102 protein-coding genes and 1 tRNA gene (2 of these 103 only partly in view) are annotated in these 115,343 nt (G+C 72.6%); 45 read left to right on the top strand and 58 right to left on the bottom strand.

Going from position 1 to position 115,343, the window contains the following annotated elements; genetic code table 11:
* The 3 genes in view from otsB to G514_RS0101850 are tightly spaced (at most 56 nt apart) and all read right to left on the bottom strand, a layout consistent with a single transcriptional unit that may run on beyond the window.
* Positions 1-230, bottom strand: the 5' portion of a protein-coding gene (gene otsB, locus G514_RS0101860; protein WP_028650378.1) for a trehalose-phosphatase. 616 nt of this gene lie to the left of the window's left edge; only the first 230 of its 846 coding nucleotides appear in the window; the start codon lies at positions 228-230; its stop codon lies beyond the left edge, outside the window.
* A gap of 56 nt (positions 231-286) precedes the next feature.
* Positions 287-772, bottom strand: coding sequence for a LytR C-terminal domain-containing protein (locus G514_RS0101855; protein WP_245582066.1), 486 nt, complete (start codon positions 770-772; stop codon positions 287-289).
* Between the two features lie 2 nt (positions 773-774).
* Positions 775-1,074, bottom strand: a complete 300-nt coding sequence (locus tag G514_RS0101850; RefSeq protein ID WP_028650376.1) for a DUF3263 domain-containing protein — start codon at positions 1,072-1,074, stop codon at positions 775-777.
* Positions 1,075-1,170: 96 nt separating this feature from the next.
* Here G514_RS0101850 and G514_RS0101845 point away from each other — a divergent pair, with 96 nt between their 5' ends.
* Positions 1,171-2,160 carry a Gfo/Idh/MocA family protein gene (locus tag G514_RS0101845; protein ID WP_028650375.1) on the top strand — a complete coding sequence of 330 codons (990 nt, stop codon included), beginning with the start codon at positions 1,171-1,173 and terminating at the stop codon, positions 2,158-2,160.
* Between the two features lie 3 nt (positions 2,161-2,163).
* Here the strand turns inward: G514_RS0101845 and G514_RS0101840 are convergent, their stop codons facing one another.
* Together G514_RS0101840 and G514_RS0101835 are read right to left on the bottom strand one after the other, a co-directional pair.
* On the bottom strand, positions 2,164-2,805 hold the full coding sequence (locus G514_RS0101840; protein WP_028650374.1) for a response regulator: 642 nt from the start codon (positions 2,803-2,805) through the stop codon (positions 2,164-2,166).
* A complete protein-coding gene (locus G514_RS0101835) occupies positions 2,802-4,118 on the bottom strand; it encodes a sensor histidine kinase (RefSeq protein ID WP_051246469.1) in 1,317 nt (438 codons plus the stop codon). The genes G514_RS0101840 and G514_RS0101835 overlap by 4 nt, the downstream gene beginning before the upstream one ends.
* Positions 4,119-4,270: 152 nt before the next feature.
* On the opposite strand from G514_RS0101835, the gene G514_RS0101830 reads away from it, so the two are divergent.
* Both G514_RS0101830 and G514_RS0101825 read left to right on the top strand, forming a co-directional pair.
* Positions 4,271-4,924 (top strand): hypothetical protein, encoded by a 654-nt coding sequence (locus G514_RS0101830; protein ID WP_028650372.1) that lies wholly within the window; start codon positions 4,271-4,273, stop codon positions 4,922-4,924.
* Positions 4,925-5,002: 78 nt separating this feature from the next.
* Positions 5,003-6,436, top strand: coding sequence for an alpha,alpha-trehalose-phosphate synthase (UDP-forming) (locus G514_RS0101825; RefSeq protein WP_028650371.1), 1,434 nt, complete (start codon positions 5,003-5,005; stop codon positions 6,434-6,436).
* Positions 6,437-6,488: 52 nt separating this feature from the next.
* Here G514_RS0101825 and G514_RS0101820 read toward each other — a convergent pair whose 3' ends face one another.
* A complete protein-coding gene (locus G514_RS0101820; protein ID WP_028650370.1) occupies positions 6,489-8,057 on the bottom strand; it encodes an FMN-binding glutamate synthase family protein in 1,569 nt (522 codons plus the stop codon).
* Positions 8,058-8,131: 74 nt separating this feature from the next.
* Here G514_RS0101820 and G514_RS0101815 point away from each other — a divergent pair, with 74 nt between their 5' ends.
* The 3 genes from G514_RS0101815 to G514_RS0101805 all read left to right on the top strand — a co-directional run bounded on the left by G514_RS0101815 (position 8,132) and on the right by G514_RS0101805 (position 12,523).
* Positions 8,132-9,550, top strand: coding sequence for an alpha/beta fold hydrolase (locus tag G514_RS0101815; RefSeq protein ID WP_028650369.1), 1,419 nt, complete (start codon positions 8,132-8,134; stop codon positions 9,548-9,550).
* A 181-nt stretch (positions 9,551-9,731) separates the two neighbouring features.
* Positions 9,732-11,075, top strand: coding sequence for an MFS transporter (locus G514_RS0101810; protein WP_028650368.1), 1,344 nt, complete (start codon positions 9,732-9,734; stop codon positions 11,073-11,075).
* Positions 11,072-12,523 carry a pyridoxal phosphate-dependent decarboxylase family protein gene (locus G514_RS0101805; RefSeq protein WP_036563192.1) on the top strand — a complete coding sequence of 484 codons (1,452 nt, stop codon included), beginning with the start codon at positions 11,072-11,074 and terminating at the stop codon, positions 12,521-12,523. The genes G514_RS0101810 and G514_RS0101805 overlap by 4 nt, the downstream gene beginning before the upstream one ends.
* Before the next feature lie 27 nt (positions 12,524-12,550).
* Here G514_RS0101805 and G514_RS0101800 read toward each other — a convergent pair whose 3' ends face one another.
* The 3 genes from G514_RS0101800 to G514_RS0101790 are packed head-to-tail and all read right to left on the bottom strand — an operon-like array spanning position 12,551 to position 14,672.
* Positions 12,551-12,964 (bottom strand): MmcQ/YjbR family DNA-binding protein, encoded by a 414-nt coding sequence (locus G514_RS0101800; RefSeq protein WP_028650366.1) that lies wholly within the window; start codon positions 12,962-12,964, stop codon positions 12,551-12,553.
* Positions 12,964-14,112 carry a zinc-binding dehydrogenase gene (locus G514_RS0101795; protein WP_028650365.1) on the bottom strand — a complete coding sequence of 383 codons (1,149 nt, stop codon included), beginning with the start codon at positions 14,110-14,112 and terminating at the stop codon, positions 12,964-12,966. The genes G514_RS0101800 and G514_RS0101795 overlap by 1 nt, the downstream gene beginning before the upstream one ends.
* Positions 14,109-14,672: a CGNR zinc finger domain-containing protein gene (locus G514_RS0101790; protein WP_028650364.1), complete on the bottom strand. Its 564-nt coding sequence runs from the start codon at positions 14,670-14,672 to the stop codon at positions 14,109-14,111. Before G514_RS0101790 ends, G514_RS0101795 begins: the two co-directional genes overlap by 4 nt.
* Positions 14,673-14,975: 303 nt before the next feature.
* On the opposite strand from G514_RS0101790, the gene G514_RS0101780 reads away from it, so the two are divergent.
* The 3 genes from G514_RS0101780 to G514_RS0101770 all read left to right on the top strand — a co-directional run bounded on the left by G514_RS0101780 (position 14,976) and on the right by G514_RS0101770 (position 18,112).
* Positions 14,976-16,505: a flavin monoamine oxidase family protein gene (locus G514_RS0101780; RefSeq protein ID WP_051246463.1), complete on the top strand. Its 1,530-nt coding sequence runs from the start codon at positions 14,976-14,978 to the stop codon at positions 16,503-16,505.
* 65 nt (positions 16,506-16,570) lie between these two features.
* Entirely contained in the window at positions 16,571-17,224 is a 654-nt protein-coding gene (locus G514_RS0101775) for a uracil-DNA glycosylase (protein WP_084151729.1), read from the top strand.
* 126 nt (positions 17,225-17,350) lie between these two features.
* Positions 17,351-18,112 carry a dioxygenase family protein gene (locus G514_RS0101770; RefSeq protein WP_245582065.1) on the top strand — a complete coding sequence of 254 codons (762 nt, stop codon included), beginning with the start codon at positions 17,351-17,353 and terminating at the stop codon, positions 18,110-18,112.
* 31 nt (positions 18,113-18,143) lie between these two features.
* On the opposite strand, the gene G514_RS0101765 is transcribed toward G514_RS0101770, so the two are convergent.
* Both G514_RS0101765 and G514_RS0101760 read right to left on the bottom strand, forming a co-directional pair.
* On the bottom strand, positions 18,144-19,703 hold the full coding sequence (locus G514_RS0101765; protein ID WP_028650359.1) for a succinic semialdehyde dehydrogenase: 1,560 nt from the start codon (positions 19,701-19,703) through the stop codon (positions 18,144-18,146).
* A 4-nt stretch (positions 19,704-19,707) separates the two neighbouring features.
* Positions 19,708-21,348: a GMC family oxidoreductase gene (locus G514_RS0101760; RefSeq protein ID WP_028650358.1), complete on the bottom strand. Its 1,641-nt coding sequence runs from the start codon at positions 21,346-21,348 to the stop codon at positions 19,708-19,710.
* Between the two features lie 137 nt (positions 21,349-21,485).
* Here G514_RS0101760 and pdxY point away from each other — a divergent pair, with 137 nt between their 5' ends.
* Both pdxY and G514_RS0101750 read left to right on the top strand, forming a co-directional pair.
* Positions 21,486-22,352, top strand: a complete 867-nt coding sequence (gene pdxY / locus G514_RS0101755; protein WP_028650357.1) for a pyridoxal kinase PdxY — start codon at positions 21,486-21,488, stop codon at positions 22,350-22,352.
* Between the two features lie 5 nt (positions 22,353-22,357).
* Positions 22,358-22,987, top strand: a complete 630-nt coding sequence (locus tag G514_RS0101750; RefSeq protein WP_036563191.1) for a trimeric intracellular cation channel family protein — start codon at positions 22,358-22,360, stop codon at positions 22,985-22,987.
* A 12-nt stretch (positions 22,988-22,999) separates the two neighbouring features.
* Here G514_RS0101750 and G514_RS30075 read toward each other — a convergent pair whose 3' ends face one another.
* Positions 23,000-23,698, bottom strand: a complete 699-nt coding sequence (locus tag G514_RS30075) for a DUF2510 domain-containing protein (RefSeq protein WP_028650355.1) — start codon at positions 23,696-23,698, stop codon at positions 23,000-23,002.
* A gap of 189 nt (positions 23,699-23,887) precedes the next feature.
* Between G514_RS30075 and G514_RS0101740 the strand changes: the two genes are divergently transcribed.
* A complete protein-coding gene (locus tag G514_RS0101740) occupies positions 23,888-24,547 on the top strand; it encodes a hypothetical protein (protein ID WP_028650354.1) in 660 nt (219 codons plus the stop codon).
* A gap of 276 nt (positions 24,548-24,823) precedes the next feature.
* Here the strand turns inward: G514_RS0101740 and malQ are convergent, their stop codons facing one another.
* Positions 24,824-26,902, bottom strand: coding sequence for a 4-alpha-glucanotransferase (malQ, locus tag G514_RS0101735; protein WP_051246583.1), 2,079 nt, complete (start codon positions 26,900-26,902; stop codon positions 24,824-24,826).
* 88 nt (positions 26,903-26,990) lie between these two features.
* Positions 26,991-27,063 (bottom strand) — tRNA-Thr (locus tag G514_RS0101730).
* A 117-nt stretch (positions 27,064-27,180) separates the two neighbouring features.
* Here G514_RS0101730 and G514_RS0101725 point away from each other — a divergent pair.
* Complete coding sequence (locus G514_RS0101725) at positions 27,181-28,596, top strand: hypothetical protein (protein ID WP_028650352.1); 1,416 nt, start codon at positions 27,181-27,183, stop codon at positions 28,594-28,596.
* A 15-nt stretch (positions 28,597-28,611) separates the two neighbouring features.
* Here the strand turns inward: G514_RS0101725 and G514_RS0101720 are convergent, their stop codons facing one another.
* Positions 28,612-29,340 (bottom strand): SDR family NAD(P)-dependent oxidoreductase, encoded by a 729-nt coding sequence (locus G514_RS0101720; protein WP_028650351.1) that lies wholly within the window; start codon positions 29,338-29,340, stop codon positions 28,612-28,614.
* 54 nt (positions 29,341-29,394) lie between these two features.
* On the opposite strand from G514_RS0101720, the gene soxR reads away from it, so the two are divergent.
* On the top strand, positions 29,395-29,841 hold the full coding sequence (gene soxR, locus G514_RS0101715) for a redox-sensitive transcriptional activator SoxR (RefSeq protein ID WP_028650350.1): 447 nt from the start codon (positions 29,395-29,397) through the stop codon (positions 29,839-29,841).
* A gap of 100 nt (positions 29,842-29,941) precedes the next feature.
* Positions 29,942-31,144: a DUF4032 domain-containing protein gene (locus G514_RS0101710; protein ID WP_028650349.1), complete on the top strand. Its 1,203-nt coding sequence runs from the start codon at positions 29,942-29,944 to the stop codon at positions 31,142-31,144.
* Here the strand turns inward: G514_RS0101710 and G514_RS0101705 are convergent.
* The 12 genes from G514_RS0101705 to G514_RS24305 form a co-directional block, all read right to left on the bottom strand.
* A complete protein-coding gene (locus G514_RS0101705; RefSeq protein WP_028650348.1) occupies positions 31,141-31,704 on the bottom strand; it encodes a hypothetical protein in 564 nt (187 codons plus the stop codon). The two genes, G514_RS0101710 and G514_RS0101705, sit on opposite strands and share 4 nt — an antisense overlap.
* Positions 31,704-33,455, bottom strand: coding sequence for a choice-of-anchor P family protein (locus G514_RS0101700; RefSeq protein ID WP_157544548.1), 1,752 nt, complete (start codon positions 33,453-33,455; stop codon positions 31,704-31,706). Before G514_RS0101700 ends, G514_RS0101705 begins: the two co-directional genes overlap by 1 nt.
* On the bottom strand, positions 33,452-34,159 hold the full coding sequence (locus tag G514_RS0101695) for an ABC transporter ATP-binding protein (RefSeq protein WP_028650346.1): 708 nt from the start codon (positions 34,157-34,159) through the stop codon (positions 33,452-33,454). Before G514_RS0101695 ends, G514_RS0101700 begins: the two co-directional genes overlap by 4 nt.
* Positions 34,156-34,980: an ABC transporter ATP-binding protein gene (locus tag G514_RS24320; RefSeq protein ID WP_051246460.1), complete on the bottom strand. Its 825-nt coding sequence runs from the start codon at positions 34,978-34,980 to the stop codon at positions 34,156-34,158. Before G514_RS24320 ends, G514_RS0101695 begins: the two co-directional genes overlap by 4 nt.
* Positions 34,970-36,952, bottom strand: a complete 1,983-nt coding sequence (locus G514_RS24315) for an ABC transporter permease (protein WP_051246457.1) — start codon at positions 36,950-36,952, stop codon at positions 34,970-34,972. Before G514_RS24315 ends, G514_RS24320 begins: the two co-directional genes overlap by 11 nt.
* 10 nt (positions 36,953-36,962) lie before the next feature.
* Positions 36,963-38,501 (bottom strand): ABC transporter substrate-binding protein, encoded by a 1,539-nt coding sequence (locus G514_RS0101680; RefSeq protein WP_157544547.1) that lies wholly within the window; start codon positions 38,499-38,501, stop codon positions 36,963-36,965.
* Positions 38,502-38,637: 136 nt separating this feature from the next.
* Positions 38,638-40,173, bottom strand: coding sequence for a metallophosphoesterase (locus tag G514_RS0101675; RefSeq protein ID WP_245582064.1), 1,536 nt, complete (start codon positions 40,171-40,173; stop codon positions 38,638-38,640).
* 8 nt (positions 40,174-40,181) lie between these two features.
* On the bottom strand, positions 40,182-41,123 hold the full coding sequence (rlmB, locus tag G514_RS0101670; protein WP_028650343.1) for a 23S rRNA (guanosine(2251)-2'-O)-methyltransferase RlmB: 942 nt from the start codon (positions 41,121-41,123) through the stop codon (positions 40,182-40,184).
* A 35-nt stretch (positions 41,124-41,158) separates the two neighbouring features.
* Complete coding sequence (gene cysS / locus G514_RS0101665) at positions 41,159-42,547, bottom strand: cysteine--tRNA ligase (protein WP_028650342.1); 1,389 nt, start codon at positions 42,545-42,547, stop codon at positions 41,159-41,161.
* Between the two features lie 277 nt (positions 42,548-42,824).
* A complete protein-coding gene (locus G514_RS0101660; RefSeq protein ID WP_051246453.1) occupies positions 42,825-43,277 on the bottom strand; it encodes a response regulator in 453 nt (150 codons plus the stop codon).
* Positions 43,249-44,817 carry a sensor histidine kinase gene (locus G514_RS24310; RefSeq protein WP_036563189.1) on the bottom strand — a complete coding sequence of 523 codons (1,569 nt, stop codon included), beginning with the start codon at positions 44,815-44,817 and terminating at the stop codon, positions 43,249-43,251. The genes G514_RS0101660 and G514_RS24310 overlap by 29 nt, the downstream gene beginning before the upstream one ends.
* Positions 44,814-45,983 carry a PP2C family protein-serine/threonine phosphatase gene (locus G514_RS24305; RefSeq protein ID WP_036563188.1) on the bottom strand — a complete coding sequence of 390 codons (1,170 nt, stop codon included), beginning with the start codon at positions 45,981-45,983 and terminating at the stop codon, positions 44,814-44,816. Before G514_RS24305 ends, G514_RS24310 begins: the two co-directional genes overlap by 4 nt.
* 132 nt (positions 45,984-46,115) lie before the next feature.
* Here G514_RS24305 and G514_RS24300 point away from each other — a divergent pair, with 132 nt between their 5' ends.
* From G514_RS24300 to G514_RS0101635, 3 genes are all read left to right on the top strand, one after another.
* Complete coding sequence (locus G514_RS24300) at positions 46,116-47,336, top strand: C39 family peptidase (RefSeq protein ID WP_051246450.1); 1,221 nt, start codon at positions 46,116-46,118, stop codon at positions 47,334-47,336.
* A gap of 574 nt (positions 47,337-47,910) precedes the next feature.
* A complete protein-coding gene (locus G514_RS0101640; protein ID WP_084151700.1) occupies positions 47,911-49,152 on the top strand; it encodes an HNH endonuclease signature motif containing protein in 1,242 nt (413 codons plus the stop codon).
* Positions 49,153-49,215: 63 nt separating this feature from the next.
* Entirely contained in the window at positions 49,216-49,953 is a 738-nt protein-coding gene (locus G514_RS0101635; protein WP_028650339.1) for a phosphotransferase family protein, read from the top strand.
* A gap of 2 nt (positions 49,954-49,955) precedes the next feature.
* On the opposite strand, the gene G514_RS0101630 is transcribed toward G514_RS0101635, so the two are convergent.
* Genes G514_RS0101630 through G514_RS0101620 form a run of 3 tightly spaced genes read right to left on the bottom strand, consistent with a single transcriptional unit; the run spans position 49,956 to position 53,417 of the window.
* Positions 49,956-51,011: a class I SAM-dependent methyltransferase gene (locus G514_RS0101630; RefSeq protein WP_028650338.1), complete on the bottom strand. Its 1,056-nt coding sequence runs from the start codon at positions 51,009-51,011 to the stop codon at positions 49,956-49,958.
* A 23-nt stretch (positions 51,012-51,034) separates the two neighbouring features.
* Positions 51,035-51,805 (bottom strand): SDR family NAD(P)-dependent oxidoreductase, encoded by a 771-nt coding sequence (locus G514_RS0101625; protein WP_028650337.1) that lies wholly within the window; start codon positions 51,803-51,805, stop codon positions 51,035-51,037.
* Positions 51,806-51,824: 19 nt separating this feature from the next.
* Positions 51,825-53,417, bottom strand: coding sequence for a molybdopterin-dependent oxidoreductase (locus G514_RS0101620; protein ID WP_028650336.1), 1,593 nt, complete (start codon positions 53,415-53,417; stop codon positions 51,825-51,827).
* Positions 53,418-53,485: 68 nt separating this feature from the next.
* Here G514_RS0101620 and ispF point away from each other — a divergent pair, with 68 nt between their 5' ends.
* The gene (gene ispF / locus G514_RS0101615; protein WP_281167592.1) at positions 53,486-53,992 is read left to right on the top strand and encodes a 2-C-methyl-D-erythritol 2,4-cyclodiphosphate synthase; all 507 of its coding nucleotides are present in this window, start codon (positions 53,486-53,488) and stop codon (positions 53,990-53,992) included.
* Here the strand turns inward: ispF and G514_RS0101610 are convergent.
* From G514_RS0101610 to G514_RS30070, 4 genes are all read right to left on the bottom strand, one after another.
* Complete coding sequence (locus tag G514_RS0101610; protein WP_028650334.1) at positions 53,989-54,747, bottom strand: hypothetical protein; 759 nt, start codon at positions 54,745-54,747, stop codon at positions 53,989-53,991. The two genes, ispF and G514_RS0101610, sit on opposite strands and share 4 nt — an antisense overlap.
* Positions 54,747-55,430: a hypothetical protein gene (locus G514_RS0101605; protein ID WP_028650333.1), complete on the bottom strand. Its 684-nt coding sequence runs from the start codon at positions 55,428-55,430 to the stop codon at positions 54,747-54,749. The genes G514_RS0101610 and G514_RS0101605 overlap by 1 nt, the downstream gene beginning before the upstream one ends.
* A 74-nt stretch (positions 55,431-55,504) precedes the next feature.
* Entirely contained in the window at positions 55,505-56,401 is an 897-nt protein-coding gene (locus tag G514_RS0101600) for a hypothetical protein (RefSeq protein WP_028650332.1), read from the bottom strand.
* Positions 56,398-57,648, bottom strand: coding sequence for a PrsW family glutamic-type intramembrane protease (locus G514_RS30070; protein ID WP_036563187.1), 1,251 nt, complete (start codon positions 57,646-57,648; stop codon positions 56,398-56,400). Before G514_RS30070 ends, G514_RS0101600 begins: the two co-directional genes overlap by 4 nt.
* Before the next feature lie 300 nt (positions 57,649-57,948).
* Here G514_RS30070 and G514_RS30065 point away from each other — a divergent pair, with 300 nt between their 5' ends.
* Genes G514_RS30065 through G514_RS0101575 form a run of 4 tightly spaced genes read left to right on the top strand, consistent with a single transcriptional unit; the run spans position 57,949 to position 68,269 of the window.
* A complete protein-coding gene (locus G514_RS30065) occupies positions 57,949-60,708 on the top strand; it encodes a M4 family metallopeptidase (RefSeq protein WP_028650330.1) in 2,760 nt (919 codons plus the stop codon).
* Between the two features lie 2 nt (positions 60,709-60,710).
* Positions 60,711-63,569, top strand: coding sequence for a M4 family metallopeptidase (locus G514_RS0101585; RefSeq protein WP_157544546.1), 2,859 nt, complete (start codon positions 60,711-60,713; stop codon positions 63,567-63,569).
* Between the two features lie 15 nt (positions 63,570-63,584).
* Positions 63,585-66,422 carry an outer membrane protein assembly factor BamB family protein gene (locus G514_RS28865; protein WP_028650328.1) on the top strand — a complete coding sequence of 946 codons (2,838 nt, stop codon included), beginning with the start codon at positions 63,585-63,587 and terminating at the stop codon, positions 66,420-66,422.
* Positions 66,419-68,269 (top strand): hypothetical protein, encoded by a 1,851-nt coding sequence (locus G514_RS0101575; RefSeq protein ID WP_028650327.1) that lies wholly within the window; start codon positions 66,419-66,421, stop codon positions 68,267-68,269. Before G514_RS28865 ends, G514_RS0101575 begins: the two co-directional genes overlap by 4 nt.
* Here the strand turns inward: G514_RS0101575 and G514_RS0101570 are convergent.
* The gene (locus tag G514_RS0101570) at positions 68,198-68,812 is read right to left on the bottom strand and encodes a hypothetical protein (protein WP_028650326.1); all 615 of its coding nucleotides are present in this window, start codon (positions 68,810-68,812) and stop codon (positions 68,198-68,200) included. The two genes, G514_RS0101575 and G514_RS0101570, sit on opposite strands and share 72 nt — an antisense overlap.
* 181 nt (positions 68,813-68,993) lie before the next feature.
* On the opposite strand from G514_RS0101570, the gene G514_RS0101565 reads away from it, so the two are divergent.
* Both G514_RS0101565 and G514_RS0101560 read left to right on the top strand, forming a co-directional pair.
* A complete protein-coding gene (locus G514_RS0101565; RefSeq protein ID WP_028650325.1) occupies positions 68,994-69,623 on the top strand; it encodes an RNA polymerase sigma factor in 630 nt (209 codons plus the stop codon).
* 1 nt (position 69,624) lies between these two features.
* Positions 69,625-69,861: a zf-HC2 domain-containing protein gene (locus tag G514_RS0101560; RefSeq protein WP_036563186.1), complete on the top strand. Its 237-nt coding sequence runs from the start codon at positions 69,625-69,627 to the stop codon at positions 69,859-69,861.
* Between the two features lie 21 nt (positions 69,862-69,882).
* On the opposite strand, the gene nirD is transcribed toward G514_RS0101560, so the two are convergent.
* Positions 69,883-70,233: a nitrite reductase small subunit NirD gene (gene nirD, locus G514_RS0101555; RefSeq protein WP_028650323.1), complete on the bottom strand. Its 351-nt coding sequence runs from the start codon at positions 70,231-70,233 to the stop codon at positions 69,883-69,885.
* A 68-nt stretch (positions 70,234-70,301) separates the two neighbouring features.
* Here nirD and G514_RS0101550 point away from each other — a divergent pair, with 68 nt between their 5' ends.
* Complete coding sequence (locus G514_RS0101550) at positions 70,302-70,985, top strand: IspD/TarI family cytidylyltransferase (RefSeq protein ID WP_028650322.1); 684 nt, start codon at positions 70,302-70,304, stop codon at positions 70,983-70,985.
* On the opposite strand, the gene G514_RS0101545 is transcribed toward G514_RS0101550, so the two are convergent.
* Together G514_RS0101545 and G514_RS0101540 are read right to left on the bottom strand one after the other, a co-directional pair.
* Positions 70,969-71,490: a glycosyltransferase family protein gene (locus tag G514_RS0101545; protein WP_028650321.1), complete on the bottom strand. Its 522-nt coding sequence runs from the start codon at positions 71,488-71,490 to the stop codon at positions 70,969-70,971. The genes G514_RS0101550 and G514_RS0101545 overlap by 17 nt on opposite strands.
* 71 nt (positions 71,491-71,561) lie before the next feature.
* The gene (locus tag G514_RS0101540) at positions 71,562-72,047 is read right to left on the bottom strand and encodes a CarD family transcriptional regulator (protein ID WP_028650320.1); all 486 of its coding nucleotides are present in this window, start codon (positions 72,045-72,047) and stop codon (positions 71,562-71,564) included.
* A gap of 235 nt (positions 72,048-72,282) precedes the next feature.
* Between G514_RS0101540 and G514_RS24290 the strand changes: the two genes are divergently transcribed.
* From G514_RS24290 to G514_RS0101525, 3 genes are read left to right on the top strand one after another with little or no spacing between them, the layout of a single operon-like run.
* A complete protein-coding gene (locus tag G514_RS24290) occupies positions 72,283-73,338 on the top strand; it encodes a UbiA family prenyltransferase (RefSeq protein WP_084151697.1) in 1,056 nt (351 codons plus the stop codon).
* Between the two features lie 37 nt (positions 73,339-73,375).
* The gene (locus tag G514_RS0101530) at positions 73,376-74,011 is read left to right on the top strand and encodes a copper chaperone PCu(A)C (RefSeq protein ID WP_028650319.1); all 636 of its coding nucleotides are present in this window, start codon (positions 73,376-73,378) and stop codon (positions 74,009-74,011) included.
* Positions 74,012-74,015: 4 nt separating this feature from the next.
* Positions 74,016-74,759, top strand: coding sequence for a phosphoglyceromutase (locus G514_RS0101525; protein ID WP_028650318.1), 744 nt, complete (start codon positions 74,016-74,018; stop codon positions 74,757-74,759).
* A 336-nt stretch (positions 74,760-75,095) separates the two neighbouring features.
* On the opposite strand, the gene phoU is transcribed toward G514_RS0101525, so the two are convergent.
* On the bottom strand, positions 75,096-75,752 hold the full coding sequence (gene phoU, locus G514_RS0101520) for a phosphate signaling complex protein PhoU (protein ID WP_028650317.1): 657 nt from the start codon (positions 75,750-75,752) through the stop codon (positions 75,096-75,098).
* A 120-nt stretch (positions 75,753-75,872) separates the two neighbouring features.
* On the opposite strand from phoU, the gene G514_RS0101515 reads away from it, so the two are divergent.
* Positions 75,873-77,045, top strand: a complete 1,173-nt coding sequence (locus G514_RS0101515; RefSeq protein ID WP_028650316.1) for a sensor histidine kinase — start codon at positions 75,873-75,875, stop codon at positions 77,043-77,045.
* On the top strand, positions 77,042-77,719 hold the full coding sequence (locus G514_RS0101510; protein WP_028650315.1) for a response regulator transcription factor: 678 nt from the start codon (positions 77,042-77,044) through the stop codon (positions 77,717-77,719). The genes G514_RS0101515 and G514_RS0101510 overlap by 4 nt, the downstream gene beginning before the upstream one ends.
* A gap of 4 nt (positions 77,720-77,723) precedes the next feature.
* On the opposite strand, the gene G514_RS24285 is transcribed toward G514_RS0101510, so the two are convergent.
* Positions 77,724-78,326: a TetR family transcriptional regulator gene (locus G514_RS24285; protein ID WP_036563185.1), complete on the bottom strand. Its 603-nt coding sequence runs from the start codon at positions 78,324-78,326 to the stop codon at positions 77,724-77,726.
* Entirely contained in the window at positions 78,301-79,728 is a 1,428-nt protein-coding gene (locus tag G514_RS24280; protein ID WP_036563184.1) for an MFS transporter, read from the bottom strand. The genes G514_RS24285 and G514_RS24280 overlap by 26 nt, the downstream gene beginning before the upstream one ends.
* 153 nt (positions 79,729-79,881) lie before the next feature.
* On the opposite strand from G514_RS24280, the gene G514_RS0101495 reads away from it, so the two are divergent.
* From G514_RS0101495 to G514_RS0101485, 3 genes are all read left to right on the top strand, one after another.
* Entirely contained in the window at positions 79,882-80,838 is a 957-nt protein-coding gene (locus G514_RS0101495; RefSeq protein ID WP_245582063.1) for a DMT family transporter, read from the top strand.
* A gap of 125 nt (positions 80,839-80,963) precedes the next feature.
* Positions 80,964-82,298 carry a proprotein convertase P-domain-containing protein gene (locus G514_RS0101490; protein WP_028650313.1) on the top strand — a complete coding sequence of 445 codons (1,335 nt, stop codon included), beginning with the start codon at positions 80,964-80,966 and terminating at the stop codon, positions 82,296-82,298.
* 82 nt (positions 82,299-82,380) lie between these two features.
* On the top strand, positions 82,381-82,734 hold the full coding sequence (locus tag G514_RS0101485; RefSeq protein WP_028650312.1) for a DUF1304 domain-containing protein: 354 nt from the start codon (positions 82,381-82,383) through the stop codon (positions 82,732-82,734).
* Here G514_RS0101485 and G514_RS24275 read toward each other — a convergent pair.
* The 3 genes from G514_RS24275 to G514_RS28860 form a co-directional block, all read right to left on the bottom strand.
* Positions 82,690-83,244 carry a type III secretion system chaperone family protein gene (locus G514_RS24275; RefSeq protein ID WP_036563182.1) on the bottom strand — a complete coding sequence of 185 codons (555 nt, stop codon included), beginning with the start codon at positions 83,242-83,244 and terminating at the stop codon, positions 82,690-82,692. The two genes, G514_RS0101485 and G514_RS24275, sit on opposite strands and share 45 nt — an antisense overlap.
* Positions 83,241-84,497 (bottom strand): D-inositol-3-phosphate glycosyltransferase, encoded by a 1,257-nt coding sequence (gene mshA, locus G514_RS0101475; RefSeq protein ID WP_425411423.1) that lies wholly within the window; start codon positions 84,495-84,497, stop codon positions 83,241-83,243. The genes G514_RS24275 and mshA overlap by 4 nt, the downstream gene beginning before the upstream one ends.
* Before the next feature lie 138 nt (positions 84,498-84,635).
* The gene (locus G514_RS28860; protein ID WP_028650310.1) at positions 84,636-85,031 is read right to left on the bottom strand and encodes a hypothetical protein; all 396 of its coding nucleotides are present in this window, start codon (positions 85,029-85,031) and stop codon (positions 84,636-84,638) included.
* Positions 85,032-85,062: 31 nt separating this feature from the next.
* Between G514_RS28860 and G514_RS24260 the strand changes: the two genes are divergently transcribed.
* Positions 85,063-85,857 carry an SDR family oxidoreductase gene (locus G514_RS24260; RefSeq protein ID WP_051246578.1) on the top strand — a complete coding sequence of 265 codons (795 nt, stop codon included), beginning with the start codon at positions 85,063-85,065 and terminating at the stop codon, positions 85,855-85,857.
* A 50-nt stretch (positions 85,858-85,907) separates the two neighbouring features.
* Positions 85,908-86,621, top strand: a complete 714-nt coding sequence (locus tag G514_RS0101460; protein WP_245582062.1) for an aspartate/glutamate racemase family protein — start codon at positions 85,908-85,910, stop codon at positions 86,619-86,621.
* A gap of 70 nt (positions 86,622-86,691) precedes the next feature.
* Here the strand turns inward: G514_RS0101460 and G514_RS24255 are convergent, their stop codons facing one another.
* Together G514_RS24255 and G514_RS0101450 are read right to left on the bottom strand one after the other, a co-directional pair.
* On the bottom strand, positions 86,692-87,996 hold the full coding sequence (locus G514_RS24255; RefSeq protein ID WP_036563177.1) for a protealysin inhibitor emfourin: 1,305 nt from the start codon (positions 87,994-87,996) through the stop codon (positions 86,692-86,694).
* Positions 87,997-88,006: 10 nt separating this feature from the next.
* Complete coding sequence (locus G514_RS0101450; protein ID WP_028650308.1) at positions 88,007-90,097, bottom strand: hypothetical protein; 2,091 nt, start codon at positions 90,095-90,097, stop codon at positions 88,007-88,009.
* A 113-nt stretch (positions 90,098-90,210) separates the two neighbouring features.
* Between G514_RS0101450 and G514_RS0101445 the strand changes: the two genes are divergently transcribed.
* The 3 genes from G514_RS0101445 to G514_RS0101435 are packed head-to-tail and all read left to right on the top strand — an operon-like array spanning position 90,211 to position 92,670.
* A complete protein-coding gene (locus G514_RS0101445; protein ID WP_157544545.1) occupies positions 90,211-90,702 on the top strand; it encodes a hypothetical protein in 492 nt (163 codons plus the stop codon).
* Positions 90,692-91,729 carry a GTP pyrophosphokinase gene (locus G514_RS28855; RefSeq protein ID WP_051246444.1) on the top strand — a complete coding sequence of 346 codons (1,038 nt, stop codon included), beginning with the start codon at positions 90,692-90,694 and terminating at the stop codon, positions 91,727-91,729. The genes G514_RS0101445 and G514_RS28855 overlap by 11 nt, the downstream gene beginning before the upstream one ends.
* On the top strand, positions 91,729-92,670 hold the full coding sequence (locus G514_RS0101435) for a hypothetical protein (RefSeq protein WP_028650306.1): 942 nt from the start codon (positions 91,729-91,731) through the stop codon (positions 92,668-92,670). Before G514_RS28855 ends, G514_RS0101435 begins: the two co-directional genes overlap by 1 nt.
* Here G514_RS0101435 and G514_RS0101430 read toward each other — a convergent pair.
* Together G514_RS0101430 and G514_RS0101425 are read right to left on the bottom strand one after the other, a co-directional pair.
* Positions 92,660-95,554 carry an AfsR/SARP family transcriptional regulator gene (locus G514_RS0101430; protein ID WP_028650305.1) on the bottom strand — a complete coding sequence of 965 codons (2,895 nt, stop codon included), beginning with the start codon at positions 95,552-95,554 and terminating at the stop codon, positions 92,660-92,662. The two genes, G514_RS0101435 and G514_RS0101430, sit on opposite strands and share 11 nt — an antisense overlap.
* A 51-nt stretch (positions 95,555-95,605) precedes the next feature.
* Positions 95,606-96,076, bottom strand: a complete 471-nt coding sequence (locus G514_RS0101425) for a PPOX class F420-dependent oxidoreductase (RefSeq protein ID WP_036563176.1) — start codon at positions 96,074-96,076, stop codon at positions 95,606-95,608.
* A 115-nt stretch (positions 96,077-96,191) separates the two neighbouring features.
* Here G514_RS0101425 and typA point away from each other — a divergent pair, with 115 nt between their 5' ends.
* Genes typA through G514_RS0101410 form a run of 3 tightly spaced genes read left to right on the top strand, consistent with a single transcriptional unit; the run spans position 96,192 to position 99,552 of the window.
* Positions 96,192-98,081 (top strand): translational GTPase TypA, encoded by a 1,890-nt coding sequence (typA, locus tag G514_RS0101420; RefSeq protein ID WP_028650303.1) that lies wholly within the window; start codon positions 96,192-96,194, stop codon positions 98,079-98,081.
* A gap of 27 nt (positions 98,082-98,108) precedes the next feature.
* Positions 98,109-98,468 (top strand): hypothetical protein, encoded by a 360-nt coding sequence (locus G514_RS0101415; RefSeq protein WP_028650302.1) that lies wholly within the window; start codon positions 98,109-98,111, stop codon positions 98,466-98,468.
* 43 nt (positions 98,469-98,511) lie between these two features.
* A complete protein-coding gene (locus G514_RS0101410; RefSeq protein ID WP_028650301.1) occupies positions 98,512-99,552 on the top strand; it encodes a TIGR03617 family F420-dependent LLM class oxidoreductase in 1,041 nt (346 codons plus the stop codon).
* A gap of 70 nt (positions 99,553-99,622) precedes the next feature.
* Here the strand turns inward: G514_RS0101410 and G514_RS0101405 are convergent, their stop codons facing one another.
* Together G514_RS0101405 and G514_RS24245 are read right to left on the bottom strand one after the other, a co-directional pair.
* Positions 99,623-100,519, bottom strand: coding sequence for an LLM class flavin-dependent oxidoreductase (locus tag G514_RS0101405; protein WP_211222008.1), 897 nt, complete (start codon positions 100,517-100,519; stop codon positions 99,623-99,625).
* A 78-nt stretch (positions 100,520-100,597) separates the two neighbouring features.
* The gene (locus G514_RS24245; protein WP_157544544.1) at positions 100,598-104,560 is read right to left on the bottom strand and encodes a reprolysin-like metallopeptidase; all 3,963 of its coding nucleotides are present in this window, start codon (positions 104,558-104,560) and stop codon (positions 100,598-100,600) included.
* A gap of 272 nt (positions 104,561-104,832) precedes the next feature.
* Here G514_RS24245 and G514_RS0101395 point away from each other — a divergent pair, with 272 nt between their 5' ends.
* The gene (locus tag G514_RS0101395; protein ID WP_028650299.1) at positions 104,833-105,348 is read left to right on the top strand and encodes a MarR family winged helix-turn-helix transcriptional regulator; all 516 of its coding nucleotides are present in this window, start codon (positions 104,833-104,835) and stop codon (positions 105,346-105,348) included.
* A gap of 136 nt (positions 105,349-105,484) precedes the next feature.
* Positions 105,485-108,658 (top strand): fused isobutyryl-CoA mutase/GTPase IcmF, encoded by a 3,174-nt coding sequence (gene icmF / locus G514_RS0101390; RefSeq protein WP_028650298.1) that lies wholly within the window; start codon positions 105,485-105,487, stop codon positions 108,656-108,658.
* A 9-nt stretch (positions 108,659-108,667) separates the two neighbouring features.
* On the opposite strand, the gene G514_RS30565 is transcribed toward icmF, so the two are convergent.
* Entirely contained in the window at positions 108,668-108,814 is a 147-nt protein-coding gene (locus G514_RS30565; protein ID WP_169576241.1) for a hypothetical protein, read from the bottom strand.
* Between the two features lie 18 nt (positions 108,815-108,832).
* On the opposite strand from G514_RS30565, the gene G514_RS0101385 reads away from it, so the two are divergent.
* Positions 108,833-109,546, top strand: coding sequence for a helical backbone metal receptor (locus G514_RS0101385; protein ID WP_245582061.1), 714 nt, complete (start codon positions 108,833-108,835; stop codon positions 109,544-109,546).
* A gap of 10 nt (positions 109,547-109,556) precedes the next feature.
* On the opposite strand, the gene G514_RS0101380 is transcribed toward G514_RS0101385, so the two are convergent.
* The 7 genes from G514_RS0101380 to galE all read right to left on the bottom strand — a co-directional run.
* The gene (locus G514_RS0101380) at positions 109,557-110,219 is read right to left on the bottom strand and encodes a dihydrofolate reductase family protein (RefSeq protein WP_245582060.1); all 663 of its coding nucleotides are present in this window, start codon (positions 110,217-110,219) and stop codon (positions 109,557-109,559) included.
* 4 nt (positions 110,220-110,223) lie between these two features.
* Positions 110,224-110,709: a class III extradiol ring-cleavage dioxygenase family protein gene (locus G514_RS0101375; RefSeq protein WP_028650295.1), complete on the bottom strand. Its 486-nt coding sequence runs from the start codon at positions 110,707-110,709 to the stop codon at positions 110,224-110,226.
* 61 nt (positions 110,710-110,770) lie between these two features.
* Positions 110,771-111,643, bottom strand: coding sequence for a dihydropteroate synthase (gene folP, locus G514_RS0101370; protein ID WP_036563175.1), 873 nt, complete (start codon positions 111,641-111,643; stop codon positions 110,771-110,773).
* A complete protein-coding gene (locus tag G514_RS0101365) occupies positions 111,640-112,509 on the bottom strand; it encodes a glucosyl-3-phosphoglycerate synthase (protein ID WP_036563336.1) in 870 nt (289 codons plus the stop codon). Before G514_RS0101365 ends, folP begins: the two co-directional genes overlap by 4 nt.
* A 33-nt stretch (positions 112,510-112,542) precedes the next feature.
* On the bottom strand, positions 112,543-113,463 hold the full coding sequence (locus tag G514_RS0101360) for a hypothetical protein (protein WP_157544543.1): 921 nt from the start codon (positions 113,461-113,463) through the stop codon (positions 112,543-112,545).
* A gap of 143 nt (positions 113,464-113,606) precedes the next feature.
* The gene (locus G514_RS0101355; RefSeq protein ID WP_028650291.1) at positions 113,607-114,281 is read right to left on the bottom strand and encodes an N-acetylmuramoyl-L-alanine amidase family protein; all 675 of its coding nucleotides are present in this window, start codon (positions 114,279-114,281) and stop codon (positions 113,607-113,609) included.
* A gap of 110 nt (positions 114,282-114,391) precedes the next feature.
* Positions 114,392-115,343, bottom strand: the 3' portion of a protein-coding gene (galE, locus tag G514_RS0101350) for a UDP-glucose 4-epimerase GalE (protein ID WP_028650290.1). Its footprint extends 62 nt past the window's final position; 952 of the gene's 1,014 nt are visible here — the last part of the coding sequence; its start codon lies off the right edge, out of view; it ends in the stop codon at positions 114,392-114,394.

Here is a 115,343-nt window from a genome sequence, read left to right as displayed (position 1 = left end):
CCGAGGTCGAGCGCCTGCCGCGCCGGCCGGCCGGTGACGACGGCGACCGCGCGGACCTGGCCGGCGAGGTCGACGAGGACCTGCGCGGCGTCGGGGTGGATCGTGGCCTGCGAGGGGTCCGCGACGATCGGCGCGAGCGTTCCGTCGAAGTCGAGGCCGACGACGGTCTCGGCGGCGGCCCGGACCACCGCGGCGTACCGCTGCTCACCTACCTCCGCGGTGAACTCCATGCACCCACCCCACCACACGACGCGCGTGCGCGAGGAGATGCCCGCGAGGGGGAGCCTTAGTCGAGAGGTCCGGTGAGGATGACCGTGAGCCGGTCGAGGCGCATCGGGTCGACGGCCGGGGCGGTGCGCTGGATGCCGAGGTCGAGGGCGAGCAGCTCGCCGGCGCGCTGCAGTCGCTTCGGGTAGTAGACCGTGGACGTCGGGATGGTGCCGTACCAGTTGTCGGAGCCGACGACCTGCCACCCGATCTGCGTGGCCCTCGCGGCGACCCGGCCGGCCAGGCCCTGGACGTTGGAGTTGTTGAAGACCACCACGTAGACCTTCGAGCGGTCGACCTGCGGCTTCGGTGGCTTCGGCGGCTTGCTGGGCGTCGGGTCCGGAGTCGGCGTCGGCGTGGTCTCGGACTGGGAGATCGTGCTGATCTGCTTCTCCTCGGGCGCGCTGTCGCGGGTGGCCACGAAGGCGATGCCCGCCATCGCGACCGCGACCACGCTGAGGATCACGACCGGCGAGGGGAAGACCACGCCGCGCTCGTCGCGCACGTTCAGACCTCGAAGCCGAGCCGCCGGGCCGAGCGCTGCCGCTGGCGGGCGGCGCGCAGCCGGCGCAGCCGGCGCACCAGGAGAGGGTCCGCCTCGAGGGCCTCGGGCCGGTCGATCAGGGCGTTGAGGACCTGGTAGTAGCGGGTGGAGGACATGTCGAACTTCTCGCGGACCGCGGTCTCCTTGGCGCCGGCGTACTTCCACCAGTGCCGCTCGAACTCGAGGATCTCGCGGTCGCGGTCGCTCAGGGCGGACTGCCCCACCTGCTCCGCGTCGGGGCGTCCGACGTTCGCCGCGTCCATGCGGTCATGGTAGGCGACGAATCACACCGATGTCATTCAGTGCCTCGGCGTGCCGGACGGGCGTCCGGAACGCTCCGGGCGCCCTAGGGTCCATCCATGACGCTCCGCTGGGGGGTCCTCGGGCCCGGACGCATCGCCCGCACCTTCGCCCGCGACCTGGCGCTGGTGCCCGGCGCGGAGCTCACGGCCGTCGGCTCGCGCTCGCTGGAGCGGGCCTCGGCGTTCGCCCGCGAGCTCGGCTTCGCCTCAGCGTACGGCTCCTACGCCGAGCTGCTCGCCGACGACGCGGTCGACGCGGTGTACGTCGCGTCGCCGCACGCCCTCCACGTCGAGCACGTCACCGCCGCGCTGGAGGCCGGCAAGCACGTGCTCTGCGAGAAACCGCTCACCCTGCGGGCCGCGGACGCCGAGCAGCTGTTCGCGCTGGCCCAGCGCCACGACCGCCTGCTGATGGAGGCGATGTGGACGGCGTGCCACCCGGTGGTGCTGGCCGTGCAGCAGGGGCTGCGGGAGGGCGCCTTCGGTGCGCCGCGGCAGCTGCACGCGGAGATGGGGTTCGTGGTCGACCTCCCGCCCGAGGACCGCCTCCTCGACCCCGAGCTGGGGGCGGGAGCGCTGCTCGACATGGGCATCTACCCGCTGACGGTCGCGCACCTCTTCCTCGGCGAGGCGGAGGAGCTCACGGCGACGGCGTCGCTGTCCCCGACCGGGATCGACCTCGACATCGCCGTCGCGGGCCGCTACCCGGGCGGCGCGCTCGCCACGATGACCGCCTCCCTGACCTCGTGCTCCGCCCACCGCGCCGAGCTCGCCACCGACCGCGGCCGTCTCGTCATGGAGGACTTCTTCCACCCCCGGGTGGCGACGTACACCCCCGCCACCGGCGACGGCGGAGCGACCGTCGTCGAGGGCCGCGAGCCGGTGATCGGCGGCGGCATGGCGCACGAGGCGATCGAGTTCGCCCGCTGCGTGGACGCGGGCCTGCTCGAGAGCCCGCTGGTCCCGCACGCGCAGACCCTCACGATCATGCGGCAGATGGACGCGCTGAGGGCGATGGTGGGCGTGCGGTACGCCGGGGACCGCTGACGCTCACCCGGCCCGCAGGAACCGCACCACAGCCAGCACCCTGCGGTGCTGGCCGTCGTCGGGCAGCAGGCCGAGCTTGGCGAAGATCCGCTGGGTGTGCTTCTCGATCGCGCCCTCGGTGACGACCAGGGCCTCGGAGATCGCCGCGTTGGACCTGCCCTCGGCCATCAGCGCGAGCACCTCCCGCTCGCGCGGGGTGAGTCCGCCGAGCGGGTCGCGGCGGCGGCTCATCAGCTGGGCGACGACCTGCGGGTCGAGCACCGTGCCCCCGGCCGCCACCGTGGCCAGCGCCTCGAGGAAGTCGTCGAGGTCGCTCACCCTGTCCTTGAGCAGGTAGCCCACACCTCCGTCGCCCGCGGCCAGCAGGTCGTCGGCGTACGAGACCTCGACGTACTGCGACAGCACCATGATCCGCGCGGCCGGCCACGCCCGGCGCACCTCGACCGCGGCGCGCAGGCCCTCGTCGGTGTGGCTGGGCGGCATGCGCACGTCGACGACCCCGACGTCGGGGCGGTGGTCGAGGGTCGCCGCGACGTACGACGGGCCGTCGCCGACGGCGGCCACGACCTCGTGCCCGGCCTCGACGAGCAGCAGCTGCAGCCCCTCGCGCAGCAGCAGGGAGTCGTCCGCGACGACGATCTTCATGACCCTCCGAACTGCAGCCAGGCGGCGACCACGGTCGGGCCGCCCTCGGGCGAGGTCACCTCGAGACGTCCGTCGGCGGCCAGCACCCGCTGCTGGAGACCTGCCAGGCCGCTGCCCTTCGCGAGGTGCGCACCACCGGTGCCGTCGTCCTCGACGCGGACCTCGACGCCGCCGTACTCGATCCAGACGCCGACCGACGCGCGGGAGGCGCCGCTGTGCTTGGCGATGTTGGTGAGCGCCTCGGCGACCACGAAGTAGATCGCCGTCTCGACGTGCGGCGGCAGCGTGTCGGGGACGTCGACGGTCGCCTCGACCGGCACCTCGCTGCGCACGGTCAGCTCGCGGAGGGCGGCGGCCAGACCGCGGTCGACCAGCAGCGGCGGGGCGATGCCGCGCGAGAGCGAGCGCAGCTCGTCGACCGTCTCGCGCGCCTGGAGCAGCGCCGCGTCGATGGTCTCGCCGGCGCGCTCGGGGTCCTCACCGAGCTGCTTGCGCGCGCGCCCGAGGTCCATGCTCAGCCGGACCAGGCGCTGCTGCGGCCCGTCGTGGATGTCGCGCTCCAACCGACGCAGCGAGGCGGCCTCCGCCTGTCGGGCGGCGTCGCGGCCGCCCTCGACGCGGTGCACGTGCTCCTGCAGCTCGGCCCGGCTGCACAGGAGCACCGACGCCAGGCTGCCGTGCACCGTGGCGGCGAAGCGGACGACCACCGGCAGCGTGACGAGCGCGAAGACCCCGATCCCGAGGTTGAGCCAGATCTCGGGGGTGCGGCCGTCGCCGAGCCCGATGAGCGAGGCCAGCGTGGTGGCGTCGTCGCGGTCGATCGGCAGCCACCGCTGCCAGAACCAGTAGGTGAGCCCACCGGCGGCCCCGGCCCACCAGGCGAGGGCGAGCCCGAACGCGAGCGAGCCGGTCACGATCCCGATCAGGCTCCACACGATGTCGAGCCACGACTGGGGGTCGCGCAGCGGCGTGAGCGTCCGACGCCAGTAGGAGTCGGTCGGCGCCGGGGTGAGGTAGGCGGGCGAGGCCGCCGGCCGGCCCAGCATCGAGCGCAGCCTCGTCCGCTCCACGCGGGCGAAGCCGCGGGCGACCAGCACGGACATCGACACCAGCACCAGCCCGAAGATCAGGGCGGCGAGGCCGAGGCCGACCGAGAGCAGGACGGCGACGACGACGCAGGCCGACAGCGACACGAAGAACGCCGAGAGGGCGTAGCCCGAGTCCAGCAGCACCCGGCGTACGCCGCGCGGGCGCGCCAGCGCCTCGTCGGGCCGGCTCGGCTGGCTCAGGGGAACGGTCATGGTCTGCGTCATGGCTCCAGCCTCGTCGTGACCGGTCGCCGGCACGATCCTGCCAGCACCACGCGTGGGGGTGGGGCCAGCCCGACATCGCCGTAGGGAGGACCGCGCGGAAACCTCCTGCCAGCCACCTGTCACCGGCCCGTCGCGCCGGACAGACTGACCGCATGAGAACACGCGTATCGCTCCCTCTCTCCGTCCTCGTCCTCTCCCTCGTCGCGGCACTCGCGCTCGGCACGGCCGGGTCAGCGACCGCCTCGGGCATCACGAGGTCGACCGTCAAGAAGCTGGCCGCCAAGGTCGTCGACAAGAAGGCCGCGAGCCTCTCCGTCGCCCACGCGGCCACCGCCGACAGTGCGACCTCCGCGACCACGGCGACCACGGCCACGTCCGCGGGCAACAGCGCGCAGCTGGACGGCAAGGCGCCGGCCACGTTCCTGGACCGGAGCGCGCACGCGTTCCTCACCGGCACGAGCCCCGTCGCCGGCGGCAGCCCCGTGCAGGTCATGAACCCGCTGGGCATCACGGTTCCTGCGGGCGTCGGCTACCTCCACGTGACCGCGACCGCCACCTTCGCCGGCGGGGCGGCCAACGTCCGCGTGTGGCCCTCGCTCGACGGCGCCTGCGCCGAGAGCGGAGGTGGCTACAGCCACAGCAGCGTCGGCAACACCACGGTGCAGGTGACGGTCCCGATCGACTACCTGGCCCAGGTCGCCCCCGGCAACCACTCCGTGCGGCTGTGCGTCACCGCCGGGTCGGACACCTTCGTCGCCCTGCGCTCGATGACGATCACCACCGTCGCCAGCGACTCCAACGGCTAGGCCATGGCCTACGCCCGGCGGCGTACCTCACTCCCCAGGGGTGGAGTACGCCGCCCGGCGCATGCCTAGGCTGGAGTCGTGGGCCATGACTTGGTGATCGTCGCGAACCGGCTGCCGGTCGACCGGGCCGAGCGCCCTGACGGAACCTCGGAGTGGCGCCCCTCCCCGGGCGGGCTGGTCACGGCGATCGAGCCCGTCATGCGTGCGGAGAACGGCGTGTGGCTGGGCTGGCCGGGCGGCACCGAGCAGGACCTCGAGCCGTTCGAGGTCGACGGCCTCGACCTGCACCCGATGTCCATGACCGCCGAGGAGATCGAGGGCCACTACGAGGGCTTCTCCAACGGGACGCTCTGGCCGCTCTACCACGACCTCGTGGCCAAGCCGGAGTTCCACCGCGAGTGGTGGGACTCCTACGTCGCGGTCAACCGGCGGTTCGCCGACCAGGCCGCCGAGCTGGCCAATGAGGGCGCGCTGGTGTGGGTGCAGGACTACCAGATGCAGCTGGTCCCCCAGATGCTGCGCGAGCTCCGGCCGGACCTCCGCATCGGCTTCTACCTGCACATCCCGTTCCCCCCGGCCGAGCTGTTCCAGCAGCTGCCGTGGCGCCGCCAGCTGCTCGAGGGCCTGCTCGGAGCCGACCTGGTCGGCTTCCAGCTGCCCGGCGGGGCGGCCAACTTCGTCCGGCTGGTCCGCCAGCGCGTGGGCCACAAGACGCACCGCGACCTGGTCTACCTGCCCGACGGGCGGACGGTCCGCGCGGCGGCGTTCCCGATCTCGATCGACACCCAGGGCTTCGAGGAGCTCGCGCAGACGCCCGAGGTGACCGCCCGGACCAAGGAGATCCGCAGCGCGCTCGGCGACCCCCGCAAGATCTTCCTCGGCATCGACCGGCTCGATTACACCAAGGGCATCTACGCCCGGCTGCGCGCCTACGCCGAGCTCCTCGCCGACGACCACTTCGACGTCGAGGACGCCGTGTTCGTCCAGGTGGCCGTCCCCTCGCGGGAGCAGGTGGAGGAGTACCAGCGGCTGCGCGACGAGACCGACCGGCTGGTCGGCCGGATCAACGGCGACCACGGCAAGATCGGCCGCCCGGCGATCAGCTACCTGCACTCGTCGTACCCGCGCGAGGAGATGGCCGCGCTCTACCGCGCCGCCGACATCATGGTCGTGACGCCCTACCGCGACGGCATGAACCTCGTCGCCAAGGAGTACGTCGCCTCGCAGTACGACGACGCGGGGGCGCTGGTGCTCTCGGAGTTCGCCGGGGCCGCCGACGAGCTGCGCCAGGCATGGCTGGTCAACCCCTACGACATCAACGGCATGAAGTCCGCGCTGCTCGAGGCCTACCAGGCCGACGAGAAGGACCTCGTCAAGCGCATGAAGGCGATGCGCAAGACCGTGAAGAAGCACGACGTCGCCGCCTGGGCCGACAGCTTCATGACCGCGCTGGCCGACGTCCGCGACCACCGCAAGACCGTCCGGCCGTCCAGGTCGCGCTCCGACGGCTGACGCGTCGCGCCCCGACCTCGAGCCACACCGACCCGCCCCGTGACCGGCCCGGTCAGGGTCTGGCCGGGTGCTGCCGCGCCGGGAGCAGCCCGGCCATGATCGAGACGAGCTCCTCGCGGAGCGCCGGGCCGAGCTCGCCCCAGCCCGGCTCGTAGCCGTAGGCCTCCCGCAGGCCCGCGACGCTGCGCAGCCCGTCGGCGAGGTCCACGTCGTCGGGGCCGACGAGACCCGGGTGGCACACGCCCACCGCCTCCGAGACCTTGAGGAGGTCTCGGCGCAGGGCGATCACGTAGCGGTGCACGCGCTCGGCCTTCGAGTCCGGGTCGAGACCGCGGACCAGCCGCGGCTTCTGCGTCGCGACGCCGGTGGGACACCGGTCGGTGTGGCACTTCTGCGCCTGGATGCAGCCCAGCGCGAACATCGCCTCGCGCGCCACCTGCACGCCGTCCACCCCGAGGGCGAACGCGACGACCGCGCTCTCCGGAAGCCCCAGCTTGCCGCCGCCGAGGAAGACGACGTCGTCGGTGAGCCCGGCCCGGGCGAACCGGCTGTAGACCTGCGAGAACCCGAGCCGGAACGGCAGCGCGACGGAGTCGGAGAACACCAGTGGCGAGGCGCCGGTGCCGCCCTCGCCGCCGTCGACGTTCACGAAGTCGACGCCGCGTCCGTCCTGCGACCGCAGCCCGGCCATGTGCGCGACGAGGCTGTCCCAGAAGTCGAGGTTGCCGACGGCGGCCTTGATCCCGACTGGCAACCCCGTCTCGGTCGCGAGCAGCTCGACGAAGTCGAGCATCGAGTCGACGTCGGTGAACTCGGTGTGCCGGCTCGGCGAGGCGCAGTCCTCACCGAGCGCGATGCCGCGGATCTCGGCGATCTCGGGACTGACCTTGGCGGCCGGGAGCATCCCGCCGAGGCCGGGCTTGGCGCCTTGGGAGAGCTTGACCTCGAGGGCGCGCACCGGTGCCGAGGCCACGAGGTCCTTGAGCCGCGCGAGGTCGAACCGGCCGCGCTCGTCGCGGCAGCCGAAGTACGACGTGCCGATCTGGAAGACGAGGTCGCCGCCGTGGCGGTGGTACGGCGCGAGCCCGCCCTCGCCCGTGTTCTGCAGGCAGCCGGCCGCGAGGGCGCCGCGGTTGAGCGCCTCGACGGCGTTGCTCGAGAGCGCGCCGAAGCTCATCCCCGAGATGTTGACCACCGAGGCCGGGCGGAACGCCCCGGCCCGCCCGCGAGCCGCGCCGAGCACCTTCGCCATCGGCAGCGGGACGCTCTCCTCGGCGTGCCGCCCCGTCATCGCGCCGGGACCGGCGAAGGTGCGGTGCTTGATGACCGGGTAGCCGCTGGTGTGCTCGACGTTGTTGTCGGTGCCGAAACCGAAGTAGCTGTTCTCGCCCTTGGCCGAGGCGTAGACCCACGTGCGCTGGTCGCGGCTGAAGGGCCGCTCCTCGTCGTTCGAGGTGACGATGTACTGGCGCAGCTCCGGGCCGAACCTCTCGAGGGTGAACCGCAGGTGCCCGATGACGGGGAAGTTGCGGAGGATCGCGTGCTTCTTCTGCGTCAGGTCGCGGGCGGCGACGGCGCCGGCGACCGCCGCGGCGCCGGCCGCGACCCTGGTCCACCTCATGGTCCGAGTGTCCCCTGTCCCGGGCCTTCGACGTCGGTCCCCCGTCGGCGCACCGGCCGGTTACCGTTCCTCGTATGGATCTGGTGCCGAAGCCCGACCAGGTCGTCGCGGCGGCCGGCAACGTGGCGCACAAGGTCCTCTACGGGGGACTCGCCGACCTGCGACCGATGCCGCGCACCCTGATCGACGAGGGCGAGCTGCGCGAGGTCTACCACTACCGGCCCGCCGCGACGGCGCGCGAGCAGGGCGACCCGGTGCTGCTGGTGACGCCGCTCGCGGCACCGGCCCTGTGCTTCGACCTCCGCCGGGGCTGCTCGCTGGTCGAGCACTTCGTCGAGGCGGGGCGACCCACCTACCTCGTGGAGTACGGCGAGGTGTCGTTCAAGAACCGGTCGCTCGGCATCGAGCACTGGGTCGAGGAGGTCGTGCCGACGGCCATCGAGGAGGTCTCCCGGCACGCCGGCGGCCGGCCCGTGCACCTGGTCGGCTGGAGCCTGGGCGGGATCTTCGCCCTGCTGGCGGCCGCCGACCGCACCGACCTGCCGATCGCCTCGGTCTCGGTCGTGGGCTCGCCGGTCGACGTCAGCCAGGTGCCGCTGGTCGCGCCGCTGCGCCCGCTGCTGAACCTCACCGACGGCCGCCTGCTGACGCCCGTCTACCAGCTCATGGGCGGGGCGCCGAAGCCGCTGGTGAAGTGGGCCTTCCAGCTCTCGTCGTTCCAGAAGCTGGTCACCAAGCCCCTGGCCGTCGCGACCCGGCTCGACGATGCCGACTTCCTCGCGCAGATGGAGGCGGTCGACCGGTTCACCGCCAACATGATCGCCTACCCCGGCCGCAGCTTCGGGCAGCTCTACCACCGCTTCGTGCGCAGCAACGTGATGAGCACCGGCCGGTTCGAGCTCGCGGACCGGACGATCGACCTCGCCGCGATCACCGCGCCGGTGCTGGTCTTCGCCGGCGCCACCGACGGGATCGCGCCGGTCAACGCCGTGAAGGCGGTAATCCCCCTCCTGAGCGGCGCTCGCGACGTGCGCTTCGAGATCGTGCCCGGCGGCCACCTCGGCATGCTCACCGGCCGGGCCGCGCGCGGCTCGACCTGGCGGGTCCTCGACGAGTGGGTCGGCCAGTGGTCGACCACCGACGAGCCGACCCCCGTGGCGAAGAAGGCCGCCACGATCGCGAGCAGGAAGGCGGCGGCCAGCAGGAAGGCGGCCACCAAGAAGGCCGCCACCAAGAAGGGGGCCACCAGGAAGGCCCCCACCAAGCGGGTCGCCACCAAGCGGGTCGCCACCGGGAAAGCCGCCACCAAGAGGGCAGCCACCGGGAGCGCTCCGGCGAAGGTCGCCGCGAAGAAGGCAGCGACGAAGAAGGCAACGACGAAGAAGGCAACCGCCACGGCGGCGACCAGGAACACGGACGCCGACCCCACGGCGATCGGCGCCAACCCGACTCGCCGTTACGGCTCCGCGAGCTCGCGCGGGCTCGCCCGCTGACCGCCCCGGCGCGGGACTGCACCGCATCCGAGCCGCGGGGACGCCCATTTGTGGTGCAGTCCCGCGCCACAGGGGCGGCTGCGGCATGTGCACCGCTTCCGGGCCTCCAGCGGACTCGGATGTGGTGCAGATCGTCGGCGGCGCGGCCGGCCGGCCGGAGGGCGTGTCCTAGTCTGCGACCGTGGACGCCGCCTCGAGCCTGCCGCGGTCGGTGCGGGTCGGCTACGGATCCGGGTCGGTCGCGACCGGTGCGTTCGGCACCGTGCCGGGGCTGATGCTGCTGCCCTACCTCACCGACAGCCTCGGCATCGCGGCGCTGGCCGCCGGGTTCATCGTGTTCCTGCCCAAGGCCTGGGACGTGGTGCTGAACCCGATCGCGGGCCGGATCAGCGACCGCACCGACGATCCCCGTGGCCCGCGACGCCCGTGGCTGCTGCGCGCCGGGCTCACGCTCGCCGTCGCGTTCGCGCTGCTGTTCGCCGCGCCCTCGATGGGCTCGAGGGAGGCGGAGGCCGCCTGGGTGCTCGTGTGCTTCCTGGGCTGCGCCACGGCGTACGCGTTCTTCCAGGTGCCCTACGTCTCGATGCCCGCGGAGATGACGGCGTCGTACGACGAGCGCACCCGGCTGATGACCTGGCGGGTGGCGATCCTGGCGTTCACGATCATGCTCGCGGGCGCGACGGCGCCGGTGATCCGGGACGCCGTCGGTGGTCGCGCGGGCTATCGCGTGATGGGCGTCGCCATGGCGCTGGTGATCGTGGTCGGCGTGGTGAGCACCTACCGAGGCACCCGCCACGCGCCGGTCGGCGCGGTCGAGGCCGGGCCGGGCACGCTGCGCGACCAGCTCAGGATCGTCGCCGGCGCGCGCGACTTCCGCCTCCTGCTCGTCACCTTCGTCGTCCAGGCGCTCGCCACCGGCTGCATGCTGGCCGGCGTCGACTACCTGGCCGGCGACGTGCTCGACCGCACGGGCGCGACGACGGTGCTCTTCGTCTGCTTCGTCGGACCGGCCCTGCTGCTGACGCCCGCGTGGTCGGCGATCGGGGCGCGGATCGGCAAGAAGCAGGGCTACCTCCTCGCCTCGGCCGTGCTCGCGGCCGGGGCGCTGCTCGCGGTGGTCGCCCGCACCGCGCCGTTCGGGGTGGTCGTCGCCGCGGTCGCGCTGGTCGGCGTGGGGTACGCCGGCTGCCAGGTCTTCCCGCTCGCCATGCTGCCCGACGCGGCGGCCGTCGACGCGCGCCGCACGGGCAGCTCGCGGGTCGGCGTCTACACCGGCGTGTGGACCGCCGGCGAGACCCTGGGCCTTGCGCTCGGCCCCGGTCTCTTCGCGCTGGTGCTGGCCGTGGGCGGCTACCGGTCGAGCACCGACGGCGACGTCGCGCAACCGGACTCCGCGCTCACCGCGATCACGCTCGGGTTCTCGCTGCTGCCCGCCGCGCTGGTCGTCCTCAGCCTGGTCTGGCTGGTGCGCTACACGCTCGGCTCCGACCAGGTCGACGAGGCCCCGACGGGGGTCGCGGCATGAACGCCCCCCAGGACGTGAGCGACGCGCTCGCCCGCCTCCGGGCGCTGCAGGCCGCCGACCTGCCGGTGCACGGCGGCCGGACCCTGGCCTACGTCTACGACTCCGGGCTGCCCGACGTGGACCGCATCGGCCGCGAGGCGGTCGCGGCGTACGCCGGCTCCAACGGGCTCGACCCCACGGCGTTCCCCAGCCTGCTCCGGATGGAGAACGACCTCGTCGGCTTCGCCCTCGGCCTGCTCGACGGACCCGAGTCGGCGGTCGGCACCGTCACCTCGGGCGGCACCGAGTCGGTGCTGCTCGCGGTGCAGGCGGCGCGCGACGCGCACCCCGAGGTGACCGAGCCGCGTATGGTGCTGCCCGCCACCGCGCACGCGGCGTTCCACAAGGCCGCGCACTACTTCGGCGTCGAGCCGGTGCTGGTGCCTGTCGGTGCCGGCTTCGCCGCCGACGTCGCGGCGACCGAGGCGGCCGTCGACGAGGCCCGCCACCGCACCGTCCTCGTGGTCGGGAGCGCGCCGTCGTACGCGCACGGCGTCGTCGACCCGGTGACGGAGCTCGCGGCCATCGCCGCGGCGCGCGGCATCCGCTGCCACGTCGACGCCTGCATCGGCGGCTGGGTGCTGCCGTACGCCGCGCGGCTGGGTCGCGACGTGCCGCCGTGGACGTTCGCCGTCGACGGGGTCACCTCGATCTCGGTCGACCTCCACAAGTACGGCTACGCGCCCAAGGGCACCTCGCTGCTCCTGCACCGCACACCGGAGCTGCGCCGGCCGCAGTTCTTCGCCTCGGCGGCGTGGCCGGGCTACACGATGCTGAACTCGACCATGCAGTCGACCAAGTCGGGCGGCCCCCTGGCCGGCGCCTGGGCCGTGGTCGAGTCGCTGGGCGACACGGGCTACGAGCTCCTCTCCCGACAGGTGTTCGAAGCCGTCGACGCGATCGTCGCCGGGGCCGCCGACATCGCGGGTGTCTCCGTGCTCGTCCCTCCACAGTCGACGCTGGTCGCGCTGGTCACCGACGACAGCTGTGACGCGTTCACGGTGTGCGACGAGATGGCGGCCCGCGGCTGGTACGTCCAGCCCCAGATGTCCTACGCCGGCACGCCCCCGACGGTCCACCTCTCCGTGAGCGCCGCGACCGGAGCGCACGTGGCGGAGCTCCTCGCCGCGCTGCGCGACTCGGTGGCCGCCGCGCAGGGGTCGGGACCCGTCTCGGTCGACCCCGACGTCGTCGCCTTCATCGAGGCGCTCGACCCGCACGCGCTCACCGACGACGACTTCGACGGCCTGCTCACCGCCTCCGGGCTGGTCGCCGACGGTGCCGACGGCCTCGCCCTGCCCGACCGCATGGCCGGGGTCAACGCCCTCCTCGACGTCGCCTCGCCGTCGATGCGCGAGGCCCTGCTGGTCGCCTTCCTCGACCGGCTCTCGCGGCCGCACCGGCGCTGACCGGCCCCGGGGTCGCGCCGGGCGGGGTCAGCCGGGCTGGTGCTCGGCCAGCCACGTCTCCCGCGCCCGCTTGCCGGCCCTGGCCAGCCAGGCGTCCTGCACGACCTCGGCGAGCTCGTCGCGGGTCAGCTCGCCGACCCGCGAGCCGCGGAGCAGCACCGACGGGTGGCCGTCGAAGTGCGGCGTGGTGAAGAACGGCGTCGACTCGTCGAGGACCAGCGCCTGCTTGTCCTCCTCCGACTCGACCCAGAACACGATCACGTCGTCGTAGCGCTCGCCCGTCTCGGGGTCGACCGCGTCGGGTCGCGGGGTCCGGAAGAAGACGAAGCTGCGGCCGCCCACCTGATAGACCGCACGGTCGCGGTCGGGGTAGCGCTTCACGCCGGGCATCGCCGCGGCGAACTCGTGCACGTCGTCGACGCTCGCCCGTCGGGCTGCCACTACGGCGCCGTCGCGGAGGACGCCGGGTCGATGAGGATCTTCGCGTGCCGCTCGGGGTCGCCGAGCGCGTCGAACGCGTTCGCGACGCCGTCCAGCCCGACGGTGCCGGTGACCAGCGCGGACGCGTCGACCTTGCCGTCGGCCAGCGCGTGCAGCGTGTCGCGGAACTCCAGCGGGGTGTAGCAGAGCACGAAGCGGAGGTCGAGCTCCTTGTTGATCGCCATCGACGGCCGGAAGCTGTCGCCGCCCATGCACACGCCGACGACCACGACGCGCGACGCCATCGGCGCGGCGGACACGACCGACTCGATCATCCCCGGCACCCCGACGCACTCGAAGACCACCGGACCCGACGGGGTGGCGACCCCGGCCGCGTCGGCCGCGCGGAAGACGTGCCGCCAGCCGGGCACGCGGCGGAGCCGGTCCATGGAGCCGACCGCGAGGCGGAAGAGGTCGGGCGCGGAGGTGACGTGCTTCAAGCCGGCGTACGGCGAGTCCTCGGCCGGGTCGACGACGACGTGCGCCCCGCAGCGCTCGGCGAGCGCGCGCCGGCCCGGCGAGAGGTCGGAGGCGACGACGGTCCGGACACCTCGTGCGCGCAGCCAGCAGATCACCGCGAGGCCGACCGGCCCGCAGCCGAGCACGATCGCGACGTCGCGCCTCGACACCTCGGACGCGTTGACCGCGTGGAGCGCCACGGCCATCGGCTCGGTGAGCACGGCGACGTCGGGCGCCAGGCCGTTGGGGACCACGAACGACATCGACTGCTCGACCAGCACCTGCTCGGCGTACGCCCCCGGAGCCAGCGGCGAGAGCCCGATCGGATGCGCGTCGCGGCCGTGCCGCACGAGCGGGAACGACACGACGTGCGCGCCCTCGCGGAACTCCCGCCGGGCGCCTCGACCGCGCTCGCGCACCTCGCCGACCAGCTCGTGCCCGAGCACCGTGGGCGACGACGTCCGCATGAACGCGTCGTAGTCGAGCTCCTCCATCACCTCGGCGAGGTCGTCGCAGTGCCGGCGGGCGTGCAGGTCGGAGCCGCAGATCCCGCAGCGCAGCACGTCGAGGACGAGCTGTCCCCTGGCGGGCGTCGGGTCGGGCAGCTCGACCACCGACAGCTCGGTGCCCGCGCACGACACCGCCCTCACCGGACGCCCCTCAGCGCCGGCGCCCGGTCCGCGCGCTGCCGGGCCCGGTAGGCCCTGGTCTTCACCTTGTTGCCGCAGCCGTACTCGCAGTAGCTGCGCGAGCGGTTCTTCGACTGGTCGTAGAAGGCCCACTCACACTCGTCGAAGGCGCACACCTTCAGCCGCCACCAGTCCTCGGCGGCCCTGGCCTCGAGCGCTGCGAGCGCGACCTGCGCCAGCGCCCCCTCGACACCGCCGTCGGTCGGCGCCACGACGACGCCGTCGCCGGCCCACCGCAGGCGGACGGGCAGCTGCCGCAGCACCTCGTCGAGCGCCGTCAAGGGTGCGTCCTGCCCGACGTGGTTGAGCTCGAGGGCCTCGTGCAGCCCCTCGCGCAGGCGGAGCGCCGCAGCCCGGTGCCGCTCGGTCGTGCGGTGGGCGCCCGGCAGCAGCGCGTGCGAGCGCAGGAAGTCGGCGAGGCCGGCAGCGGTCGCCAGCGCGTCGGTCCCGAGGTCCCGGTCGACCGTGTTGACGAAGTCGCGCACGAGCGCCGCGGACCTGGGCGTCGGGTCAGGAGGCACGACACCACTGTAGAGCGAATACCGGTTGCCAATCCGAAGACACCACCATAGTTTGATCACTGGTGTCGTCAGGACTCGGAGAGGACGCGGTGTGAGCCACTACGGATACGTGATCGAGAAGCTGGTCAGCGAGCCGCTCGTGGCCGAGCGGCCCCGCGGGGCGACCCGGCGGCGCCGGCGGCGCCGGCGGCGCCGTCACCGCACGGCGACTGGCTCGTTGCTCAACCGGCCGTCCCCCGCACGCCGACGGGCAGGTCTGCTCGTCGTCCTGGGGGTCCGCGGCCGGACCTGACAGGAGCCCCCGTGAGCCGACCGCCGACCCACCCCCTCTCCCGGCGATCGGTCGTGGCCGGTGCCTCCGCCGCGCTGGTCGGCACCGGAGGCCTGGTCGGCGCGCTGACCGGCGAGTCGGAGGCCGCGGTCGTGGCCGGCACTCGTCAGGGCGCGCTCCCGAGGGCCGTCGACGTGGTCGTGGTGGGCGCCGGGATCTCCGGCCTGGTCGCGGCCCGTGAGGTGGCGCGCAAGGGCCGCTCGGTGCTCGTCGTCGAGGCGCGCAAGCGGGTCGGCGGCCGGGTGCTGAACCACCGGCTGACCACGAGCCACGGCTCGGGGGTCATCGAGTCCGGCGGCGCGTTCATCGGCCCGACCCAGAACCACATCGCGGCGCTCGCCGACGAGCTCGGCGTACCGACGTTCCCCGAGTACAACACCGGCAGCAGCGTCTACCTGTCGTCGCTGATCGGCCGGCTGGAGTACCCCGGCACCGTCCCGCCCGACCCGACGATCCTCGCGGACGCCGCGCTGCTGCTGCAGCAGATCGACGGCTTCGCCGCCGAGATCGACGTGGCCGCGCCCTGGGCGCACCCGCGGGCCCGGGAGTGGGACTCGATGACGCTGAGCCAGTGGATCCACGCCAACGCGCTCAACCCGGCCGGCATCGAGAACGTCATCACGTGCTGGACCCAGCCCGGCTTCGGCGCCGACCCGAGCGAGCTGTCGTTCCTCTTCACGCTCTGGTACGTCGCGTGCTCGGGCGACGAGGCCCACAAGGGCACCTTCTCCCGCAACTCCGACACGGCCAGCGGCGCCCAGGAACGGCGCTTCGTCGGCGGGTCCCAGCGGGTGCCGCTCAAGCTGGCCCGCTCGCTCGGTGACGCGGTCGCGCTGCACGCGCCCGTGCGCCGCATCGTGCAGAAGCACCACCGGGTGCACGTGCGCACCGGGCGCGGCACCGTCGTCGCCAGGCGGGTGATCGTCGCCGCCCCGCCGCCGACCGTCCTCGACGTGGGCTTCCACCCCGGCCTGCCTGCGGACCGCCGCGCGCTGCTGTCGTCGCTGCGGATGGGCCAGCTGATGAAGTGCGACGCGGTCTACGAGACGCCGTTCTGGCGGGCCGCGGGGCTCAACGGCTTCGGCATCTCCGACCACGGCGCCGCCCGCGCGGTCTTCGACAACACGCCGCCGTCCGGAGGCCCCGGCGTGCTGCTCGCCTTCGTCGGCGGCTCGACGTGGCGGTCGTACGGCGCGCTGCCCGCCGACCAGCGGCGGTCCGCGGTGCTCCAGGGCTTCGCCGAGATGTTCGGCCCGCAGGCGCTGCACCCGATCGACTTCGTGGAGCACGACTGGACGCGCGAGCGCTGGTCGCGCGGCGGGCCGACGGCGATCCACGCGCCGGGGGCGCTGGCGACGTACGGCCCGTCCGTGCGCCGCCCCCTCGGTCGCGTGCACTGGGCCGGCACCGAGACGGCGACGTACTGGTCGGGCTACATGGACGGCGCGGTGAGCTCCGGCAAGCGGGCCGCCGCGGAGGTGCTGGCGAAGCTGCGTCGCTGAGCGCGTCCGCCCTCGGTAGGTTGGCCCGCGTGTCAGCGCTGGCCGGGCTCGTCGACAAGGGGCTGATGGCGCCGGACTGGGGCGAGGCGCTCGCGCCGGTGGACGACCGGATCGCGCGGATGGGGGAGTTCCTGCGCGCCGAGGTCGCGGCCGGACGCCGCTACCTCCCGGCCGGCGACCACGTGTTCCACGCGTTCCGGCGTCCGCTGGCCGACGTACGCGTGCTCGTGGTCGGGCAGGACCCGTACCCGACGCCGGGGCACCCGATCGGGCTGAGCTTCGCGGTCGAGCGGCACGTCTGGCCGCTGCCGCGGAGCCTGGTCAACATCTACGTCGAGCTGCGCGACGACCTCGGCATCGTGCCGCCGCGGCACGGCGACCTCAGCGGCTGGGCCGACCAGGGCGTGATGCTGCTCAACCGGGTGCTGACCGTGCGGCCCGGCGAGTCCGCGTCGCACCGCGGCCGCGGCTGGGAGGAGGTCACCGAGCGGGCGATCAGCGCGCTGGTCGACCGCGGCGGCCCGTGCGTCGCGATCCTCTGGGGCCGCGACGCCCAGTCGCTGAAGCCGATGCTCGGCTCGGTGCCGTGGGTCGAGTCGGTGCACCCCTCACCGCTCTCGGCGAGCCGCGGCTTCTTCGGCTCCCGGCCGTTCTCCCGGGTCAACCGGCTGCTCGAGGAGCAGGGCGCCGAGCCGGTGGACTGGACGCTGCCGGCGTAGGGGGATAGTCCCTGACGAACGGGCCCCGTTCTCGCCGGTCCAGGGGCCTGTTCGTCACGGACTACCCCGACCCCATGGCGGAATAAAGTTGAATGTGAAACCATTGGTGTCGTCATGGACTCCCGGATGCCCGCCCTCTACATCGGTCACGGCGCCCCGCCGCTGCTCGACGACCCCGTGTGGTCGGGCCAGCTCGCCGCGTGGGCGCGGGACCTGCCGCGACCCCGGGCGATCCTGATCGTGAGCGCGCACTGGGAGTCCGCGCCGGTGATGCTCAGCGCCGACCGGGCGCCGCTGGTCTACGACTTCGGCGGCTTCGACGCGAAGTACTACCGGATGACCTACGAGACCCCGTCGGCCACCGACCTCGCGCAGCGGGTCGCGGCGATGATGCCGAGCACCGAGCCGGTGCACCAGCACGCCAGCCGCGGCCTGGACCACGGCGCGTGGGTGCCGCTGCGGATCATGTACCCCGAGGCCGACATCCCGGTCCTGCAGCTCTCGCTGCCGACCCACGACCCGGTGCGCCTCCTCGCCCTCGGCGAGCGGCTCCGTCCTCTGCGCGACGAGGGCGTGCTGATCATGGGCTCCGGCTTCCTCACGCACGGCCTGCCGTTCCTCAAGGAGTTCCGTATCGAGGCCGAGGCCCCCGGCTGGTCGACCGACTTCGACGCCTGGGCCGGCGAGGCCCTGGCCCGCGGTGACGTGGACGCGCTCGCGGCGTACCAGTCCCAGGCGCCCGGCATGCCCTACGCCCACCCGACCGTCGAGCACTACACGCCGCTCTTCGTCACCCTCGGCGCGGCCACCGACCCGGAGGCTCCCGGCGAGCAGGTCATCGACGGCTTCTGGATGGGGTTGTCGAAGCGGAGCCTGCAGGTCGCCTGACGTCTGGAGGGGCTGCCCGAGAGGTGGCCGCTCAGCGCAGGCGCGTCTTCCGCATCAGCTTGAGGCCGGAGAGCATGCCCTTGACGTACTTGTCGTAGTCCTGGCCCGGCCTGGCACCCATCACCTGCTTCTTGAGCACGGCGAGGTTCTGGACGTCGGTGTACTTCAGCAGCCCCTGGTCGCCGTGGCGCGCACCGACGCCCGACTGCTTCACGCCACCGGACGGCGTCCCCTTGGAGGCGAACGCCGTCGCGAGGATGTCGTTGACGTTGACGTTGCCCGACTCGATGCGGCGGCCGACCGCGCAGGCGGCGTCGACGTCGCCGCCCCACACCGAGGCGTTGAGCCCGTAGTCGGTGTCGTTGGCGAGCGCGACCGCCTCGTCGACGGTGGAGTACTTGTGCAGCGCGACGACTGGGCCGAAGGTCTCGGTCACCCCGGCGACCATGTCCTTGGTGACGCCCTCGAGGATCGTCGGCTCGAAGAACGCCGGCCCGAGGTCGGGACGTGCGCGGCCGCCGGTCAGCACGGTGGCGCCCTTGGCGACGGCGTCCTCGACGTGCGACTTCACCCGCTCCATGTGGTCGGGCGAGACGAGCGAACCGACGTCGGGCCCGAAGTCGTACGACGCGCCGAGGGTCAGTGCCTCGGTCGCGGCGACGAGGCGCGAGCGGATCTCGTCGTACCTCGACGCGGGGAGGTACATCCGCTCGATGTGCATGCAGATCTGGCCGGTGTTGCCGAACGCCCCGAACATCGCACCCTGGACGACCTCGTCGAGGTTCGCGTCCTCGAGCACGATCATGGGGTTCTTGCCGCCGAGCTCGAGGCAGCAGCCGATCAGGTTGCGGCCCGCGCGCTCGCCGATCACGCGGCCGGTCGCGGTCGACCCGGTGAACATCACGTAGTTGGCGTGGTCGATGAGCGCGGGGCCGACGTCCGGGCCCTCACCGCACACGACCTGGAACAGCCCGCGCGGCAACCCGGCCTCCTCGAGCAGCTGCACGCCGTAGAGCGGCGACAGCGCGGTCTTGTTGTCCGGCTTGAGCACGATGCCGTTGCCGGCCATCAGCGCCGAGATCGAGTCGGAGATGCCGGTCGCGAACGGGAAGTTCCACGGCGCGATGATCCCGATGATCCCCTTGGGCAGCCGGATCTCCGTGGACGTCGACAGCAGCGGCACCGGGCCGCCGCGCTTGACCGGCTTGAGCAGCTTGGGCGCCCGCTTGAGGTAGTGGCTCATCACCATCACCGGGTCGCAGGTCTCCTCGATCGCCATCCGGCGGTTCTTGCCCGACTCGGCCTGGATCAGGTCGGTCGTCGTCTGCGCCTTGTCGATGAAGAGCGCGTGGGCGCGCTCGAAGACCGCCAGCCGCTCGCGCAGCGGCCGGGCCGCCCACTCCTTCTGGACCTCGCGGGCCGTGGCGTACGCCGCCGCGACGTCCTCCGGCGTCGACTGCGGCAGCTCGACGAGGAGGTCGCCGGTGTAGACCTCGGTGAGCTTCCAGCTGCCGCCGCTGGTCGACGGCACGCGCGAGACGAGCTTGTCGAGGAACGCGTCGGTGAGCGACGCGGGTCGCTGAAGAGCCATCGGGTCATCCCCTTCCGAGCACGAGGTCCGCGCCCCGCTCGCCGATCATGATCGCCGGCGCGTTGGTGTTGCCGCCGGTGATCGACGGCATGATCGAGGCGTCGCAGACGCGCAGCCCCTCGACGCCGCGCACGCGCAGGTCGGGGCCGACGACCGCGAGCTCGTCGACGCCCATCCGGCAGGTGCCGACGCCGTGGTAGACCGACGTGGCGCGGTTGAGGATCGCGTCGCGCAGCGCCTGTCCCCGGAGCTCCGCGCCCGGGTGCAGCTCGTCGACGATCGAGCCCGCGATCGCGGAGCCGGCGAAGATCTCGCGCACCATCTCCGAGCCCTCGGCGAGCACCTCGAGGTCGCTGGGGTCGGCGAGGTACTGGAAGTCGATCAGGGGGGCCGCGGTCGGATCGCTGGATGCCAGCCGCAGCGTGCCGCGGCTCTTGGGATAGATCAGGGTGCTGAGGACGGTGAGTGCCGGGTGCTTGTCCACGTCGTGGCGGATGGGCTCGTCCTGGTTGGGCGAGACGTAGGACCACGGCAGCAGGTGCAGCTGGAGGTCCGGGATCGAGCCGGCCTGCGAGGTCTTGAGGAAGGCGAGCACCTCGAAGACCGAGTTGGCCATGAACGTCGAGCCGGGCCGGACGATCTCCGTCGCGGTGCCGCGCATGAAGTAGGGGGCGGTCCCCTTGTTCTTGCTGGCGGTCGAGCGGAAGGTCAGCGCGTGGAACATGTGGTCGTGCAGATTGTCGCCGACCGGCAGGTCCGCGACGACGTCGATGCCGTGGTCCTTGAGGTGCTGCGCGTGGCCCACCCCGGAGAGCATCAGGATCTGTGCCGACCCGACGAAGCCCGCGGAGAGGACGACCTCCTTGCCGGCCCGGATCGTGCGCCTGGCGCCGCGCCCCTTCTTGGACACGTCCTGGACCTCGATGCCGACCGCGCGACCGCGCTCGATGATCACCTTGCGCGTCAGCGTCTCGGTCTGGAGCTGGAGGGTCTTCGGCGCCAGGTGGTGGATGTAGCCGCGTGAGGCGCTGTAGCGCAGCCCGTGGTCGGCGTTCTGCTGCATCCGGCCGACGCCCTCCTGCGAGGCGCCGTTGTAGTCGTCGAGGATCTCGCAGCCGGTCACGTCGGCGGTCGCCTGGAGGAACTCCAGCGAGCCCTGCTGGGGCCTGCTGTTGATGGTGACGTGGATCGGCCCGCCCTTGCCGCGGAACTGGTCCTCTCCGCCCTCGAAGTCCTCCATCCGCTTGTACGCCGCGTTGACGCTGTCGGCGTCCCAGCCGGTGTTGCCCTCGGCGGCCCAGGAGTCGTAGTTGGCGCGGTTGCCTCGCACGTAGACCATGCCGTTGATCGAGCTCGACCCGCCGACCACCTTGCCGCGCGGCACCGGCATCTTGCGATCGAGCAGGTGCTTCTGCGGCACGGAGTAGAAGCCCCAGTCGACGCGCTTCTTGATCTCGGGGACCGAGTGCATCGGGCCGATCATCCCCGGCTTCTTCACCAGGAACTGCTCGTCGCTCTTGCCCGCCTCGACCACGATCACGCTGGCCCCGGACTCCGCCAGCCGCCCCGCGATCGCCGCCCCCGAGCTGCCGGAGCCCACCACGACGTAGTCCGCCTCGTCGGCGTACGGCGCCTTCTTCACCATGGGCGGAACTGTAACCTGTTCTAGTTTCTGGTGGTAGGGCCGCCGAGATGAGGCAACGGGCTGTGGCCGGGCCGGAAGTCAGCCACTTTCCGCATCTCGACGAGCGACGCCGGCCCCGCCACTGACACCATGGCCAGGTGCAGATCCTCTCGATCCAGTCGTCCGTGGCCTACGGACACGTGGGCAACTCGGCGGCGGTCTTCCCGCTGCAGCGGCTCGGGCACGAGGTCTGGCCGGTGCTCACCGTGCACTTCTCCAACCACACCGGGTACGGCGCGTGGCGCGGCCCGCTGCTCGACCCGGCCGACGTGCGCGAGGTCATCGCCGGCATCGGCGACCGCGCCGTGATCGGCCAGGACCTGTGGGCAGAGTGCGACGCGGTGCTGTCCGGCTACCAGGGCGACCCGGCGGTCGGTGCGGTGATCCTCGACGCCGTGGCGTCGGTGAAAGCCGCCAACCCTGACGCCGTCTACTGCTGCGACCCGGTGATGGGCGACGTCGGGCGCGGCATGTTCGTGCGGCCCGGCATCCCGGAGTACCTCCGTGACACGGTCGTGCCGCAGGCCGACATCCTCACACCCAACCACTTCGAGCTCGACTTCCTCGCCGGGACGACGACCTCCACCCTCGACGAGGTGCTCGCGGCGGTCGACACCGTGCGCGACCGCGGACCGCGCGACGTGCTCGTGACGTCGGTGCTGCACCAGGACGTCGCGGACGGCTCCCTCGACGTGGTCGCGGTCTCCGACGCCGGGGCCTGGGCGGTCACGACTCCCCTGCTGCCGATCGCGCCCAACGGGTGCGGCGACGTCACGGCCGCCCTCTACCTCGCCCACCTGACCACGACCGGCTCCCCCGCGCAGGCGCTCGAGCGGACCACGGCGTCGGTCTTCGCGGTGCTCGAGGCGACGCTCGCGGCCGGCACCCGCGAGATCCGGCTCGTGGCCGCCCAGGACGCCATCGCCTCGCCGCCGGCGACGTTCACCGCGCGCCGGCTGCGCTGACCCCGATGAGCACCTTCGACCTGGGCACGGTGCCCGCGGCGTTCGACCTCGCCGGGGTCTTCGTGTTCGCGGTCTCCGGCGCGCTCGTCGCCGTGCGGGCGCGGCTCGACCTGTTCGGCACGCTGGTGCTCGCCGGGGCGACCGGCCTGGGCGGCGGGCTGCTGCGCGACGTCCTGCTCGGCGACGTCCCTCCGCCGGGGCTGGTCGAGTGGCGCTACCTCGTGGCGGCGGCGCTCGGTGGCGTAGCGACGTTCTTCTTCCACCCGGCGGTGGCGCGGTGGGAGCAGCTCGTGCTGACGCTCGACGCCGCGGGGCTCGCGCTGTTCTGCGTGATCGGCGCGCTCAAGGCCGCGAACGCCGGCCTCGACCTCGTCCCCGCCGCGCTCCTCGGCATGATCACCGGCATCGGCGGCGGCATCGCGCGCGACGTCCTCGCCAACCGGGTGCCGGTGGTGCTCGAGGGCGGCTGGTACGCCACGCCCGCGCTCCTCGGCGCGACCTGGGCGGCGTTCGCCCAGGGCGAGGAGTGGTCGACCGCGGCCGTGCTGCTGCCCGGGATCGCCGTCTGCTTCACCTGGCGGGCGCTGGCCCTGCACCGCGACTGGTCACCGCGACCGGCGCGCGGACTCCGCTGAGTCGCGACGACGCTAGAAGGCGTCGTTGATCGTGATCTTGTCGTAGGCGTCGGGCAGCGGCTCCGCCGAGGTGCACTGGACGGTCACCGTGGTGTCCTCGGGGATCTTGTCGATCCCGTTGCCGGTGTAGCACTCGGCGGTCGCGACGATCTCGGTGCCCTGGTAGAGCTTCATCTCGGCCAGCAGGCGGTCCGCCTTGCCGCGGTGGTTGGTGACCTTGAGCTCGTCGACGTGCCAGGTCTGGCTGACCGGCTCGCCCACGATCGACCACCCGTCGGCGTACTCGAACCCGTCGACCTCGAACGCCTGGCCCTCGGTGATCTTCAGCGGGTTGTTGGGCCCGCCGATGGAGTCGTCGTTGAGCGCGTCGTTGGCCTTCTTGCCGACGACGGCGACGACCGCGATGCAGCCGCCCACGAAGACCAGGAACAGCACCGCGAAGACGATCAGGATGTTGCGGGCCGTGTGGCTCTGCTTGACCGGCTGGGTCAGGTACGGCTGCGGGTACGCCGGCTGGCCGTAGGCGGGCTGGCCGTACGCGGGCTGCTGGAGGGTGTGGGCGTAGCCCGCGGTCATCACCGGCTGGCCGGGCTGCGGCGTCTGCTCCGAGCCGAGCGGGCGGAAGTTGTCGCTCCACGCGGTGCCGTCCCACCAGCGCTCCTGGTCGCCCTGCGGGTACCAGCCGGCGGGCGGGTTGGGCGTCTGCGTCATCGGCGTGCCTTTCGAGCAGGTTGCTGGGCGAGGTCCCCGGTTCGACGCGCAGCGTGGCACAGAGGCTGCACCGGAGTCAGCAGCCGTCTGGCAGAACCCCTGCGGACATTTGACCCCTCCGGTGATCCGACGGAGCATGGCTGGGCCTGGCGCCCCCGCGCCGGAGCTTCGTCTACATGGGGACACCACATGAAGAAGATCGCCATCGCAGGACTCGTCACCGGCGCGCTGCTGCTCAGCGGAGCCGGCCTGGCCGGCACGACCGCCGTCGCGGCAGAGGTCGGGCAGCGGATCGCCAAGGGGGAGGTCCGCTCCAAGCACATCCAGGACGGGACCATCAAGATCAAGGACATCAAGCCGAGCGCCGTGCAGCGGCTCAAGGGCGAGCCCGGTCCGGCCGGCACCCCCGGTCAGGCCATCGTCGCCAACGTCACCACGAGCGCAAGCACCCCTGGCGCCGACCCGACGACCGGGCTCGTCCCGGTGCCCGTCGAGCTCTCCAGCGTCTTCACCGCCGACAAGGGCGTCGGGCTCATCAGCGCCGATCTCCCCGCTGGCCGCTACATCGTCGCCGGCACTGCGGTCTTCTACGCCGTCGGTGCGAGCACCGGTCAGTACGGCGAGGTCCGCGTGTTCAGCGCTGCCGGCACGCCGCAGGGCTCCTCGATCTTCTCCGGTGAGGTCCCGCCCGCCGCGCTCGGCGGAGTCGCGGCCCAGACGGGTGCGAGCGTGGAGATCAACCTGGCCACCGCGACCACCGTCACCCTCCGCGCCCGGCTGCGCGGCGGGGCTGCCGGTCCCAGCGCGGTGCTGGCCGGTGCCAACATGCTCATCACCAAGGTCGGCTAGTCGCTCCACTGGATCGTGCCCCCGGACCTCTGTGGTCCGGGGGCACGTTCGCGTCCGGGGCGTGGGCGACCGCCGAGCGGTAGCCCCTGAGGCGTCTGGGCGGATGGGCCGGCGACCTCGAAACGGTGGGCTGGCCTCGTGGACAGTGCCGGGTTCCGCCTTGTCGTCAACGTCGTCCTCTCGCCTCGCCCTGCGACGGGGACTGCGACCTCGGTGGCCTCGTCGGCCTCGGGTACGCCTTCGTCGCCCTGGTCGTCCACCCCGTCCCCGTGGTCCTCAACGAGCTCCGGCTCCCGACGCGACGGCGGCGGCGAGCGCGCGAGCACGGGCCGAGGTGAAGACCTGCTCGAGGGGCAGCGGTACGCCGTCCGGCCCGGCCAGGGGGACCCGCCAGTTGGGGTACTCGTCGGTGGTGCCCGGCTGGTTCTGGGTGCGGCGGTCGCCCACCGCGTCGGCGAGCGAGACGCACAGCAGCCGCGCCGGGGTGAGCGCGAGGTAGCGGTGCAGCGCCTGGGTCACCTCCTCGGCGTCCTCCGTCTCGTCGCCGCCGTCGAGCACGCCGCGCCGCCGCAGCTCGGCCAGCCAGGCGTCGACCTGCTCGCGCGCCGTGGCGAGCTCCTCGTCGAGGTCGCCCTCGAGGATGCCGAGCTGGTGCTGGAGCCGGACCTGGTCGCCCGCGAGGTAGCCGGCCGTCGGCGGGAAGTCGTGGGTGGTGACCGAGGCCAGGCTCCACTCGCGCCAGTGCTCGGCGGGCAGCGGGCCCCCCTGGTCGTCGTACTCGAACCACAGCACCGACGTGCCGAGCACCCCGCGCGAGGACAGGTAGTCGCGGGTCTCGGGCGGGACGACGCCGAGGTCCTCGCCGACGACGACCGCGCCGGCGCGGTGCGCCTCGAGCGCGAGGACACCGATCAGGGCCTCGTGGTCGTAGCGGACGTAGGTGCCCTGGTCGGGCGGGCCGCCGACGGGGATCCACCAGAGCCGGAACAGCCCGAGGATGTGGTCGACCCGCACACCGCCCGCGTGCCGCAGCACTGCGCGGATGAGGTCGCGGAAGGGCTGGTAGCCGAGCTCGGCGAGCCGGTCGGGCCGCCACGGCGGCTGGCTCCAGTCCTGGCCGAGCTGGTTGTAGGGGTCGGGCGGGGCGCCGACCTGCACCCCCTGCGCGTAGACGTCCTGGAGCCGCCACGCGTCGGCGCCGCCCGGGTGCACGCCGACGGCGAGGTCGTGCATGATCCCGAGGCCCATGCCGGCGTCCTGCGCCTTGGCCTGCGCCAGCAGCAGCTGCTCGTCCATCACCCACTGCAGCCAGCACTCGAAGTCGACCCGGTCGGCGTGGGCGCGCGCGACGTCGCGCACCGCCGCGCTGTCGTGGCGGCGCAGCTCGTCGGGCCACTCCCGCATGTCGTTGCCGTGGTCCTCGGCGAGCACGTTCCACGTCGCGAAGTCGGTGAGCGCGTCGCCCTCGCGGGCGCGGTACGCCGCGTAGTCGAGCTCGCGCCCGGCGGTGCGGGGCGCGGCGTGGACGATCCGCAGCGCGGCCCGCTTCGCCGTCCAGCTCGCGTCGCGGTCGACGGGGTCCTGGGGCGTGAGCCACGGCGGCAGCTGGCCGACGAGCTGGTCGACCGCGTCGCGCTCGGCCTGCGGCAGGGCGGCGTACTCCGGGATGCGCTCGACGCGCAGGTAGATCGGGTTGAAGAACCGCCGCGAGCTGGGCAGGTAGGGGGACGGCTCGAGCGGCGCCAGCGGCTCGGCGGCGTGGAGGGGGTTGATCAGGACGTAGTCGGCCCCCAGCTCGCTGGCCGACCAGACGGCGAGGTCGGTCAGGTCGGTCAGGTCGCCGAGGCCCCAGCTGCCGCCCGAGCGCAGGCTGTAGAGCTGGGTCGCGAACCCCCACTGGCGCCGGCGGTCGGCGTGCTCGGGGAGGCCGAGCCAGGCGGGCGTCACGACCAGGTGGCCCTCGGCGTCGGTGTCGCCGCTCCGGGCCCGGAGCCGGTGGTAGCCCAGCGGCAGGTCAGCGGGCACCGCGAACGTCGCCTCGCCGATCCGGCTCCCGTCGATCTCGCGGGGCTCCACCCAGTGGTCGACCTGCTCGGCCCGGCGGGCGCTGCCGTCCTCGAGCTCGACCCAGACCTCGACCGGGTCGCCGTCGATCACGTGCACGGGCACCTGCGTCAGCCGGCCCGCGACAGTCACCACGGCCGGCGGCAGCATGCGCAGCCACGGGGCGTGCTCCCGCTGCTGCCGAGCCCGCTCGGGGTCGGTGGTGTCGACACCCAGTGCGGCCAGGACCGCCTCGATCGTCTCCGCGCCGACCTGCACCTGCCGGCCGCGCCAGTCGGCGTACTCCGTCATCACGCCGCAGGCCCGGGCGAGGTCGACGAGCGACGCGGTCGGGGAGGTCACGCCCGCCAGTGTCCCAGCAGGCGCTCACCCATTCGCGAGCCGGTGACAGGAGTCGAACCCGCGACATCCTCTTTACAAGAGAGGCGCTCTACCAACTGAGCTACACCGGCATGGTGCGCCGGACATCGTAGTTGCGGCGCCGCGGGTTTCCCGCCTCCTCGCCCGGGGAAGGACTTCCGCGCCGGAGTCGTCCGACTGCTCCCGGCCGCGAGCCTCTCGGAGGGAACATGGGCTACTCCTACGACCAGCTGTCGACGTACATCAACGAGATGCGCGACGCCGCGATCGACTCGACGATGCACCTGCTCGGCTACGGCGGGTCGACCTCCTCCGGGTTCGACGGCGGCAACCCGCCGGTGCGCGTCACCCCGCTGGGCGGCCACTACGAGGGCAGCACGATGGTGCAGGGCGGCCAGGTCACCGACCCGACCGGTCAGTACGCCGGCACGATCGTCATCCCGCCGGGCTGGCCCTTCCACGACCTGCCGTCGATGGTCGACTACTACAACAACGCGATCAACGAGCTGTTCGACGACTGGTGGCAGATGCCGCGGCCCGACGAGTTCGACGGGCTGGTCAGCAGCGCACAGACGGCCGCGCACACGCTGGCGTTCCAGGCGCAGCTCAACGCCGGGCCCGGTTGCGCGGAGTTCGGCGCCAACGGGTCGCTGGCCGCGATCGACACGATGAACCAGTACCTCTCCAACTTCAACGGCGCGGCCATCCGCACGTTCGTGGCCAACTACGGCAACCGGCTCCCGCTGGTCACCCACAGCCAGGACGCCGTGGCGTGCATGGTGTGGTCGACCGTGGCGGGCGAGCGCGAGATCTGGAAGCGGACCCGCGAGAGCATCGCGGACATCGCGGGGCAGGGGCTGGCGGCCATGAAGGCGGCCGACGGCGGCGGTGGCTCCGGCGTCAAGGCCGTGCTCAACGTCGTCGGCGCCGTGGCCGTGATCGCGGCGCCGTTCACCGCCGGGACCAGCGAGGTCGCCGCCGCGGGGATCGCGGCGGTCGGCACCGTGCTGCAGACCTCGTCGGACTTCGTCGACGACTCCGCGCCCAAGCCCGTCGGGCTCGGCGGCGGCACCCCGATCGAGGTGCTGGCCAACATCCGCACGGCCCTCGACGAGCTCAGCGACCAGATCACCCAGGAGGAGCTCGGCATCTCCCGGTCGATGCAGAAGATCGACGGCCTCCTCGACGGCGGCAGCGCCGGCGACTTCACGATGGCCAACCCCGGCATCCTGGTCGACGACAACGCCGGCGACTTCCGGGCCGGCGGCGAGCTCAAGGCCGACTGGGACACGCTGCGCTGGATCGCCGACGAGGTGATGCCGCAGGTCACCCACCAGTACAAGACCGCGATCGCCGCGCTCGAAGACTGCCAGAGCAGCGACCCGTTCGCCCGGCCGAGCGGCATCGGGCTCTCGTCCGTCGGGCCCTACCTCGACTGGAACAGCGTGGTCGCCTCGCTGCGACTGGCGGTCGTGCAGAGCAAGAACCAGCTCGACCTGGTCGCCGAGCACCTCCACCTCGTCGCCGACGACTTCCAGCAGACCGACGCGGAGATCAGCGCCGAGCTCGAGGAGCACACCAGGGAGGTCAAGGACACCGTCTACGGCACCCCCGGGCTGCCCTGACGTCGACTCTCCGGCTCAGCTCATCCCGCCGTCGAAGGCCAGGATCGCGCCGGTGATCATCCGCGCCGCCGGCGACGCGAGGTAGACGATCGACTGGCCGATCTCGGCAGGGCTGATCGCCTTGCCCGGCAGCATCATCATCAGCCGGTCCATCACGCGCGGGTCCAGGTCGGGCGGGAAGATCTCCGCCACGTGCTGCACCAGTGGGGTGTCGACCGTGCCGGGGCACACGGCGTTGACCCTGATCCCCTCCGGCGCGAGCTCGAGGGCGAGGGCCCTGGTCAGCTGGGTCAGCCCGCCCTTGGCCGCGGAGTACGCGGCGGAATAGCCCTGCGGCTTGTTGCCCGCCACCGAGGAGACGTTGACGATGTTGCCCCCGGCAGCGCGGATGCGCGGCAGCGCGGCCTGGATCAGGAAGAACGGTCCCTTGAGGTCGACGTCCTGCACGCGGTCGTACTCCGCCTCGGTGATCTGCTCGAAGCGGCCGAACTGCACGATGCCGGCGACGTTCGCCAGGACGTCGATGCGTCCGCTCTCCGCACACCGCGCGACCGCCGCGTCGACGGCCGCCTTGTCGCCGACGTTGCACTCGACGTAGGTGACTGCGTCGGGGACGCTCGGCGAGATGTCGAGGCCGAAGACGGTGTCGCCCTGGTCGCGGAACAGCTCCGCTGTGGCGTAGCCGATGCCCGACGCCGCTCCGGTGACGACGACGGTGCGGGGCGGGTCGGTGGGCTCGGTCACCGGCGCAGACTAGAACGTGTTCTAGTTGGTGGCAAGTTCGAGTAAGGTCGAGGTATGACGGCCTTGACCATCGGCCAGCTCGCCGAGCGCTCGGGGGTCGCCACGTCGGCGATCCGCTTCTACGAGAGCCGGGGGCTGATCTCCTCCGAGCGCACGACCGGCAACCAGCGCCGCTACGCCCAGTCGACGCTGCGGAGGGTGGCGTTCGTTCGGACCGCGCAGCGGATCGGGCTGAGCCTGGAGGAGATCGGCGCCGCGCTCGCGACGCTGCCCGACGGGCGGACGCCGACCAAGGCCGACTGGCACCGCCTCAGCAGGGACTGGCGGCCGCGGCTCGACGACCAGATCCGCCGCATCGAGCTGCTCCGCGACCGCCTCGACAGCTGCATCGGCTGCGGCTGCCTCTCGCTGAAGTCGTGCGCGCTCACCAACCCCGGCGACGACCTCGCCGACCGAGGCCCCGGCGCCGTGTTGCTCGACCCGGACCGTCGACCGTGGTGACCCCTCGCCGGGATAGTCCCTGACGTTGGTGTTCCGGAAACGCCGGTTCACCGACACGAACGTCAGGGACTATCCCGCCGACGGCACTAGCGTGGCCGCCATGGCACTGCGGATCGTCGCGAGCCGACCGGACCCGGCGCTCATCTCGCTGCCCTGGTCGGTGCCGCTCGAGGAGTGGGGCGAGCCGTACGTCGTGCCGCTGCCGCGGGGGCTGTCGCGGCACGTGGTGCGCATCGTGCGGCTCGGCGACCGGATCTACGCCGTCAAGGAGACCGTCGAGGACATCGCGTTCCGGGAGTACCGCCTGCTCCGCGACCTCCAGCGCCTCAACCTGCCCGCGGTGGTGCCCCAAGGGGTCGTGACCGGCCGGGTCGACGCCGACGGCCGGCCGCTGCCGAGCGCGCTGCTGACCGAGCACCTGCGCTTCTCGCTCCCCTACCGCAGCCTGTTCAGCCACGGGCTCTCCCACGACAGCCTGCCGTCGCTGGTCGACGCCTTGGTGGTGCTGCTGGTCCGGCTCCACCTCGCCGAGTTCTTCTGGGGTGACGTGTCGCTGTCCAACGTGCTGTTCCGCCGCAGCGCGGGTGGCTTCGCGGCGTACCTCGTCGACGCGGAGACCGGCGAGCTGCGGCCGAGCATGGCCGCGTCGATGCGGGACTACGACCTCACGATCGCCACCGAGAACGTCTTCGCCGAGCTGCTCGACCTGCAGGCGAGCGAGTCGTTGGGCCAGGAGATCGAGGCGCACGAGATCGTCGAGCTGCTGGAGTCGCGCTACCGGGTGCTGTGGCAGGAGCTGACCGAGGAGGAGGAGTTCTCGGCCTCGGAGATGTGGCGGATGGAGCAGCGCGTCGAGCGGCTCAACGACCTCGGCTTCGACGTCGACGAGCTCGACATCGTCACCGACTTCGACGGCGACCGGGTGCGGATCCAGCCCAAGGTCGTGGAGGCGGGCCACCACCAGCGCGAGCTGCAGGGGCTCACCGGGCTGCACGTCGAGGACGCGCAGGCCCGCCGTCTGCTCAACGACCTCGCGTCGTACACGGCGGCGCTCGGCCTCGGCCGCGAGGACCGGCACCTGGTGGCGAGCCGCTGGCTCGAGGAGATCTACGAGCCGATCGCCGCGATGATCCCGGCCGACGCCACGGGCAAGCTCGAGCCGGCCGAGATCTTCCACGAGGTGCTGGCGCACCGGTGGTACCTCGCCGAGCGCGCGGGCCACGACGTCGACATCTTCGAGGCCGCCGCCGACTACATCGCGACCGTGCTCAAGGACAAGCCGGACGAGGCGATCAGTCGCTAGGGCTTGCAGACCCGGCAGGCGACCAGGTCCTGCTGGTGCTCGCCGACGGGGCGCAGGTCCTCGCGGTGGGCGATGAGGGCGCAGTCGCGGCGGTGCATGGTGGTGCCGTCGCCGGCGGTCACGGGGAGGGCGGCGACGTCGACGCCCAGGTCGTTGAGGGACGCCGAGCGCGACGTGACGTCGGCCAGGACCAGCAGCGTGTCGGCGAGCCGGCGCGAGGCCTCGCGGTTGTCCTCGGCGATGCGCGCGAGCCACGACCCGAAGTAGAGGAAGCCACCGACGAAGGTCAGTGCGAGCCCGCCGAAGCCGCCGGAGATCATGTACGACTGCTGGTCGTAGCCGAACGGCGTGTTCGCGACGCCGTACCACCCCAGGATGATCACCACGATCCCGAGCGGGAGCAGCGAGGCGCCCACCCAGAACAGCACCGTCTGGAACAGCCGCGAGTTGTCGTTCTTCAGCGGCGCGGCGCCGCTGCCGGAGCGACCGGCCTTCGGGAGGGCGGTGCCGGCGCCGAGTCGCGACCCGGTCGCGGGGGTCGGGGTGGACATCGTGGTCATCACTGAACCTTTCGCAGGTCGGGGAGGCCGGACTCGAGGCCGTGGGTGCAGGCGCCGCCGGCGCCGAGCACCATGGCGCCGAGCCGCCGGAAGTAGCTGCCCGCGAGCAGCGCCCCGCCGAGGCCGGCGAAGAGCAGCAGTCCGGGGATGGAGAACAGCGGCGGGAGGCCGGACGTCGCGGCGACCTCGGTGAGCTGGTCGGGCGCGGCGTCGGCGACCGGCGCGGCGGGCTCGGCGGGCGGTACGGCGCCGCCACCCGCGGGGGCCGCGCCGCCCCCGGTCGCGCCACCACCCGTGCCGCTGTCGCCCGACTCGGTCGGCTCGCTGGTCGGGTCGTTGTCGGGCACGTTGTCGGGGACCGTGAGCGCCTGGACCGTGTCGACGGCCGAGGTCGTGTAGCCGAGGTGGATCACGACCTTCGGCGAGAGGTTGCCCAGCGAGCCGAGCAGGCTCTTCAGGATCGCCGCCTCGGGCGGGAAGGGGATCTGCGCCAGGATCGTGCTGAGCGGCAGCTGGGAGAGGACCGGCTTCAGCGTCTTGAGGTCGATCGTCACGATCAGGCCCTCGATCGTGCCGGAGGCCTTGTCGCCCTCGGCCTTGTAGACGGGCTTGGGCAGCTGGACGGTGATGCCGAGCGCCGCGAGCGCCTCCGCCGGGTTGTCCGGCAGGCCGGGGATGGCCCCGGCGGTGCCGGCGGCGACGTAGCCCTCGGGGCCGAAGCCGAAGCTCTGCCCCGCGATGGTGAGCGTGCCGTAGTCGGCGCGCCCGTTCGCCTTGCCGGTCGCGCCGTCGCTGGTCGCGACCATGGTCGAGGTGATGCCCGACATCGTGACGAGGCCGCCGAGCAGGCGCACGTCGCCGAGGGAGGCCCGCGAGGTCGAGGTGACCAGCGTCCCGTCGGAGGTCGACTGGCTGTCGGCGACGTACCCGTTGACGTCGATCAGCGCCGACAGCGCCGCGGGCAGCTGGCACACGTCGGTGTCGGCGGGCTCGACGGGCGCGTCCGGCGCGTCGCCGTCGACCCGCGAGAAGGTGCGGGAGGCGGGTGCCGCGCCCCGGCCGAGCCCGAGCACGCCGAGGATGTCGTTGAGGTTGTCGATGAGCGGCACGCCGGGGAGACCCGGGAGCAGCGCGCCGCCGCCGGCGGGGTCACCGGAGTCGTCACCGGCGCCGTCACCGGCGTTGCAGTCGTTGGAGAAGCCCACCGTGGCCCGGGCCTTGCCCTTGCCGGAGGTCGTCGTCATCGAGGTGCCGGGGAACGGCGCGTTGTGCTGCTTGGTGGTGTCGGAGGGGTACTGGGAGTTGACCTGCACCGGGTAGCCGTTCTCGACGAGCGAGGTGGGCAGGCCGAGCTGGGAGAAGAAGGTCTTGAGCCCCTCGCCGACGCCGTCGCCGGGCCACATGAAGCTGGCCCGGCCCTTGGTGGTCGAGGAGTCCGCCTTGACCTTCGCGTAGCCGAGGTCGAACTCGGCCTGCGGCACCGTCGGGATCGGGATCGTCGGCTCGAAGATCTCGATCTTGATCGGGGTCGCGATGCCGCTGCTGCTGTAGCCGCTGAACGCGCCCGAGGTGGTGCCGGGATCGGTCGGCGTGGACGAAGGGTCGGCCGTCGGGTCCTCGGTGGGTGAGGCGCTCGGGGACGACGTGGGCGACGGCGAGGACGTCTCGTCGGCCAGCGCCGGACCGGCGGTGAACGACAGCGACGTGGCCGCGAGGCCAGCCGCCACGATCGGGATGATCCTTCTTTTCATGCCGCCCCTCCCAGGATGACGTCGGACATGGTCTCGAGGATCTCGGCGGGCTCGCCGGTGGCGACCACCCGTCCGCCGCTCATCACCGCGGCGTAGTCGGCCACCCGCAGCGCGGTGCGGGCGAACTGCTCGATGCACAGGATGGAGACGCCGCTGGCCGCGATCTGTGACACGGTTTCGTAGAGCTCGTCGACGATCAGCGGCGCGAGGCCCATCGAGAGCTCGTCGAGGATCAGCAACGCGGGGTCGCTCGCGAGCGCCCGCGACATCGCCAGCATCTGCTGCTCGCCGCCCGACATGGTGCCGGCGAGCTGGTGGCGGCGCTCGTGCAGCCGAGGGAAGTAGGAGAACGCCGTGTCGAGGACGGCGGGGGCCGCGACGCCGGCGTACGACATCAGCAGGAGGTTCTCCTGGACGGTGAGGTTGGGGAACACCGACCGGCCCTCGGGCACCGTGCACAGGCCGACCCGGGCGAGGTCCTCGGGGCGGGCGTCGCGCACGTTGACGCCGCCGAGGTGGATGTCGCCGGACGTCGGCTTCTTCTGGCCGCTGACGATCCGGGTGAGCGTGGACTTGCCGGCGCCGTTGGGGCCGAGCAGCGCCAGCACGGCGCCCTTGGGCACCGACAGGTCGACCCCGCGCAGCACCTCGATGCGGCCGTAGGCGGCGTGCACGTCGCACACCTCGAGGATCGGGACGCTCATCGGCCGACCGCCGGGATGGTGGCGGTCGCCTCGACCGGCTGGAGGTCGGTGCGCGTGTCGTCGGGCTCGGCGGCATGCGCGCCACCGTCGTCGGCGTAGCCGAGGTAGGCCTGCTGCACGCGCGGATCGGTGCGGACCTCGTCGGGCGCGCCGGTCGCGATCACCTCGCCGAAGTCGAGGACGTGGATCTCGTCGCAGACCGACATCACCAGCGCCATGTCGTGCTCCACCATGAGGATGCCGCGCCCCTCGGACGCCAGGTCGCGCAGCAGCTCGCCGAACGCCTCGGTCTCGGTCTCGTCCTGGCCCGACGACGGCTCGTCGAGGAGCAGCAGCTGGGGGTCGCCCGCGAGGCAGCGGGCCAGCTCGAGCAGCCGCGCGACGCCGGTCGGGATGGAGTCGGCGCGCTCGTCGGCGTACGCCGTGATGCCGACGCGCTCGAGCAGCCCGTCGACGTCGCCGCGGGCCGGCCGGGCCAGGCCGAGCAGCCCGGCCTGGATGTCGTGCGCGACGCGCACGTTGTCGCGGACCGTCAGCGAGCCGAACGCCTCCAGCCGCTGGAAGGTGCGACCCATGCCCCGCTTGGCCCGGCGGTGCACCGGCGTGTGCGAGACGTTGCGGCCGTTGAACCGGACCTTGCCGCGGGTGGGCTTCTGCAGCCCGCTGATCACGTTGAAGCAGGTCGTCTTGCCCGCGCCGTTCGGCCCGATGAGGCCGGTGACCCGGCCCGACTCGGCGACGAACGACGCGTGGTTGACCGCGGTCACGCCGCCGAACTGCACGACGACGTCGTCGACCACGAGGAGCGGCTCAGTGCGCATGCGCGGGCACCCCCTCCGGCTGGTCGACCTCGGGCTCGTCGACGGGATCGGCCGCTTCGCCGGTGTCGGGGAACAGGTCGTCGGGGTCCGAGCCGCCGGGGAGGGTCGGCAGGTTGGCCCGGATCGTGGGCGCGATGCGGCGCTCGGCCCACCGGCCGGCCCGGAACATGAACACCGCGAGGCCGTTGGGCTCTCGGGCGAGCAGGATCGCCCCGACGGCGACGACGACGAACAGCAGGCCGCCGACCGACGGATAGCTCGACTGGAGCTGGGGCAGCGCCATCATCGCCACACCGCCGAGGACCGCGCCGGTGACCGAGGTGACCCCGAAGACGGCGGCGAAGAGGAGCAGCAGCAGGCTCTGGAAGTAGATGAAGTCGCCGGCGCCGATGTTCTGGCGCAGCCCGGCGAACAGCGCGCCCGCCATGCCCGCGATCGCGGCGGAGAGCGCGAACAGCACCACCCGGAACCACCGGACGTCCAGGCCGAGGGTGCCGCAGGCGGCCGTGCTGTCGCGGGTCGCGATGAGGAGCCGGCCGACGACGCCGCGGCGCAGCAGCAGCACCGCCCAGGCCGTCAGCACGAGGAAGACGGCCATCAGGAACACGTAGCCGCCGGTCGAGTCGACCGTGTGGCCGAGCAGCGAGAGGCGGCTGGCGGGCAGCAGGCCGTTGAAGCCGAAGGCGAAGTCGGCCTGGAAGACCATCTTGTCCATGATCGACGCGAAGGCGAGCGTGGCCAGCGCGAGGTACAGCCCGGTCAGCCGGAGCACCGGCAGCGCGACCAGCGCACCGACGCCGGCGGCGACCAGGGCCGAGAGCAGGAGGCCGCCGAGGTTCGGCTGGTCGAGCTTGGCGTAGGTGAGCGCGCCGACCCCGGCGAACGTGAGCTGGGCCAGCGACACGTGGCCGCCGTACCCGGTGAGGAGCACCAGCGACAGCATCACGATCGCGAACGTCGCGGCGGTGCCGACGAGCAGCAGGTTCGCCTCGGAGAGCGCGCCCGCGAGAAGGGCGACGAACAGCAGCAGCCCGGCGCTCCAGCCCATCGTGCGGGGCAGCGAGGGCAACGGCGCCGACACGATGCCCTTGACCTGGCCGATGCGGAGCTGCGCCTGCGGAAGCGCGACCACGACGACGAACAGGAACAGCGCGGGCACGACGTTCTTGACCTGCGAGAGGAAGCCGTCGACCTGGACGTAGCCCGCGACGTACGACGACAGCAGGCCCAGCCCCATCGCGCCGACGAAGGTCCACGGCAGGCTCTTGAGCCGGCCCAGCATCGCGGCGGCGTAGGCGTTGATGACCAGCAGGGTGAGGGCGTAGTAGTCGAGGCCGACCGTCGAGACCAGCAGGATGCCGCCGAGGCCGGCCAGGGAGACACCGACCATCCAGGCGAGCGCGGCGACCTGGTCGGGCTTGCCACCGAAGAGCCGGAGCAGCTCGGGGTTGTCGACCGAGGCCCGCATGGCCGTGCCGACCCGGGTCCGGGTGAGCAGCACGAAGAGGCCCACCGCCACCAGCACCGACGCCAGGATCGTGATGACCTGGTGGGCGGTGATCGTGGCCTCGCCGAGGCTGAACGTCGTGCCGGCGAAGAACGGAAGGATCGTGCGCGCCTCGGCCGGGTAGATCTGCTGGGCCGCGCCGATGCAGAGCACCAGCAGCGCGACGGTGACGACGAGCGAGACGCTCGCCTGCGCGTCACCGAGCCCGCGGGCGATGAACCGCGCGATGAACCACCCGATCGCCGGTGCGACGACGAGGAGGACCAGCGCCAGCGCCAGCGGCGTCGGCATCCCCTGCTTGACGCTGAAGTCCCAGAACACGAACGACAGCAGCATGCCGAGCGCGCCGTGCGCGATGTTGAAGACGCGGGTCGTGCTGTAGGTCAGCACCAGCCCGCTGGCGGCGATGGCGTACGCCGCCCCCGAGAACAGCCCGAACAGGGTGTAGGCGATGAACGAGCTCATGTCCGCCGCCTCAGCCCGTGGTGGTTCCGGCGCAGGTGTACTTGCTGCCGCCCACCGGCTTCCAGGTGCCGCCGCTGAGCTGGAGGAACCGCCAGCAGTCGCCGGTGCGCCGGCTCGCCACGTGCTGCGGGGCGGTCAGCCCGTTGGCCGTCCAGTTGTCGGTCTTGCGGAGGGCGTCGACGAGCGTCGCCCGGCTCAGCTTGCCGCCGAGGGCCGCGGCCTTCTCGACGAAGAGCCGCGCCGCCGACCAGGAGAACACGCCGAAGAACGTCGGCGCCGCGCCCGGGCTGACCTGCTGGAGCCAGCTGAGGTAGAGCTGCATCTCCTTGTTGGTGTTGGCCTCCTCGAACGGCACGAAGTTCATGAAGATCACGGTGCCGTCGACGGCGTCGCCGCCGGAGCTCACGAACTCCGGGATGTAGTCGGTGGGGTCGCGGAGGTAGACGTCCGGCTTGTAGCCGACCTGCTGGAAGGCCTGCGCGAGCCGTACGGACTGCTGGTAGGCGCCGGTCCAGAAGACCACCTTGACGCCCTTGTCCTTGAGCTGCTGGGCGTACGGCGCGTAGTTGAACTCGGCGACGTCGATGCCCTGCACGACGTCGAAGTGCAGCCCCTGCTTGGTCATCGCGCGGGCCGAGGCCGGACCGTTCTCGGCCGCGGCGCCGGCGTTGATGTAGAGCGCGGCCGCGTGTGCCGCGGCGTCGGGGTAGTTCTTCTTGATGAACACCCCGGGCGCGTTCTCCCACTCGCCGGTGTTGTTCGACTGCGCCGGGAAGCACGTCGTGCAGGAGTTGCGGTCGCGGGTGACGGCCGCGGAGCGGATGTCGGGCAGCCCGCACGACTGGGTCGTCGCGGCGCCGCCGGAGTCGAACGCCGACATCGAGCCGACCATCGCGAAGGTCTCGGCGCAGCCCTTGGCGTAGTTGGCCTGGTCGGCGCCGGCGTCGGTGCGGCTGTCGTAGGTGACGAGCTTCAGCTTGCGCCCGCAGATGTCGCTGGTGGAGTTGAAGTAGGCGACGTAGGCCTTGACGGCGTCCTGGGCGGACTCGAAGAGGCCAGGCACCGGCCCAGAGATGTCCGAGGCGTTGCCGATCGTGATCTCGGAGTCGGTGATGCCAGGGCCGTTCTTGAAGCCGTCGCAGCTCGCGGCGCCGCCGCCGCCGGTGGGCGCGTTGTCGCCGCCGCCGGCGTCACCGCCGCCGCCGCTGTCACCTCCCGCGCCGCTGCCGGACCCGCTGCCGCTGCCGGTCCCGCTGCCCGTGCCGGTGCCGGTGCCGGTGCCGGTGCCCGTCCCGGCGCCGGTGGACGTGTCGCCACCCGTCGTCGTGTCGCCGCCCGTCGTCGTGTCGCCGCCGGTGGTCGTGTCGCCCGTGCCCGCGCCGGGGACCACCCCGCCGCCCTGGGCGTCGACGTTCGTGCCGCTGCCGGCGGTCGCGACCTCGTCGGGGTCGAGCTGCGACCCGCAGGCCGCCAGGCTCAGGGCCAGCACCAGGGCGCCCCCCGCACCCAGGGTCCGAACCGTGCCGAGGCGCGCAGCAAGACGTGTCACGGGGCCCTCCCAGGCGCAAAACTAGAACGTGTATCAGTCCGTAAACGAGCGCACGGGGCAAAGGTGACGGTGGTCACCGAGGTGGACGTCGGCGGGTGGGTACCGCCTCGGCCGCCCTACGAGCGGCCGGAGCGCGTCACTCCTCCTCGGGGACGCTGGGCTCGAGCTCCACGTAGTCGCCGACGCTGAAGGTGCCGTTGGTGTCGAGGGTGACCGGCTGGACGCCGACCGGGTGCCCGTCGCGGTAGGTCAGGAGCGAGATGCCGGCCGGGCGGCGGATGGCGGCACCCACCGCGACGGCGTACGCCGCCCCGCCGGTCGTGCCGGTGGTGTAGCTGTAGCCGACCGCGCCGTTCTCGCCGGTCATCTCGGTGGGGCCGCTCTGGACGTGGAGGTGGCCGCCGACGACCAGGTCGGTGCAGCCGCGCTCGAGCGCGGGGTCGCCCATGTTGGCGTCGTGCACGAGGATCGTGGTGATCCGGTCGCCGTTCTCGTCGGCCTCGCAGGCGGCGTCGGCCAGCCGGTCCGCGACCTCGCCGAAGCTCAGGCCGCTCTCGTCGCGCCAGCTCCCGAGCCCGCTCGAGCGGGGGTCGGCGACGCCGAGGAGCCGCACGCCTGCCGGCCCGTCGACCGCCTCGCCGTCGAGCATCGTCCAGCCGTGGTCCGCGAGGTAGCGGCCGACGAAGGTGCCGTGGTCGTGGTTGCCGGTCACCGCCCACTTGGCGTCGGCGTAGGGGCCGTCGTCGAACGCCGCGTCGAGCGAGTCGAGCGAGAAGGCCTCCCAGGTGCTGCCGGTCGAGGTGTCGTCGCCGGCGTCGAAGACCGCCTCGGCCGCGGCCGCGTCGCCGACCGCGCGGGCGACGCGGTCCATGCCGATGTTGTCGTGCCGGTCCGAGACGAGGAGCACGACGGTCTCGTCCTCCTCCGGCTCGCGCAGCTCGAGGTCGGCGGCCGCCTCGGCGGCGTCGCGGTAGAAGGTCTTGCCCTCGTCGTAGGTGCCGACCGCACTCTCGATGAGCCGCCGGGTCTGGTTGGTGGTCACGTCGCCGCGGACCTCGACCCGGTCGAGGCCGGCGGGGAGGCGTACGTCGGGGCCGAGGAACGTCGCGAGGGGTTGCCAGTCCTCCTCGGTGTCGAGCCTGGTCTCGTCCTGCCCCCAGGGTTGGGCCACCACCACGCCGATGACCACCAGCGACAGCACGAGGGCCATCGAGCGGCGCCGCTTGCGCGGGCGCGCGAAGAGCGCGCGGCGCCGGTGCGGTCCGACCAGTGCCCAGAGCACGATCGGCACCAGCGCGAGCGCGCCCCCGCGCACGAGCGAGTCGACGACGAGGTCGGCGACGACCTCCTGGACGCGGGCCTCGGGTCCTTCGGGCTGGCCCGCGATGAGTGCGTAGCGGTCGATCAGCGCGGCGGTGCTCGGCGCGTTGGTCTTGCCGAGGGTCACCGAGACGCCGATCCGCTGATCGGTCGGCACGCGCACGTCGGGCAGCACCGGCCCGGTCAGGAGCACCACGTGGCCCGACAGGTCGGGACGGATGATCGCGTCGTGACTGGCCAGCGTGGTCGCGCGGCTGCTGTTGAGGAAGATCCCGCTCGCGCACACCAGGGTGAGCAGGATCCAGGTCAGCGCGTAGCCCACGCTGACGAGGACCCGCCTGCCCGGCGACATCCCCATCGTCAGGCGCGCGCCTGCGCCACGGCGTAGAGGGCGACCGAGGCGGCGACGCCGGCGTTGAGCGACTCGACCTGGTTGACCATCGGGATCGAGACCAGCTGGTCGCAGGTCTCGGCCACAAGGCGCGAGAGGCCGTCGCCCTCGGAGCCGACGACCACGACCAGCGGCCCGTCGCCTAGCTCGAGGTCGGGCAGCGACACATCGCCGTCCGCGGCCAGCCCGACCACCATGCACCCGGCGTCCTGGTAGCTCTTGAGCTGGCGCACGAGGTTGACCGTCTGGGCGACCGGGATGCGCGCCGCGGCACCGGCGCTGGTCTTCCAGGCGGACGCCGTCATGCCGGCCGCGCGGCGCTCGGGGACGAGCACGCCGTGCGCGCCGAACGCCGCGGCGCTGCGGACCGCCGCGCCGAGGTTGCGCGGGTCGGTGACCTGGTCGAGGGCGAGCAGGAGCGGCGGCTCGCCCTGCTCCTTCGCGCGGTCGAGCAGGTCGTCGGGGTGGGCGTACTCGTAGGCCGGGATGCGGGCGGCCAGGCCCTGGTGCACCGCGCCGCTGGTCAGCCGGTCGAGCTCCGCCTTGGTCACCTCGAGGAGGCTGACTCCGCCCTCGCTCGCCAGCCGGAACGCCTCGCGGAGCCGGCCGTCGCGCTCGGCGCCCTCGGCGACGTACACGCCGTTGACGGGCACGCCCTCGCGCAGCGCCTCGACCACGGAGTTGCGGCCCGCGATCCACTCGGCGTCGCCGGTGGTGCGCCGCTTCGGGCGGGTGCCCTGGGACTTGGCCGCCTTCTTCGCCGCCTTGTGCGCCTTGTGGTAGGGCCGGTCCTTCGCCTTGGGCGTCGGCCCCTTGCCCTCGAGGCCGCGCCTGACCCGCCCGCCCGAGCCCGCCGTCGGCTTCTTGGCGGTCTTGCGGACCGACCCCTTGCGCTGGCTGTTGCCTGGCACCTAGATCGCCTCCGTGGGGGTAGTCCGACAGCGGCTCACGCCAGGCTCCACTTCGGGCCGGCCGGGGTGTCCTCGACCTCGATGCCGGCGGCCTTGATCTGGTCGCGGATGGCGTCGGCGGTGGCGAAGTCCTTGGCCTCGCGGGCCGCCTGGCGCTGCCCGAGCAGGCCGGCGACCAGGGCGTCGACGGCGCCGGTCAGCTGGGCGTCGGCGCCACCGCTGCTGGGCCACGCGGGATCCTCCGGGTCGAGGCCGAGCACGTCGAGCATCGCTCGCACCTGGCCCGCAGTCGCGCCGGCGTCCTCGCCGGCGGCGAGCTGGCGGTTGCCCTCGCGGACGGCGTCGTGGAGGACGGCCACCGCGGCCGGGGTGCCGAGGTCGTCGTCCATCGCGGCGACGAACGCCTCGGGCAGCTCGCCCGCCGCGCCGGAGCCGGCCCGGTCGAGGAAGTTCTCGATCCGCTGGAACGCGGCCGCCGCCTCGTCGAGCGCCTCGAAGCTGAACTCGACGTGGCTGCGGTAGTGCGCCGCGACGAGGTAGTAGCGCAGCTCGATGCCGCGCACCCGCTCGAGCACCGCCGGGATCAGCAGGCTGTTGCCGAGCGACTTGCTCATCTTCTCGCCGGAGGTGGTGATCCAGGCGTTGTGCATCCAGTACGACGCGAACTGGTGCCCGGCCGCGCGCGACTGGGCCTGCTCGTTCTCGTGGTGGGGGAAGCGCAGGTCGACACCACCGCCGTGGATGTCGAAGGCGGTGCCGAGGTACTTCCCGGCCATCGCGGAGCACTCGATGTGCCAGCCCGGGCGTCCAGGACCCCAGGGGCTCGGCCACGCCGCGGTCTCGGGCTCGGACGCCTTCTTCCAGCCCTTCCAGAGCGCGAAGTCGCGCGGGTCGCGCTTGCCGCGCGGGTCGGCGTCCTCCGCGGCCTCCATGTCGTCGATCTTCTGGTGGGTCAGCTCGCCGTACGACGGCCAGGACCGGACGTCGAAGTAGACGTCACCGCTGCCGTCGTCGGCGGGGTACGCGTGACCCTTGCCGATCAGCTGACCGATCAGCTCGACCATCTCGGGGATGTGGCCGGTGGCGGCCGGCTCGTAGGTCGGCGGCGCGACGTTGAGCGCCTCGTAGGCGCGGTCGAGCTCGCGCTTCATCGCGTAGGCGAGGTTGTACCAGGGCCGGCCCTGCTCGGCCGCCTTCACCAGGATCTTGTCGTCGATGTCGGTGGTGTTGCGGATGAACGTCACCTCGTAGCCCTCGTGGCGCAGCCAGCGCTGGAGCACGTCGAAGTTCACCGCGCTGCGCACGTGACCCACGTGCGGCTCCGACTGCACCGTCAGCCCGCAGACGTAGAGACCCGCCTTCCCCTCCTCGAGGGGCGCGAAGTCACGGACCTCGCGGGTCTGGGTGTCGTAGAGCCTGAGCACCGTCTAAGTCTAGGGAGAGGTTGGGGCTGGGCCTGCTTTCGTGGCTCCCGGGTCCGGTCCGTCGGGCCGGCCTCCCGCGGCGCTGTGCCGCCGCGCGCCCCGTGGTGGGGTGCCATGGCTTGGTCGCGCTTGGCGCGCGCCGGCCCTTGACGCTGCCGCGGGAGCCCGGCCCAACAGACCGGGCAGGACGGCCCTCACTGCGTCAACACGGGTGGGATGGGCGGGCTCGTGAGCCGCTGCGCGCCTCACTCGCCCGCGTCGTCGCTGGGCGCTCGACCTAGTCCGAGAGTTCCGCGACGTTGCCGAAGAAGTCGTCGATCTGGCGCACGACCTCGGTGAACTGGTCGAAGTCGGCCGGCTTGGAGACGTGCACCGAGGCGTGGAGGTCGTAGCTCTTGGCGACGTCCTCCTGGGCCTGGGAGGTGGTGAGCACGACGACCGGGATGCGGCGCAGCGCGGGGTCCTGCTTGACCTCGGCGAGGACCTCGTGACCCGACTTCCGGGGCAGGTTGAGGTCGAGCAGGATCAGGTCGGGGCGCGTCGCCTCGGCGTACGGCTCGGCCCGCCGCAGGTAAGACATGGCGTCGACGCCGTCGTTGACGACGTGGAGGTCGGTCGAGAGGCGACCGGCAGCCAGCGCCTCGCGGGCGATCAGCACGTCGCCGGGGTCGTCCTCGACGAGCAGCACCGAGAGCGCCTGGTCAGGGTGCTGCGCGTAGCGCGGGTTCATCGTCGTCCACCGTCTCGCCGGGTGCCTCGGTCTGGGGCAAGGTGAGTTGGAACCTAGCACCCGGTTCGTGCTTCTCCGCCAACCAGATCCGGCCCCGGTGGAAGTCGACGATCTTGCGGCACAGCGCGAGCCCGATGCCGGTCCCGCCGTACTCGTCGCGCAGGTGCAGCCGCTGGAAGATGGTGAAGATCCGGTCGGCGTACTGCGGGTCGATGCCGATGCCGTTGTCGTCGACCGTCAGCAGCCACTGGTCGCCCTGCTGCTCGGCGCTGACCGAGATCCGCGCGGGCTCGTCGGGTCGCCGGTACTTCACCGCGTTGCCGACCAGGTTCTGCAGGAGGGCGGTGAGCAGCGTCGGGTCGCCCGGGACGGTCGGGAGCGGGCCGTGCTCCACCGTGGCGCTCGCCTCCGCGATCGGCTCCTCGAGGTTGGTCAGGGCGCGGGCGAGCGCGCTCTCGAGGTCGACCTGCACGAAGTGCTCGTGCGACCGGCCGACCCGCGAGAAGTCGAGCAGGTCGTTGATGAGCACCTGCATCCGCTTGGCGCCGTCGACCATGAAGGCGATGTACTGGCGCGCCTTGTCGTCGAGCTGGTCGGAGTACTGGCGCTCGAGGAGCTGGCAGAAGTTGGTGACCTTGCGCAGCGGCTCGGACAGGTCGTGCGAGGCGACGTACGCGAACTGCTCGAGGTCGGTGTTGGACCGCGCCAGCTCGGCGCTGCGCTGCTGGATGCGGCTCCGGGCCCGCTCGATCCGCTCGATCTGCGAGGCGAGCGTCCCGCGCATCAGGTCCACGTCGGACGCGAGCGCCTGGATCTCGAGCGGCCCGCTCTGCGCGATCTCGAGGTCGAGGTTGCCGGCGGCGACCTCCCGGGTCTGGCGCATGAGCCCTGTCATCGGCGCGAGCACCTGCTGGCGCAGGCCGCGGCCCAGCCCCAGGCCCGTGACGAGCAGCACGGTCGCGCCGAGGGCGATGACCGACCACACCCAGACGAACGCGCGCTCGCGCTCCTCGGTGACGTCGGCGCGCTTCGCGTCGATGCTGTTGGTGAGGTCGTTGGAGGCCTCGCGGACGCGGTCGAACGCCGCGCGCGCCTCGGGCGTCGCGACGGCCGCCGCCGCTCCCGGGTCGCCCTCCCGCACCCGGGCGATGATCGGCTCCGCGATCGTCGTGCGCCACTCGTCGATGGCCGTGTTGAGCACCTTCAGCTTGGCGAGCAGCTCGGGGTAGTCGAGGAGGTACTTGCGCAGGGTCCCCTGCGCCGAGCCGCCGAGCAGGTTGGCGATGTTGTAGGGCTCGAGGAAAGCCTCGTCCCGGCCGAGCGCGAAGCCGCGGACGCCGCTCTCCTGGTTGACCATCGCCGTGAGCGTGTTCTGGCTGATGGTGTAGGCGGGGTCCCACTGCTCGACGAGCTCGTCGCCGGTGCTCTTGGCCTCGGCGATGTAGTAGACGACGGTCGCGACCAGCACCATCAGGAGGATCAGCACGCCGACGATCGCGCGGGTGACGCGTCGTCGGAGGCTCCAGCCCTGCACGGTCACGCGGTCCGCCCCGCGCCGGGGTCGTCGACCCTGAGCACCACCAGGGCGGTGTCGTCGACCGCGCGGATGGGCGCCTGCGCCACGATCGAGGCCAGCAGGTCGTCGAGCGACCCGTCCTCGCCCAGCGCGCCGCAGGCGATCTCGAGCAGCTCGTCGAGCCCGACGCTGGTGAGGCTGTCGACCTGGCGGAAGGCGTCGAGCAGCCCGTCGGTGTAGAGGAGGAGCGCCGAGCCGGTCTGGAGCGTGGTGCGGGTGACCGGCCAGCCGGCCGGGGGCACCTCGTCACGGATGCCGATCGGCGGGCCGAACGCCACCTCGAGGTAGGCCGCCGCACCGTCGGCGCACAGCATCGGCGGCGGGTGCCCCGCCACCTGGATCGTCGCGCCGAGGTCGCGGTCGATCGCCACGTCGCAGACCGTGACGAAGATGCCGCCGGGGCTCTCGGCCTCGAGCAGCCGGGAGAGGGCGACGAGGATCTCGTCGTCCGGCACGCCGGCCAGCACCAGCGACCGCCACGCCACGCGCAGGTGGACGCCGAGCGCGGCCTCGTCGGGTCCGTGGCCCATCACGTCGCCGATCACGGCGCGGACCCGGCCGTCGGGCAGCTCGACGACGTCGTAGAAGTCCCCGCCGAGCACGGCGCGCGCCCGGCCCGGCCGGTAGTGGCTCGCGCAGCTGACGAACCCGGTGCGGAGCAGCGGCTTGGGCAGCAGGCCGCGCTCGAGCCGCGAGTTCTCGGCGGCGAGCAGCCTCTCTTCGCGCAGCTGCACCTCGGTCAGCTGCGTCTGGCGTCGCTGGACGGCGTACCGGATCGTGCGGTCGAGCAGCTCGGGCGTGAGGTCGTCCTTGATGAGGTAGTCCTGGGCGCCCGCCGCGACCGCCTCGACGCCGGTCCGGTCGTGGCGCCCGGTCAGGACGATCACCGGGGTGGTCGTGACCTCGGCGACGACGGTGTGCAGCGCCGAGAGACCCTCGGCGTCAGGCAGGCCGAGGTCGAGCAGCACGCACGAGGGCTTCTCGACGAGCGCGTCGACGCCGTCGGCGACCGTGCGGCACCAGATCAGGTCGTCGTCGGCGAGCCCGGCGTCGCGCAGGCACTCCCGCACGAGGAGTGCGTCCCCCTCGTCGTCCTCGACGAGCAGGACGCCCGACAGACGCTGGGTCATGTGGCTCCCTCTGGCGGCGCCTCCCTGTGGCACCGGCCAGACGCAGACTAACGGGGTGCAGGGCCGAACCGAGGTGATTGCGGAAGAACGGAAGCTGTGACGTGAGTGACGGGAGTGACTTAGAGTCGGACCGTGCTCCGTGTGCTGCTGGTCTGTCTGCTCCCGGCCGGGATGCTGGTGGGCGTGGCCACGCCCTCCGCCGGTGACCCGGCGCCGCGCCAGGTGGCGTTCTCCCGCTGGGAGGGCGGCCCCGCGCTGCGGACCGGGGCGGTGAAGGGGCTGCGGGTCAAGCACGGCGCGCTCGTGCTCAAGAAGCCCTCCAAGCGCCGGGCCTACCGCGGCACGACGTACGACGTCGGCACGTGGACCTCCTCGCCGGTCTCGACCGGCTTCGGCTTCACCCAGCTGGTGGCGTCGTGGTCGGCCGCGACACCCAAGAACAGCTGGGTCGAGGTCCGCGCCCGGCTCACCTCCGGATCGACCCGGTCCCACTGGATGGTGCTCGGGCGCTGGGCGTCCTCCGACAAGCACGTGCGGCGGACCTCCGTGCCCGGCCAGTCCGACGCGCTGGGCCGCGTCGACGTCGACACCTGGAAGGCCGCCGGCTCGGCCGACACCTACCAGCTGCAGGTGCGGCTGATGCGACGGGCGGGCGCTTCCTCGGCGTCGCCGTCGGTCTCGTTCGTCGGCGCCGTCGCGTCGCGGCTGCCGTCGTCGGCCCCCGCCGTGTCGCCGCCCGGAGTCGCGTCCGGTGTCGTGCTCGACGTCCCTCGCTACTCGCAGATGGTGCACCGCGGCGAGTTCGGCCAGTACGGCGGCGGCGGCGAGGCCTGGTGCTCGCCGACCTCGACCGCGATGGTGCTCGGCTACTACGGCCGGCTGCCCTCCCCCAAGTCCTACGCCTGGGTCGGCCCGCGGGTCGACCCCTGGGTCGACGAGGTCGCCCGCCGCACCTACGACGTCTCCTACGAGGGCACCGGCAACTGGCCGTTCAACACCGCCTACGCCGCCTCCCGCGGCCTCTCCGCCTTCGTCACCCGCCTCCGCTCCCTCTCCGAGGCCGAGTCGTTCATCGCGGCCGGCATCCCGGTCATCGCCTCCGTGTCCTTCTCCAACGGCGCGCTCTACGGCGCACCGATCTCCTCCACCGCCGGCCACCTCCTCGTGATCGTGGGCTTCACCGCGACGGGCGACGTCGTCGTCAACGACCCCGCAGCCCCCTCGTCCTCGACCGTCCGCCGCACCTACGACCGCCGGCAGTTCGAGTCGGTCTGGCTGACCGGCTCCGGCGGCACGGCGTACGTCATCCACGACGCCGCCCATCCGCTGCCTGCGTCGCCTGGGAACTGGTAAGGCGCGCGGTCGCACCAGCAGCGAAGGCACCTGCTGCGGCCAATCGCTGGTTGAGGAGGTCGCGCTAGCGACCGTCTCGAAACCTCTGAAGCGAAGGCACCTGCTTGCGTCGCTCGGTTTGGATGCGGCAACCCGAGAGCCGAGTGTCTGCGCTGGCTATCGGGTCGCCGCCGGAGGCATGGCTGCGGTCCGGCGGTGGTGCGGTACGGCGCGCGCCCCACGGTGGCTGAGGTGCGAGGAGCGCTAGCGACGAGCCTCGAAGCCACCGCAGCGAAGGCACCCGCCGGACCACCGCTGATCGAGCTCGTCGAGATCACCGCAACGAAGGCACCCGCTTCCCCACCGCTGGTTGAGGAGGTCGCGCTAGCGACCGTCTCGAAACCCCTGAAGCCAAGGCACCCGCTGGACCACCGCTGATCGAGCTTGTCGAGATCACCGCAGCGTGCGCTCCCCGCCGCCCCCGCACGCCGGCGAACGTCCACTTCACGTCCACAACCACAGCGCCGAAACCCCTTGTCCACAACGGGATCCGAGCCCCCAGCGACCGTCGGCGGTCAGTGCTGGAATAGGTGCCATGACAGCGCTCGCCCACCACCCCCACCCGGTCACCCGGGCCGTGGCTGGCGTGCGTGAAGAACTCTCCGCTGTCGCGGACACTCCGGTGTGGTCGATGAACGCCGACGACACCGTCGCCACCATCGCCGAGGTCCAGTCCGCCAAAGCACAGCTCGCCGAGCTCGAAGCACGACTCCTCACCCACGCCGGCCGCGTCGACCTCCCCGCCCAGACCGGCGCGACCTCGACCGCCACCTGGCACGCCGCCACCACCCGCACCACGAAGACCCACGCCCACCGCACCATGCGACTCGCTGACGGCCTCGAACACCACCAGGCGACCCGGACCGCGCTCGCCGAGGGTCGCCTCCACCTCGAGCAGGCCGAGGCCATCCTCCGCGCCCTCGCCGACCTCCCCGACGACCTCGACTCCGCCATCACAGCCGGGGCAGAGCAGCGACTGCTGGAGTACGCACGCGAGTTCGACGCCAAGCACCTCAAGGTCCTCGGCCGCCGGATCCTCGAAGTCACCTCCCCCGAGACCGCCGACGCCCACGAAGCCACACTCCTCGAACGAGAAGAACGAGCCGCGGAAGCGGCGGTCCGGCTCACGATCTGGGACGACGGGCACGGCAAGACCCACGGCCGCTTCACCCTCGACACCCTCACCGGCGCCATGCTCAAGAAGCACCTGTTCGCCCTCGCCGCCCCCAGGCACCAGGCCAGCAAGGGACCACTCGGGGAGCGCAAGCCCACCCCGCAACGCCTCGGACAAGCCCTCGTCGAGCTCATCCAGCGCTACCCCCACAAGCGCCTGCCCAAGGCCGGCGGACTCAACGCCACCGTCGTCGTCACGATGACCCTCGACGCGCTGGAGGGCCGGCTGAAGGCCGCGCGGCTCGACACCGGCGAACGACTCTCCCCCGGCGCCGCACGGAGGCTCGCCTGCGAAGCCGGAGTCCTCCCCGCAGTCCTCGACGGCAACTCCCACGTCCTCGACCTCGGCCGCAAGCAGCGCTTCGCCTCCGAGGCCCAGCGCATCGCGAAGACCATCGAAGCCCGCGGCTGCGAGATCGACGGCTGCGACTGGCCACCCGGCATGACCCACACCCACCACCGCACCCGCTGGGCCGACGGCGGCAAGACCAACCTCCGCGACCTCATCTCCCTCTGCCCCCACCACCACGCACGAGCCCACGACCCCCGCTACCACCTCGACCAACTCCCCACCGGCAAGTACACCTTCCACCGACGCACGTGAGCCGATCAGGAGCGCCGAGCAAACACGTGGAGGCCAGACCCTCACGACGCGACAATCACTGACGTGGAGCAGGTCGAGGTCGTCGTCGCGCACGACGAGCGTGCGACCCTCCGGGTCGGCGACGTCTTCCTCAAGGTCGACGGCGATCCGGCGCGCGTCGAGGTCGAGGTCGCGGCGATGGAGCTGGCGCCGATCCCGACTCCCGAGGTCCTCTGGCACACGCCGCCCGTCCTCGCCCTCGCGGCGCTGCCCGGGCAGGCGCTCGCCCAGCTCGGCGAGCCGTCGACCGCCTCGCCGGCGGCGTGGCGCGCGGCCGGCGCGATGCTGCGGCGGTTGCACGAGGCACCGCTCCCTTCGTGGCGCAGTCGCGACCTCGACGAGACGGCCGAGCTGCTCGATCGGGAGTGCGCCTGGCTCCTCGCGAACGACGTCCTGCCGGCCGACCTGGTGACGCACAACCATCGGCTGGCCGAGACGGCGCTGCGGCCGTGGACACCGGTGTTCGTGCACGGCGACCTGCAGGTCGCCCACGTGTTCGTCGACGGCGACATGGTGACGGGGGTGCTCGACTGGTCCGAGGGCGGTCAGGGCGATCCGCTGCACGACCTCGCGATCCTGACGCTCGGCCACCGCGAGCACCTCGGCGACGTGCTTGCCGGCTACGGCCGCGACGTCGACCGCGAGGTGATCCGCGGGTGGTGGTCGCTGCGCAGCCTCACCGCGATCCGCTGGCTGGTCGACCACGGCTTCGACCCGACCGCGCCCGGGTGCGAGGTCGACGTGCTGCGGTCACAGGTCTGAGGTCAGGGCCTGAGCAGGTAGAGCCGGAAGGCCGCGCTCTCGACCGGCAGCACGTCGACGGACGCGAAGCCCGCGTCGAGCGCGTAGCGCCGCACGACGTCCGGGCGGATCACGGTGCCGGTGGCGGCCGAGCCCGGCTCGGTCATGCTCGCCGGGAGGCAGTGCAGCACGCTGTAGCCGTAGTGGCGGCGATCGTCCTCGCTGGACGCCGCGCCGGCGTAGGCCTCGGCGGACGGCTCGTCGGCGACCAGGACGACGCCCTCGGGGCCGAGCGCCTCGCGCGCGGCCCGCAGCACGTCGACCGGGCGCGCGAGGTCGTGGAGCATCTCGAACATCGTCGCGAGGTCGTAGCCCGCGCCGGCCAGGGTGGCGGCGTCGCGGACCTCGAAGCGCACCCGGTCGCTCACGCCCTGCGACTCGGCGACCGCGCGGGCCGCCTCGATCGAGCGCCGGTCGAGGTCGATGCCGTCGACGACGACGTCGGGGTGCGACTGCGCGATGCAGACGCTCGACCAGCCGACACCGCAGCCGATGTCGAGCACGCGGGCGCCGCCGGCGTCGAGCCGCTCCCGCAGGCCCGGTACGCCGCCGAGCCAGCGCGGCATCTCGGAGCGGTAGACCGGCCGGGTGCCGCGCGCCTGCCCCTCGGCCTCGTCGGGGCCGTAGTCGGCGTAGGGGATTCCGACGCCCGTGCGGAAGGACTCCACCAGCCGCGGCACCTGCGCGAGGTCGGCGACCAGCGACAGCGCGGTGCCGGCGATGCCGTCCACGGCGTCGGGGTCGAGCAGCACGTCGACGTGCTCGGCAGGCAGGGCGAACCGCCACTTCCCGTCGGCGTACGACGCCTCGAGCAGCTCGGTGGCGCCCTGCTGCTCCAGCCACTCGCGGACCAGGCGCTCGTCGGTGCCCGTCCGCTCCGCGAGCTCGGCCGGACTCACCGGCGCGCCGTCTGCGAGCGCGGCGTAGAGACCGAGCTTCACGCCGAGGTAGATCGTGGCCACGTCGAAGGTGCCGAGGGTCGCCGCCCTCATCCGCTCGACCAGGTCCTGGCGTTTCATCGGAGCCTCCTCATGCCGTGGGCCTAGACCGAGTAGCCGCCGTCGACGTCCAGCTTCTGCCCGGAGACGAAGCCGGCGCGGTCGGAGGCGAGGAAGCACACCGCCTCCGCGACGTCGGTCGCGTTGCCGAAGCGACGCAGCGGGATGTTGCGGCGCGCGACGGCGAGGGCGTCCTCGGAGAGGTCGCCGGACGCGATGAGGCGGGCCGCCATGCCGTCGGTCAGCATGCCGGGGCCTACGGCGTTGACCCGGACGCCGTACCGCCCCTCCTCGGCCGCGAGCCCGCGCACCAGTGCCTCCACCGCGCCCTTCGGCGCCGACGACAGCCCGTCGCGGACGGGGTAGCGCGCGGTGGCGGCGGTCGTCACCGCGACGATCGAGCCCTCGGCGGCGCGGAGGTGGGGCAGCGCCGGGTGGACCACGTTGAAGAACCCTGCGGCGTCCTCGGCCAGCTGGGTCGAGAGCTCGACCGGGTCCACCGAGGACAGGTGCTTCATCGGCACGTGCGGCCCGGCGGCGTGGACCAGCGTGTGCAGGCCGCCGTACGCCGAGACGACGTCCGCCACGACGCTCGCGCACGCCCCGGCGTCGGTGACGTCGAGTCGGTGCGCGGACGCGTGGGCGCCCCACGAGCGCGCGGTGTCGACGGCCGAGGTGGCGGCCTCGGCGCGCGAGCGGTAGGTGAGCGCGACCGAGGAGCCGCGGGACGCGAGCAGCCGGACCACGGCCAGGCCGAGGCCGCCGCTGCCACCGACGACCAGCGCGCAGCCGGTGCGTCCGGCGAAGTCCGTCACGCGCCAGAGCCTAGAGCGGCTAGGTGCAGGTGAAGTCCAGCGTGTGCCAGCCGGTGGCGCCGTCGGGCAGCACGTCCTGCTCGACGCCGGTCTGCACCTGCCCGTCCTTGTCGATCGCGCGCACCCGCACGGTGTGGTCGCCCTCCGCCAGCTCGGCGACGCCCTTCCACTGCACCCACGTGTCGTCGGTGCTCGTGACCGCGGCGATCTCGGCGTCCGTCCAGTCCTCGCCGTCGACGGAGAACTCCACGCCCTCGATGCCGGTGTGCTGGGCCCACGCCACGCCACCGAAGGTGACGGCCCCGGACGGGACCTCGGCGCCCGACCGCGGCACGTCGATGCGCGAGGCGAGCTTGATCGGGCCCTTCTCGCCCCAGCCCCGGTCGGTCCAGTACGCCGAGATGTCGGCGAAGTTCGTGACCTCGTAGTCCACGACCCACTTGCACGCGGACACGTAGCCGTAGAGGCCGGGCACGACCGTGCGCGCCGGGAAGCCGTGCTCGAGGGGTAGCGGCGTGCCGTTCATCGCGACGGCCAGCATCGCGTTGCGGTCGTCGGTCAGCGCGGTCAGCGGCGTGCCGCACGTCCACCCGTCGTCGGACGTCTGGAGCACCGCGTCGGCGTCGTCGTGGACCCCGGCCTCCCTGAGGAGGTCGGCGACCCGGACGCCGCTGAACCACGCGTTGCCGATGAGGTCACCACCGACCTCGTTGGACACGCAGCACAGCGTCACCCACGCCTCGGTGAACCGGCGGTCCACGAGGTCGGCGTAGGTCAGCGTGATCTCGCGGTCGACATTGCCGTGGATGCGCAGTGACCAGTTCTTCGGCTCGATCGCCGGGACGACGATCGCGGTGTCGATGCGGTAGAACCGCGAGTTCGGCGTCTGCCAGGGCGTCACGCCCTCGAGGCCGATCCGGGCACCCTTGGGCACCGCCGGCTCGGTGACCTGGGTCAGCCGCAGCAGCCGCCGCGACTCCTCCACGTGCCGGCGGCCCCGGCCGACCACGCGCCCGGCCGCACCGAGCACCACCGCGCCGACGGCGAGGATCCCGGCGCGGATCACGAACGTCCGCCTGGTGTGGTCGGCGCGCACGGAGGCGGGCTCGAGCCGGTCCACCGCGGTGACGTCCGGCACGGCCGGAGCCGGCGCCGGCGCCGGCGCCGGCGCGGCGAGCTCGGCCCGGCGCAGCGGCTCGGTCAGCAGCGAGAGCGCCACCAGCCAGGTCACGAAGCCGACCGCCACCGGCACGACGTCGACGGCGCTCGAGCCCCGCTCCTCGCGCGCGGCGATCGCACCGATCATGGTGAGCACCCCGTAGACCAGCGCGGGAGCCCACCAGATCCGCCGCGCGAGCCGCCCCGCCCACGCGAAGACGAGGGCGAGCACCACGAAGATCCCGAGGAGCAGCAGCGGCTTGTCGAGCTTGCCGACCTGCTCGATGAGGTAGTGCGCCAGCCAGCCCGGGGTGAGCTTCACGACGAGGTTCGCGACGGCGACGACCGGCGAGTCCCGCAGCGTCATCGCCATCGCCACGAAGTAGCTGGTCGCGAGCCCCGCGACACCGGCCGCGAGCCCGGCGACCGACCACGCCCCGCGGAAGGTCCTCACGACGCGATTGTCCCTCACGGGGAGTCATCCGTTACGCAGCGGCCGGGCGACGGGGCATGATGCACCCCGTGAGCGAGCCGGGCAGCGAGCCCACCGAGCGGCTGCCCCGGGTCGGGCTGGGCGTGGACGTGCACCGGTTCGCCGATGGCGTGCCGATGCACCTCGCGGGTCTCGCCTGGCCGGACGAGCCGCAAGGGCTCGAGGGCCACTCCGACGCCGACGTCGCCGCGCACGCGCTCTGCGACGCGCTGCTCTCCGCGGCCGGGCTCGGCGACCTCGGCTCCCACTTCGGTACGTCGGACCCGCGGTGGGCCGGCGCCTCCGGCACCGCGATGCTCGAGGAGACCGCCGCGAGGGTGCGCGCCGCCGGCTTCCGGATCGGCAACGCCGCCGTCCAGGTCGTCGGCAACCGGCCCCGGCTCGGCACGCGGCGGCAGGAGGCGGAGACGGTGCTGGGCGACGCGGTCGGCGCACCGGTCTCGGTCTCGGCGACGACCACCGACGGGCTCGGCCTCACCGGCCGCGGGGAGGGCGTCGCGGCCCTGGCCACCGCCCTCGTCGTGCAGACGGCCTAGAACAGCCGGGCGAACCGCAGGAACGACTGCTCGACGATCGCCGCCCGCGGGTAGAGCGTTTCGGCCCACTCCGAGGGCGGCACGTGCTCGATGAGCACGACGAGCACCGCGCCGTCCTTGCGCACGCCGGCGTAGATCTGCCCGTGGATCGGCGCGGAGCCCTGCGGGTCGGTCCACAGTGCCTCGTAGCTCAGCTCCGACCAGCTGGTCAGCTCGCCGTAGGGCATGGTCCCGAAGTCCTCGGGTCCGCTCGTGACCAGCTGGGTGTAGGTGTCGGGCGGGAGCAGCCCCTCGAGGTTCTGCTGGATCACGTCGCCGGCCCGCACCGAGGCGTCGTTGTAGGCGCCGGCCGCGGCGAAGGCGAAGCTGCCCTTGCCGTTCATCGCCCACAGCCGGGTGTCTGCGGTCTGGTAGACCTCCCAGTCGCTCGGGATGAAGATCGGGGCGTCGTGGCCGATGTCGTAGAGGGTGCCGGTGAGGTTGGGGTCCTGCGTGGTCCCGTCCAGCCGGAAGGTGCCTCCCCCGACACGCGACGCAGGCCGCGCCTTGGCGACCGTGTTGCCCTGGGTCACGACGACCCCGAGTCCAGGGGCACCCGGCCGCACCTTCCGGTCGGTGGTCGGCGGCGGGTCGAAGATTTCTCCCGCGACCGCGCCGAGCCCGCCGACGAGCACGCAGCCCGCCAGCACCAGGCCGATCACCCGGCGCCGGTCGTGGCGGCGGTAGGTCGCAGCGGCGTCGGTCGGCCCGGTCATCAGCCCAGTCCCGCGAACAGCGAGAAGCTGCCGTTGACGAGGTCGGCGGTGGCCGGGACCCCCTCCTCGTTCCACTCCTCGGCCGGGGTGTGCTCGACCAGGAGCAGGAGGACGAGGTTGTCCTGTCGCACCCCGACGTAGATCTGCCCGTGCAGCGACAGCGACCCCTGGTTGTCGGCGACCAGCGCTTCGTACTCCGTGTACGCCGCCGAGACGACGCTGCCGAAGGGCTGCAGCTCGCCGTAGTCGACGAGGAGCTGCTGGGTGTAGGTCTCGGGCGGGAGCAGCACCGGGATGTTGGCGGCGAGGAGACCCGTTGCGCTGGAGCCGGGGTTGGCCCGGCCCGTCAGCGCGTAGGCGAAGCTGCCCTTGCCGTCGGCAAGGCTCACGTTGTTGGTGCGCTGGCCGGTCACCTCCCACCCGGCCGGTACGACGACCGGGACGCCGCCCTCGAGCGTGACGACCGAGCCACCGGTGAGGTCGTCGGCCGCCGGCCCGACCGCGGCGTGCATGCCGTGGCCCGAGGGCATCGCGACCGCTCCGGGCTGGACGACCTCGGAGCCGGACGCGGGCGCGGGGTCGAACACCACCCCGCCGGCGGCACCCGCGCCACCGACGAGCACGCAGGCGCCGAGCAGGAGGCCGATGACCCGGCCCCGGTCGTGGCGGTGGTGGTCAGTCACGGTTCCCCCGTCCGCGGTCCCGGGGTGCCACGACGGGCACCCCGGGTCCGCTGTTCAGACAGCTCTGGCGGTCCTCAGCTGACCCCGCCGAAGCGGTTGAACGAGTTGTCCAGGATCGGCGACATGTCCTCGAAGGCGGACTCGAAGTCCTCCGCCGGGATGTGCTCGATCAGGATCCCGAGCACGGTGCCGTCCTGGCGCACACCCACGTAGATCTGCCCGTGGATGCTGACCGATCCCTGATTGTCGACCCAGAGGGCTTCGTACTCGATGCCCGACAGCGACACCACGGAGCCGAACGGCGACAGCGGCACGACGTCCGACGTCTGCAGCTGCGTGTAGTTCTCCGGCGGCAGCAGGTTCTCCAGGTTCTGCGAGATGATGTCGCCCGAGGCCGCGGCCGGGTCGTCGACGAAGCTGAACGCGAACGAGAAGCTCCCGTTGCCGTCGCTCTGGAAGACGCGGTTCTCGTCGGAGAAGTCCACGGCCCAGCCCGGGGGCACGTAGATGTCCACGCCCGTCGCCTCGATCGTCTGCCCGCAGCCGCCCTCGCACGGGGTGCCGCCGCCGTTGTCCGGCGTCGGCTCCTCGGTCGGGTCGACCGACGGCCCGCCCGTGAGCCCGCCCGTGCCCGGCGAGACGCTGCCGACCGAGCTCGGCGAGGCCGTCGAGTCGGCGCTCGGCACCCGCGAGGTGAACGGCGAGCGCGCGGCGTGACCCCGCGGCGAGGCGTTGCCCGGGCCGCCCAGGGACTGCGGGGCGAGGCGCGCGTTCTCGTCGCCGCCCGGCTGCACCACGTTGTCCTTGGTGATCGGGTCGGGGTCGAAGACCACGCCCGCGATGCCGCCGAGGGCACCGACCGCGACCGTCGCCGCGGTGATCATCCCGATGATCCTGAGCCTGGTGCTGTTGAAGTACTCCTCCGACGACTTCACCGGAGGCGGGGTCGGCGCGCTCGGCGGCGTGCTCACTTGTCACCTCCGTCGGTGCTCGGAGCGGCCGGGTCGGCGGGCGCGTCGGGATGGACCGGGTCGACGGGGTCGGCGAAGTCGACCGCCGGGGCACCGGCCGGGACCGCGCGCATGCCCATCGCCGACCTCGCCTGGCGCGAGCTCGAGCGGACCGACGTCCCGCAGACGATGCAGAAGGACGCGTTGGCGAGCATGAGGTTCTCGCACTCGGGGCAGTACGCCTCGACGTACGTCGAGCGCTTGTTGTCGTAGTCGTCGCCCTTGGCGGCGGCCTCGACCGCGGCCTCGAGCAGCGCCGTCTGCAGCATCATCCGGATCTTGACGACCAGCGCCGCCAGGATCACGAAGCCCCAGATCAGGCCGAGCGCGTTGCCGAACGGCAGGTAGGCCATCAGCCGGACACCGAGCCAGTAGGCGATGTTCGCGCCGACCGCGAGGCCGAAGCTCGCGAAGTACGCCGGGGTGAAGCCGTCGTAGGCCTCGCCCTTGCCGGAGTACGCCGCGACCGCGATGCCGGTCGCCGTTCCGTAGATCAGCGACTTGATCACCATCACGTTGACCACCACGACCAGCCAGGACGCGATGCCCGAGGTGGTCCGGAAGTCCTGGGCGGTGAAGACCGAGGAGTAGACGACGACCGTCTCGAAGGCGGCGTAGGCCGTGCCGGCCGCGACGCCGAAGGTGAGCCCGTCGATCATGTCGTCGAACTGCGGCCGCGAGGCGAGCAGCACGGCGAACAGGTTCTTGGCGACCTCCGCGACCACCGGAAGCAGCACCGCGAAGATGAGCAGCGCCGGGAACGACATCGACCCGATACCGCCGCGGGCGCGGCCGCCGCCGGCGAAGCTCGCCCACTGGGCGTCGAAGACCCAGTCGAAGAAGAACAGCGACACCAGCACCGACAGCGCACCGGTGGCGAGGAACAGCCCGACCACGACCGCGGCCGGCGCCTCCTCCCAGAGGTTCACGTCGTCGATGTAGACCAGGTAGGCCAGCGGCACCAGGAAGGCGGCCGCGGCGATCGCGATGGGCAGCAGCCCGAGAGCAGTCGCGCCGAGGATCAGCACGCCCGAGAGGATCATCGCCCACCGGTAGTTGTCGGCCGAGCGCCGCGAGGTGTGCGGCATCACCGTCGAGATGAGCGCGAACTGCGTCACCCCTTCGGCGGACTGGACGGCGTAGGACGCCGTGCGGCTCGCATCGCCGGCTCGCAACGACGTCCCGCAGCGGTGGCAGTACGACGCCACCTCCGGGTTGTCGGACGAACACGTAGGACACGCCACGTGAATCACTCCTCAGGATCAGTACCGGATCGGTACAGGTCGGTCCAGGGCAGGGGAGCACGCCACCCCGGCGTGCTGCTGCGGGCATGGTGTCAGGTCCGAGGCAGGTTTCAGAGACCTGGAGAGGACTATCTTTCAACGTGCCCAGACGGGTCATTGACTTCTGGACGACCTGACCCTGACCATCGCGGGGCCATGATCAGAACCCGTCCTCGCCGCGCGCCCGGACGCAGGCGGATCAGGCGTGGTTGGACCCTCCCCGCGGTGGCGGTGGTAGGCCTGTTCGCGACCGGCTGCCAGACGCCGATCGAGGGCAGCGAGGACCAGCGACGCCCCACCGTCCTCGTCGTCTCCGACACCTGGATCCGTGCCCACCAGGCCGACGGCGAGGCCGCGGCCCGCATCGGCGCGCTCCGCGACGCCATCGAGGAGCTGCGCTCCGACACGCACACCGGCTGGACGGGCCGGCAGGACGACGTCACCGGGTTCCTCGCCGAGCTGACCGGCGGGTCGTGGCCCGGCAGCCCCGCCGAGTTCGTCGACCAGCACGGCCCGGCCCTCCTCGGGGTGGACTCGACCACCCTGCGGCTCGGGGATCGCGACAGCGAGTCGGTCCCCCACGTGACGACCACCCGCGCGACCCAGGCGGTCGGCGAGGTGCCCGTCCTCGACGCGGCGCTGGTCTTCACCGGCCGCGGCAGCCCGGCCAGCAGCGACGACGAGCGCGTCACCGGCGTGCGCGGCCGGGTGTTCCCGGGCCTGAGCGTCGGCACCACGCCGACGATCAGCGCGGAGCAGGCCTCGACCACGGCCGCCGAGGCCGCGGGCGGCACTGCCGACGGCGCCCCTCGCCTCGTGGTGCTGCCCACCGGCACCGGCGTGCTGGCGTGGGAGGTCGTGGTGCTCGGCGCCTCGCCCGAGGACCTGCAGGCCGGCCGCTACTACATCGACGCGCACACCGCGGACCTGCTCGACGTCCGGCCGGTCTCGACGGAGGTCCTGCCGCCCACCCCGCAGCTGGGTGCGGGATCCGCACCCGCCGCGGCACCCGACCCCAACAGCGTCGAGCTCAGCGGCCGCGACCCGCTCGGCCGCGACCTCACGGCGTACGGCCTGCAGAACGGCGACCGCGTCGAGCTCACCGACACCACCACCGAGGCGTGGGACGCCGAGCAGCGCACCGGCGCCGTGCAGACCTACGACGCGTCGACGCTGAAGAACGAGTCCGGGCTGCCCGGTCGGCTCATGACCAGCCCGAGCACGACGATCACCGACACCGAGGCGATCGCCGCCCAGGCCTACAGCCACCAGATCGTCGCCTACTACGAGTCGCTCGGGCGCGACTCGTGGGACGGCGAGGGCGGGCCGCTGGTCAGCTCGGTCCACTTCGGTCCCGACAACTACTGCAACGCGATGTTCGCGAGCTACCTGCGCCAGCCGCAGATGGTCTACGGCAACCCGTGCGTGCAGCAGGGCCAGCAGTTCAGCAACACCTTCGTCGAGCCCGACATCGCCGCCCACGAGATCACCCACGGCGTCACCGGGACCAGCGCCGGCCTGCTCTACAACGGCCAGTCGGGAGCGCTCAACGAGAGCTTCTCCGACTACTTCGGCAACGTCATCGGCAACCTGATCCACGCCGACGACAGCGTCGCGTTCGGCGAGGACGCGTGCTCCGGCGCGCCGCAGAGCCAGCTGTGCGTGGCGAACCCGGACGGCACCACGTCGTTCCGCTACATGCTCAACGGCAGCGACTTCGACGACTACCTGCGCATCCTCACGCCCGGGACCCGCCTGCTGGTCCTCATCGACTACCGCCAGGACTTCGGCGGCGTCCACTACAACTCGGCGATCTGGAACAACGCGCTGTGGAGCATCCGATCCCGGCTGGCGCAGATCGACGGCGCCGACGGCAACGCCTCCGAGCTCGCGCAGCGGTTCGACCGGGCCGTCTACGGCGCGCTGGCGACCCGGCTCACACCGAGCAGCGGCTTCGTGGACGCCCGGGCGGCGGTGGAGCAGGTGATCATCGACTCCGAGCTGCCGGCCGTCGTGCTGCGCACCGCGCGGGAGGTCTTCGACGCCGCCAAGATCTGCACCGGGTGCCCGACGGTCACCGAGCTCGCCGGCGACAGCGTCACCACCGCCCCACAGACCCAGCTGCACCCGTCGATCTCGGGCAACCGCGTGGTCTGGCTCGACCTGAGCTCCACCACCGACTACGCCGGCTACGCCGCGGCGACGACGCTCGGCGGGTCCGGCGACCCGGCGCTCTCGGCGTCCGCGGACACGCTGGAGGTCGGGTTCGCCGGCGACGCGATCATGACGCTCGACCTCCGCGGCCGGGTCACCCGCACCGACGAGGCGGGCAGCACCGTGATCGACAACGTCCAGGCCGAGGCCACGCTGGCCGCCGGCTTCGCGGGCTCCGACGCGGGCGCCGCCTGGCTCTCCGGCAACGCCGTGAAGTACGTCGACTCGACCGGCGCGATCTCCCAGACCGAGCTGACCGGCCTCCAGGGCGACACGATCACCTCGATCGCCGCCGGCGGCGGCACGGTCGCCCTCGGCACCGACCAGGGCAAGGTCTTCTCCTGGGACCCCGGCATCGGCGACGTCCGCCAGGTCGGCCAGCTCCAGGGCGCGATCCTCTCGACCGCCACCTACGGCGGACCGGTGTTCGCGATCGACGACAGCCACCGGTCCGTGCTGTTCACCGCCGACGGCGAGACGCTGCAGGTGACCCGCAACGCGGCGCCGTTCGGAGCCGCGATGTCGGACGAGTACGTCGTGTGGTCGGAGGCGACCGCGCAGATCCAGACGCCGGTCGTCCCGGGCGGCACCTCGCCCTACCCCGAGACCGACCTGTACCTGCTCTCGCTCGGGACCGGCAAGATCTACGATCTGCATCCCGCTCCGGCCCAGCAGGGGTTCCCGTCCATCTCCGGCCGGCAGCTCGTGTGGCAGGACGCCACCTACGGCGGTGACGACGTGTTCACCGCCGCCATCCCTGGAGGACTGTGACCGTGCGCCGCGTCTGGCTCGCCCCGCTCGTGACGGTGGTGGCCCTGGTCGCCACCGGCTGCGACACCGGCATCGACGGCATCGACGGCACCGACGGTGACGGCGGGCCGGCGACCAAGCCGGTGACCCTGGTGGTGTCGGAGACCTGGGTCAACGACCACCGGGGCGACCCGGGCGGCGGGGGCGCGGCCGGCGGGTCCGACGTGCAGACCCGGCTGACCACCCTCCAGCGCGCCATCGACCGGCTGCGCGAGGAGACCGGCACCGGCTGGACCGGGCGCCAGGACGACGTCACCGGCTACCTCGCCGAGCTCGGCGGCGGGTCGTGGCCGGGCACGCCGACGGCGTTCATGGACGACCTCGGCCCCGACCTGTTCGGCGTCGGCTCCGACGTGCTGCGGCTCGGTGAGCCCGACACCGTCACCGTCCCCGGCATCGTCACCACCAAGGCGACGCAGGCCGTCGGCGAGGTGCCGGTGCTCGACGCCTCGCTGGTGTTCGTCGAGCGCGACGGCCGGCTGACCGGCGTCCGCGGCCGGGTCTTCCCCGGCCTGACCGTGTCGACCTCCGCCACCGTCCCGGCCGAGCAGGCGCGCCAGGTCGCGGAGCAGGCGTCGTCCGGCACCGCCCAGGCGCCGCCGTCGCTGGTGGTGCTGCCGCGGGGCGCGGGCGTCCTCGCCTGGCTGATCCCCGTCGCCACGACCGGCGACCCGGCGACCCCGCTCAACGCCGCCAACTACTTCATCGACGCCACCACCGGCGGAATCCTCAGCGTCCAGCAGGTCACCGGCGAGGGGAAGATCGCCCTCCCGTTCGCCGCCTCCGCGGCCCGCTACCTGCACCGCGTGCACCTCGCCCAGCGGACAGGTCCCGCCGCCGAACCCGACCCGGGGTCGGTCGAGGTGACCGGGCCGAACCCGATCGGCGGCACGCTCACGGGCCACGGCGTGCAGACCGACGACGGCGTGGCGCTGCTCGACACCACGACGCCGTCGTGGGACCAGCAGGGCCGGACCGGCGGCATCTCGACGTACGACGCCTCGAAGGTGCGCAGCAGCGGCCAGCTGCCCGGCAAGCTCGTGGTCAGCAAGGACACCACGATCCGCGACGCCGAGTCGATGGCCGCCCAGGCGCTCAGCCGCGACGTCTACGACTACTACGCCGGCCTGGGCCGCAACTCCTGGGACGGAGAGGGCGGCTCGCTGGTCTCGTCGGTCCACTACGGCCCGTCGGACTTCTGCAACTCCTTCTTCACCAGCTCGCTGCGCCAGCCGCAGATGGTCTACGGCAACCCCTGCACGACCGACCAGGGCGTGGCCGAGGTGACCGAGGTCGAGATCGACACCGCCGGCCACGAGATCACCCACGGCGTGACCTCGACCTCGGCCGGGCTGAAGTACACCGGCCAGTCCGGCGCCCTCAACGAGAGCTTCTCCGACTACTTCGGCAACGTCATCGGCAACCGGGTCAAGGGCACCGACAGCGTCGCGATCTTCGAGGGTGGCTGCACCGGCTACACCGAGGAGACCTACTTCTGCACCCGCAACCCCGACGGCAGCCTGTCGCTGCGCTACATGCTCACCGGCAACGACTTCGACGACTACCTGCGCGCGCTCGACCCGGGGTTCCGCCTCAAGCTGCTCGGCTTCAGCAGCCAGGACCAGGGTGGCGTCCATTTCAACTCCGCGATCTGGAACAACGCGCTCTGGTCGATCCGGGTCAACCTCGCCAGGATCGACGGCGAGCCCGGCAACGACTCACCGCGGGCGCAGGCCTTCGACAAGGTCGTGTACGCCGCGCTGACCACCCGGCTGGGCCCGACCGCGGGGTTCCTCGACGCGCGGGCGGCCATCGAGCAGGTCATCATCGACTCCGAGCTCGACCCGGTCGTGCTCCGCACCGCGCGCGAGGTCTTCGACGCCAACAAGATCTGCGCGGGCTGCCCCGACACCGGTGAGCTGGGCGGCGACACGGTGTCGGCCTCGCCGTCGACCCAGCTGCACCCCGTCGTCAGCAACGACAGCGTCGCGTGGCTCGACGTCAGCGGCGAGGGTGACAACTTCGGCTTCCTCGCCTCGACGAAGATCGGCGGCGCCACCCCGAGCATGGGGTCGAGCTCCAACGTCGCCGACGTCGTGTTCGGCGGCGACGCGCTGCTGACCCTCGACCTGAACGGCGAGGTCACGCGCTACACCTCCGGCGGCAGCTCCTCCGTGGTGCTCGCCGAGGTGCCGTTCGAGACCACGCTCGCGGCCGGCCTCGCCGGGTCCGACGCCGGCGCCGCGTGGGTCGGGGCCGACGACACGCTCTCCTACGTCGACGCCGGCGGCCGGGTCACCCGGGCGCAGGTCACCGGGTTGCGGGGTGACACCCTCACCGGCCTCGGCACCGGCGCGGGCACGGTCGGCATCGGCACCGACGGCGGCAAGGTCCTGGCGTGGCAGCCGGGCGGGCCGGTCACCCAGGTCGGTCAGCTCGACGGCGCGGTGATCTCGGTCGCGGCGTACGCCGGGAACATCGTGGCGGTCGACGACAGCGGGCACGCCGAGCTGTTCAACGCCGCGGGCGAGAGCTTCCAGCTCAGCGGCGCCGCCTCGCCGTTCGGCGTCACGATGAACGACACCTACGTCGTGTGGGCCGAGGAGAAGGGCGCGCTGACCGCCGGGGTCGCGGGCGGCGCCTCGCCGTTCCCGGAGACCGACCTCTACCTCGCGTCACTGACCAGCGGGAAGGTCTACGACCTGGTGCCCGGGGGCGGGCAGCAGGGCTTCCCGTCGCTGTCGGGCAACCGGCTGGTGTGGCAGGACGCCGCCTTCGGGGGCGACGACGTGCTCACCGCCGAGATCCCCGACGGCTTGTAGGGACCGAGCGGACCGATGAGGAGAGCGCGAGCGGTCGCGGGGTGGCTGCCTGCCCTGCTGCTGGTGCCCGCCGCCGTCGTCGCGGGGGTCGCCGTCACCGTCCCCGACGACGACCTGGCCGCGATGCGCGAGGTGCAGCCGCTCGAGCTCGGCACGACCTGGGTCTACGACGTCCTCGACCACGGTGAGCCCTCAGGCACGCGCACCAGCCAGGTCGTCGGCACCACGTCGCTCCTCGACACCGAGGCCGAGGGGTCGCTGCGGCCGACGATGCAGGTCAGCCGGAGCTACACCGACTACCCCGGCAGCGGCCCCCGCGCCTTCGACGCCTACCTCGGGGTCGACGGCCGGACGATGTACCAGTACGCCCAGGAGGAAGGCGACCGCTGGTTCGGCATCGACCCGCCGATCGTGGCCTACCAGCTCCCGGTCGAGGAGGGCCGGTCGTGGGACTTCGAGGGGAAGGTCGGCGACATCGACTACTCATCGACGACCGAGCTCACCGAGGTCGTCGACGTCGAGGTCGGGGGCCACACCTTCGAGGACTGCGCGCACTTCGTCGGCTCCTCCCCGCTCGACCTCGAGGACGCCCCCGACGCCGTCGAGGTGCTCGACGAGTGGACCTGCCCGGGCTACGGGACCGTGCGCACCCGCGACCGCGTCGAGGCCACGGGCCAGGACTTCACCGAGGAGCTCGTCGAGTTCCACGGGGTGGCCGGCAACTGGTACGCCGAGGGTCGCGAGCCCGACCCGGTCGACGAGGTCGAGCCGGTGGTCGGGAGCACCGAGGGCTTCGATGCGGGCCGCACCTTCTCCGTCCCCCACGGTCGGCTGGGCCGCGAGCTCGCGTGGACCGACCTGCGACCCGAGCGGGCGTTCATGGCGCCGGTCTCCGACGGCGACGTCATGGTCGTCGCGGAGCCCGACGGCCTGGTGTCGCTGCGCACCACCGACTCCGGCGAGATGAGGTGGCGCATCGAGCTCGAGGGGCCGATCCTGGCGCCGGCGGTGCTGGCCGGCGACGCGGTCGTGGTCGCCGACAGCCACAAGCGGGTGTGGGCGCTGTCCGTCGCCGACGGCCGGGCGCTCTGGGTGCGCGAGCTCCCCGACGTCGTGTCGGCCACGCCCGTCACCGTCGGGCGGCTCGTCGCCGTCCCGAGCGACGACGGCTCGGTCACCGCGGTGGACCTCACCAACGGCGACGTCGCCTGGCAGGTGACGCTCGGCGGCGCGGTCCGCACCTCCCCCGCCTACGACGGCGAGCACCTGCTGACCGGCGACCTGTCCGGGACGCTGACGGCGCTCGAGCCCGACAGCGGCGACACGGCCTGGTCGGCGTCCCTCGACTCGGGGCTCGTCCAGGGTCCGCTGGTCGCGGACGGCCGGGTGCTGGTCGAGGACAGCGACGGCGTGGTGCACGGCTTCTCGCGCGACGGCGACATCGACTGGCAGACGCGAAGCCGGGGGGTCGGCGAGATGCCCATGGCGGCCGGCAACGGCGTGCTGGTCGCCCTCGACCTGGGCGAGCGGCTCACGGCGTTCGACCTCGAGGACGGGCACCGGCTGTGGCGCCGCGAGGTGCCCAAGACCCGCAGCGCCCCCGCGGTCATCGGCGACGAGGTGGTCCTCGGCACCCGCGACGGCGAGGTGGTGGTCCTCGACCTCGCCACCGGGCGCATCAACGACCGGTGGCCGCTGCCGCTGGCAACGGCCGGCGCCGAGTGGTTCGACGACGTCTCGCCCGCCGTGGTCGACGGCTGCCTGGTGCTCACGGCGTACGGCGGGCAGGAGACGACCGACACCGTGCTCTTCGCCTACCCGCTCGACGACGAGGAGCGGCCGACCGGGCTGGAGCTGTTCGCCACCGCCCGCACCCTGCCCGGTGCGGTCACCGAGCCGCCGGTGGCCGTCGGCGACGACGTGATCGCCCCAGTCCCCGACGGTCTCGTCGAGGTCGCGGCCGACGGCACGACCACGCTCCTGCAGGACTCACCCGACACCATCCAGACCGGGGCCGTCGTCTCCGACGGCATCGTCGTGGCCAGGCGGAAGAACCAGGTGCAGGCCCGACGTCTCGCCGACGGCGAGCTGCTCTGGTCGGCGCGCGGCGGCGACACCGCCTTCGGCGCCGTGCCGGCCGTTGGAGGCGACACCGTGGCATTCGGCGTCGACGGCGAGGGCCTCGCCGCCGTCGACCTGCACACCGGCCGCACCCTCTGGCGGACGCCGATCGCGCTGCAGGTCTCGACGAGCAGCCCCGTGGTGCTCCCCGACGGCGACGTCCTCTACGGCGGCGGCGGGCTGGCCCGCTACGACGGCCGCACCGGACAGCCGGTCTGGCAGGACCCCGAGGCCCACCTCTTCGCCGCCCCTGCGTACGCCGACGGCGTCGTCTACGCGGTCGGCGTCAGTCCGTCCAGGAACACCTCCGAGCTCGTCGCCCTCGACGCGTCGGACGGCTCCCGGCTCTGGTCGCACCCGGTCGCGGACCCGCCGTTCTCCCTCGCCCCCGCGGTCTCGGACGGCGTCGTCGTGTCGATCGACGGCCACGTGGTCCACGCCTACGCAGCCGACACCGGCGCCGAGCTGTGGTCGCTGGCGACGAGGCGCGCGGCCGGCGGGGCGCCCTACGTCGCGGACGGACACGTCTTCGTCACCGAGTCGGGCAACGAGAACGACGTGGAGGACAACTGGTTCCGGGTCTCGGTGCACGACGTGCGGACCGGACGCCTCCTCACGGCCTGGGAGCCGGGGAGCGTCCCCTACCTCATCAGCCCCAACGTCGGCCTCACCCCGGACGGCCGGCTGATCGTCCCGACCGGGGTCGAGCTCGTCGTGGTGGAGGTCCGGTGACCGAGAGAGCCAGGCGCCTGCTGACGATCCTGCTCGGGCCGCTGTGGGTGCGCACCTTCCGCGACCCCGTGCGCGAGGGGCGGCTGCGGCTGACCAGCCTGTCGAGGACCGAGCGCCAGCTGGCCCGCGGTGCGCTGGTGCTGCTCGCGCTGCTGCTCGCCTCGGTGCTCTTCCCCGAGGCGTGGCGGCAGGGGTCGATGCTCCAGCTCAACGGCGACAACGCGCTGCGCTTCCTCCCGGTCGCCGCGCTGCCCATCGCGCTGCTGGGGTTCGCCCTCGGGTGGGCGCTCCTGTGCTGGGGCGCGCTCGACGCCAGCCCGTCCGTCCAGGTCTTCGTGGCGGTCCTCTACGCCGTCACCGGGTCGCTGCTGGTCGTGACCAACGCGTCCGGGTTGGGGCTGGGCGCCTGGGTCCTCGAGCACGGCCCCGCCCTGATGCGGGTCGGCTACCTCGCGGTGCCGGCCGCCCTGCTGGCCTCCGCGCTGCTCCACCCACTGCTGCGGAGACGGCCGCGGACGGCTGTCGTCGTCACCGGGCTGGCGCGCGCCGTCGTCCTGGTCGGTCTCCTGCTGGAGTACGGCACGCTCCTGTGGGCGCATATCGAGAGCGAGCGACGCGGGTTCACGGTGCTGGTGCCGGGGCTCGTCGACGGCCAGGTCATGCAGACCAACGCGATCCTGCTGCCGCTGGTCTACGTCGCCGCGGTGTCCGTCATCGACTTCGCCCTCGACGTGTCCACCAGCCTCGCCGAGCCGACCCGGCTCCTGCGCCGGCACTGGCTGCTGGCGGTGCTGGTGGCGCTCCTGCTCGTGAAGCTGGTCGTCCAGGTCGCCCTGAAGTGGGACGAGTGGACGGCGGCGCTGACCTACCAGCCGGTCGCCGTCACCCGCACCACCGTCATGGTCGTGCTACTCGTGGTGCTGGTCGTGGCCGTCACGCGCTTCCCGGCGTCCGACGACTACGCCCTGGCCAAGGAGCGGGCGATGTACGGCGGGAGCTTCGTCCTCGCCCTGTCCTACATCCTCAACCTGCTCGGCGTGGGCGTGGCCTTCCTGTTCATCGGCCAGCTCCGGAGCGACCGGGCCGACTGGCTGGTCGAGGCAGGCGGCTTCTACGGCTGGATGGGGACCGAGGGGCTCGCGATCGTCTCGGCGGTGGCCGTCGGGGTCGGCATCGTGCTGATGCGCCGGGCACGCGGGGGCTACGGCGACGAGCTGGGCTCGGCGCTCGTGGTCGTCGGTGCCTGGTGCTTCGTCCAGCTCCTGGTCCCGGTGCTCGACCTCGAGCTCGGCTTCTCCTACCCGACCGTCGACCTCGTCGCCACGCTCGGGGTGCTGGGCCTGGTCGTCGTCCGGTGGCGGTCGCTGTCGCACACCGCGCTGACGGCCCTGATCACCGTGGTGGTGTTCTCGTGGCTGGTCGTCAGCCGCGGCGACTACCTGTCCTTCCTCGGTGGCCTGGTCGGCCTGCCGGGAGTGCTGGTCCTCGTCTTCGGCGTCGTCCTGACGCTCGCCAGCGGATCGGCGTTCGCCTCGGAGAGCTCGCGGCGCCTGCCGAGCGGCGCGCGGCCGCTGCTCTTCGTCGGCTACCTGCTGCTGTCCGTGGTGCTGCTGTTCTGGGTCACCGTCTCCCACGAGGTCGCGCAGTACGACGACTCGCTGACCGCGTTCTTCTTCCTCGGCATCCCCATGGCGGCGTGGCTCGCCGGCAGGCGGATCTTCGCCCGCTCGGACCCGGTCGCCGACGCGGAGGAGGGCGCGCCGGAGGAGGCGCCGTCAGGCCCCGGCGAGCCGCGCGCCCTCCCGGAAGAAGTCGGCCACGGCGTCGGCGCCGCCGCCGAGCGCTGACAGCGGGCGCGCGGCGCCGAACGACTCGTTCCAGAACTCGCCCGTGCGTGGCGTCCAGGGCCCCACGTAGGCGTAGGGCTCCGGCACGTGGGCGTCGCCGGGCGAGACGCCGTAGTTGACCTCGTCGCGGGAGATCGCGACGTCGAGGTGCTCCGGCCACAGCACCGGCACCTGGTCGGGCGCGAAGGCGCGCAGCGCGGCGTCGCCCACCGCGAGCGCGTCGACGAGGACGGCGAGGTGCGCGGAGTCGACGCCGAGCGGGTCGTCGACACCGACGTCGGCACGGTCGGAGTAGACGTCGCCGAGCGGGCGGGGCGTCACGCCGAGCGCCGCCGCCGCCTCGGCGTAGGTGCCGGTGAGCGGGTGCCGGCCGGCGGGGCCGACCAGCTCGGCGCCGTCGAGGCGCAGGTCGGGCGCGGCCACGGTCGCGATGCCGCCGGGTGCGACGCGCAGCCGGATGGTGCCGCTCTCGGCGTACTGCGGTCCGGCGAGCAGCAGCTCCGCGATGCCGTGCAGCGCGGTGCGGGTGCGGGTGAGGTCCACGTCGGGTCCTTCGTCTCTCGGGGCCGGGCCCGCCGTAACGCACGGGCCTCCGGGCGGGACTGATGCGTCGTTCGGTCTCGACCGTCGACAGGAGCGTTACATGGACCGCGGCTTCGCCGGCAGCGACGTCCTCGTCCTCGCCGGACCGATCTGGCTCGGTGATGACGACTAGCCTTCCCGCGTGGCGGGTGACGCGGGCGAGCTGGTGGCCGCGCTCCGGGCCGGCGACGAGGCGGCGTTCGCGCGGATCGTCCAGGACTGGTCGCGACCCATGCTGACGCTCGCGCGCGGCTTCGTCTCCACCCAGGCCTCCGCCGAGGAGGTCGTACAGGAGACGTGGCTCGCGGTGCTCAAGGGGATCGACCGGTTCGAGGGTCGCTCGTCGCTGCGCACCTGGGTCTTCCGCATCCTGGTCAACACCGCCAAGAGCCGCGGGGTCAAGGAGCACCGCACGCTGCCGTGGAGCAGCATCGCCGGCGACGAGGCCGGGCCGGGCCTCGACCCGGCGCTGTTCCAGTCGGCCGGCGAGCCCTACCCCGGCCACTGGCGGGCGGCGCCGTCGGCCTGGCCGGAGGAGGTCGCCGTCGAGGGGTCGGTGCTCGCGGGAGAGGTACGCCGCGAGCTCGCGTCGGTGCTCGAGACGCTGCCCGACCGCCAGCGGATCGTGCTCACCCTGCGCGACGTGCTCGGGCACAGCTCCGAGGAGGTCTGCGAGCTGCTGGGGATCTCCCAGGCCAACCAGCGGGTACTGCTGCACCGGGCCCGCACCGCCGCCCGGGCCGGGATCGCCGCCTACGTGGAGGGGAGCTGACGTGGCAGACCTGCCCTGCCGACAGGTGGTCGAGGTGATCACCAGCTACCTCGAGGGATCGCTCGGGTGGCGCGAGCGGCGCCGGTTCGAGAAGCACCTGCGCGGCTGCGACGCCTGCTCGCGCTACCTCGAGCAGATGCGCGCGACCCTCGACGTGCTCGGCACCGTCCCCGTCGACACGCTCTCCCCCGAGGCGCAGTCGACCCTGCTCGAGGCGTTTCGCGACCTCCGTCACTGACCTCGGCCGGGCGCGCCGCGGTCAGGCTGCCTTGCGGTGGCCGACCTGGACCACGCCGTCCACGACCTTGACGTCGTACGCCGCGACCGCGACGTGCTCGTCGTCGAGGCACCGGCCGGTGCGCAGGTCGAAGCCGCGCTTGTGCACCGGTGAGGCCACGAACGGCACGTCGCCGTGCACGCCGACGATGCCGCGGGCCAGCGTGGCGTGCCGGTCGAACGGGTCGTGGTTGGCCAGCGCGTAGACGGTCTCCTCGTCGACCCGGAAGATCGCGACCGCCTGGCCGTGCACCAGGGCGGCCGCCCCGCGCTCGACCTCGAGCTCGGTGAGGCGGCAGACGGGCTGCCACTCGGCGTCCGCCCGAGGACTCATGCCCGCAACCTAGGGACGGCGTGTTTCCCCTGGGGTCGCCCGTGCAACGCTCATGTAACAGTTGGCGGGTGAGTGCCGCCGTCGTGATCCTCGCCGGCGGTTCCGGCAGCCGGGTCGGCGCGGAGACCAACAAGGTGCTGCTGCCCCTTGGCGACACGGTGGTGCTCGGCCACTCGGTGCGCGCCGCGCTCGCGGTCGCGGACGTGTCCCACCTCGTGCTCGCCGTGCGCGCCGGCGACGAGGACGCCGTCGGCGACGCCGTCGCGCCGCTGCTCGGCGCCCGCGAGGTGCGGGTGGTGCCGGGAGGCGCCACCCGCCACGGCTCGGAGTGGGCGGCCTTGCAGGCGCTCGCCGAGGAGATCGGCTCCGGCGCCGTCGACGTGGTCGCGGTCCACGACGGGGCCCGCCCGCTCGCCGGGCCGGAGCTGTTCGAGGCGACGATCGCCGCGGCCCGGGAGCACGGCGGCGCGCTCCCGGTCGTCGGGCTGCCCGGGCTGCTCGGCCGCGACCTGCGGACGGCGCCCGCAGGGCTGGTCGGCGTGCAGACGCCGCAGGCCTTCCGCGCCGTTCCGCTGCTGGAGGCGCACGGCCGCGCCGCCGCCGACGGCTACGAGAGCACCGACACCGCCGCCTGCGTCGAGCGGTACGCCGACCTGCCGGTCGTCGCGGTGCGCGGCGGCGCCACCAACCTCAAGGTCACCTTCCCCGAGGACCTCGAGGTCGCCGACCGGTTGCTCAACCGGGAGCGGTGAGCGCCTCGAGCACCCGCAGGTCGGACTCGTCGGCGACGCGCCGCGCCTCGGCGGGCGCCTCGAGCGTCTCGACCGGGAACCGCTCGGCCAGGACGGCGACGAGCGCCGCGAGCTCGGTGGTCGGCAGGCCGTCGAGGGCCGCCACGACCGTGGCGGGCAGCACCACCGGCGAGACGACCTGGAGCAGGTCGGCGCGGTCGTGGGTGGCGCCGACCCGGTCGTCGTGGAGCGCCTTGACCGTGTCGGTCACGGGCCGGACGCCGGCCGTCACGACCGAGCGCCCGGCTGCGTGCGCGACGCAGGCCGCGAGGAACGCCGGCGGGGTCAGCGGGCACAGCGGGTCGTGCAGCACGAAGGGCACCCCGGCGTCGACGAGGTACGGCCACTCGGTGCCCAGGTCGACCAGCTGGATCCCGGCCTCGCCCGTCGCCCACGCGGCCGCCGCGACCAGCGGCTCGCCGTGCACCAGCGCGAACGGCAGCGAGCCGCGACCGGTCTCGAGCACCGCCCCCAACGCATCGACCCGTCCGAGCTCGTGCTCGGACGGGTCGATGTGAGGCTGGTGCTGGGTGTCGCTCAGGAGGCGAGCACCTCGTCGAGGATGGCCTCGGCCTTGTCCTCGTTGGTGTGCTCGGCCAGGGCCAGCTCGGAGACGAGGATCTGGCGGGCCTTCGCCAGCATCCGCTTCTCGCCGGCCGACAGCCCGCGGTCACGCTCGCGGCGCCAGAGGTCGCGGACGACCTCGGCCACCTTCATGACGTCGCCGCTGTGCAGCTTCTCGAGGTTGGCCTTGTAGCGGCGCGACCAGTTGGTCGGCTCCTCGACGTGCGCAGCGCGCAGGACGTCGAACACCCGGTCCAGGCCCGCCTTGTCCACCACGTCGCGGACACCCACGAGATCGAGGTTGCAGGCCGGGACACGCACCACGAGATCCTGCTGGGCGACGATCCGGAGTACGAGGTACTCCCGGTCCTCTCCCTTGATGGTCCGCATCTCGATGTCCTCGATGATCGCGGCCCCGTGGTTCGGGTAGACAACCGTTTCGCCGACGGTGAAAGTCATATGTGAAGTTCCCCTTCCTAGGTGACCAGTCTAACACGCCGCTGGTTGTCGCCCGTCGACGTTTCCGCAGGTCAGAGGCCTGATCGCCACTTGACAAAGGCCGGTTCCTCATGCTGCGAGCCGTCGTCGCGCGCCGGCCGCGCTTGGCCTTCTCTCAGGCTCCTCACAGATGAAATCGCAGGTCATCGGCATCGAAGGCCCGCCAGGCGACGTCGCGTGGTCAATACTGCGGGGCATGGCGAGAGAGGGTCGCTGGGGCCGCGGGAGGGCGGCCCGGCGCGAGGCTGTGGACACCGCTGGTGCGGTCCACCCCGGGGACGGGGACGCTCCACCTGCCTCATCCGCACCATCCGCCACCGCGGCTGCGTCGGCCGAGCGCGGCTGGCGGGCGCGCGAGCAGCGAGCCGCCCAGCGCCGGGCGGCCCGGGCGACGGCGACCGCGCCGGAGGACGACACCCTCACCGAGCCCGCGCCCGAGCCCGCGACCGAGCCCGCTCCCGAGCCCACGGCCGCGGAGACCGCCGGCCCCGAGCCGGGCGAGGACGGCGCCGAGCCGAGCCGCTTCCGGCTGCGCGACCTGACGCCGTTCCTGCTCGTCCGTGCCGCGCACCCCCGCCAGGCCCTGGTGACGGCGGTCGGCATGACGGTGGCCGCCGCGCTGGCCGGCCGGCCCAGCCGCGAGCTGCTGCTGATCCTCGCCACCGTGCTGGTGGGCCAGGTCTGCCTGGGCTGGTTCAACGACCTCGTCGACCGCAAGCGCGACGCTCGCCACCGGCGTACGGGCAAGCCCCTTGCCGACGGACGGCTCGACCCGGGCACGGTGTGGTTCTGCCTGGCGCTCGCGATCTTCCTGGTGGTGCCGCTGTCGGTCGCCAACGGCATGTACGCCGGTCCGGCCTACCTCGCCTCTCTGGCGATCGGCCTCCTCGGGCAGTGGGTCTGGCTGCGCAAGGGCCTCCTGTCGTGGCTGCCGTGGGCGGCGGCGTTCGCGCTCTACCCGGCGTTCCTCTCCTACGGGGGCTGGGGCGGCCAGGAGAAGGGGGCGCCGCCGGAGCTGGTCATCACCGGGCTGGCGGCGCTGCTCGGCATCGGCGTGCACCTGCTCACCGCGCTGTGGGGGCTGGTCCCCGACAACGAGGACCGCTGGACCTACCTGCCGCTCAGGCTCGGGCTGAGGATCGGCGCCTCCAAGCTGCTCTGGGTCGCCGGCACCTACACCGTCCTGGTGCTGGTCGCGCTGGCCTTCGCCGGCACGCACGTGGGGTTGGGACAGGAGCCGCTCCAGCCCTGATCCAGCCCGGGGGACCACGTCCATTAGGGTTGCGTCCATGCAGACCCGACGCTCGTTCCGGCTGGTCGCCGGGGCCCTCGTCCTCGCTCTGCCGCTGCTCGGCTCGTGCGGCTTCGGCAAGGCGACCGACCGGGTCTACACCCAGGCCGCGGGCACCAACAACCGGGACGCCGACGTCCACGTCCTCTCCGCCGTGATCGTGGCCGCCCAGCCCGACTCCGGCACGTTCGTGGCCTCGCTCAGCAACGCCTCCCCCAAGGACGACAACCAGCTCACCGGTGTCTCCGGGGCCGGTGAGTGGAGCGACCTGACCGTCGACCCGTCGGACCTCTCGATCGACATCCCGGCGCGCGGGTTCGTCAACCTCGTCGACCAGGACCCGATCACCGTGACCGGTGACTTCGACGCGGGTCAGGTCGCCGAGCTGACCCTGACCTTCGAGAGCGGCGACGAGGTCACGTTCGACGTGCCGATCGTGTTCGCCTGCAACTCATACGAGGGCCGCGACCTCTCCCAGCAGGAGCCGTCCGAGTCGGCGAGCCCGAGCGACGAGCCGTCGCCGGGCGACGTACCCACCGACGGCGCGACCGTGAGCCCCAGCGAGAGCGCCAGCGAGAGCTCGTCCGCGCCGGCGGCGCCGCAGGAGCCGTACAGCTGCAGCACCGAGGGCTGACCTCGTGCCGCACACCCTGGTCCTCCTGCGCCACGGCGAGAGCATCTGGAACGCCGAGAACCTCTTCACCGGCTGGGTCGACGTACCCCTCAGCGAGAAGGGCCGCGGCGAGGCCGAGCGCGGTGGCCAGCAGCTGAAGGACGCCGGCCTCGCACCCGACGTCGTGCACACCTCGCTGCTGCGGCGCGCGATCACCACCGCGGCGCTCTCGCTCGACGTCGCCGACCGGCACTGGATCCCGGTCAAGCGGTCGTGGCGGCTCAACGAGCGGCACTACGGCGCGCTGCAGGGCAAGAACAAGAAGCAGACGCTCGAGGAGTACGGCGAGGAGCAGTTCATGCTCTGGCGCCGCTCGTACGACGTCCCCCCACCAACGATCGACGACGCGTCCGAGTGGTCGCAGGCCGGACTGCCTCAATACGCCGACCTCGGCGACGAGCTCCCCCGCAGCGAGTGCCTCAAGGACGTCATCGAGCGGTTCCTGCCCTACTGGGAGTCCGACATCACCGCCGACCTCCGCGCCGGCCGCACCGTCCTGGTCGCCGCCCACGGCAACAGCCTCCGCGCCCTGGTCAAGCACCTCGACGGCATCAGCGACGACGACATCGCCGGCCTCAACATCCCCACCGGCATGCCGCTGGTCTACGAGCTCGACGACGACATGGCGCCCACGGTCCCCGGCGGCCGCTACCTCGACCCCGACGCCGCCGCCGAGGCCGCCGCGGCCGTCGCCAACCAGGGCCGCTGACCGTCCCGTCTCCTTGCTGTCGGGGTTGCTGGCTGACCGCCGTCCGGGCGCGCGGGCGGCCCAGCGGTCAGCAGGCAACCCACGACACCCCCGAGACCGCCACCGAGGTTGCTGGCTGACCGCCGCCCCGGCGCACGGGCGGCCCAGCGGTCAGCAGGCAACCCACGACACCCCCGACACCGCCACCGAGGTTGCTGGCTGACCGCCGCCCGGGCGCACCCCCGACCCAGCGGTCAGCAGGCAACCAACGCCACCCCCGACACCGCCACCGAAGTTGCTGGCTGACCGCTGCCCCGGCCCACCCCCGACCCAGCGGTCAGCAGGCAACCCGGACGCTCAGGCGCGCACCCCCGCCGGGAACTCACCGGTGACGATGTACACCACCCGGCCGGCGACCGAGACCGCGTGGTCGGCGATGCGCTCGTAGTAGCGGCCGAGGAGGACGACGTCGACGGCGGCCTCGACACCGTGGGTCCAGCCGTCCGACAGGAGCTCGGTGAAGCTCTGGCGCCGCAGCCGGTCCATCTCGTCGTCGTCGCGGCGCACCTCGAGGGCGGCGGCCACGTCGCGGGTGGTGATCACCCGGTGCACGGCCCCGACCATGTCCTCGGCGACCTGCGCCATCCGGCTGACCGTCGGTCGGATCTCCTCCGGCACCGCGACGTGGGGCACCCGCAGCCGCGCGATCTTCGCGACGTGCACGGACAGGTCGCCCATCCGCTCGAGCTCGGTGACCATCCGGAGCGCGGCGACCACCACGCGCAGGTCGCCGGCGACCGGCGCCTGCAGCGAGAGCAGGGAGAACGCCGTGTCCTCCACCCGGATGTGGGCGAGGTCGATCGCGTCGTCCGCGCTGATGACGCGTTCGGCGATCTCGGCGTCGCCGGAGAGCAGGGCGTCGGTCGCCCCGCGGACCGCGCCCTCGACCTGGGAGCAGATCGCGGCGAGGTCGACGAAGATCGACTCGAGCTGGTCGTGGAAGAGCTCACGCATGGCGGCACCGTAGGGAGCCGAGGTGACCGGCCGGGGACTCGACGTGAACGGCACGTGAACGTTGGGTGCACCCTCGCCGCGGAGGCGAACGACGCGTGGACGCCGCCCTACCATCGTGGTGTGGACCCGACGACGCAGGCGTTCCTGGCCGCCGTCCTCGGGGCCGTCGTCGCCGGTGGCGCGGTGCTCGCGTGGCACATCAGCGACCGCCAGCAGTCCGCCCGGCCCCCGGTCGAAGTTCCCGTCGTCCCGCCCGAGGTCGCAACCGTGCTCTCGGTCCTGCGCAGCAGCGCGGTGATCGTCGATGAGACCGACACGGTCGTGAAGGCCTCCGCGCCGGCCTACGCCCTCGGCCTCGTGCGCGGCCACCAGCTCGTCTCAGAGGAGCTCGACCGGCTGGTCCGCGACGTACGCCGCGACGGCCAGATCCGCGAGACCGAGCTGGTCATGGAGCGGCCGGCCGCGCCGGCGCGCCACGTCACCGCGCGGGTGGCGCCGCTCGGGTCGCACCTCGTGCTCGCGCTGGTCGAGGACCGCACCCGCGAGCGCCGCGTCGAGGCGGTACGTCGAGACTTCGTGGCCAACGTCAGCCACGAGCTCAAGACGCCCGTGGGGGCGATCAGGCTGCTGGCCGAGGCAGTCTCGGACGCCAGCGACGACCCCGAGGCGGTCACGCGGTTCGCGGGACGGATGCTCACCGAGAGCGACCGGCTCACCCACCTGGTCCAGCAGATCATCGAGCTGTCCAGGCTCCAGGCCGACGACCCGCTGGACACGCCGGCCGCCGTCCGCATCGACGACGTCATCGCCGTCGCCGTCGACACCAGCGCGATCGACGCGGACGCCAGGCGCATCGAGATCGTCACCGGCGGCACCCCGGGGCTCGAGGTCCTCGGCAACGAGGAGCAGGTCACCGCCGCCGTCGCCAACCTGGTCGCCAACGCCGTGTCCTACTCGGCGCCGGACTCGACGGTGCTGGTCACGACCAAGGCCGACCAGGCTTCGGTCGAGATCTCGGTCGTCGACCAGGGCATCGGCATCCCTCCCGACGAGATCGACCGGATCTTCGAGAGGTTCTACCGGGTCGACCCGGCCCGGCACCGCTCCACGGGAGGCACCGGCCTCGGCCTCTCGATCGTCAAGCACGTCGCCGCCACGCACGGCGGCGACGTCACGGTGTGGTCGGTCGAGGGCCAGGGCTCGACGTTCACGCTGACCCTGCCCCGGCACCTGCCCCGCACCGCCGCGTCGCTGGACGACCCGGAGACCAGCGAGGAAGAGGTGCTGACGTGACCCGCGTGCTCGTCGTGGAGGACGAGGAGAGCTACAGCGAGGCGCTTGCCTACCTGCTCCGCAAGGAGGGCTTCGAGGTCGCGGTCGCGGCCGACGGCCCCGCGGCGCTCACCGAGTTCGACCGCAACGGCGCCGACATCGTCCTCCTCGACCTCATGCTGCCCGGGCTGCCCGGCATCGAGGTGTGCCGCACCATCCGGCAGACCTCGAGCGTCCCGGTGATCATGGTCAGCGCCAAGGACGACGAGGTCGACAAGGTGGTCGGGCTCGAGCTGGGCGCCGACGACTACGTCACCAAGCCCTACTCGCCACGCGAGCTGGTCGCCCGGATCCGGGCGGTGCTCCGGCGCGGCACGGAGCCCGACCCCGCGCCCGCCGTCCTCGAGGCAGGCCCGGTCCGCATGGACGTCGAGCGCCACGTCGTCACCGTCGACGGCGAGGAGCGGCGGCTGCCGCTGAGGGAGTTCGAGCTGCTCGAGATGTTCCTCCGCAACCCGCGCCGGGTGCTGACCCGAGGTCAGCTCATCGACCGGGTCTGGGGCTCGGACTACGTGGGCGACACCAAGACCCTCGACGTCCACGTGAAGCGGCTGCGCGCCAAGCTCGAGCCGGACCCCGGTGAGCCGCGGTACCTCGTCACCGTGCGCGGGCTGGGCTACAAGCTCGACCTGTAGCCGCTCACTCCGGGTCGGGCAGCGTGAGGATCCGGTCGAGCCTGCGGGTGCGCGCGACCAGCTCGTCGACCAGCGCCTCCGGGTCGCCGAGGTCGTGGCCGTGCTCCGGCATCACCAGCACCATGCCGCCGATCGCCGCCCCCGCGAACATCCGGATGTCGTCGTCGACCTCCCTGCCGAGCCGGCGCCCGATCGCCTCGGCGAGCAGTCCCATCGGCCGCACCATCTCGGCGACCATGCCGCGCCGCAGCTCGGGCACGTCGCGGATGAGCCGGTTGCGCAGGTGCTCGAGCTCGAAGTCCTCCTTCGGGAGCTCGGCGATGCCGGTGCGCACGGCGTGGGTCAGCGCTTCGACCAGCGACAGCTCGGCCGGGGCCTCGACGAACCGCTCGACGGTCGCCGCGTCCATGAAGTCGGTGAGCACCACGTCTTCCTTGGTCGGGAAGTAGCGGAAGAACGTGCTCGGCGAGACCTCGGCGGCCGCGGCGATCGCCTCGACCGACGTGGCGGCGTACCCGTCGCGCTGGAAGAGCCTCAGCGCCTCGCGCTGGATCGTCGCGCGGGTGCGCGCCTTCTTGCGCTCACGCAGCCCGGGCGAGGTCGTCACGCCCCGATTCTGCCCCCTGCCGGTGCCGCGGCAGGCGCACCGCCGCGATCGCGGTGGCGACCACCGCCGTCGCCGCCGAGATCCACAGCGCGAGGTCCATGCCGGCGACGAAGTGCCCGGCGCTGTCGCCGGCGCCGGAGTAGTGGGCGTTGAGCGCGGCGCCCAGCACCGCGATCCCGAGCACGCTGCCGACCTGGCGCAGCGTCTGCACCATGGCCGACCCGGCGCCGGCCCGCGCCCGCGGGAGGCTCATCAGCGCGGCGGTCTGGGCCGCGAAGAGCGCCGTGCCGAACCCGAGCCCCACGACCGCGGTCCACAGCGCCGCCCGGGCGAAGCCGTCGCCGACGTCGGTCGTCGCACCGACCACCATGCCCGCGGCCACGAGCGCCGAGCCGGTCGCGGCCGCGACGCCGGACGGCACCCGACCGGTCAGCCGGTTGGAGACCTGCATCGCCACGAGCATGCCGAGGACCATCGGCAGCGTGCGCAGGCCGGTGCCGAGCGCGTCGGCGCCGAGGACCAGGCGGAAGTACTGCGGCATCGTGAACATCACGCCGAACAGCGACATGCTCGCGACCGCCGCGGTGATCGAGCCCCAGCGGAACTCCGGGTGCGCCCACACGCCGAAGTCGAAGACCGGCACGGCGCCGGTCAGTCGCCGCTCCCACACCAGGAACGCCGTCAGCACCACCAGCCCACCGAGAAGGCTGAGGAGGGTGAGCGGATCGGTCCAGCCGCGGTCGGGCGCCTCGATGACTCCGTAGGTCACGCCCACCAGACCCGTCGCCGCCAGCACCACGCCGGGTCCGTCGAAGCCCCGGCTCGCCTGCTCCACCCCTCCCGCCGGCAGGAACGTCGCCACGGCGACGAGCGCGGCCGCGATGACCGGGACGTTGATGACGAAGACCGACCCCCACCAGAAGGACTGGAGTAGCGCCCCGCCGACGATCGGGCCCAGCGGCAGGCCGACCACCGTCGACAGGCTCAGCACGAGCACCGCCTTCGGCCTCTCCTCGGGCTCGAAGAGGACGACCACGGCCGACATCGCCAGCGGGATGAGCGCGGCCGCGCCGAGCCCGAGCAGCGCCCGGGCCGCGATGAGCGAGCCCGGGCTGCCGGCGTACGCGCACCAGAGCGAGCCGACGCCGAAGACCGCGAGGGCGCCCAGCGTGAGTCCCTTGCGGCCGAGCCGGTCGCCGAGCATCCCGGCGGGCAGCATCACGGCCGCGAGCACCAGCAGGTAGGCGTCGGCGAACCACTGCAGCTGCGAGGTCGAGGCCCGGAGGTCGGCCGCGATGTCGGGCAGCGCCACGTTGAGGACGGTCATGTCGAGACCGACCACGAGGAGGGAGAGCGCGGTGGCGCCCAACGCCCACCACCGCGCCGACGAGGACCGGTCCATGACATCGACTCCAATCTGATGGTTACTGTGTTTTGACAGTAACTGTCAGACAAGGCCGCCGTCCAGCCCGCCGCAGTCGCGTGGCGGGAAGTGGTGCTCAGAGGACCGATATCCGCGTGTCAGATGTCGGTGCCTCTTCCTAGGCTGAGCGCCGTGACCACCACGTCCTCCGCCGAGCAGTCCGACGCGTCCGCGCCTGCTGGTGCCTCGACCGCTCCCTCCTGGCTGCCCCTCGCAGCGGTCGGGGTCACGCTGCTGCTCTGGGCCTCGGCCTTCGTGGCGATCCGTCACCTCGCCGGCAGCTTCTCGGCCGGCTCGCTGTCGCTCGGCAGGCTGCTGGTCGGATCGGTCTGCCTCGGCGCCGTGGCCCTCAGTCGCGGCCTGCCGCGTCCGACCCGCGGCCAGTGGGTCTCCATCGTGACCATCGGCGTGCTCTGGTTCGGCATCTACAACGTCGCCCTCAACGCCGGTGAGCAGGACGTCGACGCCGGCACGGCCGTGATGCTGATCCAGGTGTCGCCCGTGCTCGTGGCCCTGTTGGCCGCCCTGTTCCTCCACGAGCGGTTCACCGCCTACCTCGCGATCGGGCTCGCGTTGGCGTTCGGCGGTGTCGCTCTCATCGCCACGGCCTCAGGAGACTCGGGCGAGGACCGCAGCGTGCTCGGCGTGGTGCTGTGCCTGCTCGCCGCTGTCGTCTACTCGGTGAGCCTCGTGCTGCAGAAGCCGCTCGTGGCCCGGCTGCCCGCGATCCACGTGACCTGGCTGGCCTGCACCGTCGGGGCCGTGGTGTGCCTGCCGTTCGTGGGCCGACTCGTCGACGACACGCGCGACGCGTCGGCCTCCGACGTGTGGTGGGTCGTCTACCTCGGCGTGTTCCCGACGGCGATCGCGTTCACGACGTTCGCCTATGCCCTGCGCACGATGTCGGCCAGCAGCCTCGGGGTGACGACCTACCTCGTCCCGCCGATCACGATCGTGATGGGCTGGCTCCTGCTCGACGAGACGCCGCCCCGGATGGCCTACGTCGGCGGGGTGCTGGCCCTGGTCGGCGTGGCCGTCGCGCGCCGCAAGCCCCGCACCGTCGCGGTCGAGCCCGGGCCTCCTCGCTGAACCCCACGACCCGAAGCGGATGCGCCAGGTGCGCGGGTCAAATGGCCCGCAGTGACCATTGACGCCGGGTTGGCCGGGGGAGGACGTTCGGGGATCAACCACCCGCAACTGGAGGAGAGACCCTCATGGGCCTCAGGAAGTCCGCCGCGCTCCTCGCCAGCGCGGCTCTCGCACTCGGCGTCACGGCCCTTGCCGTGCCGGCCGCCGACGCGGCGGTGTTCAACCTCAGCAACAACACCGTGCTCACGATCAGCCCGACGACCGGCGCCGTCACGCCGACCAACATCACGAACATCACGCAGTTCGGGATGAGCACGACCATCACCGATGTCAACGTCACGATCCAGGGGATGGCGCACACCTTCCCCGACGACCTCGACATCGAGCTGATCGGTCCCGACGGCACCGCCATCGCGCTGATCTCCGACGCCTGCGGCGGCACCGACACCACCGGCAACTTCACCTTCGACGACGCCTCGGCCACCGCCCTGCCCGACGCCGGTCCTTGCCCGGCGGGCACGTGGAAGCCGACCGACGCCCCCGGCGCCGACACGTGGCACACGACTCCGACCATCACCACGCTGGCCGGCTTCAACGGCAAGAGCCCCAATGGCACCTGGCGCCTCTACGTCTCCGACGAGTTCCCCGGGGCGGACGGCGGCTCGATCAGCGGCTGGTCGCTCCAGATCACGACGGCCGCGTCCGCGCCGATCACCGTGCCGGCGCTGGGCAGCTCCGGCAGCGGGCCTGCGTCGCCGTACCCCGTGCCGATCGCCGTCACCGGCCTCAGCGGCAACGTCACCGACGTCAACCTCAAGCTCAACGGCGTCTCGCACACCTGGCCGGACGACCTGGACATGGTCCTCGTCAGTCCGACGGGTGTCTCCGCGGTGGTGATGTCGGACGTCTGCGGGTCGATCGACCTGCTCAACGCCAACTTCACGATCGACGACGAGGCGGCAGCGGCGATGCCGGTCTCGGGCCCGTGCCCGAGCGGCGCGTTCAAGCCGTCCAACAACGGAGGTGCCGACCCCTTCCCGGCCCCGGCTCCGGCAGCGCCGTACGGCGCCACGTTGTCGGTGTTCGACGGCAGTGCGCCCAACGGCACGTGGAACCTGTTCGTCAACGACGACACGGGCACCGACGGTGGCTGGATCGGAGCCCTCCCGACCCTGGAGATCAAGACCTCGGACGTGATCCCACCCGAGACCACCTTCACGAAGAAACCCAAGACGGGGTTCAAGAGGTCTGCGCTCATCAAGTTCACGGCGAGCGAGGCCGGGTCGCACTTCGAGTGCAAGGTCGACACCGCGAAGAAGTTCAAGCCCTGCACCTCGCCGCTGAAGCTCAAGAAGCTGAAGTACGGCAAGCACAAGATCCAGATCAGGGCGATCGACGCAGCGGGCAACGTCGACCCGACGCCGCTGCGCGCGAAGTGGAAGGTCATCAAGAAGAAGTAGTCGTCGACTGCTCCTTCCAGGTGTGGGGCGGTGGCCGGGTCTCCCGGTCACCGCCCCTCCCCCTTCTGCGAGGATGCGGGCCGTGGGCATCGCAGGAGACGTGGTCGTCGGTGTGGTCGCGGCCCTGCACCTCTACTTCCTGGTGCTGGAGATGTTCCTGTGGGACACCCCGACCGGGCACCGGACCTTCGGCCTCGATCCGGCGTTCGCGGCCGAGAGCCGGACGCTCGCGTCCAACCAGGGTCTCTACAACGGCTTCCTGAGCGCCGGCCTGGTCTGGGGCCTCGTCGCCGACCGCGACGACGTGAAGCTCTTCTTCCTCGCCTGCGTGATCGTCGCCGGCGCCTACGGTGCCGTGACCGTGAGCCGCCAGATCCTGGTCGTGCAGGCGCTACCGGCCCTCGTCGGGTTCGCGCTCGTCCTCGCCGCTTCCTGAGCCGTTGCCCGCGCCGTTGTCCGCGCCCGTCTCCAGCCAGCCGCGGAATGCCTCGAGGTTGGCGGTCGACTCACCGCGCAGCGTGCGCCACTCCCACTCCTTGCGGATCGAGGAGGCGAAGCCGAGCTCGAGCAAGGAGTTGAACGACTCGTCGGCCGTGGTCAGCACCGCCCCGAGCAGCCGGTCGAGCTCGTCGTCGTCGTCGAGCACGGCCAGCGGCAGCCGGCCGTCGAGGTAGATGTCGCCGACCCGGTCGATGGCGAACGCCACGCCGAAGAGCTTGAGGTTGCGCTGGAGCAGCCACGCGTAGACGCGCTCGTGGTTCTCGTCGGGTCGGCGGCAGACGAAGGCGTGCACCCCCAGGGCGTGGGTCCCGACGTCGAGCCGCACGGGCGTCTGGAGCTTGCGCTCGCCGGGCAGGGCGAACGAGAACTGCCCCGGCCGGGGCTCGTCGAAGTCGAGGTCGTTGGCCTTCAGGTAGGCCCGGAGCCTGTCCTCTGCTGCGGTCACAGCGTGGCCAGCACGGAGGACCGCGCCTGCTCGTAGACGCGCAGCGTGGCCTCAGCGGTGGCGTCCCACGAGAACAGCTGCGCCTGCTCGCGGGCGCCGGCCTCGAGCCGGGCGCGCAGCTCGTCGTCGCCGAGCACCCGCTGCAGCGCGTCTGCCCAGTCGCCGGTGCGGTGGCCCTCGACGAGGAGCCCGCTGTGCCCGTCGCGGACCGCTGTGGTCAGGCCGCCCACCGCCGCGGCCAGCACCGGCGTGCCGGTCGCCTCGGCCTCGACGGCGACCAGGCCGAAGGACTCGTTGTACGACGGCACGGCGACCAGGGTGGCCGCGGCGTACCACCGGGCGAGCTCGTCCTGCGACACCGGCGGGACGAACCTCACGACGTCGTCGAGGCCGAGCTGCGAGGCGAGGTCGGCGAGTGCCTGCGGCTTGTCGAGGCCCGACCCCGACGGTCCGCCGACGATCGGCACCACCGTGCGGGCCCGGCGACCCGGCTCGCGCTCGAGCAGCGCGGCCACCGCGCGGAGCAGCACGTCGGGCGCCTTGAGCGGCTGGATCCGGCCGGCGAAGAGCAGGACGTCGGCGTCCGCGGGCAGGCCCAGCGCAGCGCGGGCCTCGCCCTTCGGGGCGGGGCGGAAGACGTCGAGGTCGACGCCGGGCGGGACGACCTCGACGCGGGCCGGGTCGGCGTCGTAGAGCTCGATGAGCTGCTTGGCCTCGAGGTCGGTGCTCGCGATCAGCATGTCGGCGGCCTCGACGACCTGCTCCTCGCCGATCACGCGGGCCACGGGCTCGGGGGTGTCACCCTCGGCGAGCGCGTCGTTCTTGACCTTGGCCATCGTGTGCATCGAGTGGACCAGCGGGACTCCCCACCGGTCGCGGGCCAGCGCGCCGACCTGGCCCGACAGCCAGTAGTGGCTGTGCACGACGTCGTAGTGGCCGACCGGGTGCGCCGCCTCGGTGCGCAGCACCTCTCGGGCGAAGACGCACAGCTGGGCCGGGAGCTCGTGCTTGGTCAGCCCCTCGAAGGGTCCCGCGTGGATGTGGCGGACGGAGACCCCGTCGCAGGCCGCCACCACCTGGTCGAGGGCGGAGCTCGTGGCCCGCGTGAAGATGTCGACCTCGACGCCGCGCCGGGCCAGCCGCTTGGCGAGCTCGATGACGTAGACGTTCATGCCGCCCGCGTCGCCCGTGCCGGGCTGGTCGAGGGGCGAGGTGTGCAGGCTGATCATCGCCAGCCGCTGGAGCCCGTCCACGCGCACCTCCTGCACCAGTCTGTGTGGGGGCGGACCGCCCCACGACCGCAACCTCGTGGAGGCCCCGCTCATTCCCGCAGGTACCCGCGCGGTGCCCGGGCTCCCCCGCCCGGGCTCGCTGGGCGCCCGGCTCCACGCTCAGGCGGCGTGCGAGCCCCGCGGGCGGTGGTGCTCCGCGACCGCGTCGTCGGCGGCCCTGCTGCGGCGTACGAGGATGCCGATGATGCAGTAGACGACCATCAGGCCGCCCAGGATCCCGTCGACGGCCCGGTCGGTGTACTGCTGGTGGAGGAACGACACGACCGCCGCGGCGAGCGCGACGAGGCAGATCGCGACCACCACGCGGAGCGCCACCAGTCCCGACACCAGCCCGCCGCCGATGCCCAGCAGGGCGATCACCAGCAGGGCGAGGCCGCCGTAGTGGAGTCCGTCGATGAGCGAGGTCGGGCCGTCGCCGTCGTCGAGGATCGCCCGGCCCATCCAGCACAGGCCACCCAGGATGCCGGCGAGGCGCGAGAGGGAGGTCGGTGACACGACCAGACAGTGTGCCACCACAATGGCGGCCATGAGCGACAGTCCCACCAGCGCGAGGACACCGGACCGGACCGCGGTCGTCACCGGTGCCAGCAGCGGCATCGGCGCGGCGACCGCGAGGATGCTCGCCGAGGCGGGGTTCCGGGTGTTCTGCGCCGCGCGCCGGGCCGACCGGGTCGAGGCGCTGGCCGAGGAGATCGCGTCCGCGGGCGGAGCGGCGGTGCCGGTCCCGTGCGACGTCACCGACAACGACTCGGTGACGCGGCTGGCGGCGACGGTGGGCGGCTCGCTCAACCTGCTGGTCAACAATGCCGGCGGCGCCTTCGGCTCGGGGCCGGTGGCGGAGGCCGACAGCGAGGACTGGCGGCGGATGTTCGAGGTCAACGTGATCGGGCTGATGCAGGCGACCCGGGCGCTGCTGCCGGCGCTGGTCGCCAGCGGCGACGGGATGATCCTCAACGTCGGCTCGACCGCCGGACGGATCGCCTACGAGGGCGGCGGCGGCTACACCGCCGCCAAGCACGGCACCCAGGTGGTCACCGAGACGCTGCGCCTGGAGCTGTGGGACCAGCCGGTGCGCGTCTGCGAGATCGCGCCGGGGATGGTGAGGACCGACGAGTTCGCGCTGGTGCGGTTCGGCGGCGACCAGGAGAAGGCCGACGCCATCTACCGCGGCGTACCCGACCCGCTGACCGCCGAGGACGTCGCCGACGCGATCACCTGGATGGCGACCCGGCCCGCCCACGTGAACGTCGACGAGCTCGTGATCCGGCCGCGGGCGCAGGCCGCGCAGCACAAGGTGTTCCGCCTGCCGCCGTCCGAGTGACTGCGAGTGACCTTCGAGTGACCTGCGAGTGAGCATGGAAGAGTGAGCGCATGGCCTCCACGACCCACTCGGGGATGAAGACGATCGGCCTCGTCGGCGGCATGAGCTGGGAGAGCAGCGCGGTCTACTACCGCGACCTCAACCTCGGCGTGCGCAAGCGGCTGGGCGGGCTGGCCTCGCCCAGGCTCGTGATGAGCACCGTCGACTTCGCCGAGCTGACCGAGCTCGAGGACGCCGAGCGCTGGGACCAGGTCGGCGCGCTCCTCGCCGAGGCCGGTCGCAGCGTGGAGCGGGGCGGTGCGGACTTCCTGCTGCTGTGCACGACGACGTTCCACAAGGTCGCTGACCAGGTGCAGGCAGCCGTCGACATCCCGCTGCTGCACCTGGCCGACGTCGTCGCCGACGCGTGCGCGCAGGCCGGCGTCGCGCGGGTCGCCTTCATCGGCACCACGGTCGCCATGTCCGACGGGTTCTTCACCGACCGGATGGCCGGCCACGGCTTCGAGGTGCTCGTGCCGCCGGCCTCGGAGCACGACTGGCTGAACTCCGCCATCTACGAGGAGCTCGTGCACGGCCACGTGCTCGACCGGACTCGGCGCCGCGTGGTCGAGCTGATCCACCAGCTCTGGGACGCCGGCGCCGAGGGCGTCCTCCTCGGCTGCACCGAGCTCGAGCTGCTCATCCACCAGGCCGACGTCGACCTCCCGGTCTTCCCCTGCACCACCCTGCACGTCGAGGCGGCCCTCGACCGCGCCCTCTCCTGACCGCCGCGGCGGGGTAGTCCGTGACGAAACGGCCCCCGATCGCGCCGGTCCGGGGCCGTTTCGTCAGGGACTACCCCGCGACGTCGGGCGTGAGCACCAGCTCGGCGACCCGCCGCAAGTCGGTCGTGAGGTGCTGCTCGGGCACCGTGGCGCAGTCGCCGCAGAGGTCGAAGGCGTAGACGTACATGTCCGGCCTGGGGTCGCCGGCCCGCACCTCGCGCAGGTCGATGCGGTCGACCAGCGCGGCCAGCTCCGGGGCGCGGCGGTCGTCGGCGTCGAGGTCGACCTCGCCGTCGGCGGTGAGCCCGGCGAAGCCCCCCGTACGCCGGACGTGCACGCGCCGGCCGACGGTGACCGGCGGAGGCTGGCCCGGCCCCGCGGTGCCGGTCTGGGGCGTCACGCCGACGCTCGCCCACGCCTCCTCCACGGCCGAGGCGTGCTCGCCAGCGGCTGCGACGGTGGCCGCCGCGAAGGTGGCGAAGTCGGCGCGGCTGGGCAACCCACCGGTGAGGGCGGCGTACCAGATCCGGCCGGCGCCCTCGGCCGAGGAGCCGCCGATCGCGGTGGCCGCGAGGTGGAAGGCGCGGTTGGGGATGCCGGAGTTGAGGTGGACTCCCCCGTGGTCGTCGGTGGTGTCGACGTAGTCGTCCATGTGGGCGGGCTGCGGGTCGCGGCCGAGCACCGGGTCGTCGTACGCCGTGCCGGGATGTGCCATGTCGCGCAGCGCGCGGCCGGCCACGCCGGGCAGGAACAGCCCGGCGCCGATCAGCCAGTCGCCGGCCAGTGCGTCCTGCCCGAGCAGCCGCTGCTTGAGGCAGGCCGCGAACGCGTCGGAGACCGACTCGTTGAGCGCGCCGGACTGACCCTCGTAGACCAGCCCGGCCGCGCGCTCGGTGACCGCGTGGGTCAGCTCGTGGCCGAGCACGTCGACCGGCTTGGTGAACCGGCCGAAGATCCGACCGTCGCCGTCGCCGAACACGAGCTGCTCGCCGTTCCAGAACGCGTTGTCGTAGCCGCGCTGGTAGTGCACCGTCGCCACCACGGTCGCACCGGCGTCGTCGAAGGAGTCGCGGCCGTAGACCTCGGCGAACATCGCCAGCGACGCCGCGACCCCGTCCGCCGCCTCGTCGACCGCGGCGTCACCGCTCGGCCCGTCGCCCGCGGTCCGCACGACGATCCCCGGCAGCGCGGACCCGTTGCGTGCGGTGTGCACGACCCAGTCAGCGCCCGTGGCCGCCGCCGGCGCGAGCGCCGTGCGCTGCAGCCGGACGCCGTCGTCGTGCGCGAGCATCTGCTCGACCCAGTCGGTCTCCTCCGGCCGGGTCAGCGCGATCTGGCGGAGGAGGTACGGAGGGACGAAGCAGGCCCGAGTCACGAGGACGACGCTACGTGACCTTCACCCTCCGCGACGTCTGGACGTCCTGCGCGTAGCCCGGACTGGTGTGGGTGACCCGGACGTACACCTTCTTGCCGCGGATCTTGCTCGTCACCTTGAGCTTCTTGCCGGTCGCGCCGCGGATCGGCTTGCCCTTCGCGTACCACTGGTAGGCGACGGTGGTGGCGACGGTGCACGAGCCGGCGGCGGCGGTCACCTTCCTGGCCCTCTTGGCGAGGGTCGGCCGAGAGCAGACCAGGGCGCCGGGGGCGACCGGCCCCGCTGAGAACGAGAAGAGGCCGGTGCCCCAGTCGGGGTGGCTGGCGTACACGTCGAGGATCACCGTCCTGCCCGCCAGGCCGGGGCCGAGCGCGAGCAGCGACCCGTCGGGACCGCTCCCGGTGAGTGGTACGCCGTCGACCGACCACTGGTAGGCGACGCTCGTGGGCGCGGCGTTGGGCGGCAGCGGCGCGAAGCTCACCCCGTGTGCGTCCAGCGTCCGGCCGACCTGGGCGGTGCCCATGGCCCCCGCGGCGTCGACCGGGTCGCCGACGCGGCTGATGATGTGCCGGCTGTCGCCTCCGACGCCCACGTGGACCACCACGGTGATGTCCCCGCCCGGCAGCTGGGCGCTGGCCGCTCGGTCGAAGCACGCCGGCCGCCCGATCGGCACCCGCCCCGGGACCGCGCAGTCGGCCAGCACCTGCCACACGTCGGAGCCCTCGGCGACCCACAGCATCCGGAGCGACGAGAGCGGCAGGTGCGCGACGTCGGAGGCCTGGTAGCGCAGGGTCACGGTCAGCGGCGTGTCTCTGTCCACCGTCGCGGCGTCGGCGCCAGCGAGGACGACATGCCCCGAGAGGCCGGTGAAGGGCATCGACCCGGCCGCGTCCTCGTCGAGCACGACGTTGGTCGCGGCGCCGTCGGACGGCGCGGTCAGCGCGACGCTGCGCGGGTCGCTCGCGGTGAGCGCCGGCGCGCAGCTCGCGCCCGTGTCGGCGGGGATCTCCGCAGCGGCGCAGGCGCCGGTCCCGAAGGTCTGCCCGCTGCCGACCTGGTCGGCCATGCGCGGGGCGCTGGTGTCGCCGTCCGGCAGCCGGAGGTCTCCCGCAACGACGTTGACGACGCCACCGGGCTGCGGCTGGTAGTCGACCCCGACCACGCTGACGGTGCCGGCGCCGGTCTTCTCGAGGGTCCCCGAGTTGCGCAGCGGTGCCAGCGTCTTCCCCGACAGGATCTTGCCGCGATACAGACCGCCGTTGCCGGCGAAGGTGAGCTTGCCGCCGGCCAGGACGTTGACCTGCGAGCCGTCGCTGGCGGCCAGGTAGGGCGTCGTCGCCGGGTCTGCGGTCGGGTTCGCGCGGATCGTGACGGTGCCGCCGATGTCGAGCTGGTAGTTGTAGGCGAGCCCGACGCCCTTCTGCGCGAGGGCGAGCGACCCGCCGGCCTCGACCACCAGCCGGCCCGCATCGGTGAATGCCTGCTCGTCGACCGTGCTCACGATCCGCTTGGTGGTGAGCTGGACCGGGAACCCGGGCTTCGACGTGGCGGTGATGGACCCTGAGCTCTCGATCGTGCCGCGCCCGCCGAGCTGACCACGCAGGTCCACCACCGTGGCCGGACCCAGGGTGGAGTTGCGCGTCTTGCCGTCGACGAACAGTGCCGTGTTGTTGTCCTTCAGCGTGATGGTGAAGGCTCCGCTGACGTAGATCTCCTGGAGCCAGACGTAAGCGTGGCCGAAGGTCTCGTCGGTGATGACCACCGAGTCGTTGGCGTCGATGCACACGATCGTGACGGCGGTGTCGATGCCGTTGGTGGGGTCGTAGGGGTGCGGCGGCGAGGTCGGCGTGTAGTCGTTGGGCACCTCGTGCACCCCGGTCGTCCCGGCAACCCAGTTGGCGGCAGTGCTCCAGTTGTGGTCGGCCCCTCCGCCGACCCAGGTGTAGACGTTCGCCGGGCGGCCGGGGTCGGTGCACAGCGAGGGGAGATCGTCGGCCTGCGCCTCTGCGGCGGATCCTGCGGCAGCGCCCGCCGCGCCGAGGGCCGACAGGGCGAGCGCGAAGGCCGCCAGCGCGCCGGCGTAGGTGACACGCAGTGACATCTGCCCCCCTCCCGTGGTTCTCTCTGCGGACCATAGATCGCCAGCCGTCCTGGCAACAGCCTTCACCGCCAAGATGGCCCGGTCGAGCCATGCCGGGACGACCAGGAGCGGGGATGACGAGGGAGCCCGTGGACGACGCCGAGGTGTGCGTCGTCGCGGCCTCGAGCGCCTGGCCGTTCTACCAGGCCACGGGGAGCTACATCTGCCAGGCCAACCGGCGGTTCCGCGACGCGACCCGGCTCGGCTTCTACAGCGCCCGGACGATCCATCCGCTGGTGGCGAGGATCGAGCACACCGTGCCTCAGATCGACCTCGACGACGAGCACGCCGCGGCGCTGGCCCTCTCGGCCGACCCGGTCGAGCGGCGGGTCGGGAAGGCGATGGCGGCGGGCCTGCACGAGGGCATGTCCGGCACCGTCCAGGTCGTCGTCCTCTCCGCTCCACGCGACCCCGCCACCGAGACGATCGGTGCGATCCGCCACGAGGGCCGGTCGGCGTGGACGGTGTTCCAGCGCTACGTCCCGCTGGGCCGGCTCCGCGCGGCCGAGCTGACGAGCGACCTGGCCGACACGGACGCCGGGGAGGCTGACGACGGTGGTCACTGACCAGCAGATCGCCGATCGCCGGGCCGAGGTCGCGGCGTGGTACGCCGACGCCCGCCACCGGTACCTGCGGACCGAGAGCCTGGTCACCCGGATGGTGCGCCGCGCCCTGCGCGACGCCGGCAACGAGAGCGTCAAGGTCGAGAGCCGGGTCAAGAGCCCCGAGAGCCTGGTCGCGAAGGCGGTGCGGCTGCGCGACGACGGCACCTTCAAGTACGCCGACCCGCGTGCGGAGATCACCGACCTGCTCGGGGTGCGAGCCCTCGTGCCGCTGCGGACCGAGCTGGCGGCGATGACCCGGCTGCTGGAGGACCTGTTCGTCGTCGTGGAGAAGTCGGACCTGCGCGAGGGCACCGCCGAGGACGTGCCCGGCTACCAGAGCACCCACCTGCTGGTGCGACTGCGCCCGGACACCCTCGCCGACCTCGACTTCCACGGCCTGGGCGATCCCGTCTTCGAGATCCAGGCTCGGACGATCCTGCAGCACGCGTGGGCCAGCCTCCAGCACGACCTCATGTACAAGACCGAGCGGCCACCGGGCCCGGCCATCCGGCGTCGGCTGATCGCGCTCGCCGGTCTGCTCGAGCTGGCCGAGCGCGAGTTCATCCTCGTCCGTCACGACCACGGCGAGGCCTACCCCGACGAGCCTCCGGACGACGCGGGCACCGACGGCGCGGAGCATCCCGCCGCCGCGTTGGTCACGCAGCTGTTCCCCGGCAGCGGGTCGACCCACCGCGCCTGGCTCGACGAGGTCGAGTCGGTGCTCGGGCAGCTCGGCCTGGCCGACGAGGACGCCGTGCGCTCCGAGCTCGGTGACTGGGCCGGGCGCGCCGAGGCGGTGGCCGCGGCCGTGCGCGCCACCGAGCCCTGGGCCAGCCCGCCGTACCTCCTCGACGTGCTGCTGCGGCTCGCCCTCGACGAGGACTACCTGGCGCGCCGGACCGGAGCCGCGGTCTCCGAGCCCGCGCTGTCGGCGCACCGGGCCGAGCGCGACGACCTGCTCGCCCGGCTCGACCCGGAGGATCGCTGATGGACGGCTTGCTGACCACCGTGGTCGTCGTCGTGGCGGCGTTCGCCTTCGCCGCCATCGGGTTCCTGGTCAAGGAACGCCGCCTGCCCCGCCCGTGGCCCGCCGTGCTCGCCGCGGCGTGCGGGGCAGCGCTCCTCGTCCAGCTGGTGACCGACTGGCCGTTCCCGACCGGCTTCTGGGCCGACCACGGCGTCGTGACCAGCGTCCTCAGCTCGGTCCTCCTCCTCGGGGTCGCCTACCTCGTCTACGAGGATCGCGAGCTGCGCATCCAGGACCGCCTCGACGCGAGCCTCACCGCCGCCGGCGTGGGCGGCATCGTGGACAAGCTGGTGGACGTCGACGTCGCACTCGGCCTGGTCTGCGGGGCCGAGGACCCCCGGGCGTCGGGCTGGACCGACTACTCCTCGACCGGCCGGCCGCTCCGCTGGCTCCGGCAGCACCCGGAGCGGCTGGTCGCCCGCGACGGCAGGCCTGCTGACGACGACCCGCGCGGCTGGGCGGCGCGGCTCCCGGCCACTCCCGACCCGGCGTGGCGGGTCGACCTCGTCGACCAGTGCATCCGCCGCCTGCTGACGGCGATCCGCGACTGGAGCCCGGTCATCAACACCTCCCGCAACGGGACGCAGGTGCTGATCGCGATCGCCGAGCTCCGCAAGGACCTCATGGTGCTGGCCGCGCGGCTGACCGACGACGCCCACGACCCGCTCCCGCTGCTGACCAGCCTGCGGCAGCGGGTGCGGCTGCTCTCGGCCTTCCTCGAGGCGCTCAGCGGAGCCGTCCCGCCGCGACCCGAGATCCTGCAGACCTTCGACCCGATGCAACCCGCCGGTGAGCTCGCGTGGACGGCCGACCCGAAGGCGCGCGACCTGTTCCAGACGGGGTGGCGCAGGTTGCTGGCGGACACCGAGCGTCAGCTGAGGTCGGGGTCGGTCAACCGCTGACCAGCCGCTCGAGCCGCTCCCGCAGCTCGACCAGAGGCATGCTGGCGCCGAGCTCCCAGGACTCCTTCGCCCGGTCGGCCAGGGCGGCGCGTGCCTCGCCCAGGGCCGCCGCGAAGTCGGCCTCCACCGGCTCGTCGGTGCCGCGTGGCGACGGCGCCAGCGTCTGCGCCGCGGCGAACAGCCGCAGCGCGAGGTCGGCGTCGTCCTCCCCGAACGCCAGGACACCACCCAGCCGTGCGCACTGCGCGATCGCCAGGGTCTGCCCGATGCGGTAGCTCTCCCGGACCGCCTCGCCCAGGATCCGCCGGGCCCCGTCGACATCGCCCTGTCCGGCCGTGGCCCGCGCGAGGGTGATGGTCGCGTCGCGCATGACCAGCGGGAGACGGCCCTCGGCCAGCGTGACGCACTCGCCGGCGTACGTCGCCGCCTTGCGGGGGTCGCCGTCGTCGAGCGCGATCTCGGCCAGCGTGTTGTAGGTGTCGGCCGTGCGGTAGACGTCGCCGTGCTCGCGGGTGAGGAGCAGCCGGCGCTCGTGGGTCATCCGCTCCTCGTCCAGCTCCCCCGCGTGCAGGTGGCTGAGCGCCTTGAGGGCAAGGGCTTCGACGACCAGCGGGTAGAGGCCGAGCCGGTCGGACGCCTCCACCGACCGGGTCATCAGCGCCGTCCCGCGTCGGTGGTCGCCGCCGATGAAGAGGGTGCCGCCGAGGTAGCAGCGGGCCTCCGCCAGGGTCGGCTCGTCGGCGTACCGCTCGGCCAGCCGGACGCCCGCCTCGAGGTGGCGGGTGGCGACCGGGACGTCGGTCAGGTGGTAGGCGAGCCGGCCGACCGTCACGTTCAGGCGCGCGGCCTCGTGGCTCTCGGCGGCGACGTACCCGAGCACCACCTGCGCCCGGGCCAGCGCCTCCTGCAACCTGCCGGCCGTGATCCAGAAGGGCGTGGCGAGCAGGGTGATGTCGACCGCCGGCCGGATCCGGCCGACCGACAGCAGCCAGTCCACGGTCGCGTCGATGTCGCGCACCTCGTCGTCGAAGCGGGCCCGGGCGAGGTCGCCCTCGGCGCGGTCGAGCTGCTCGCGCCAGGCGGTGAGCTGGGCGAGGAGGTGGTCGGCCAGGCGCTGGCGCACGGACAACGCGTCGGGTGATGCCTCGAAGTCGGGCAGCAGGTGGGCCCGCACCGTGCGAGGCAGCGCGTAGCTGATCTCGATCCGCGACCCGGTCGCGCGCAGGAGGCCGGTCTCCATCAGCGTGCTGACTCCCTCGACGACGTCGGGCAGGTCGTCGCTCACCGCCTCGGCCGACTCGAGGGTGAAGGCGTCCTCGAAGACCGCCAGCCGGACGGCGAGGCGGCGCTCGGCCTCGGACAGCCGCCCCAGGCTCCACTCGATCGTGGTGACGAGCGCGCGCTGTCGTTCGGGCACGTCGGCAGCAGTGGTGCGCAGCAGGTCGAGGTTGCGGCGCAGCCCCGTCAGGACGCCGGTCAGGCCGAGCGTCCGCACCCGGGCGGCGGCGAGCTCGAGGGCCAGGGGGACGCCGTCCAGGATCTGGCAGAGCGCCGCCACGTCCTCCTCGTGACCCAGGAGCTCGAAGCCCGGCGCGGCACGCTCGGCCGTGGCCACGAACAGCTGGACCGCCGGCGAGGCCGCCACGTCGGACGGGCCCGCGTGGGCGGGAGGGAGCGCGAGCGGCGGCACCGCCACCACCCGCTCGGCCGCGAGGCCCAGGCTCACCCGGCTGGTCACGAGGAAGTCGACCTGCGGGCAGGCCTCGACCAGCTCCAGCAGCCCGGCCGCGCCGTTGGCGAGGGACTCGTAGTTGTCCAGCACCACGAGGACCTGCTGCTCATCGGCCTCGATGCTGAGTTGTCCCAGCTCGTCGACGTCTGCTCCCAGCCCGCCGGCGATCTCCCTGAGGAGGGCCGCGGGTGTGGCCTCGTCGGCCAGGGCGACCCAGACGACGCGTCGTCCCGCGGCCTCGAACGCGCTCGCGACGACGGCGGCCACGCGGGTCTTGCCCGAGCCGCCCAGCCCGGTCAGCGTCACGACGGCCTGTCCGGGCTCGCCGAGACAGCCCTCGACGCGTCGCACGAGCTCGTCGCGCCCGAAGGTGCGAGACCTCGGTGCGGGGATGCGACCGGCGGCGCGGGGAGTGGCCACCCGTTGCTCGGCGACCGCGTCTCCGGTGAGGCTCGGGTCGTTGCGCAGGATCGCGGCCTCGAGCCTCTGGAGGGCCTCGCTGGGCTCGATACCGAGCTCCTCGGCGATCCTGGCGCGGGCCTCGGCGTAGACGGCGACGGCCTCCTCGGCGCGGTAGTCGCGGTAGAGCGCCGTCATGAGGAGCGCCCAGAGGTGCTGCCGCGTGGGATGGGCGGTCACGAGCCCGCGCAGGCGGACGACCTGCTCAGCGGCGCGGCCGAGCCGCAGCTGCGCGGCCACGTGCTCCTCGACGGCGCCGAGGTGCAGGTCCTCGAGGCCGGCCGCCGCCACCGGCGCGAACGGGACGTCGAGGAGCCCGGTGAGCGCCGGGCCGCGCCGCAGCCGCAGCGCCGACTCGAGCCGCGACAGCGACCGGTGCGCATCGGTCTCCGCGCGCGCTCCGGCAACCTCGTCGGCGAGGAGGAGCGCGTCGACGTCCGGTCGCGCCACCTCGAGGGACACGCTCCGGTCGTCGGCCTGCAGCTCGGGCAGCACGCCGCGCACGCGGGAGACCAGAGCCTCGAGACTCGTCTCCGGGTCCTCCGGTGGGGACGTCCCCCACAGCCCGTCGACGAGCTCCTCGCGGGTCAGCGGTGCACCGCCGGCCAGGGCCAGCATCGCGACCAGCGCCCGCTCGCGCTTGCCCGGCAGCTCGACATCGAGCTCGACGGGGCCGAGCAGGCGGATCCTCACGGCGGTGAGCCTAGGCCGTGTCCTAGGCCGTCGGCGCGGGGTGGACAGCGGTCAGTCGGGTGCCCGGTCGGGCGGGAAGCCGCCGATCGCGACCGGCCCCCACCGCTCCGGGGTGATCCGGAGCAGCGACTTGCCCTGCTTCCGCATGGCCTGGCGGTACTCTTCCCAGTCGGGGTGCTCGCCGGAGATGCAGCGGAAGTACTCCACCAGGCCGTCCTCCGCCTCCTGGCTCGGCATGTCCAGCACCTCGGCGCTGCCGTCGACCTGCACCCAGGCGTCGTTCCACTCCTCGGAGAGCACGAGCACGCTGGCGCGCTGGTCGCGGCGCAGGTTCGTGGTCTTGGCGCGGTCGGGGTAGGTCGAGACCACGATCCGGCCGTCGCCGTCGACGCCGCCGGTGACCGGCGAGAGCTGCGGGCTGCCGTCGGAGCGGCGGGTCACGAGGACGAGGTGGTGGCGGGTCCGCACGAACTCCAGGAGCTCCTCGCGCGAGACCCGGGTGTTCGTCGCGATGGTGGGCATGCGGTCACGGTATCCACGCGCGATCCACGCGCGGCGTCCATGCCCGATGTCCACCCGCGGCGGCCGCTCGCGCCGATGCGGCCCCGGAGCCCTCGGAACCGTAACGTGGACCCTTGTGCCCGAGCTGAAAACCGCCAACCTGCGCAACGTCGCGATCGTCGCGCACGTCGACCACGGCAAGACCACCCTCGTCGACGCGATGCTGCGGCAGGCTGGCGCCTTCACCGCCCACCAGGCCGAGAGCGTCGGCGAGCGGGTGATGGACACCGGTGACCTCGAGCGCGAGAAGGGCATCACGATCCTCGCGAAGAACACCGCGGTGCACTACACCGGCCCCTCCGCTCCGGAGGGCATGACGATCAACATCATCGACACGCCCGGGCACGCCGACTTCGGCGGCGAGGTCGAGCGCGGCCTCTCGATGGTCGACGGGATCGTGCTGCTCGTCGACGCCAGCGAGGGCCCGCTGCCGCAGACCCGGTTCGTGCTCGGCAAGGCGCTCAACGCCGACATGCCCGTGGTGCTCGTCGTCAACAAGGTCGACCGCGCCGACGCCCGCATCAAGGAGGTCGTCGACGAGACCTACGAGCTGTTCATGGACCTGCTCGACGACAGCCACAGCCAGGACGCGCTCGACTTCCCGGTCGTCTACGCCAGCGGGAAGGCAGGCATCGCCAGCCTCGAGATGCCGGCCGATGCGACGATGCCCGAGGGCAACGACCTCGAGCCCCTGTTCCGCACCATCCTCGAGACCATCCCGGCGCCGACGTACGTCGAGGGCGCGCCGCTGCAGGCGCACGTGACGAACCTCGACGCCTCGCCGTTCCTCGGCCGGCTCGCGCTGCTGCGCATCCACGCGGGCACGCTGCGCAAGGGGCAGAACGTCGCCTGGATCCGCCGCACGGGCGAGGTGAAGAACGTCAAGGTCACCGAGCTCCTCGTCACCGAGGGCCTCGAGCGCAAGCCCGGCGAGCAGGCCGGCGCGGGCGACATCGTCGCGGTCGCGGGCATCCCCGACATCACGATCGGAGAGACGCTCGCCGACCCGGAGCACCCCGAGCCGCTGCCGCTGATCCACGTCGACGAGCCGGCCATCTCGATGACGATCGGCACCAACACCTCGCCGCTCGTGGGCCAGGTCAAGGGCCACAAGGTGACCGCCCGCCTGGTCAAGGACCGGCTCGACAGCGAGCTCGTCGGCAACGTGTCGCTGAAGATCCTGCCGACCGAGCGCCCCGACGCCTGGGAGGTGCAGGGCCGCGGCGAGCTGGCGCTGGCGATCCTCGTCGAGCAGATGCGCCGCGAGGGCTACGAGCTCACCGTCGGCAAGCCGCAGGTGGTCACCCGCGAGATCGACGGCAAGGTGCACGAGCCGATGGAGCGGCTGACGATCGATGCCCCGGAGGAGTACCTCGGCACGGTCACCGAGCTGCTCGCCACCCGCAAGGGCCGCATGGAGAAGATGACCAACCACGGCACCGGCTGGGTGCGCATGGAGTTCGTGGTGCCGGCGCGCGGGCTGATCGGGTTCCGCACCGAGTTCCTCACCGACACCCGCGGCACCGGCATCGCCCACCACATCTCCGCGGGCTACGAGCCGTGGGCCGGCGAGATCCGCTCGCGCAACTCCGGCTCGCTGGTCGCCGACCGCAAGGGCGCCGCGACGGCGTACGCCATGACCTCGCTGCAGGAGCGCGGCGTGCTGTTCGTCGAGCCCACGACCGAGGTCTACGAGGGCATGATCGTCGGCGAGAACTCCCGCGCCGACGACATGGACGTCAACATCACCAAGGAGAAGCAGCAGACCAACATCCGCTCCTCCACGGCCGACAACTTCGAGAAGCTGGTCCCGCCGCGCAAGCTGTCGCTGGAGCAGTGCCTGGAGTTCTGCCGCGAGGACGAGTGCGTGGAGGTCACGCCGCAGACCGTGCGGATCCGCAAGGTCGTGCTCGACGCCAACGAGCGGGCCAAGACGGCGGCGCGGGCGCGCAAGGCCGCCAAGTAGGGGTGCGCCTGACCTAGGGTCGCGCGCATGTTCCCGTTCAGCGAGACCGAGTACAAGGTCCAGACAGTCCTCTTCCTGCTCGAGGCGCTCGCCTATCTCTGGCTCGCGATGTGGTGCTTCGGGCTCGGACGCTCGCAGGCGTGGGCGACCATCGGCGGGATCGGGTCGCTGCTGGTCGGTGTCGTGCTTGGAGTCGTTGCGGCCGCGACGGCCGAGGTGACGTTCCTCGACAGCTCGCACATCTACGAGAAGGTGCTGTTCCACGAGCACCTCGGCACGGTGATGACCATCGCCCGCGTGCTGGGGGTCTTCCTGATCGTGTGGGCGGTGATGCGCAGCCGGCGTACGCCGCCGGCCCCGGACAGATCGATCTACGGCTCGCCTTAGGCGAGAACTGCACCGCAGCCGCGCCGGGCACTACCTTTCGGCTGTGCTCCTCGACCTGCAGCTCGACGTACCGCCCGAGCACGCCGCCTCCCGCGCCCGCGAGCTGGTCGAGGCCGGAGCTGCCGGGCTGTTCACCTTCGAGGGGCCGCACGACGTGTTCCTGCCGCTGGCCGCGGCGGCCGCGGCGGGCGTCGAGACCGACCTCATGACCAACGTCGCCATCGCGATGCCGCGCTCGCCGATGCACCTCGCGCACACCGCGCACGACCTGCAGCGGATGAGCGGCGGCCGGTTCCGCCTCGGCCTGGGCTCGCAGGTCCGCCCGCACGTCGAGAAGAGGTACGGCGCCACGTGGTCGCCGCCGGCCGCGCGGATGCGGGAGATCGTGCTGGCCGTGAAGGCGATCCTCGGGTCGTGGCAGGACGGCACCCGGCTCGACTTCCGCGGGGAGCACACCCGGCACACGCTGATGCCGCCGACGTTCGTGCCCGGCCCGCTCGAGTGGGGTCTGCCGCCGGTCCTGCTCGGCGCGCTCGGCCCGCTGATGACGCGCACGGCGGCCGAGGTCGCCGACGGGCTGCTGGTGATGCCGTTCCACAGCCACCGCCACGTCCGCGAGCGCACGCTCCCCGCCGTCGAGGAGGGCCTGGCGAGGCGGACCGACCCGAGCCCGTTCACCGTCTACCCACAGGCGATCGTGGCCATGGGCCGGACCCCCGAGCAGCTCGCCGCCGCGACGCTCGGCGTGCGCGGGCTGCTGGCGTTCTACGGCTCGACACCGGCGTACCGGTCGGTCCTCGACGTCGAGGGCTGTGGCAACCTGCAGCCCGAGCTCAACGCGCTGTCCAAGACCGGGTCGGTGCTCGAGATGATCGACCTCGTCGACGACGCGATGGTCGACACCCTCGCCGTGCGCGGCACGCCCGAGGAGGTCGCCGCCGAGCTGCACCGCCGCTTCGGTGACCTCGCCGACCGGGTCTGCTGCTACTTCCCGGGCTATGACGTCGACCTGGCCGACGTGGCGGCGCTGGCTGCGGCTCTGGGGGCGGCTGCTCCGCAGGCGCCGGCGGCGGACTTGGGGTAACTCACCGTTCGGTCCGCTTTCACACCGGCAGAACGGCGTGGAAGCACACCGAACGGTGAGTTACCCCACGTCAGGCCAGCTCGGCGACCCGCTCCACCAACCCCACGTCCGTCGACGTCGGGATCACGTGCACCTCGTCGGTGCCGACGTCCTCGAGGCGTCGCAGGATGTCAGCGAGGTCGGCGGCGGTGCCGGCGAAGCCGGTCGTGGGCGCCATGGCGTCGACGAGCGCGGGCGGCAGCCAGTTCATGTAGTGGCGCAGGTGGCGGTGCACCTGCGCCCGCGCGTCGGGTACGCCGGACGGCGAGTCGGCGAGCGCGACCCAGAACGACGTGGTGAGCAGCGGGGCGGGGCGGCCGGCGTCCGACCACGCGGCGCGCGCGACGTCGTGCAGCCCGGAGATCGCGGCGACGTCGAGGTCGAGGGTGAAGCCCGCAAGGCCGTCGGCCCACGACGCGGCCGAGCGCAGCGTGCGCGGGCCCATCGTCCCGACCAGCAGCGGCGGTCCACCCGGCTGCAGGGGCGGCGGCCCGACCGGGCGCTCCGCCTCGGTGAGCTTCTCACCGGCCCAGACCCGCTGCACGAGCCCGGCCAGGCGCGACATCTCCCCCATCGTCTGCGGCCCGTCCGCCTCGGCGGCGCGGTAGTCCTCGACCCGGCCGCCGACCCCGAACCCCACGGTGAGGCGGCCGCCGCTGAGCCGGTCGGCCGTCGCCAGGGCCTTGGCGAGCGGAGCCGGCCGGTGCAGCTGCGGCACGATGACCGTCGTCACCAGCCGGACCCGCGACGTCCAGGCCGCGACCGCGCCGAGCAGGGTCAGCGTCTCCGGGTTGTCGAAGGCCATCCGCTCGCCGAAGCACAGTGAGGCGTACGGCCCCGCGTCCACCGCCCGCGCCCAGCGCTCGAGCGTGTCGGGCTCGGCCCACAGGTCCGGCTCCATGACCGGCAGGGTCATCCCGAGTCGCATGGGGAGCACCCTGTCAGACCCACGCCAGCGACCCCGGTGCCGGACGGGTCCGGCACCGGGCTCGACGTCGACCGTCGGTCAGGAGGCGGTGACCACCCCGAGGCCGTCGATCACGACCGTCTTCTGCTTCTTCTTCTTCTTGGCCTTCTTGGTGTCGTTGACGATCGTCACCGTGCCCGACTGGGCGGAGGCGAACGTCGCCACGGGGATGACGACCTTGCCGGCCGCCGCGCCCTTGAGCGAGATGGCCTTGAGGAGCTGGCCGTTGAGGAACACCTTGACGGTGCCGCCCTTCTTGCCCGTGGTCGCGATGAGCGACAGCGACGTGGCTCCGCTGATCGTGGTGCTCAGCGTCGACCCCTTCTTCTTCGAGGTCGACACGGTGCCGCCGAAGGCACCCGCCTGTCCGGCGCGCTTCCACGAGCCCTTGGTCGACGCCAGTGCGACGTCGTCCAGCGGCACGGTGAAGCTCCGCGTCGCCGGGGTCTCGTCGGCGTTGCCGGCCGGGTCCGTCGCGAAGACCGAGAACGTGTGCGTCCTCGCGCTGAGCCCGCTCAGCGACACCGGCGACGTCGGGCACGCCTGCGTCGCGCCGTCGAGGGTGCAGGTGAAGGTCACCGGGCTCTCGTCGGCTCCGATGCCGATGCTGGTCGCCGTGTCGAGCAGGAGGCTCCCCTCGGCCGGACCCGACGTGATCGACGTCTGCGGGTCGGTGTGGTCGATCGTGACGCTCAGCGAGCCGGTCCCGGAGCCGGCGTAGCGACCGCCGACCTGCAGCTGCAGGTTGTAGACCCGGCCCGACTGCAGCGGGATGTCCGCCGAGTAGGAGCAGCTCGCGTCGCCGTTGGCGTCGACCGCGGCGTCGGCGCACAGCACCTCGTTGGCGATCGTGTCCTTGATCGTCACCGTCGCCTTGGTCAGGTCACCAGGGCTGCCGTCGGCAGCCTGCGTCACGTGGGCGCTCAGCGGGACCGTGACGACGTCGTTGCCGCCCACGGGCGCCTCGACCGTCGCCGGACCGGTGTACGTCGCGGTCGCGTCCTCCGCGGTCACCTCGATCGTCAAGTCGAGCTCCTCGGAGTCCGTCCCGTCGGTCACGGTGACCGTCACCGGGTAGGTGCCCGGCGCGTCGGTCGCGTGCCCCGACACCGTGAACGTCGACGTCAGCGGGCCGGTGGCCCCCGACGTGTCGGTCTCGGTCACGTTGAGCCCGGCAGGCAGGCCCGACGCCGAGGCGGAGAGCCCCGGACCGTCGCGCCGTCCCGTCTCGGCGCTGACCGTGATCGGGGTGGTCGGGCCGTCGCTGTACTGGACCGAGTACGACGACGCGGCCGGCCCGGTCGCCACGAGGCGCGGATTGATCGCGAAGTCGAGGTTGTTGACGTCGAAGAAGTAGTTGTCGACGGCCTCGATCTTGAGCCGGGCCCGGTCGGTGCCGACGTTGGGCCACGTGATGCGCTGCGCGCCGTCGTTCGGCACGTTGTCGGCGACCACGTAGGGCCACGTGAGGCCGCCGTCGGTCGACACCGAGATCCTGACGTTCGGCGCCAGCGTCGGCTTGTCCGTGGAGTTCACCGTCCAGGTGATGTTCTCCTCGCGCCCACCGACGGCAGCGGTCGCCGCCGTGTTGCGACCCTGCACGAGCAGCGGCCCGGCGGTCTTGTCGATCGTCAGCTTCACGTCGTCGAACGCGTAGCCGCCGCCCTCGGCGTGCTGGTCGCGCGCGGTGAGCCGGAAGTGCAGCGACGGCTCGTTGTTGGCAGCGAGGACGTCGCCCACGTAGCTCGAGTCCGGCAGCCACTCGGCGAAGCACTCCACCGTCGCGACGGGCACGTTGGTGATGCCGGTGCCGGTGGCCGGCGGGAACGGCACCGGCGGCGGGGGCGCGTCGGGGCACCTGCCGAACCACGTCGTCGCCGGTGACACCGGAGGCGTCGGCGTGGCGGCGTTGTAGTTGCTGTCGAGGATCTGCTGCATGTCCGGGAAGGTGCGCGACGGGTCGCCGGTGGCGTGGTTCTCCCCCGGCGAGTGGATCGTGACCGTGCCGGCCGGGGTCACGTCGGCGTAGGTGCCGAAGACCCGGAACAGCGGACCGTTGGTCTTGGTCTGGCTCACCAGCTGGTTGCCGCTGCTGCCGCCCCGGTCGTTCTGCTCCCAGAGGTAGATCAGCGAGTCGTCGTCGGCGTCCGTGCCGCTGCCGGTCAGCGTGAACGGCGTCAGCATCGGGATCGTCTTGTCGTCGGGGGCGGTCACCGTCGGGTTGTGGTTGTCGGTGTCCTCGACGGTGTGGCCGCCGTTGGTCTGCGGACCGCCCTGCGCGGTCGTGCCGACGAACCCGGTCACGTCACCGGCGACGGGCGTCACCGTCATCCGCGGCTGGTCGGCGCCGAGCAGGCCCGGGCCGCCGAAGGTCACCTGGATGCCGTTGGCCAGCCCGGTGGCATTGTTCTGGTTGTTGTAGCCCGAGACGGTGACGCCGCCCGGGCCGATCGCCGGCAGCGTCTCGAGCGCCGCGTCGATCTGGGCGGAGGTGGACCCGGCCGGGATCGGCGCCGTGGTCTGGTTCTTGAAGGTCAGCGTGATCGCGTCCGCGCCGTCGAAGCCGTAGAGCGAGACGGTCTGCACCTCGTTGACGTTCGCCTTCGTCGCCACGATGTTCGCGGTGATCTCGCTCTGGCTGCGCTGGCTGAAGTACGGGTCGGAGTGCGGTTGCAGGTTGTCCTGCTGGCAGATGCCGGCGTAGGCCATCACCGAGGTGCCCGAGCCGGGCTCGACCGACGTCCCGCCGTTGCGGTTGCCGCCCGAGCAGTTGTACTGGTTGCCGTTGAAGGTGTGGTTGCCGCCGAACTGGTGGCCCATCTCGTGAGCCACGTAGTCGACCGCGTAGTAGTCGCCCTCGGGCGTCGGGATGCCGGTGCAGCCCTGCGCCTTGTTGTTGCCGCCCACCACGCCGAGGCCCGCGACACCGCCGCCGGGCGCGCCCAGCGCGAGGTGGCCGAGGTCGTAGCTGTCGGCGCCGACCAGCTGGCCGAGCACGATGCGGATGATGCCGAGGCTCGAGCACTGCGTGACGTTCGCGGTGGAGAAGCACGCCGCCGCACCGCACGGGCCGTTCGGCAGGGTCGCCATCGCCGCCGTGTTGAGGTTGAGCTTGTCGGTGTCGTCAATCAGCTCGAGGCGGACCGCGAGGTCGTCGTTGTAGACCTCGTTGACCCGGTTCATCAGCGTGACCTTCTCGGCCAGGACGATGGCGTTGGACTCGGGGTCGTGGTTGCCGTCGTTGACGGCCTGACCACCGAAGTAGGTGGCGTAGCCGGGGTCGGTCACCAGCGCGAGCCGGTAGGTGCGCAGCCTCGTGAGGTCACCCGGCGCCTCGCCAGTGTGTACGGGGGCGTCCTCGGCGGCCTGGGCCTCGATCGCGCCCTCCTGGAACCCGCCTGCAGGCTCCTCGGCGTCGGCGCCCAGGTAGGAGAGGTAGAGGCTGGTGTCGCCGTTGTACGCCGGGTCGACATACCACGAGTCGCCACCGTGTGCTCCGCGCACGTAGGCGTGGAAGCCCATCGGCGTCATGTCGAGACGCACCGAGGCCCGACCGTCGGCACTCCGGCCGGCGTAGGTCTGGATGTCCGGGTGGGCGGCCGCGAGCCGTGACTGCATGATCGGGGAGCTGACCACCTCGAACGAGACGAGCTGTCCGTTGGGCGCCGGGATCCGCACGGTGGCCGGCACCCCCCGCGTGCCCTCGCGAGGTGCGTCCGCGAGCGCGGCTCGCATCTGCGCCGCGTTCAGCGTGTAGGCCCGGAAGGCGCTCGGGTTCACCCGACGCTTGTGCCCGTTCAGCTGCGCCTGGGGCGTCCGGTTGGACGCCGTCCAGGGGGAGGCGGACGGGGCGGCAGGAGCCGCGGCGCGGGCGCTCGCGGCGGTCGACGGTGAGGAGAGCAGCAGGGCGGGGACAAGGGTCACCACGACGGCCGCGGAAGCGACGATCGCGCTGACGCGCGTGCCCCGGCGGGCGCCATCCCGACGAGAGGTGCTCAGCACAGGGGAATCCTTCGGGGGTGTCTGCCGAGAACGGACGGAACAGGCGCAACCTATGTCCGCGACCGCGTCCGCGACCATCCCCCAGGTAGGCCAGATTCCGGCGCTGTCACCGGGATGGTCACGCCGGGTCATAGCTGGGTTCGAGCCGCTCGCTCCTTCGCCCGGTCCGGCGCGCGTCCGCCGAACGCCGTACCTCGAGCTCGACGTGCTCGCGGCGTCCGCGGTCGGGCTGACCGCCGTGGTCGCCCGCCCGAGTCCCTACCATGCTGCGGGTGAGCGAACCCTCGGCGGACGCCAGGCGCGACCCGATCCGCGAGGCGCACCGCCAGTGGGTGCGGCACGGATGGGGTGACGCCGCGGACGGCATGGTCATGGTGACGTCGCTGGTCCGCGCCCAGCAGCTGCTCATGGAGCGGATCGACGCGGTGCTGCGCCCGCTCGAGCTGACCTTCGCGCGCTACGAGGTGCTGCGGCTGCTGTCGTTCGCCTCGAGCGGCGCGATGCCGATGACCCGGCTCGGCTCGCTGCTGCAGGTGCACCCGACGTCGGTCACCTCCGCGGTCGACCGCCTCGAGCGGCAGGGGTTCGTCGAGCGCCTGCGCCACGACGACGACCGCCGCGTCGTGCTCGCCTCGATCACCGACGCCGGCCGCGCGGTCGTCGAGAAGGCCACCGACGGCCTCAACGCCGACGTCTTCCAGCGCCCCGGCGTCTCCGCGAAAGAGCTCTCCGACCTCACCCGCCTCCTCGGCGTGCTCCGCAAGGACGCCGGCGACACCGTGGACTGAGCCCCCACTCGGGATAGTCCCTGACGCTGGTGCGTGTGGAGCCGCCGGTTCCGCAGGCACGGACGTCAGGGACTATCCCCTCGCTCGGACGCCGTGGCACAATTACTAGGACGTCCAACTACCGAAGGTCCACGCAATGCCTGAGCTCCACGTCCCGCAGCACCCGGTCCGCCTGGTGACCGCATCCAGCCTGTTCGACGGGCACGACGCGTCGATCAACATCATGCGGCGGATCTTCATGAGCCAGGGCTGCGAGGTCGTGCACCTCGGGCACAACCGCTCCGTCCAGGAGGTCGTGGACGCGGCGATCGAGGAGGACGTCCAGGGCGTGGCCGTCAGCAGCTACCAGGGCGGCCACATCGAGTACTTCGAGTACCTCGTCGAGTCGCTCCGCGCCCGCGGCGCCGACCACGTGCACGTCGTCGGCGGCGGTGGCGGCGTGATCGTGCACGACGAGATCGACCGGCTCCGGCGCAGCGGCGTCACGATCTTCTCCCCCGAGGACGGCCAGCGCCTCGGGCTGCCGGGCATGATCAACTCCGTCGTCGCCGACCTCGACTTCGACCTCTGGGACAGCAAGCACGTCACCGCCGACGACGTCATCAGCGGCGACCGGCTCGCGGTCGCGCGGGCGATCACCGGCGTCGAGACGGGCCGCCTCCCGGCCGACGCCCTCGACGCCCTGCGCCGGGCCGCCGAGCAGCACCCGGCGCCCGTCCTCGGCATCACCGGCACCGGAGGCTCCGGCAAGTCCAGCCTCACCGACGAGCTCGTACGCCGCCTGCGCGTCGACCAGCAGGACAAGGTGCGCGTCGCGGTGGTCGCGGTCGACCCGACCCGCCGCAAGGGCGGCGGCGCGCTGCTCGGCGACCGCATCCGGATGAACAGCCTGGACCTGCCGGACATGGACCGGAGCCGCGTCTACTTCCGCAGCCTCGCGACCCGCGGCGCCCACGAGCTCCCCGACTACCTCGCCGACGTCATCACCGTGCTCAAGGCGGCCGGCTTCGACCTCGTGGTGGTCGAGACGCCGGGCATCGGCCAGGGCGACGCGGCCGTGGTGCCCTACGTCGACACGTCGATGTACGTCATGACGCCGGAGTTCGGGGCGGCGAGCCAGCTCGAGAAGATCGACATGCTCGACTTCGCCGACGTCGTCGCGATCAACAAGTTCGAGCGCCGCGGCGCCGAGGACGCCATGCGTGACGTCGCGCGTCAGCTGGTCCGCAACCGCGAGGCGTTCGGCAAGCGGGCCGAGGACATGCCGGTCTTCGGCACCAGCGCCGCGACGTTCAACGACGACGGCGTCACCGCCCTCTACCAGCACCTCAAGGAGCTGCTCGCCGAGGAGCAGGGGAGCCACGCCCTGCGGCTCGACGAGGGCGCGCTCCCCCGCGTCGACGTCCGGCACTCCTCGAAGATCCGGCAGGTCGTCCCCGCCGAGCGGGTGCGCTACCTCTCGGAGATCACCGAAACCGTCCGCACCTACCACGCCCGCACCGACGAGCTGGTCGAGCAGGCGCGGGCGGTCCAGCGGCTGACGTGGGTGGCCGACACCGTGGCGGAGGCGCGCGGCGCGCTGGCGCCGAGCCTCGAGGCCGCCGAGACGGCGCTCGACGACGACGTGAGGAAGCAGCTCGAGCACTGGCCCTCCGTCGTCGAGGAGTACGCCGCGCACCCCGGCCGCGAGTCGCTGTCCGGCAGCCGCGTCCCGCGCGTCTCCCTGCCGGCGTACGCCGACCACGGCGAGCTCGTGAAGTACTTCCGCCGCGAGAACCTCCCCGGCCGGTTCCCGTTCACCGCCGGCGTCTTCGCGTTCAAGCGCGACGACGAGGACCCGGCCCGGATGTTCGCGGGCGAGGGCGACCCGGCGCGCACCAACCGCCGCTTCAAGGTGCTCTCCGAGGGCCAGCCCGCGACGAGGCTGAGCACGGCCTTCGACTCCGTGACGCTCTACGGCCGCGACCCCGACGAGCGTCCCGACATCTACGGCAAGGTCGGCACGTCGGGTGTGAGCGTCGCGACGCTCGACGACATGAAGGAGCTCTACGACGGGTTCGACCTGCTCGACCCGGCGACGTCGGTGAGCATGACGATCAACGGTCCCGCGCCGACCGTCCTCGCGTTCTTCCTCAACACCGCGATGGACCAGGCGCGCGAGAGGGGCATCGACCCCTACGAGGCGATCAAGACCGTCCGCGGCACGGTGCAGGCCGACATCCTCAAGGAGGACCAGGGCCAGAACACCTGCCTGTTCTCGACCGAGTTCTCTCTGCGCTGCATGGCCGACATCCAGGAGTGGTTCATCGAGAAGCAGGTCCGCAACTTCTACTCGGTCTCCATCTCCGGCTACCACATCGCCGAGGCCGGCGCGAACCCCATCAGCCAGCTCGCGTTCACCCTCGCCAACGGCTTCACCTACGTCGAGGCCTACCTCGCGCGCGGCATGGACATCGACGACTTCGCGCCCAACCTCTCGTTCTTCTTCAGCAACGGCATGGACCCGGAGTACTCCGTGATCGGCCGCGTCGCCCGCCGGATCTGGGCGGTCGCCATGAAGGAGAAGTACGGCGCCGGCGAGCGCTCGCAGAAGCTGAAGTACCACGTGCAGACCAGCGGCCGGTCGCTCCACGCGCAGGAGATGGACTTCAACGACATCCGCACCACGCTCCAGGCGCTGATCGCGATCTACGACAACGCCAACTCCCTGCACACCAACGCCTACGACGAGGCGGTCACCACCCCGTCGACGGAGTCCGTGCGCCGCGCGCTCGCGATCCAGCTGATCATCAACCGCGAGTGGGGCCTCGCGATGAACGAGAACCCTCTCCAGGGCTCCTACGTCATCGACGAGCTCACCGACCTCGTGGAGGAGGCGGTGCTCAAGGAGTTCGACGCGATCAACGAGCGCGGCGGCGTCCTCGGCGCCATGGAGACCGGCTACCAGCGCGGCCGCATCCAGGACGAGTCGATGCTCTACGAGCACCGCAAGCACGACGGCTCGCTGCCGATCATCGGCGTCAACACCTTCCGCCGGCCGCACTCCGAGAACGGCCACGACGGCACGCCCGACCACGTCGAGCTGTCCCGCGCGACCGACGCCGAGAAGGAGTCTCAGCTCACCCGTGTGCGCGCCTTCCAGGAGCAGCACGAGCAGGAGGCCACCGCGGCGCTGGCCCACCTCAAGGAGGTCGCGACCTCCGGCGGCAACGTGTTCGCGGCGCTCATGGACGCCGCCCGCGTCTGCTCGCTCGGCCAGGTGACCGAGGCGTTCTTCGAGGTCGGCGGCGCCTACCGCCGGAACGTCTGAGCGCTCCGCTCAGCGCCTCCGCTTGACCTTGAACGCGTAGGACGCCGGCGTCGGGTCGGTCACGCCGGCCGCGCTCACCGCTCGCACGAGCAGCGTGTGCTTGCCGGCCTTGGCCTTGAAGGTCAGCGGGAACCTGGCGCCCCGTCCCCGCTCCACATCGGGAAGAGTGTCCGCGTGTCCTCCGGATCCGCACGACGCGTGGTGAGCCTCGTCCCCAGCATCACCGAGGCGCTGGCGTCCGTACGCCGCGACGCGGTCGTGGGCGCGACCGACTGGTGCACGCACCCGGCCGACCTCGACGACACCCTCGAGGCGCGGGTCCGCGGCACCAAGAACCCCAACCTGGAGACCATCAGGCAGCTGCGACCCGACGTCGTGATCGCCAACCGCGAGGAGAACCGCGAGCTCGACGTACGCCGGCTGCGCGAGTCCGGCGTCCGCGTCGAGGTGACCCGCGTCGAGTCCGTGCCCGAGGCGGTCGAGGCCTACGAGCACCTCTTCGACGAGGTGCTCGGCTGGGAGCGGCCGCCCTGGCTGGGCGAGGTCAGGGAGCTGTGGTGCGGTCCGCTGCCGGAGGTCACGGCGTCGGTGGCGATCCCGGTGTGGCGCGACCCGTGGATGGTCGTCGGCAGCGCGACGTTCACCGGCGACCTGGCCCGTCGGCTGGGCTGGGCCAACGCGTTCGCCGACAGCGCCGACCGCTACCCGACCGTGGCGCCGAGCGAGGTCGAGGCGAGGGGCGTCGACCTCGTGCTGCTCCCCGACGAGCCGTACGTCTTCACCGCCGACGACGGGCCCGAGGCGTTCCCGCGAACGGCGACCCGGCTCGTGAGCGGCCGGCTGCTCACGTGGTACGGCCCGTCGCTGCTGGAGGCGCGGTCGCTCTGAGTGCGCGGCCTCAGGTCAGCCAGCGGGCCAGCAGCGTGCCGTGGTCCTCGAGCAGCAGGGTCAGCCGCAGGGCCACGTCGACCGGCGGTCCGTCGGTGATCCGCGGGTGCTCGCCGGCGAGGAGCCGCGGCACGACGGTCGCGTCGAGCTCGTCGACGACGCCCTCGGCGAGGAGGTCGCGGAGCAGGTGCGGCCCGCCCTCGGCGAGCATGCTCGCGAACCCCCGCTCGGTGAGGGCGTGCCTGAGGCCGGCCAGGTCCACGCGGTGGCCGCCCTGCACGAGCACGTGGTCGGCGCCGAGCAGCTCGCGGGTCTCGTCGAGGCGCTCGGCCGCCGCGCAGGTGGCCATGAGGACCGACCCGGATGGTGCGTCGCGCAGGCCGGGCGGCACCTCGGCGCGACGGCTCACCAGGACCAGCGGCTTCGACGCGTCCTGGTAGCCCTCCTCGCGGGCGGTGCCTGCACCGACGACCACGCAGTCGCAGAGCCGGCGCAGGGTGTCGAAGACGCGCTTGTCCGCGACGTTGTTGATGCCGCCGCTCCTGCCGTCGGGACCGGTGGCGGCGCCGTCGACGGTGCTGATCATGTTCACCCGCAGCCAGGGCGACGACGGCACGGCGTAGAGACGGTCGAGGTCGTCGTCGGTCTGGTCGGCCAGCCTCAGCAGCTCCACCAGGTCACCGCCGGTCCTCGATCGAGAGGCGCATCACCCAGTACTGCACGCCGTACGGCGCGTCGTCGTAGTCGACCTGCACCTCGTCCGGCACACCGAGCTCCGCCAACACGGCGAATGCACCGACACTCGCCCACAGCTCTCGCGCCAGGGATCCTTCCCGGACGGCCCGCCCCGCGCGGAGCGCGGCACCGAGCTCGGCGTCGAAGGCCTCGGCCCGCTCGTCGTAGTGTCCGGGCGCCTTCTCGGTCCGCTTGGCCGAGCCGTTGCCGACCACCAGGTACGACGGTTCGTCACCGCTGCGGGAGGTCGCGTCGAGCAGGTGCCGCGCGACCCGGCTGCCCTGCCGGTCGCCGAACGTCCGCACGTCCGCACCGAGCCAACCGACGGCCTCGAGGCAGGCGGTGCGCAGCTCGGCGACGGGATCCTCGATCCCGGCGTACTCGGGCAGCAGCGCGAGCACGCCGGGCACCACCACGACCCTGGTCACCGTCCAGCCCTCCCTGCGGTGGTCTCGACGCGCCGGCCGCGACCTCGCGTCCGCTGCTCGCTCACTGGAGTCCCCGGATGGCTCGCCGGGGCAGGCGACGCCCGGCGATGGTGTTGACCATGTCGACGGTCTGCCGGGTCTCCACGACCTGGTGGACGCGGTAGATGCGAGCCCCGGCCAGCGCGCAGACGGCGGTGGCGGCGAGGGTGCCGGTCAGCCGCTCGCCGACGGGCAGGTCGAGGCTCTCGCCGACGAAGTCCTTGTTGGAGAGCGACACGAGCACCGGCCAGCCGGTGTCGACCATCTCGCCGAGACGTCGGGTCAGCTCGAGGGAGTGGAAGGTGTTCTTGCCGAAGTCGTGCGCCGGGTCGATGACCACCGACTCGCGGGCCACTCCCGCGGCGACCGCCCGCTCGGCATAGGCGACCGTGTCGCGAACGGCCTCGTGGACCACGTCGTCGTACTCGATCCGGTAGGGCCGGGTGCGGGGCGTGACTCCCCCGGTGTGCGTGCACACGATCGCGACGTCGTGGGCAGCGGCGACGTCGACCAGCTCCCGGTCGGCACCGCCCCAGGCGTCGTTGAGCACGTCGGCACCCGCGGCGCAGACCGCGTCCCCGACCGAGGCGCGCCAGGTGTCGACCGAGATCACGAGCGAGGGGAACGCCTCGCGCACCCGGGACACGAAGTCGACGACCCGTGCCTTCTCCTCCTCCTCGCCGATCTCGACCCCCGGCGCAGCCTTGATGCCGCCGATGTCGACGATCTCCGCGCCCTCGGCGACCACCTGCGCGACCCGCTCGAAGGCCTTGTCCTCCTCCCAGGTCGCGCCCTTGTCGAAGAAGGAGTCGGGGGTGCGGTTGACGATCGCCATCATCAGCGTCGCGTCGTCGCTGAACGTGTGCCGGCCGAGGCGCAGGACACCCGTCGTCATGCCGTCACCGCCGGGGGGCGCTCGGGCTCGACGACCTGCTCCGAGGAGGTCGGTACGCCGGCACGCGTGAGCGCCGCGGCCAGGATCTGCGTCGCCATGCCGCTGAGGTCGCGCAGGCTCTGGTGCCGGTGCGCGCGGGTGCCGAGGTCCACCTGGGCGAGCGCGTCGAGGCCGTGCTCGCGGACGGTGTCGACAAGCGCAGCCAGCTCGACGGCGTACCCGGTCGGCACGCTGAGGGTCTCGAACAGGGACCGCCGGACCGCCCACTCCCCCGCCAGCGGCTGGAGCACCCCGCCGAGCTCGGGGAACAGCAGCCGGATCAGCGGCCTTGCCACGAGCTCGGTCACCCGGCCGCCCTCGAAGGGGACGACCGTCTCGCCGGCTCGCATCGGCCGCTCGTAGCACCCCTTCACCAGCAGCACCTCGGGCCGGGTGAGGAGCGGCCCCAGCAGCCCCGGCACGAAGTGGGTGTCCCAGTCGAGCAGGTCGGCGTCCATGAACACGAGGACCTCGCCGCGCGTCACGAACTGCGACTTCCACATCGCCTCGCCCTTCCCGGGCACGGTGCCGAGGTCGGGCCGGATCTCGGCGGACCGGTGCACGACCGCGCCGGCGTCGGTCGCGACGTCGTAGGTCGCATCGGTCGAGTCGGAGTCGATGACCACGATCTCGTCGAGCAGCGCGACGGTGTCGACCAGCGCCTCCCGCACCCGGGTCACGACGGCGCCGACCGTCGCCGCCTCGTTGCGGGCCGGGACGACGAGGCTGACCACGCGCTCCGCCTTGGCCGCGAGCAGCGACTCCAGGGTCCAGTCGTCCCAGTGGTGGGTGTTGCGGTCGGCCCACCTCGCGCCTTCCGCCACCATGCTCACGAGGCTAACGGTGCCCCGGACGAGCCCTCAGCCCGCCCAGATCTCCTGGAAGCCGGCCGGGCGGTCGCCGACCTTGCTCTCGCGCAGCTCCCACGACGCCCACGGCCCGGAGAGCGAGCTGATGCGCGGGTCCCGCACCTGCGTGACCGTGCCGGTCGGGTCGATGATCCAGATGGTGTCGCCTCGGCGGACCATGGTGAACGTCGCGGAGCGACCGCTGGCGGGGTAGGTGCCCGACTCGAGCGTCGACTGTCCGTGGACGTCGAGCGCGACGAGCTGCCAGGCGCCCGGCTGGAGGGCGAGCCGCATGCCCGTACGCGGCTGCTGGAGGCCGGAGGTCTCGAGGACCGACGTGTGCCACGCGGTGATCGCGGCCGAGCCGGAGTGGTTGGGGGCGAACTGGACGCGCGCCCCGATCGTGCGGACGTCGGTCTTCATCCACTTCTCGAGCCAGCTCACGGCGTTCGGGCCCTCGGCCGGGCCGTGGGTCATCAGTCCGTCGACGACCCCGAGGGGCCACGCCAGCCGGCCGGTCTCGCGGAAGCCGGCGCCGACGGGCCAGCGGTCGCCCTTGGCGAAGTTGGAGCGCATCGTCGGCTTGACCCGCGGCGCCTCGACGGTGCCGCCGGGCGCCGGGGCCTCGGTCGCAGGAGCCTGGGTGGCGGGTGCCTCCGTCGCGGGCGCCTCCGATGCCCCCTCGTCCGGGTCGGCGAGCGTGGACGCGGCCCCCGCCGTCGGGTCGGTCGCGACGCGGTCCGGCGACTGGTCGCCGCGCAGCTGCGTCACGCCGATGATGGCGACGCCCGCGATGAGCACGACGTTGACGAGCATGACGATCCGGCTCCACGACGTCCGGTCGGAGCGCGCCGCGGGGACGGGCCGCTCGGGGCGCCTGCCGCCGCCGGTGACCTTCGAGCCGTCGCCGCGGTTCGGGGCGGTCGTCGTCACCACGTCCCTCCGATGGGTCCGGCAGCTGGGTCAGGTCGGGTCCGGCCGAGGTCCGGAGCCCCCCGATTGTCACCGGAGGGACGGCGCGGGACAACCAGAACGGCCAGACCGTGGAGAAGTCGTTGCCTTCGCCCGGGTGCGGCTCAGCGGAGGAACGTGCGTACAGCGCGCGCCAGCGCGCGTGCGTACGTCGCCTGGCCCGTGGCCGAGGACATCACAGCCGCGTCGCCGCGGTCGCGCATGTTGCCGGCCTCGAGCATGACGACGGGCACGTCGGAGAGGTTGAGGGTGCCGAGGTCGGAGCGCTCGTCGAGGCCGTCGCCCCCGGCGATGTAGGTGGCGACCGAGAACCCCTTCCGCACGAGGGAGTCCTTCGTGACCTGTGCGAGGCGGCGGGACGGCTCGTGGATGTCGTCGGTCCACGGCGCCCGGTCGGACGGGTAGATGACGTGGAAGCCGTGCGCCCCCGACGCCAGCGACCCGTCGCCGTGGATGCTGATCTTGAGGTCCGCGTTCCTCGCGTTGCCGGCCCGGCCGCGCACGTCGACGCACGGCCCCCACCGGTCCTCGCGGTTGGACTTGCGGGTGAGGACCACGGTCGCCCCGGCCTTCTGGAGCTTGGCCTTGAGCCGCAGGGTGACCTGCCACGCGAACGTCGCCTCGGCGTAGCCGCCGTTGGTCGCGGTGCCGGTGGTGTTGCACGGCTTGCTGAACCCGCCGGCCGGCACCGGCCGGTTGATCTCGGCGGGGAAGTTGTGGTTGCCGAGCTGGTGGCCGGCGTCGATCACGATCACCTTCCCCGCCAGGGCCTGCCGCACGCTGGACTGCGAAGGTGATGCGCGCTGGTCGAGCTTGTCGAGACCTCCGCAGCCGGGCGCCGGACTCAACCCGAGCACCGCAACCAACGCGACCGAGACCAGGCAACCCGTCATTCGTAGCCCAGGATCTCCTGGCGCTTCTCGCCCCAGGCCAGCGCCGAGGCGATCGCGTCCTCGATCGAGAGCTCGTGGTGCCAGCCGAGCAGCTCGTGCGCGCGGTCGACGTTCGCGAACGCGCCCGGCACGTCGCCGGGCCTCGAGGGCGCCTCGCGGGTCGGGACCTCGCGGCCGAAGACCTTCTCGAACGCCGCGACCAGCTCACGGACGGTCACGCCGGCGCCGGTGCCGATGTTGATGACCACGCTGGGCTCGCCGACCGCGGCGAGCACCTCGTCGAACTTCTCCACCGCGCGCACGTGGGCGCGCGCGAGGTCCCACACGTGGACGTAGTCGCGGATGCCGGTGCCGTCGCGGGTCGGGTTGTCGGTGCCGGTGATCGTGAAGGCGTCCTTCTGGCCGCGGGCGGCCATGACGAGCTGCCCGAGCACGTGGCTGGGCTCCTTGGCGTAGATCCCCGACTCGAGGTCGGGGTCGGAGCCGATCGGGTTGAAGTAGCGCAGGATGATCGCGCGCAGGTCGGTCGCGGCCGCCATGTCCTCGAGGACCTGCTCCATCATCAGCTTGGTCCGGGCGTACGGCGACCCGGGCGCGAGCGGGGCGGCCTCGGTGACCTCGAAGTCGTCGGTGCCGTGGGGGACGGCGTACAGGCTGGCCGAGCTGGAGAACAGCACCCGCGGCTTGCCGAGCTGCTCGAGCTGGTCGAAGAGCTCGAGCGACTTGGCGACGTTGTCGCGGTAGTACTCGTAGGGCTGGGCCACCGACTCGGGCACCACGATCCGCGCCGCCATGTGGATCGTCGCCTCGAGGTCGGGGTGCTCCTCGACGATCCGGGTGACCAGGGCGCGGTCCGCGATGTCTCCCTCGTAGAAGATGCGGTCGCGGACGAAGACGTGCGGGCCGGTGAGCAGCGAGTCGAGCACGACCGGGACGTGACCGGCCTCC

Source organism: Nocardioides halotolerans DSM 19273 (assembly GCF_000422805.1).
GTDB classification, from domain to species: Bacteria; Actinomycetota; Actinomycetes; order Propionibacteriales; family Nocardioidaceae; genus Nocardioides; species Nocardioides halotolerans.
This window is presented reverse-complemented; position numbering and strand designations above follow the sequence as displayed.

Bases quoted from the DNA above. Each gene is read 5' to 3' on its own strand.
- G514_RS0101850 (WP_028650376.1), bottom strand. From the start codon at position 1,074: ATGGACGCGGCGAACGTCGGACGCCCCGACGCGGAGCAGGTGGGGCAG.
- G514_RS0101845 (WP_028650375.1), top strand. From the start codon at position 1,171: ATGACGCTCCGCTGGGGGGTCCTCGGGCCCGGACGCATCGCCCGCACC.
- G514_RS0101840 (WP_028650374.1), bottom strand. From the start codon at position 2,805: ATGAAGATCGTCGTCGCGGACGACTCCCTGCTGCTGCGCGAGGGGCTG.
- G514_RS0101835 (WP_051246469.1), bottom strand. From the start codon at position 4,118: ATGACGCAGACCATGACCGTTCCCCTGAGCCAGCCGAGCCGGCCCGAC.
- G514_RS0101830 (WP_028650372.1), top strand. From the start codon at position 4,271: ATGAGAACACGCGTATCGCTCCCTCTCTCCGTCCTCGTCCTCTCCCTC.
- G514_RS0101820 (WP_028650370.1), bottom strand. From the start codon at position 8,057: ATGAGGTGGACCAGGGTCGCGGCCGGCGCCGCGGCGGTCGCCGGCGCC.
- G514_RS0101815 (WP_028650369.1), top strand. From the start codon at position 8,132: ATGGATCTGGTGCCGAAGCCCGACCAGGTCGTCGCGGCGGCCGGCAAC.
- G514_RS0101805 (WP_036563192.1), top strand. From the start codon at position 11,072: ATGAACGCCCCCCAGGACGTGAGCGACGCGCTCGCCCGCCTCCGGGCG.
- G514_RS0101775 (WP_084151729.1), top strand. From the start codon at position 16,571: ATGGCGCCGGACTGGGGCGAGGCGCTCGCGCCGGTGGACGACCGGATC.
- G514_RS0101770 (WP_245582065.1), top strand. From the start codon at position 17,351: ATGCCCGCCCTCTACATCGGTCACGGCGCCCCGCCGCTGCTCGACGAC.
- G514_RS0101765 (WP_028650359.1), bottom strand. From the start codon at position 19,703: ATGGCTCTTCAGCGACCCGCGTCGCTCACCGACGCGTTCCTCGACAAG.
- G514_RS0101760 (WP_028650358.1), bottom strand. From the start codon at position 21,348: ATGGTGAAGAAGGCGCCGTACGCCGACGAGGCGGACTACGTCGTGGTG.
- G514_RS0101750 (WP_036563191.1), top strand. From the start codon at position 22,358: ATGAGCACCTTCGACCTGGGCACGGTGCCCGCGGCGTTCGACCTCGCC.
- G514_RS30075 (WP_028650355.1), bottom strand. From the start codon at position 23,698: ATGACGCAGACGCCCAACCCGCCCGCCGGCTGGTACCCGCAGGGCGAC.
- G514_RS0101740 (WP_028650354.1), top strand. From the start codon at position 23,888: ATGAAGAAGATCGCCATCGCAGGACTCGTCACCGGCGCGCTGCTGCTC.
- malQ (WP_051246583.1), bottom strand. From the start codon at position 26,902: ATGACGGAGTACGCCGACTGGCGCGGCCGGCAGGTGCAGGTCGGCGCG.
- G514_RS0101725 (WP_028650352.1), top strand. From the start codon at position 27,181: ATGGGCTACTCCTACGACCAGCTGTCGACGTACATCAACGAGATGCGC.
- soxR (WP_028650350.1), top strand. From the start codon at position 29,395: ATGACGGCCTTGACCATCGGCCAGCTCGCCGAGCGCTCGGGGGTCGCC.
- G514_RS0101710 (WP_028650349.1), top strand. From the start codon at position 29,942: ATGGCACTGCGGATCGTCGCGAGCCGACCGGACCCGGCGCTCATCTCG.
- G514_RS0101705 (WP_028650348.1), bottom strand. From the start codon at position 31,704: ATGACCACGATGTCCACCCCGACCCCCGCGACCGGGTCGCGACTCGGC.
- G514_RS0101700 (WP_157544548.1), bottom strand. From the start codon at position 33,455: ATGAAAAGAAGGATCATCCCGATCGTGGCGGCTGGCCTCGCGGCCACG.
- G514_RS0101695 (WP_028650346.1), bottom strand. From the start codon at position 34,159: ATGAGCGTCCCGATCCTCGAGGTGTGCGACGTGCACGCCGCCTACGGC.
- G514_RS24320 (WP_051246460.1), bottom strand. From the start codon at position 34,980: ATGCGCACTGAGCCGCTCCTCGTGGTCGACGACGTCGTCGTGCAGTTC.
- G514_RS24315 (WP_051246457.1), bottom strand. From the start codon at position 36,952: ATGAGCTCGTTCATCGCCTACACCCTGTTCGGGCTGTTCTCGGGGGCG.
- G514_RS0101675 (WP_245582064.1), bottom strand. From the start codon at position 40,173: ATGTCGCCGGGCAGGCGGGTCCTCGTCAGCGTGGGCTACGCGCTGACC.
- G514_RS0101660 (WP_051246453.1), bottom strand. From the start codon at position 43,277: ATGAACCCGCGCTACGCGCAGCACCCTGACCAGGCGCTCTCGGTGCTG.
- G514_RS24305 (WP_036563188.1), bottom strand. From the start codon at position 45,983: ATGACCCAGCGTCTGTCGGGCGTCCTGCTCGTCGAGGACGACGAGGGG.
- G514_RS0101640 (WP_084151700.1), top strand. From the start codon at position 47,911: ATGACAGCGCTCGCCCACCACCCCCACCCGGTCACCCGGGCCGTGGCT.
- G514_RS0101630 (WP_028650338.1), bottom strand. From the start codon at position 51,011: ATGAAACGCCAGGACCTGGTCGAGCGGATGAGGGCGGCGACCCTCGGC.
- G514_RS0101610 (WP_028650334.1), bottom strand. From the start codon at position 54,747: ATGACCGGGCCGACCGACGCCGCTGCGACCTACCGCCGCCACGACCGG.
- G514_RS28865 (WP_028650328.1), top strand. From the start codon at position 63,585: ATGAGGAGAGCGCGAGCGGTCGCGGGGTGGCTGCCTGCCCTGCTGCTG.
- nirD (WP_028650323.1), bottom strand. From the start codon at position 70,233: ATGAGTCCTCGGGCGGACGCCGAGTGGCAGCCCGTCTGCCGCCTCACC.
- G514_RS0101540 (WP_028650320.1), bottom strand. From the start codon at position 72,047: ATGACTTTCACCGTCGGCGAAACGGTTGTCTACCCGAACCACGGGGCC.
- G514_RS24290 (WP_084151697.1), top strand. From the start codon at position 72,283: ATGGCGAGAGAGGGTCGCTGGGGCCGCGGGAGGGCGGCCCGGCGCGAG.
- G514_RS0101530 (WP_028650319.1), top strand. From the start codon at position 73,376: ATGCAGACCCGACGCTCGTTCCGGCTGGTCGCCGGGGCCCTCGTCCTC.
- phoU (WP_028650317.1), bottom strand. From the start codon at position 75,752: ATGCGTGAGCTCTTCCACGACCAGCTCGAGTCGATCTTCGTCGACCTC.
- G514_RS24280 (WP_036563184.1), bottom strand. From the start codon at position 79,728: ATGGACCGGTCCTCGTCGGCGCGGTGGTGGGCGTTGGGCGCCACCGCG.
- G514_RS0101490 (WP_028650313.1), top strand. From the start codon at position 80,964: ATGGGCCTCAGGAAGTCCGCCGCGCTCCTCGCCAGCGCGGCTCTCGCA.
- G514_RS24260 (WP_051246578.1), top strand. From the start codon at position 85,063: ATGAGCGACAGTCCCACCAGCGCGAGGACACCGGACCGGACCGCGGTC.
- G514_RS0101460 (WP_245582062.1), top strand. From the start codon at position 85,908: ATGGCCTCCACGACCCACTCGGGGATGAAGACGATCGGCCTCGTCGGC.
- G514_RS0101450 (WP_028650308.1), bottom strand. From the start codon at position 90,097: ATGTCACTGCGTGTCACCTACGCCGGCGCGCTGGCGGCCTTCGCGCTC.
- G514_RS0101445 (WP_157544545.1), top strand. From the start codon at position 90,211: ATGACGAGGGAGCCCGTGGACGACGCCGAGGTGTGCGTCGTCGCGGCC.
- G514_RS0101435 (WP_028650306.1), top strand. From the start codon at position 91,729: ATGGACGGCTTGCTGACCACCGTGGTCGTCGTCGTGGCGGCGTTCGCC.
- G514_RS0101425 (WP_036563176.1), bottom strand. From the start codon at position 96,076: ATGCCCACCATCGCGACGAACACCCGGGTCTCGCGCGAGGAGCTCCTG.
- G514_RS0101415 (WP_028650302.1), top strand. From the start codon at position 98,109: ATGTTCCCGTTCAGCGAGACCGAGTACAAGGTCCAGACAGTCCTCTTC.
- G514_RS0101405 (WP_211222008.1), bottom strand. From the start codon at position 100,519: ATGCGACTCGGGATGACCCTGCCGGTCATGGAGCCGGACCTGTGGGCC.
- icmF (WP_028650298.1), top strand. From the start codon at position 105,485: ATGCCTGAGCTCCACGTCCCGCAGCACCCGGTCCGCCTGGTGACCGCA.
- folP (WP_036563175.1), bottom strand. From the start codon at position 111,643: ATGACGACGGGTGTCCTGCGCCTCGGCCGGCACACGTTCAGCGACGAC.
- G514_RS0101365 (WP_036563336.1), bottom strand. From the start codon at position 112,509: ATGGTGGCGGAAGGCGCGAGGTGGGCCGACCGCAACACCCACCACTGG.